Annotated in this window: 98 protein-coding genes and 1 pseudogene (2 of these 99 cut by a window edge); 46 read left to right on the forward strand and 53 right to left on the reverse strand. The window is 72.9% G+C overall.

Annotated elements, in window-relative coordinates; genetic code table 11:
• Together BKI49_RS16270 and BKI49_RS16275 are read left to right on the forward strand one after the other, a co-directional pair.
• A protein-coding gene (locus BKI49_RS16270; protein ID WP_095935008.1) for an SARP-family global regulator AfsR crosses the window boundary here: on the forward strand, positions 1-263 show its 3' portion. It extends 2686 nt beyond the left edge of the window; 263 of the gene's 2949 nt are visible here — the last part of the coding sequence; its start codon lies off the left edge, out of view; the stop codon is at positions 261-263.
• A 205-nt stretch (positions 264-468) separates the two neighbouring features.
• Positions 469-702 (forward strand): sigma-like protein, encoded by a 234-nt coding sequence (locus BKI49_RS16275; RefSeq protein ID WP_095935009.1) that lies wholly within the window; start codon positions 469-471, stop codon positions 700-702.
• Positions 703-794: 92 nt separating this feature from the next.
• On the opposite strand, the gene BKI49_RS16280 is transcribed toward BKI49_RS16275, so the two are convergent.
• The gene (locus tag BKI49_RS16280; protein WP_095935010.1) at positions 795-2393 is read right to left on the reverse strand and encodes a FadD3 family acyl-CoA ligase; all 1599 of its coding nucleotides are present in this window, start codon (positions 2391-2393) and stop codon (positions 795-797) included.
• Positions 2394-2492: 99 nt separating this feature from the next.
• Here BKI49_RS16280 and BKI49_RS16285 point away from each other — a divergent pair, with 99 nt between their 5' ends.
• Genes BKI49_RS16285 through BKI49_RS16295 form a run of 3 tightly spaced genes read left to right on the forward strand, consistent with a single transcriptional unit; the run spans position 2493 to position 4856 of the window.
• On the forward strand, positions 2493-3641 hold the full coding sequence (locus BKI49_RS16285) for a lipid-transfer protein (protein ID WP_095935011.1): 1149 nt from the start codon (positions 2493-2495) through the stop codon (positions 3639-3641).
• Positions 3642-3654: 13 nt separating this feature from the next.
• The gene (locus BKI49_RS35850) at positions 3655-4080 is read left to right on the forward strand and encodes a Zn-ribbon domain-containing OB-fold protein (protein ID WP_257004845.1); all 426 of its coding nucleotides are present in this window, start codon (positions 3655-3657) and stop codon (positions 4078-4080) included.
• Complete coding sequence (locus tag BKI49_RS16295) at positions 4077-4856, forward strand: enoyl-CoA hydratase/isomerase family protein (RefSeq protein WP_257004823.1); 780 nt, start codon at positions 4077-4079, stop codon at positions 4854-4856. Before BKI49_RS35850 ends, BKI49_RS16295 begins: the two co-directional genes overlap by 4 nt.
• Before the next feature lie 124 nt (positions 4857-4980).
• Here BKI49_RS16295 and BKI49_RS16300 read toward each other — a convergent pair whose 3' ends face one another.
• Both BKI49_RS16300 and BKI49_RS16305 read right to left on the reverse strand, forming a co-directional pair.
• The gene (locus BKI49_RS16300) at positions 4981-7305 is read right to left on the reverse strand and encodes an outer membrane protein assembly factor BamB family protein (protein ID WP_095935013.1); all 2325 of its coding nucleotides are present in this window, start codon (positions 7303-7305) and stop codon (positions 4981-4983) included.
• 223 nt (positions 7306-7528) lie between these two features.
• Positions 7529-8245 carry an AfsK-binding protein KbpA gene (locus BKI49_RS16305; RefSeq protein WP_095935014.1) on the reverse strand — a complete coding sequence of 239 codons (717 nt, stop codon included), beginning with the start codon at positions 8243-8245 and terminating at the stop codon, positions 7529-7531.
• A gap of 135 nt (positions 8246-8380) precedes the next feature.
• Between BKI49_RS16305 and BKI49_RS16310 the strand changes: the two genes are divergently transcribed.
• Positions 8381-9028: a TetR family transcriptional regulator gene (locus BKI49_RS16310; RefSeq protein ID WP_037765222.1), complete on the forward strand. Its 648-nt coding sequence runs from the start codon at positions 8381-8383 to the stop codon at positions 9026-9028.
• Positions 9029-9137: 109 nt separating this feature from the next.
• Here BKI49_RS16310 and BKI49_RS16315 read toward each other — a convergent pair whose 3' ends face one another.
• Positions 9138-9590, reverse strand: a complete 453-nt coding sequence (locus BKI49_RS16315; RefSeq protein ID WP_095935015.1) for an Lrp/AsnC family transcriptional regulator — start codon at positions 9588-9590, stop codon at positions 9138-9140.
• Positions 9591-9672: 82 nt separating this feature from the next.
• On the opposite strand from BKI49_RS16315, the gene BKI49_RS16320 reads away from it, so the two are divergent.
• Entirely contained in the window at positions 9673-10287 is a 615-nt protein-coding gene (locus BKI49_RS16320) for a LysE family translocator (RefSeq protein WP_095935016.1), read from the forward strand.
• A 25-nt stretch (positions 10288-10312) separates the two neighbouring features.
• Here BKI49_RS16320 and BKI49_RS16325 read toward each other — a convergent pair whose 3' ends face one another.
• Positions 10313-10831, reverse strand: coding sequence for a nitroreductase family deazaflavin-dependent oxidoreductase (locus BKI49_RS16325; RefSeq protein WP_095935017.1), 519 nt, complete (start codon positions 10829-10831; stop codon positions 10313-10315).
• Positions 10828-12054: an acyl-CoA dehydrogenase family protein gene (locus tag BKI49_RS16330; RefSeq protein WP_095935018.1), complete on the reverse strand. Its 1227-nt coding sequence runs from the start codon at positions 12052-12054 to the stop codon at positions 10828-10830. The genes BKI49_RS16325 and BKI49_RS16330 overlap by 4 nt, the downstream gene beginning before the upstream one ends.
• Positions 12055-12223: 169 nt before the next feature.
• On the opposite strand from BKI49_RS16330, the gene BKI49_RS16335 reads away from it, so the two are divergent.
• Complete coding sequence (locus BKI49_RS16335; RefSeq protein ID WP_095935019.1) at positions 12224-13393, forward strand: thiolase C-terminal domain-containing protein; 1170 nt, start codon at positions 12224-12226, stop codon at positions 13391-13393.
• A 36-nt stretch (positions 13394-13429) separates the two neighbouring features.
• On the opposite strand, the gene BKI49_RS16340 is transcribed toward BKI49_RS16335, so the two are convergent.
• The gene (locus tag BKI49_RS16340; RefSeq protein WP_257004824.1) at positions 13430-14737 is read right to left on the reverse strand and encodes a hypothetical protein; all 1308 of its coding nucleotides are present in this window, start codon (positions 14735-14737) and stop codon (positions 13430-13432) included.
• A gap of 203 nt (positions 14738-14940) precedes the next feature.
• On the opposite strand from BKI49_RS16340, the gene BKI49_RS16345 reads away from it, so the two are divergent.
• On the forward strand, positions 14941-15600 hold the full coding sequence (locus BKI49_RS16345) for a pyridoxine/pyridoxamine 5'-phosphate oxidase (RefSeq protein ID WP_095935020.1): 660 nt from the start codon (positions 14941-14943) through the stop codon (positions 15598-15600).
• Positions 15601-15655: 55 nt separating this feature from the next.
• Here the strand turns inward: BKI49_RS16345 and BKI49_RS16350 are convergent, their stop codons facing one another.
• The 4 genes from BKI49_RS16350 to BKI49_RS16365 form a co-directional block, all read right to left on the reverse strand.
• The gene (locus BKI49_RS16350) at positions 15656-16561 is read right to left on the reverse strand and encodes a GNAT family N-acetyltransferase (protein WP_095935021.1); all 906 of its coding nucleotides are present in this window, start codon (positions 16559-16561) and stop codon (positions 15656-15658) included.
• A gap of 80 nt (positions 16562-16641) precedes the next feature.
• On the reverse strand, positions 16642-17265 hold the full coding sequence (locus tag BKI49_RS16355) for a GNAT family N-acetyltransferase (protein ID WP_095935022.1): 624 nt from the start codon (positions 17263-17265) through the stop codon (positions 16642-16644).
• A 256-nt stretch (positions 17266-17521) separates the two neighbouring features.
• A complete protein-coding gene (locus tag BKI49_RS16360) occupies positions 17522-17950 on the reverse strand; it encodes a Zn-ribbon domain-containing OB-fold protein (protein ID WP_179332470.1) in 429 nt (142 codons plus the stop codon).
• Positions 17947-18399, reverse strand: coding sequence for a DoxX family protein (locus tag BKI49_RS16365; protein ID WP_095935024.1), 453 nt, complete (start codon positions 18397-18399; stop codon positions 17947-17949). The genes BKI49_RS16360 and BKI49_RS16365 overlap by 4 nt, the downstream gene beginning before the upstream one ends.
• Before the next feature lie 261 nt (positions 18400-18660).
• Between BKI49_RS16365 and BKI49_RS16370 the strand changes: the two genes are divergently transcribed.
• From BKI49_RS16370 to BKI49_RS16385, 4 genes are all read left to right on the forward strand, one after another.
• The gene (locus tag BKI49_RS16370) at positions 18661-19872 is read left to right on the forward strand and encodes a flavin-containing monooxygenase (protein WP_095935025.1); all 1212 of its coding nucleotides are present in this window, start codon (positions 18661-18663) and stop codon (positions 19870-19872) included.
• Between the two features lie 384 nt (positions 19873-20256).
• Entirely contained in the window at positions 20257-21774 is a 1518-nt protein-coding gene (locus BKI49_RS16375; protein WP_095935026.1) for a flavin monoamine oxidase family protein, read from the forward strand.
• 213 nt (positions 21775-21987) lie between these two features.
• Positions 21988-24213: an acetate--CoA ligase family protein gene (locus tag BKI49_RS16380; RefSeq protein ID WP_095935027.1), complete on the forward strand. Its 2226-nt coding sequence runs from the start codon at positions 21988-21990 to the stop codon at positions 24211-24213.
• Between the two features lie 49 nt (positions 24214-24262).
• Entirely contained in the window at positions 24263-25168 is a 906-nt protein-coding gene (locus BKI49_RS16385) for an enoyl-CoA hydratase/isomerase family protein (RefSeq protein ID WP_095935028.1), read from the forward strand.
• 65 nt (positions 25169-25233) lie between these two features.
• Here BKI49_RS16385 and BKI49_RS16390 read toward each other — a convergent pair whose 3' ends face one another.
• The gene (locus BKI49_RS16390) at positions 25234-26202 is read right to left on the reverse strand and encodes a hypothetical protein (protein ID WP_095935029.1); all 969 of its coding nucleotides are present in this window, start codon (positions 26200-26202) and stop codon (positions 25234-25236) included.
• Positions 26203-26419: 217 nt separating this feature from the next.
• Here BKI49_RS16390 and BKI49_RS16395 point away from each other — a divergent pair, with 217 nt between their 5' ends.
• A complete protein-coding gene (locus tag BKI49_RS16395; protein ID WP_257004825.1) occupies positions 26420-27025 on the forward strand; it encodes a flavin reductase family protein in 606 nt (201 codons plus the stop codon).
• Between the two features lie 117 nt (positions 27026-27142).
• Here the strand turns inward: BKI49_RS16395 and BKI49_RS16400 are convergent, their stop codons facing one another.
• Positions 27143-28468 carry an MFS transporter gene (locus BKI49_RS16400; protein WP_095935031.1) on the reverse strand — a complete coding sequence of 442 codons (1326 nt, stop codon included), beginning with the start codon at positions 28466-28468 and terminating at the stop codon, positions 27143-27145.
• A gap of 71 nt (positions 28469-28539) precedes the next feature.
• Here BKI49_RS16400 and BKI49_RS16405 point away from each other — a divergent pair, with 71 nt between their 5' ends.
• Complete coding sequence (locus tag BKI49_RS16405; protein WP_257004826.1) at positions 28540-29598, forward strand: GlxA family transcriptional regulator; 1059 nt, start codon at positions 28540-28542, stop codon at positions 29596-29598.
• Positions 29599-29638: 40 nt separating this feature from the next.
• On the opposite strand, the gene BKI49_RS16410 is transcribed toward BKI49_RS16405, so the two are convergent.
• The 3 genes from BKI49_RS16410 to BKI49_RS16420 all read right to left on the reverse strand — a co-directional run bounded on the left by BKI49_RS16410 (position 29639) and on the right by BKI49_RS16420 (position 32857).
• Positions 29639-30688: a Zn-dependent alcohol dehydrogenase gene (locus tag BKI49_RS16410; protein ID WP_095935032.1), complete on the reverse strand. Its 1050-nt coding sequence runs from the start codon at positions 30686-30688 to the stop codon at positions 29639-29641.
• 77 nt (positions 30689-30765) lie between these two features.
• Positions 30766-31914: an acyl-CoA dehydrogenase family protein gene (locus BKI49_RS16415; protein ID WP_095935033.1), complete on the reverse strand. Its 1149-nt coding sequence runs from the start codon at positions 31912-31914 to the stop codon at positions 30766-30768.
• Positions 31915-31945: 31 nt separating this feature from the next.
• Positions 31946-32857: an SDR family NAD(P)-dependent oxidoreductase gene (locus tag BKI49_RS16420; RefSeq protein ID WP_095935034.1), complete on the reverse strand. Its 912-nt coding sequence runs from the start codon at positions 32855-32857 to the stop codon at positions 31946-31948.
• A 96-nt stretch (positions 32858-32953) separates the two neighbouring features.
• On the opposite strand from BKI49_RS16420, the gene BKI49_RS16425 reads away from it, so the two are divergent.
• Positions 32954-33889 (forward strand): cyclase family protein, encoded by a 936-nt coding sequence (locus BKI49_RS16425; RefSeq protein ID WP_095935035.1) that lies wholly within the window; start codon positions 32954-32956, stop codon positions 33887-33889.
• 718 nt (positions 33890-34607) lie between these two features.
• Here BKI49_RS16425 and BKI49_RS16430 read toward each other — a convergent pair.
• The 4 genes from BKI49_RS16430 to BKI49_RS16450 form a co-directional block, all read right to left on the reverse strand.
• A complete protein-coding gene (locus BKI49_RS16430) occupies positions 34608-35069 on the reverse strand; it encodes an ATP-binding protein (RefSeq protein WP_095935036.1) in 462 nt (153 codons plus the stop codon).
• Between the two features lie 478 nt (positions 35070-35547).
• The gene (locus BKI49_RS16440) at positions 35548-36456 is read right to left on the reverse strand and encodes an acyl-CoA dehydrogenase family protein (RefSeq protein ID WP_095935038.1); all 909 of its coding nucleotides are present in this window, start codon (positions 36454-36456) and stop codon (positions 35548-35550) included.
• 10 nt (positions 36457-36466) lie between these two features.
• On the reverse strand, positions 36467-37621 hold the full coding sequence (locus tag BKI49_RS16445; protein ID WP_095935039.1) for an acyl-CoA dehydrogenase: 1155 nt from the start codon (positions 37619-37621) through the stop codon (positions 36467-36469).
• Positions 37621-38808 carry an amidohydrolase family protein gene (locus BKI49_RS16450; protein ID WP_095935040.1) on the reverse strand — a complete coding sequence of 396 codons (1188 nt, stop codon included), beginning with the start codon at positions 38806-38808 and terminating at the stop codon, positions 37621-37623. The genes BKI49_RS16445 and BKI49_RS16450 overlap by 1 nt, the downstream gene beginning before the upstream one ends.
• A 170-nt stretch (positions 38809-38978) precedes the next feature.
• Between BKI49_RS16450 and BKI49_RS16455 the strand changes: the two genes are divergently transcribed.
• Positions 38979-40532: a class I adenylate-forming enzyme family protein gene (locus BKI49_RS16455; protein WP_095935041.1), complete on the forward strand. Its 1554-nt coding sequence runs from the start codon at positions 38979-38981 to the stop codon at positions 40530-40532.
• On the opposite strand, the gene BKI49_RS16460 is transcribed toward BKI49_RS16455, so the two are convergent.
• On the reverse strand, positions 40516-41028 hold the full coding sequence (locus tag BKI49_RS16460; protein ID WP_095935042.1) for an EF-hand domain-containing protein: 513 nt from the start codon (positions 41026-41028) through the stop codon (positions 40516-40518). The two genes, BKI49_RS16455 and BKI49_RS16460, sit on opposite strands and share 17 nt — an antisense overlap.
• Before the next feature lie 178 nt (positions 41029-41206).
• On the reverse strand, positions 41207-41587 hold the full coding sequence (locus BKI49_RS16465) for an STAS domain-containing protein (protein WP_095935043.1): 381 nt from the start codon (positions 41585-41587) through the stop codon (positions 41207-41209).
• Positions 41588-41974: 387 nt separating this feature from the next.
• Between BKI49_RS16465 and BKI49_RS16470 the strand changes: the two are divergent.
• Positions 41975-42555 (forward strand): annotated as a pseudogene (locus BKI49_RS16470) (sigma-70 family RNA polymerase sigma factor).
• A complete protein-coding gene (locus tag BKI49_RS16475; RefSeq protein ID WP_257004827.1) occupies positions 42552-44108 on the forward strand; it encodes a zf-HC2 domain-containing protein in 1557 nt (518 codons plus the stop codon). The pseudogene BKI49_RS16470 and the gene BKI49_RS16475 overlap by 4 nt, the downstream one beginning before the upstream one ends.
• Before the next feature lie 50 nt (positions 44109-44158).
• Here BKI49_RS16475 and purU read toward each other — a convergent pair whose 3' ends face one another.
• Both purU and BKI49_RS16485 read right to left on the reverse strand, forming a co-directional pair.
• The gene (gene purU, locus BKI49_RS16480; protein WP_095935044.1) at positions 44159-45043 is read right to left on the reverse strand and encodes a formyltetrahydrofolate deformylase; all 885 of its coding nucleotides are present in this window, start codon (positions 45041-45043) and stop codon (positions 44159-44161) included.
• A gap of 78 nt (positions 45044-45121) precedes the next feature.
• Positions 45122-45622, reverse strand: coding sequence for an SCO4402 family protein (locus BKI49_RS16485; protein ID WP_095935045.1), 501 nt, complete (start codon positions 45620-45622; stop codon positions 45122-45124).
• Positions 45623-45739: 117 nt separating this feature from the next.
• Here BKI49_RS16485 and BKI49_RS16490 point away from each other — a divergent pair, with 117 nt between their 5' ends.
• Positions 45740-47038, forward strand: a complete 1299-nt coding sequence (locus BKI49_RS16490) for an ABC transporter substrate-binding protein (protein WP_095935046.1) — start codon at positions 45740-45742, stop codon at positions 47036-47038.
• A gap of 34 nt (positions 47039-47072) precedes the next feature.
• Here the strand turns inward: BKI49_RS16490 and BKI49_RS16495 are convergent, their stop codons facing one another.
• Complete coding sequence (locus BKI49_RS16495; RefSeq protein WP_095935047.1) at positions 47073-48950, reverse strand: hypothetical protein; 1878 nt, start codon at positions 48948-48950, stop codon at positions 47073-47075.
• A 232-nt stretch (positions 48951-49182) separates the two neighbouring features.
• Positions 49183-50568: an NsdA family TPR-like regulatory protein gene (locus tag BKI49_RS16500; protein ID WP_095935048.1), complete on the reverse strand. Its 1386-nt coding sequence runs from the start codon at positions 50566-50568 to the stop codon at positions 49183-49185.
• Positions 50569-51006: 438 nt separating this feature from the next.
• Here BKI49_RS16500 and BKI49_RS16505 point away from each other — a divergent pair, with 438 nt between their 5' ends.
• The 3 genes from BKI49_RS16505 to BKI49_RS16515 all read left to right on the forward strand — a co-directional run bounded on the left by BKI49_RS16505 (position 51007) and on the right by BKI49_RS16515 (position 54138).
• Positions 51007-51648, forward strand: coding sequence for a bifunctional DNA primase/polymerase (locus BKI49_RS16505; RefSeq protein WP_095935049.1), 642 nt, complete (start codon positions 51007-51009; stop codon positions 51646-51648).
• A gap of 88 nt (positions 51649-51736) precedes the next feature.
• Positions 51737-52528 (forward strand): ABC transporter ATP-binding protein, encoded by a 792-nt coding sequence (locus tag BKI49_RS16510; protein WP_095935050.1) that lies wholly within the window; start codon positions 51737-51739, stop codon positions 52526-52528.
• Positions 52525-54138 (forward strand): transporter, encoded by a 1614-nt coding sequence (locus BKI49_RS16515; protein ID WP_095935051.1) that lies wholly within the window; start codon positions 52525-52527, stop codon positions 54136-54138. Before BKI49_RS16510 ends, BKI49_RS16515 begins: the two co-directional genes overlap by 4 nt.
• A gap of 495 nt (positions 54139-54633) precedes the next feature.
• On the opposite strand, the gene BKI49_RS16520 is transcribed toward BKI49_RS16515, so the two are convergent.
• Complete coding sequence (locus tag BKI49_RS16520; protein WP_095935052.1) at positions 54634-55503, reverse strand: alpha/beta fold hydrolase; 870 nt, start codon at positions 55501-55503, stop codon at positions 54634-54636.
• A gap of 746 nt (positions 55504-56249) precedes the next feature.
• Positions 56250-56942: an iron-dependent transcriptional repressor DtxR gene (locus tag BKI49_RS16525; RefSeq protein WP_095935053.1), complete on the reverse strand. Its 693-nt coding sequence runs from the start codon at positions 56940-56942 to the stop codon at positions 56250-56252.
• Between the two features lie 332 nt (positions 56943-57274).
• Here BKI49_RS16525 and BKI49_RS16530 point away from each other — a divergent pair, with 332 nt between their 5' ends.
• The gene (locus BKI49_RS16530) at positions 57275-58030 is read left to right on the forward strand and encodes an SIS domain-containing protein (RefSeq protein WP_095935054.1); all 756 of its coding nucleotides are present in this window, start codon (positions 57275-57277) and stop codon (positions 58028-58030) included.
• A gap of 192 nt (positions 58031-58222) precedes the next feature.
• Here the strand turns inward: BKI49_RS16530 and BKI49_RS16535 are convergent, their stop codons facing one another.
• Positions 58223-59605, reverse strand: a complete 1383-nt coding sequence (locus BKI49_RS16535; protein ID WP_095935272.1) for a PAS domain-containing protein — start codon at positions 59603-59605, stop codon at positions 58223-58225.
• A gap of 811 nt (positions 59606-60416) precedes the next feature.
• Between BKI49_RS16535 and BKI49_RS16540 the strand changes: the two genes are divergently transcribed.
• The gene (locus BKI49_RS16540; protein WP_095935055.1) at positions 60417-61472 is read left to right on the forward strand and encodes an isopenicillin N synthase family dioxygenase; all 1056 of its coding nucleotides are present in this window, start codon (positions 60417-60419) and stop codon (positions 61470-61472) included.
• A 31-nt stretch (positions 61473-61503) separates the two neighbouring features.
• On the opposite strand, the gene BKI49_RS16545 is transcribed toward BKI49_RS16540, so the two are convergent.
• A complete protein-coding gene (locus BKI49_RS16545; protein ID WP_095935056.1) occupies positions 61504-62604 on the reverse strand; it encodes a citrate synthase 2 in 1101 nt (366 codons plus the stop codon).
• A 497-nt stretch (positions 62605-63101) separates the two neighbouring features.
• On the opposite strand from BKI49_RS16545, the gene pdxH reads away from it, so the two are divergent.
• Complete coding sequence (pdxH, locus tag BKI49_RS16550) at positions 63102-63740, forward strand: pyridoxamine 5'-phosphate oxidase (RefSeq protein ID WP_257004846.1); 639 nt, start codon at positions 63102-63104, stop codon at positions 63738-63740.
• 36 nt (positions 63741-63776) lie between these two features.
• Here the strand turns inward: pdxH and BKI49_RS16555 are convergent, their stop codons facing one another.
• The 8 genes from BKI49_RS16555 to BKI49_RS16590 all read right to left on the reverse strand — a co-directional run bounded on the left by BKI49_RS16555 (position 63777) and on the right by BKI49_RS16590 (position 73912).
• Complete coding sequence (locus tag BKI49_RS16555) at positions 63777-64394, reverse strand: TetR/AcrR family transcriptional regulator (protein ID WP_095935058.1); 618 nt, start codon at positions 64392-64394, stop codon at positions 63777-63779.
• Positions 64382-65116 carry an enoyl-CoA hydratase family protein gene (locus BKI49_RS16560; protein ID WP_095935059.1) on the reverse strand — a complete coding sequence of 245 codons (735 nt, stop codon included), beginning with the start codon at positions 65114-65116 and terminating at the stop codon, positions 64382-64384. The genes BKI49_RS16555 and BKI49_RS16560 overlap by 13 nt, the downstream gene beginning before the upstream one ends.
• Positions 65113-66678: a 4-coumarate--CoA ligase family protein gene (locus BKI49_RS16565; RefSeq protein ID WP_095935060.1), complete on the reverse strand. Its 1566-nt coding sequence runs from the start codon at positions 66676-66678 to the stop codon at positions 65113-65115. The genes BKI49_RS16560 and BKI49_RS16565 overlap by 4 nt, the downstream gene beginning before the upstream one ends.
• 28 nt (positions 66679-66706) lie before the next feature.
• Positions 66707-67867: an acyl-CoA dehydrogenase family protein gene (locus BKI49_RS16570; protein ID WP_095935061.1), complete on the reverse strand. Its 1161-nt coding sequence runs from the start codon at positions 67865-67867 to the stop codon at positions 66707-66709.
• A 100-nt stretch (positions 67868-67967) separates the two neighbouring features.
• Entirely contained in the window at positions 67968-69827 is a 1860-nt protein-coding gene (locus BKI49_RS16575; protein WP_095935062.1) for an acetyl/propionyl/methylcrotonyl-CoA carboxylase subunit alpha, read from the reverse strand.
• Between the two features lie 10 nt (positions 69828-69837).
• A complete protein-coding gene (locus BKI49_RS16580) occupies positions 69838-71436 on the reverse strand; it encodes an acyl-CoA carboxylase subunit beta (RefSeq protein WP_095935063.1) in 1599 nt (532 codons plus the stop codon).
• Positions 71433-73121 carry an acyclic terpene utilization AtuA family protein gene (locus tag BKI49_RS16585; RefSeq protein ID WP_095935064.1) on the reverse strand — a complete coding sequence of 563 codons (1689 nt, stop codon included), beginning with the start codon at positions 73119-73121 and terminating at the stop codon, positions 71433-71435. Before BKI49_RS16585 ends, BKI49_RS16580 begins: the two co-directional genes overlap by 4 nt.
• On the reverse strand, positions 73118-73912 hold the full coding sequence (locus tag BKI49_RS16590) for a TIGR03084 family metal-binding protein (RefSeq protein ID WP_095935065.1): 795 nt from the start codon (positions 73910-73912) through the stop codon (positions 73118-73120). The genes BKI49_RS16585 and BKI49_RS16590 overlap by 4 nt, the downstream gene beginning before the upstream one ends.
• Before the next feature lie 181 nt (positions 73913-74093).
• Here BKI49_RS16590 and BKI49_RS16595 point away from each other — a divergent pair, with 181 nt between their 5' ends.
• The gene (locus tag BKI49_RS16595; RefSeq protein WP_095935066.1) at positions 74094-74723 is read left to right on the forward strand and encodes a hypothetical protein; all 630 of its coding nucleotides are present in this window, start codon (positions 74094-74096) and stop codon (positions 74721-74723) included.
• A 17-nt stretch (positions 74724-74740) separates the two neighbouring features.
• Here BKI49_RS16595 and BKI49_RS16600 read toward each other — a convergent pair whose 3' ends face one another.
• Both BKI49_RS16600 and BKI49_RS16610 read right to left on the reverse strand, forming a co-directional pair.
• Positions 74741-75739 carry an EamA family transporter gene (locus BKI49_RS16600; RefSeq protein ID WP_095935273.1) on the reverse strand — a complete coding sequence of 333 codons (999 nt, stop codon included), beginning with the start codon at positions 75737-75739 and terminating at the stop codon, positions 74741-74743.
• A gap of 320 nt (positions 75740-76059) precedes the next feature.
• Positions 76060-79269, reverse strand: a complete 3210-nt coding sequence (locus tag BKI49_RS16610) for an FAD-binding and (Fe-S)-binding domain-containing protein (protein WP_373557555.1) — start codon at positions 79267-79269, stop codon at positions 76060-76062.
• A gap of 207 nt (positions 79270-79476) precedes the next feature.
• Between BKI49_RS16610 and BKI49_RS16615 the strand changes: the two genes are divergently transcribed.
• From BKI49_RS16615 to serC, 7 genes are all read left to right on the forward strand, one after another.
• The gene (locus BKI49_RS16615; protein WP_095935274.1) at positions 79477-81171 is read left to right on the forward strand and encodes an ATP-binding protein; all 1695 of its coding nucleotides are present in this window, start codon (positions 79477-79479) and stop codon (positions 81169-81171) included.
• Positions 81168-81575 carry a roadblock/LC7 domain-containing protein gene (locus BKI49_RS16620; protein ID WP_095935067.1) on the forward strand — a complete coding sequence of 136 codons (408 nt, stop codon included), beginning with the start codon at positions 81168-81170 and terminating at the stop codon, positions 81573-81575. The genes BKI49_RS16615 and BKI49_RS16620 overlap by 4 nt, the downstream gene beginning before the upstream one ends.
• Positions 81572-81928, forward strand: a complete 357-nt coding sequence (locus BKI49_RS16625; protein WP_028802893.1) for a DUF742 domain-containing protein — start codon at positions 81572-81574, stop codon at positions 81926-81928. Before BKI49_RS16620 ends, BKI49_RS16625 begins: the two co-directional genes overlap by 4 nt.
• Positions 81909-82562 (forward strand): GTP-binding protein, encoded by a 654-nt coding sequence (locus tag BKI49_RS16630; RefSeq protein ID WP_095935068.1) that lies wholly within the window; start codon positions 81909-81911, stop codon positions 82560-82562. Before BKI49_RS16625 ends, BKI49_RS16630 begins: the two co-directional genes overlap by 20 nt.
• Positions 82559-83767 carry a cytochrome P450 gene (locus BKI49_RS16635; protein WP_095935069.1) on the forward strand — a complete coding sequence of 403 codons (1209 nt, stop codon included), beginning with the start codon at positions 82559-82561 and terminating at the stop codon, positions 83765-83767. Before BKI49_RS16630 ends, BKI49_RS16635 begins: the two co-directional genes overlap by 4 nt.
• Before the next feature lie 101 nt (positions 83768-83868).
• Positions 83869-85089, forward strand: a complete 1221-nt coding sequence (locus BKI49_RS16640; RefSeq protein WP_095935070.1) for a cytochrome P450 family protein — start codon at positions 83869-83871, stop codon at positions 85087-85089.
• 138 nt (positions 85090-85227) lie between these two features.
• The gene (gene serC / locus BKI49_RS16645) at positions 85228-86346 is read left to right on the forward strand and encodes a phosphoserine transaminase (RefSeq protein WP_095935071.1); all 1119 of its coding nucleotides are present in this window, start codon (positions 85228-85230) and stop codon (positions 86344-86346) included.
• Positions 86347-86525: 179 nt separating this feature from the next.
• On the opposite strand, the gene BKI49_RS16650 is transcribed toward serC, so the two are convergent.
• Both BKI49_RS16650 and BKI49_RS16655 read right to left on the reverse strand, forming a co-directional pair.
• The gene (locus BKI49_RS16650) at positions 86526-88031 is read right to left on the reverse strand and encodes a cellulase family glycosylhydrolase (protein WP_095935072.1); all 1506 of its coding nucleotides are present in this window, start codon (positions 88029-88031) and stop codon (positions 86526-86528) included.
• A gap of 135 nt (positions 88032-88166) precedes the next feature.
• Entirely contained in the window at positions 88167-89147 is a 981-nt protein-coding gene (locus tag BKI49_RS16655) for a hypothetical protein (protein WP_095935073.1), read from the reverse strand.
• A gap of 129 nt (positions 89148-89276) precedes the next feature.
• On the opposite strand from BKI49_RS16655, the gene BKI49_RS16660 reads away from it, so the two are divergent.
• The 3 genes from BKI49_RS16660 (at position 89277) to BKI49_RS16670 (ending at position 91683) form a co-directional block, all read left to right on the forward strand.
• Positions 89277-89960, forward strand: a complete 684-nt coding sequence (locus tag BKI49_RS16660) for a GDSL-type esterase/lipase family protein (protein ID WP_095935074.1) — start codon at positions 89277-89279, stop codon at positions 89958-89960.
• An 87-nt stretch (positions 89961-90047) separates the two neighbouring features.
• A complete protein-coding gene (locus tag BKI49_RS16665; RefSeq protein WP_095935075.1) occupies positions 90048-90632 on the forward strand; it encodes a Uma2 family endonuclease in 585 nt (194 codons plus the stop codon).
• Positions 90633-90690: 58 nt separating this feature from the next.
• Positions 90691-91683, forward strand: a complete 993-nt coding sequence (locus BKI49_RS16670) for an aldo/keto reductase (RefSeq protein ID WP_095935076.1) — start codon at positions 90691-90693, stop codon at positions 91681-91683.
• Positions 91684-91815: 132 nt separating this feature from the next.
• Here BKI49_RS16670 and thpR read toward each other — a convergent pair whose 3' ends face one another.
• The 3 genes from thpR to BKI49_RS16685 all read right to left on the reverse strand — a co-directional run bounded on the left by thpR (position 91816) and on the right by BKI49_RS16685 (position 94480).
• Positions 91816-92406, reverse strand: coding sequence for an RNA 2',3'-cyclic phosphodiesterase (thpR, locus tag BKI49_RS16675; protein WP_095935077.1), 591 nt, complete (start codon positions 92404-92406; stop codon positions 91816-91818).
• Positions 92407-92470: 64 nt separating this feature from the next.
• Entirely contained in the window at positions 92471-93946 is a 1476-nt protein-coding gene (locus tag BKI49_RS16680) for an MFS transporter (RefSeq protein ID WP_095935078.1), read from the reverse strand.
• Between the two features lie 96 nt (positions 93947-94042).
• Positions 94043-94480, reverse strand: coding sequence for a MarR family winged helix-turn-helix transcriptional regulator (locus BKI49_RS16685; protein ID WP_095935079.1), 438 nt, complete (start codon positions 94478-94480; stop codon positions 94043-94045).
• A gap of 144 nt (positions 94481-94624) precedes the next feature.
• Between BKI49_RS16685 and BKI49_RS16690 the strand changes: the two genes are divergently transcribed.
• Entirely contained in the window at positions 94625-94807 is a 183-nt protein-coding gene (locus tag BKI49_RS16690) for a hypothetical protein (protein WP_028802841.1), read from the forward strand.
• 48 nt (positions 94808-94855) lie between these two features.
• On the opposite strand, the gene BKI49_RS16695 is transcribed toward BKI49_RS16690, so the two are convergent.
• Positions 94856-96307, reverse strand: coding sequence for an NCS2 family permease (locus BKI49_RS16695; protein ID WP_095935080.1), 1452 nt, complete (start codon positions 96305-96307; stop codon positions 94856-94858).
• 315 nt (positions 96308-96622) lie between these two features.
• Between BKI49_RS16695 and BKI49_RS16700 the strand changes: the two genes are divergently transcribed.
• The gene (locus BKI49_RS16700) at positions 96623-96919 is read left to right on the forward strand and encodes a DUF2530 domain-containing protein (RefSeq protein ID WP_095935081.1); all 297 of its coding nucleotides are present in this window, start codon (positions 96623-96625) and stop codon (positions 96917-96919) included.
• A gap of 139 nt (positions 96920-97058) precedes the next feature.
• On the forward strand, positions 97059-99458 hold the full coding sequence (locus BKI49_RS16705) for a cation-translocating P-type ATPase (protein ID WP_095935082.1): 2400 nt from the start codon (positions 97059-97061) through the stop codon (positions 99456-99458).
• A 25-nt stretch (positions 99459-99483) separates the two neighbouring features.
• Here the strand turns inward: BKI49_RS16705 and BKI49_RS16710 are convergent, their stop codons facing one another.
• The 4 genes from BKI49_RS16710 to BKI49_RS16725 all read right to left on the reverse strand — a co-directional run bounded on the left by BKI49_RS16710 (position 99484) and on the right by BKI49_RS16725 (position 106318).
• Positions 99484-100248 (reverse strand): calcium-binding protein, encoded by a 765-nt coding sequence (locus BKI49_RS16710; protein ID WP_095935083.1) that lies wholly within the window; start codon positions 100246-100248, stop codon positions 99484-99486.
• Between the two features lie 113 nt (positions 100249-100361).
• Positions 100362-101294, reverse strand: coding sequence for a hypothetical protein (locus tag BKI49_RS16715; protein WP_095935084.1), 933 nt, complete (start codon positions 101292-101294; stop codon positions 100362-100364).
• Positions 101295-101515: 221 nt separating this feature from the next.
• Entirely contained in the window at positions 101516-104674 is a 3159-nt protein-coding gene (locus BKI49_RS16720; protein ID WP_095935085.1) for a sacsin N-terminal ATP-binding-like domain-containing protein, read from the reverse strand.
• 717 nt (positions 104675-105391) lie between these two features.
• Positions 105392-106318: a DUF3027 domain-containing protein gene (locus BKI49_RS16725; RefSeq protein ID WP_095935086.1), complete on the reverse strand. Its 927-nt coding sequence runs from the start codon at positions 106316-106318 to the stop codon at positions 105392-105394.
• Between the two features lie 520 nt (positions 106319-106838).
• Between BKI49_RS16725 and BKI49_RS16735 the strand changes: the two genes are divergently transcribed.
• The 4 genes from BKI49_RS16735 (at position 106839) to BKI49_RS16750 (ending at position 110434) form a co-directional block, all read left to right on the forward strand.
• Entirely contained in the window at positions 106839-108263 is a 1425-nt protein-coding gene (locus BKI49_RS16735) for an MFS transporter (RefSeq protein WP_095935087.1), read from the forward strand.
• Positions 108264-108346: 83 nt separating this feature from the next.
• Complete coding sequence (locus tag BKI49_RS16740; RefSeq protein WP_095935088.1) at positions 108347-108838, forward strand: DUF2771 domain-containing protein; 492 nt, start codon at positions 108347-108349, stop codon at positions 108836-108838.
• 23 nt (positions 108839-108861) lie between these two features.
• Positions 108862-109596 (forward strand): futalosine hydrolase, encoded by a 735-nt coding sequence (locus BKI49_RS16745; protein ID WP_373557559.1) that lies wholly within the window; start codon positions 108862-108864, stop codon positions 109594-109596.
• Positions 109580-110434: a 1,4-dihydroxy-6-naphtoate synthase gene (locus tag BKI49_RS16750; protein WP_095935090.1), complete on the forward strand. Its 855-nt coding sequence runs from the start codon at positions 109580-109582 to the stop codon at positions 110432-110434. Before BKI49_RS16745 ends, BKI49_RS16750 begins: the two co-directional genes overlap by 17 nt.
• A 37-nt stretch (positions 110435-110471) precedes the next feature.
• On the opposite strand, the gene BKI49_RS36170 is transcribed toward BKI49_RS16750, so the two are convergent.
• Complete coding sequence (locus BKI49_RS36170; RefSeq protein WP_028802852.1) at positions 110472-110855, reverse strand: cold-shock protein; 384 nt, start codon at positions 110853-110855, stop codon at positions 110472-110474.
• A 196-nt stretch (positions 110856-111051) separates the two neighbouring features.
• Between BKI49_RS36170 and BKI49_RS16760 the strand changes: the two genes are divergently transcribed.
• Positions 111052-111303: a hypothetical protein gene (locus BKI49_RS16760; protein ID WP_095935091.1), complete on the forward strand. Its 252-nt coding sequence runs from the start codon at positions 111052-111054 to the stop codon at positions 111301-111303.
• A gap of 55 nt (positions 111304-111358) precedes the next feature.
• Here the strand turns inward: BKI49_RS16760 and BKI49_RS16765 are convergent, their stop codons facing one another.
• Positions 111359-111985 (reverse strand): HAD family hydrolase, encoded by a 627-nt coding sequence (locus BKI49_RS16765; protein WP_095935092.1) that lies wholly within the window; start codon positions 111983-111985, stop codon positions 111359-111361.
• A 29-nt stretch (positions 111986-112014) separates the two neighbouring features.
• On the reverse strand, positions 112015-113025 hold the full coding sequence (locus BKI49_RS16770) for a hypothetical protein (RefSeq protein ID WP_095935093.1): 1011 nt from the start codon (positions 113023-113025) through the stop codon (positions 112015-112017).
• Positions 113026-113327: 302 nt separating this feature from the next.
• Here BKI49_RS16770 and BKI49_RS16775 point away from each other — a divergent pair, with 302 nt between their 5' ends.
• On the forward strand, positions 113328-115343 hold the 5' portion of the coding sequence (locus BKI49_RS16775) for a helicase C-terminal domain-containing protein (RefSeq protein ID WP_095935094.1). 528 nt of this gene lie beyond the right edge of the window; 2016 of the gene's 2544 nt are visible here — the first part of the coding sequence; it begins with the start codon at positions 113328-113330; its stop codon lies off the right edge, out of view.

The raw sequence follows: 115343 nt of genomic DNA on the forward strand, positions 1-115343 counted from the left end.
TCCGTATCGCGCAGGTGCACCTGGCGGGCCGCGGTCTCGGCAACGCGGCCCAGCACGCCGAACAGGCCCTCAGCACCGGCTGCATCGGCGGTGACTGGATGCGCGCCAACGTCCTCACCCTCCTCGGACGGTCGTTGCAGGGTCTCGGACAGGTGGACCGGGCACGCGCCTGCTGGAACGAGGCGCTCACCATCCACGAGGAGGCGGGCGCCCCCGAGGCGGACGAACTGCGCGCTCTGCTCAGCCCCGTAGCCGCCGCCTGAGCCGCCCCCGGGCGGCGTTCATCGAACGTTTATGGGCGGCTGCCAGTCTCAGTGCATCGAGCCGTCGCGTCGGGGGGCAGACGGATCGGCGTGGGCCCCACTTGTAGGGTGAGCGGCCCTGGAACGCCCGTTCGGCGACCCACGGGGGAGTTGCCGAACGGGCGTTCCCCACAGCACACCTTCAACTTCACGGGAGGGCCCAGCCATGAGCGACGAGAAGAAGACCGACGACCTCACGGACGCCACCACGATGGACAGCCACGCGCCCGCTCCGCCGGCCAAGGACCCCGTCGCCACCACGGACGACAGCCACGCGCCCGTGCCCGGCGAGGACGCCGTGACCACGATGGACAGCCACGCCCCGGCCCCGCCGGCCAAGGACGGCGTGACCACGATGGACAGCCACGCTCCCGTGCCGCCGGCGCTGCGCCGCGACTGACGACTGCCTGGCAACGGGGATCGGCCGCGGCGGCGCGGAGGGGGAGCCGTCGCGGCCGAGGCATGTCCGGGAGACGCCGGCCCGCCCGTCCGTCAGCGGCCCCGCAGTTCCCCCTTGACCACCTTCCCGCTCGCGTTGCGCGGCAGCTGGGCCACGAACTCCACTGCGCGCGGGACCTTGTAGTTGGCCATCTCACGGCGGGACCAGGCGATGAGGTCGTCGGAGGTCAGGGTGGAGTCCGTACGGCGGACCACGTAGGCCTTGCCCACCTCGCCGAGGCGGCCGTCGGGGACGCCGATCACGGCGACGTCGGCCACGTCCGGGTGCAGGCCGAGGAGTTGCTCTATCTCCGCGGGGTAGGCGTTGAAGCCGCCGACGATGAACATGTCCTTGATCCGGTCGGTGATGCGGAGGTTGCCCGCCTCGTCGAGGACGCCGACGTCCCCGGTGCGGAGCCAGCCGTCCGGGTCCAGGACCACGGAGGTGGCCTCCGGGTCCTCGAAGTAGCCCTGCATGACGTTGAATCCGCGGACCAGGACCTCTCCGGGCGTGCCCGGGCCGACGGGGTCTCCCGCGGTGTCCACGACCCGCACCTCGCTGCCCGGGATGGCCCGGCCCGACGTGGCGGCGATCACCGGCGCGGCGTCGCCCCGGCGGCACATGGTGACGATGCCGCTGGCCTCGGAGAGACCGTAGGCCGTCAGCACGGTGTCGATCCGCAGCTCGGACTTCAGCCGTTCCACCAGGCGCAGCGGGACGACGGCCGCGCCCGTCACCACCAGGCGCAGGGCCGAGAGGTCGTGGGTGTCCCGGGACGGGTGGTCCAGCAGGGACTGGTGGAGGGTGGGCGGGCCCGGGAGGACGGAGATGCGCTCCGCGGCGATGTTCGCCAGCACGGTGTCCACGTCGAACACGGGCTGCGGGACCATGGTCGCGCCGCGCATCAGACAGGCGATGATCCCGGCCTTGTAGCCGAAGGTGTGGAAGAACGGGTTGACGATCAGATAGCGGTCGCCCTCGCGCAGGCCCGCGAGGTCGCTCCAGATCGCGTAGCCGCGCAGCGTCTGCGCGTGGGTGATCAGCGCGCCCTTGGGGCGGCCGGTCGTGCCCGAGGTGAAGACGATGTCGGAGGGTGACTCTCCGGAGAGGGCGTCCTCGCGCCGCCGTACGTCGTCCCGGCCCACGCCTTCGCCCTCGGCCAGGAAGTCCTTCCACGTGCGGAAGTCGGCGGGGGCGTCGTCCGCGAGGACCACCACCTGCTCCAGGTGCGGCAGCCCCGGCAGCGGACCGGATCCGGCGCCCTCCCCGGCGGCCCGACGCAGCGACGCCACGTACGAGGTGCCCAGGAAGGTGCCCGTGACGAACAGCAGTTTCGCGCGGCTCCGGGACAGCACGTACGCCGCTTCCGCGCCCTTGAAACGGGTGTTGAGGGGGACGAGGACGGCACCGGCGCCGACGGCGCCGAGGGCGGAGACGATCCAGTCGAGGGTGTTGGGCGCCCAGACAGCGACCCGGTCGCCGGGCTCCACCCCGTTCGCCATGCAGGCCGCCGTCGCGCGTTCGACGCGGGCGCCCAGCTCCTCGTACGAGACGCGGGTGCGGCCGTCGACGACCGCCTCGCGGTCCGCGAAGCGCTCCGTGGCCGACCGCACCAGCCCCGGGACGCTCGTCCACTCAAGGTCACCGCGCATCGCGTACCTCCCGCCCGCACACCACTAGCTGACTGTCCGTCAGATTAGCTGTAGCCTGACGCCCTGTCAGCAGCCGGGACGTTGTGCGGAGGTGCACCCATGCCGGGGATCAAGGACGCCACAGCCGTCGTCGGGATCGGGCAGACCCCCTTCGCCAAACACCTCCCGGAGTCCGAGAAGGCCCTGGCCTGCCGGGCGATCCTCGCCGCCCTCGACGACGCCGGCATCGCGGCGTCGGAGGTCGACGGGCTCGCCTCCTACACCATGGAGGAGACGGACGAGGTGGAGGTCGCCAAGGCGGTCGGCCTCGGCGACCTCACGTTCTTCAGCAAGGTCGGCTACGGGGGCGGCGGTTCCTGCGCCACGGTCGCGCACCTGGCCGCCGCCATCGCCGCCGGGCAGGCCACCGTCGGCGTCGCCTGGCGGTCGCGCAAACGCGGCTCCGGACCCCGCCCGTGGAAGAACACCACCGTCCAGCTCCCCACCCCGGCGCAGTGGACCCGCCCCTTCGGACTTCTGCGCCCCGCCGACGAGATCGGCATGCTCGCCCGCCGGTACATGCACGAGTACGGCGCCACCCGCGACCACCTCTTCAACGTCGCCCTCGCCTGCCGCAACCGCGCCAACCAGAACCCCGCCGCGATCATGTACGAACGCCCGCTCACCCGCGAGATGTACATGACCTCCCGGTGGATCAGCGAACCGCTCTGCCTCTTCGACAACTGTCTGGAGACCGACGGCGCGCTGGCCTGCGTCCTGGTGTCCGCCGAACGCGCCCGCGACTGCCGCACCCGGCCCGTCTACGTCCACTCCGCCGCCCAGGGCCTGCCCGCCCAGCACCACGGGATGGTCAACTACTGGAACGACGACCCGCTCACCGGGCCCGCCTGGACGGCCGCCCGACACCTGTGGAAACACGCCGACTTCACCCCCGAGGACGTCGACGTGGCGCAGATCTACGACGCCTTCACCCCGCTCATACCGCTCTCCCTGGAGGGCTACGGATTCTGCGCGCGGGGTGAGGGCGCCGCGTTCACGGAGGGCGGCGCACTGGAGATCGGCGGGCGGCTGCCGGTCAACACCGGCGGAGGCGGACTCAGCGAGGCGTACGTGCACGGCTTCAACCTCATCAACGAAGGCGTGAAGCAGCTGCGCGGCACGAGCACCGCACAGGTACCCGGGGCCGCGACCTGCCTGGTCACCGCGGGGGAAGGCGTCCCGACCTCCGCCCTTCTGCTGAGGAGCTGAGATGTCCGACAGCCTGCTCTCCCCCGTGCCCGACGACGACGGCGCCCCCTTCTGGCAGTACGCCGCACACGGCGAACTGCGTGTCCAGGCCTGCGCCGACTGCGGCGAACTCCGCTTCCCGCCCCGCCCCTGCTGCCCGCACTGCCACTCCTTCGCGAGCGAATGGCGCAGGATGAGCGGCCGGGGGCGCGTGTGGTCGTACGTCGTCCCGCACCCCCCGCTGCTGCCCGCCTACGCCGAACAGGCGCCGTACAACGCGATCGTGGTGGAGCTCGCGGACGCCCCGCGGATCCGTCTCGTGGGCAATCTGGTGACCGCCCCCGACGCCCCGCTGAACTCCGTCCCCGCGCAGCGGCTGCGGATCGGCGCACGGGTGCAGGCGGTCTTCACCGAGGTCGACGGGGTGTCCGTGCCCCGCTGGGTCCTGGAGCGGCCGTGAGCGGCGGCGGACTGCGCGTCAGCGCCGACAAGGACACCGGTGTCGCCGTCGTCACCATCGACCGGCCCGCCCGGCTCAACGCCATCGACCTCGGCACCGCCGCCGAACTCGCCGCCGCATGGCGGGACTTCCGCTACGACGACGGTGTGCGGGCCGTCGTCGTCACCGGCGCCGGGGAGCGGGCCTTCAGCACCGGAATAGACCGGGACGCGGCGGTGCCGCAGCCGGGCTCCCCGTTCATGGTGGACGACCCCCTCCTCACCATCGGTCCGAAGGCCAACGACCTGTGGAAGCCGGTGATCGCCGCCGTCAACGGCATGGCCTGCGGCGGCGCCTTCTACCTGCTGGGCGAGGCGGAGTTCGTGGTCGCGGACGAGACGGCGACCTTCTTCGACCCGCACACCACGTACGGGATGGTCAGCGCCTACGAGTCCGTCCACATGGCGCAGCGGATGCCGTTCGGCGAAGTGGCGCGGATGGCGCTGATGGGGACCGCCGAGCGGATCTCGGCGCGGCGGGCCCACGAGGTGGGGCTGGTGTCCGAACTCACCCCGCCCGGTGCCGCGCTGGACGCGGCCGTCGAGTGCGCCGCCGTCATCGCCTCGCATCCGCCCGAGGCCGTGCAGGGGACCGTACGGGCGCTGTGGCTCGCCAAGGAGGCGGCACGGGCCCAGGCCCTCGCGCACGCCCCGCAGCTCGTCTCGCTCGGCAATCTGCCGACGGAACGGCAGGCGGGGCTGTTCACCGGACGACGGCCCGGGTTCCGGCTGCGTTAGGGGGTTTCGGCGTCGCGTGGCGGGGTTCCCGGACCGGGCGTAGCGTCTGCTGCGACGGCCGCCGTCCGGACTCCCTTCCGTGCCCGGCACGACGGCCGTCACCGTCCGCCGGGCCCGGCGCGCGCTACGTCGTGCGGGCCGTGCCCGTCCCCTTCTCCGCGTCCAGGGCGTACACGCAGCGGTCCTTGCTGCAGGCGTAGACGACCCCGTCCCTGACCACCGGGGCGCCGGTGATCTCGCCGCCCGTGGCGAGCTTCCAGCGCAGCCGGCCGTCGTCGGCCTTCAGGGTGTACAGCAGATGGTCGGTGGAGCCGAAGTGGATCCGGCCCTCGGCCACCGCCGGGGCACCCACCAGGTCACCGCCCGCCTGGAACCGCCACTTGGGCGTACCGGTGACGGCGTCGAGGGTGTACAGGCCCTTGCCACTGCCGACGTGGACGTGGCCCGCGGCGACGAGCACCGGCTCGACGGAGGCCCGGGACTCGGTGGCGATACGCCAGCGGTCGCGGCCGTCGGTGGCGTCGAGAGCGTAGACCGTGCCGAGGTAGTCGGCGAGGTAGACGCCGCCCCCGGTGACAGCGGGGCCGGGGGCGAAGGTGGGCGGGCAGAGGAAGACCGCCGGGGCCTCGAAGTGCCAGCGGACATGTCCGCCGGCCACGTCGATGGCGAGCACGCGAGTGCCGGCGCAGACGTAGACGTAGCCGTCGGGGGCCTGGGTGATCCGGACCGGTACGCCGCCGCAGGAGGCCGCGTCACCGATCGGGTAGGACCAGCGCTCCTCACCGGTGCGGGCCTCCAGGGCGCGCAGCCGCGCGTCCTTCCAGACGTAGACCGTGCCGTCGTGGAGCGCCGGTCCGGCCTCCGGGGACTCGAAGTCGGTCTGGGCGCCGGTGATCTCCCACAGCTTCTGGCCACTGGAGGCCTCCCACGCCTGTACGCCGCCGCCGCGGGTGCCGGTGACGACGGTGCCCCGGTCCGCCTTGAGGGAGTACACCCAGGCGTCCGTCGACAGGCGCCACAGGTCGCCGCCCTCGCGGGCGTCGAGCGCGAACAGCGTGGGCCCGTCCGAGGCGTGGATACGGCCGTCGGCGACCGCCATGGACCAGGCCACGTCCCGGGTCTTGAACCGGCGGCGTCCGGTGGCCACGTCCAGCGCGTGGACCTCGAAGGAGGTCACATAGACCAGGTCGTCGGCGACCGCGGGCGTCCCCCACACGTCGTTGGACATGCGGAAGCGCCAGGGCCGCCAGCCCGAGGCCGACTCGGCGGGCGGGGCCGGCGCCACGGCCGGCACGGGGTCGGCGCCGTTCACCCCGGCGTGCGGCCGGGACCAGGACGCGGCCAGGCCCGCCTCCGGAGGCGGCGCCTTGACGGCGGCGGCACGGGCGTCGGCGACGCGCGGCCCGGGGCCGATGGGCACCTGGGCGCCCGCGAGGCGCACCGGGCCGGTGTCGGGCGCCCCGACGGGCACGGGGGCGTGCGAGGGCGGCGCGGGCACGGCGGAGCGGCCCCCTGCGCTGCGTCCGCCGCCGGTGGCGGGCTTGGGGGCCGGGCGGCCCCCTCGGCGCGTCTCGATGAGGCCCACCGCCCGCTCGGGCAGCCAGGCCGACGCCGTACCGCTGTCGTCGGAGCCGGAGCCGAAGAGGTGGGGGGCCAGCTGCGCCTGGAGGTCGGCGGGGTTCGGGCGTGCCGTGGCCTCCATCTGCATGCAGGACTCGATGAGGGGGCGCAGTTCGTCGGGCAGCCCCTCCAGGTCCGGGCCCTCGCGCAGCAGCATGAAGACCGTCTCGACGGGGTTCGCGCCATGGAAGGGGGCGTGGCCGGTGGCGGCGAAGACGAGCATCGAGCCGAGCGAGAAGACGTCGCTCGCGCCGGTGACGCTGCGGGAGTCCTTGGCCTGCTCGGGCGACATGTAGGCGGGTGTGCCGACGGCGACGTTCGTCATGGTCAGGCGGGTGTTCGAGACGCCGGACGCGATGCCGAAGTCGATCACGCGCGGCCCGTCCTCGACGACCAGGACGTTGGAGGGCTTGAGGTCGCGGTGGACGAGACCCGCGCCGTGGATGGACTGGAGGGCCTCCGCGACGCCCGCCGCCAGCCAGCGCACCGCCTGGGCCGGGAGCGGCCCGCACTCGTTCACTATTTCTTCGAGGGAGGGCGCGGGCACGTAGGCCGTGGCCAGCCAGGGCACCGCGGCGCGCGCGTCGGCGTCCACGACCGCCGCCGTGTAGAAGCCGGACACGGCGCGGGCCGCCTCGACCTCGCGCGAGAAGCGGACCCGGAACAGCTGGTCCTCGGCGAGTTCCGTCCTGACCGTCTTGATCGCCACGCGCCGGCCGGACGCCGAGCGCGCGAGATAGACCAGCCCCATGCCGCCGGCACCGAGCCGCCCCAGCACCTCGAACGGCCCGATCCGCCGCGGATCGTGCTGCGTCAGCTGATCCACCACTTGCCTGCCACCTCCCCGTACGGGCCGCGCCGTCCACGTATGAACGCGGCCCCGTGCAGCGTCTCACCACCGCACCGCCATGGCGGCACGCACCCTGATTCTTCCTGGCCGAGCCAAAGGTTGCGAACCAGGGGGCGAATCGGGGTGTCTCATGATGTATCAGGGCAAAGGGTCAGGGTTTTCCGGTGGTGGACCGCCGCGCCGCCCGCGACCGGTGGCCGATTCACCTCTCCAGTACGGCGAAGGAGGCCCCCTGGTTGTCCGTGACCACCGCCACCCGCCCGTACGAGGTCTCGAAGGGCGCGGCCTGGACACGGCCGCCGAGCCGGCTCACCGTCCGCAGCGCCGCGCCGCAGTCCTCGACCCCGAAGTGGACGAGGAAGTGGGGTGGCATTTCGGCCGGGAAGACGTCGGAGACCGGAGCCCGGCCGAAATCGGGGGTGGCGTCGGGGCCGAAGAGGGCGTCGTGGAAGAGGGAGCCGTAGAACCGGTCGACCGTCGTGGTGTCCCGGGCGTACAGCTCGGCCCAGCAGAAGGAGCCGGGCTCGTGGCGCCGCCCGAAGCCGGGGTGCGTGCCGGTCTGCCACAGGCCGAACACGGCGCCCTCCGGATCGGTCGCCAGGGCGGCCGTCCCCAGGGTGTCGACCGGCTCGGGGGCGGTGATGAGCCGTCCGCCCGCCTCCGTGACCCGGCGGGAGAGCGCGGTGACGTCGGGCGCCGCGAAGTAGACCGTCCACACGGTGGGCATCCGGCCGTCCCGCTTGGGCGCGAGGGCCGCGACGGCCTCGCCGCGGAGACGGGCCCAGCCGGACGGGCCGTACCCCTCGGCGAAGGTCCAGCCGAAGAGCTCGCCGTAGAAGCGCTTGCCCGCGTCCACGTCGGGGAGCTGCGCGTCGACCCAGCAGGGCACGCCCTCGGAGAAAACGGCTGATTCGGCCATGCGGCCAAGCTAACGGCCCTCCCCGCATCCCGCAGAGCGGGCGCGCCCACCCCCGTGAACTCCCGTGGCGGGCCCCCGCACCCCATTTGCACTCGGCCGAATCGCGCTCCGATCACCCCTCGGTAAGCTGACGGCATGACAGGACAAGTGCGTACCGTCGACGGCCGCGTGGCCGGACGGCGTGGGCAGGCGACCCGGCAGAAGCTGCTCGACTGCCTCAGCGAGATGCTCAGCTCCTCGCCCTACCGGGACGTCAAAGTCATTGATGTCGCCCGGAAGGCGGGCACGTCGCCGGCGACCTTCTACCAGTACTTCCCGGACGTCGAAGGCGCCGTCCTGGAGATCGCCGAGCAAATGGCCGCGGAGGGCGCGGCGTTGACCCAGTTGCTCGAAGGACGTTCGTGGGTCGGCAAGGCCGGCTGGCAGACCGCCCAGGAGCTCGTGGACGGTTTCCTGGAGTTCTGGCGCAAGAACGACGCGATCCTGCGGGTCGTCGACCTGGGCGCCGCCGAGGGCGACAAACGGTTCTACAAGATCCGCATGAAGATCCTGAACTCCGTGAACAACTCCCTTACGGACACCGTCACCGAGCTCCAGTCCAAGGGCAAGGTCGACAAGGACGTGAACCCGGCCGCGATGGCCGGCTCCCTCGTCGCCATGCTCGCGGCGGTGGCCTCGCACCAGAAGGGCTTCCAGTCCTGGGGCGTCAAGCAGGCCGAACTCAAGCCGAACCTGGCGCTGTTGGTGCACCTCGGCGTGACCGGGAAGAAGCCGACGAAGTAGCGCCTCCCCTTTTCTTGCTCAGATCCCCTGCTCAATTCCTGTCATGCGGGCGGCAGTCCACCGGTGTGGGCTGCCGCCCGCTGCGCTGTGCGGGCCCCGGCGCCCACCGCTACGAGGGCAGCGGGCGGTCCGTGACGACGTGCTTCATCACGAGCGTCGACGTCAGCCGCTGCACGCCCGGCAGCGTCGCCAGCCGGTCGTCGTAGAGCCGCTGGAAGGCCGCGAGGTCGGCGGTCGCGACCCGCAGCAGGTAGTCCGGCTCCCCGAAGAGCCGTTGCGCGTCCAGGACGTGGGGGATGTCCGCCAGCGCCCGCTCGAAGTCGGCGACGGTGTCCCGGTCCTCCTGGCGCATCGAGACGAAGACCAGCGCCTCGAAGGTCAGGCCGACGGCGGCCGGGTCCACGACCGCGCGATAGCCCCGGATGGCACCGGACCGCTCCAGCTCGCGCAGCCGCCGGTGGCAGGGCGAGACGCTCAGCCGCACCCGGGCGGCCAGCTCGGTGACGGTGAGCCGGCCGTCCTGCTGGAGCTCGGCAAGAATTTTCTGGTCCACGGCGTCCATGAGGAAGATTCTGCCCCCAAAAGCGCGATCATGAGCAAATTTCGAAAACACCTTTGGGGCGATCGCGCCTAATGTCCCTCTTATGGATTGGGGACTGGTCACGGCGTTTCTGGCCGTGGATCTGCTGCTGGTGTGCGTGCCGGGCGCCGACTGGGCGTACGCGATCTCGGCGGGGCTGCGGGGCTCGGTGCTTCCCGCCGTCTCCGGGCTCGTCGCCGGGTACGCGGTGCACACACTGCTCGCCACGGCCGGGCTCGCGGTGCTGGTCGCGGGGTCGCCCGCGCTCCTCACCGGGCTGACGGTGGCGGGGGCGGGCTACCTGCTGTGGCTGGGCTGGGGCGTGCTGCGCAGGCCGGCGACGCCGGGAGCGGCCCAGGACGCCCCGGCGGCGCCGCCGCTGCGCACGTTTCTGCGCGGGTCCGCCATCAGCGGTCTCAACCCCAAGGGCCTGCTGCTCTACCTCTCCGTGCTGCCGCAGTTCCTGCGACCGGGCGGGGTTCCGGTGGCCGCGCAGACCGGCCTGCTCGGTGCCGTCCACATGGCCGCCTGCGCCGCCGTCTATCTCACCGTCGGCCTGCTGGCCCGCGCCGTGCTGCGCGCCCGCCCCGCCGCGGCCCGCGCGGTGGCCCGCACCTCCGGCGCCGCGATGCTCGGCATCGGCGGGTTCCTGCTGGTGGAGCGCCTGGCCACCCTGTGACGCGGGACCCCGCCGGTGGGTGCGGTCAGCGCGCGGGCGGGCGGCGGCGCTCGATCCGGAACAGCCGGATCTCCCGGTCGACCCGCGCCTGGTAGGTGGCGTACGGCGGCCAGAACGTCAGCGCCGCCTTCCAGGCCGCGGCCCGCTCCTCCCCCGCCAGCAGACGGGCGGCCACGGGGATGTCCTCACCCTTCCAGCTGATCACGGCGTCGGGGTGGGCGAGCAGGTTGGCGGTCCAGGCGGGGTGGCCGGCGCGGCCGAAGTTGGACCCGATGAGGAGCCAGGTGTCGGGACCGGGCCCCTCCGGCATGCACGCCAGCGGAGTACGCCGCTCCAGCCCGCTCCGGGCGCCGCGCGCGGTGAGCACGACCCCGGGCAGCATCTGCGCGCTGAGCAGCACCTTGCCCCGGGTCAGCCGGTGCACGGCGCGGTCGAGGGCGGGCACGACGTGCGGCGCGACCCGGGCGAAGGCGCGGGTCGAGGACACCTTCTGCACCAGCCGGACACCGGGGACCCGGCGCGGCCCCTGTCCCTGGGTGGTCACACCGCCACCTCCCCGCCGTCGAAGAGCCGTGCCGCGTCCGCCGCGTGCCCGCGCAGCCGGTGCACGGGCCCGAAGAGCAGCTCGTCGCCGGACGCCCGCTTGAAGTACAGGTGGGCGTCGTGCTCCCAGGTGAACCCGATGCCGCCGTGCAGCTGGATCCCCTCCGCCGCCGCCGTGCGCAGTGCTTCCAGCGCCTGCGCGAGGGCCAGGGGCCCCACCCGCTCCCCCTTCGCCGCGGCCCAGGCCGCGTAGTACGCCGCCGAGCGCGCCGCCTGCACCGCCACGTAGACGTCCGCGAGCCGGTGCTTGACCGCCTGGAACGACCCGATGGCCCGCCCGAACTGCTCCCGCTGCCGCACGTACTCGACGGTCCGTTCCAGGGCGCGGTCCGCGGCGCCCACGGCCTCGGCGGCCAGCACGGCGGCGGCCGTGTTCCCGACGGCGGCGAGCGCGCCGGGCACCCCGGAGTCGGCCGCGCCCCGCTGCTCGCTCCCGACATCGCTTCCGGCGTCGTTTCCGCCCAGCAACTCGGCCTCCACGTCCCGCAGTTCCACGCGGGCCTGCGGCCGGGTCTCGTCCAGCGTGGTCTGCCGCACGCGGACGAGCCCCTCGGCCCCCGCCCGGACGAGGAACAGCAGCGTCCGCGAGCGGGCGAACCCGCCCGTGTGAGCGGCCACCACGAGCAGCCCCGCGCTGTGCCCGTCGAGCACCTGCGCCGCCTGCCCGTACAGGCGCCACACGCCCTCGGCCCGGCGCGCCTGCACCCCGCCGGCCCGGCCCCCACCGGACCAGTCGCCCCGGTTGTCGCCCACCAGGCCGAGGGCCGTCGCCAGGGCCGTGCCCGGCACGGCGAGTGCGGCGGTCAGTTCACCGGAGGCGAGGCGGGGCAGCAGCGCCGTGCGCTGCGCCTCGGTGCCGAGGGCGAGGACGAGCGGCGCGGCGAGCACCGCCGTCGCGAGCAGCGGGCCGGGGGCCAGCACCCGGCCCGACTCCTCGCAGGCGAGGGCCAGTTCGGTCACCGCGCAGCCGACACCGCCGTACCGCTCGGGGAGGGCGAGTCCCGGCAGCCCCAGCTGCCGGCCGAACGCCTCCCAGAGCGCCGAGTCGTACCCGGCGGGTGTGCCCACGGCGGCCCGCAGCTCCTCCGGGCCGCAGCGTTTGTGCAGCAACTCCCTGAGCGTACGGCGGATCTCGTCCTGTTCGGCGGTGAAGCTGGCGTCCATCGGCGGGCTCCTCCTGCGGCGGCCACGTGGCCTCACGGGACACGCGTATCCGATGGGCCCTGCGTGAACGGCCCATCTGACGGCCCGTCATGTTAGGGCGGAGGGGATCGAATGCCCAGGCCCGCGACGGCCTCCCTTTCCCGGCTCGATCTGATGTACCGTCAGATTCATGACGCCAGGGAGCCGGAAAGTCGCCGTCGTCGGCGTGTCCCTCTCGGACTGCGGCCGCGTGGACGGCGTGACGCCGTACGCGCTGCACGCCCAGGCCGCACGACGGGCCCTCGCCGACGCGGGCCTGGACCGCGAGGTCGTCGACGGCTTCGCCTCCGCCGGCCTCGGCACGCTCGCCCCGGCCGAGGTGGCCGAATACCTCGGACTGCGCCCGGACTGGGTCGACTCCACCTCGGTGGGCGGCTCCACCTGGGAGGTGATGGCCGCCCACGCCGCCGACGCGATCGCCGCCGGTCACGCCAACGCCGTCCTCCTCGTCTACGGCTCCACGGCACGCGCCGACATCAAGGCGGGCCGGCGCACCGGGAACCTGTCGTTCGGGTCCCGCGGCCCGCTCCAGTTCGAGGTCCCGTACGGCCACACACTCATCGCCAAGTACGCGATGGCCGCCCGCCGGCACATGCACACGTACGGCACGACGATCGAGCAGCTGGCATCGGTGGCGGTGCAGGCGCGGGCGAACGCGGCGGCGAACCCGGAGGCGATGTTCCGGGAACCGATCACCGTCGACGAGGTGCTGGACGGACCGCTGATCGCGGACCCGTTCACCAAGCTGCACTGCTGCCTGCGCTCCGACGGGGGCGCCGCGGTCCTGCTGGCCGCCGAGGAGTACGTACGCGACTGCCGCACGGCGCCGGTCTGGATCCTCGGCACCGGGGAGCACGTCTCGCACACCACCATGTCGGAGTGGGAGGACTTCACGGTCTCGCCCGCGGCGATCAGCGGGCGGCACGCCTTGGGACGGGCTGGTGTCCGCCCCGAGGAGGTCGATCTCGCCGAGATCTACGACGCCTTCACCTACATGACGCTGGTGACGCTGGAGGACCTCGGGTTCTGTGCGAAGGGGGAGGGCGGCGCCTTCGTCGAGAAGGGCCGGCTGACCCTGTCCGGCGACCTGCCGGTGAACACGGACGGGGGCGGCCTGTCGGCCCAGCATCCCGGCATGCGCGGCCTGTTCCTGCTGGTGGAGGCGGTGCGACAGCTCCGGGGAGAGGCGGACGGGCGGCAGGTGCGCCGCCGCGACGGCACGCTGCCGCGACTGGCCGTCGCCTCCGGCACCGGCGGCTGGTTCTGCTCCTCGGGCACGGTGGTGCTGGGACGCGACTGAGCGGCCCGCCGCGCCCGGCGGGACCGGGCACGGCGGTCACGGTGCGACGGTGACCAGGGCCGAGTCGTCGGTGGGGTCCGGGTCCCGGCGGTCCGGCCGGCCGACGTCCGGCCCCTCGATGCTCCGCAGCGCGATCCTGCCCGTCCCGGGCTCCCCGAGGTGCAGGGTGAAGTCGAAGGTGCGGCTCTTCCCCGGCGCGAGCTCGCCGACGTCACAGACGTACGTGAAGTCCTTCTCGTCGCAGTAGGGCTCGAAGTAGCCGTCGTCGACCTCCTCCATGGGCTGCTTCACCACACCGGAGCCGGGCGGGGGTTCGAACACCAGCCGGGCGGACCGGCCGGGATCGCCGGGCCCTTCGTTGTGGACGGTGAGGCGCACCCCGCGCTCGTCCCCCGGGTCGCCGTGCACAGTGACGTCGGAGAGTTCGTAGTCGGCGCGGGTGTCGAGGCGGACCTCGGTGCTCACGATCCGCTGGGCGAACCTGCCGTGCCCGCCCCGGGTGACCTCGGCGCGCAGAGCCGGCCCGTCACCCGCATCGCCGCCCTTGGGATAGCTGCCGTACTGGCCCGGTCCCATGTCCAGCGCCCAGGCCTCCTGGGTGAAGTAGCCGTACATGGACGCGGCCGAGGCCCGCATGCGCAGCGCCGGGCGCAGGACGACGGTCCCGCCGGGGGCGATGCGCAGCCGGGGGAACCGGCAGACCGCGGTGTGCCCGTGATGGGTCTGTGGATAGCGGCAGTTGGAGTACTGCCGCGTGAACTCCTGTGTCCCGGAGCCGAGTTCGAGCCCGAGGCCGACGACCGGCACCTCGCCGGCGTTGTGCACGACGACCGGCGCGGTGATCTCGGCACCCGGGCGGACGTCCTCCAGCGGCGCGGCGGTGCGCACCTCGACCACGGGCTCCCCGACCACGACCCGGGTGCGGGCGGAGAGTTCCTTCCCGTCCTTCGTCGTGTAGGTGACCCGGACGGTCCCGGTGTCGCCGGGCCTGCTGCCCTCGGCGGCGACCGGCAGGACGCGTTCGCCGTTCACCCAGTTGTTGTAGGAGGAGTCCACGTCACAGGTGACGTGGAGGGTGTCGCCCGAGCAGTGCCCGTGCCGGCGCAGCCGGACCGCGTGCTCGGAGCCGGGCAGGACGTCCACGGTCAGCCGGCGGGCGCCCGCTCCCGTGTCGTTCCCGACCGTCACGTGGTACGGCTCCTTGTCCTCGGGGCCGGACTTGTCGCCGTTGGGGCGCACGTAGAAGAGACCGGGCGCCGAGAGCGACGGCTTCGGGGGCTTGTCCAGGGGGCCGCACCCGGTGAGCCCCAGCAGCAGGGCGCCGCCGAGGACCCAGGCGGTCACGCGCCTCACCGGACGGCCCGGCCGTCCGGGCGGACCGTGCCCCCGGGGCGGCCCCGGACCGGCCGGCGCGAGGCCGCCCCGGACAGGTCCCTTCGGAACAGGGCCGGTTCGGTCGCGCGCACGGATCCCCCGCCTTCCCCTCGCTGAGCTCCGGCAGGCGGCCCAACCTACTGCCGCCGGGCGCGGGGGCGATACTCACAGGCATGGAACCGGATCTTCATGAGCTGCTCAGATCGCTGCGGGTGTGGGACACGGAGCTGCCCGGCTTCGCGCCGGACGAGGCGCCCGGGGAGCCGCTGCCCCTCTTCGTGAGCTGGTTCGCGGAGGCGGTGGCGGCCGGTCAGCCCGAGCCGCACACCATGTCGCTGGCGACGGCGGACGAGGACGGCCTTCCGGACGTGCGGACCGTGATGCTGCACGGCGCGGACGCCGACGGCTGGTCGTTCGCGAGCCACGCGACGAGCCGCAAGGGACGCCAGCTCGGGTCCCGCCCGTACGCGGCCCTCGGCTTCTACTGGCCTGCCCAGGGGCGCCAGATCCGTCTGCGCGGCCCCGTCACGGCGGCCCCGCCCGAGGAGGGCCGGGCGGACCTGCACGCCCGCTCCACCGGCGCGCTGGCCGCCGCGCTGGTGGGCCGCCAGAGCGACGTACTGCCCTCGTACGAGGAGCTGGAGCGCGCGTCCGACGCCGCCTGGGACCGGGCACGCCGGGAGCCGGACGCCCCGGCCCCCACCTGGACGCTGTACCGCCTTCGCCCCGAGGAGGTGGAGTTCTTCCAGGGCGACGCCCGCCGCCGCCATGTGCGCCTCCTCTACCGCCGCACGGCCTCGGGCGGCTGGCTGAAGGAACTGCTGTGGCCGTGAGGTCCGGGCTGCCGCCGCGGCCGTACGGCTCAGGGAGCCACCCTCACTGTGCGGCTCAGGCGGTCGCCGCGGCCGTGAAGTCGTACACCGCGAAGTCGGCGACGGCGCGGTAGCCGATGCGCTGGTACAGCCCGGTGCTGGTCGGGTTGGCGAGGTCGGCGAAGAGCAGGACGTCGTCGGCGCCGGAGTCCAGCGCGGCCCGGCTGACCTCCGCGGTGGCGGCGCCCGCGTAGCCACGGCCGCGCTGCTGCGGCGGGGTGTAGACGGGACCGACGCGGACCTGTCCGGCGATCAGGGGGGTCACGCTCGCCATGGCGACCGGCCTGCCGTCTTCGGTCTCCCAGAGCGTCACGCCCCCGTAGACCGCGCGGTCGTCGGCCCAGGCCCCGTGGTCGCGGTCGACGTCCTCGCCGAGGAACTCGGCGAACTCCGCGCACCACCGGGCGACCTGGTCCCGGTCCGCCGCGGTCGCGACCCGCGCCCTGCCCGGCGGTGCCGGCACCGGCACCGTCAGCGTGCCGAGCCGGTACAGCCGCTCGCTCCGGCGCAGCACGGCGCCGGCTCCCGTGCGCCGCTGCCAGGCGTCGGCGAACGCGGTCGCGGTGGCGCTGTCCCCGATCACGCCGGGCAGCCGGTGCCGTTCGTCGACGAGCCGGGCGGCGAGCGCGTCCGCGTCCCGCGCGGACAGCCGCGTCAGGCTCAGCCCGTACGGCGGCGTGCGGAAGAAGGCCGCCCGCACGGCGCCCTCCCGCTCCAGGAATCCAAAGACCGGCGCCTCCTGCCCGAACGCCCGGTGCCCGAGCCGGCGCAGCGCCGCCGTCACGGACAGCGCCACGGTGTGCAGCGCGGGCTCGGAGCGCAGGAAGTCCCCGGCCTGCCCGAGGAAACGATCCAGGTCGTGGGTGACCTGCCAGTCGTGGGACGCGGCGGATGCGGCGGAGGAACGGGAAGCGGGGTCCATGCCCCATGGTCCCGCGGGCCGGACGCGCCCCGCCTCCGGTTTTCCGCGGCCCCCGGGCGGCGGCTCCCCCGGGGCGGATCTCACCGCGCGCCCTCCGCGAGGTCCGGGACCTCCGGCTCCGGGTCGGTCGTGAGGCGGGCGTGCAGATGACAGTCGCGGAAGGCGTCGTGGCGGCCCGCCTCGAACATGGCGCCGCGCAGCGTGCCCTCGTACCGGTAGCCGCAGCGTTCGGCGATGTGGCAGGAGGCGTCGTGACCGGCGGCGTGGTCCAGTTCGAGGCGGTGCAGGGCCAGTTCGGTGAAGGCGAACCGGGTGGCCAGGAGCAGGGCACGGGTGGCGACGTGCCGGCCGCGGGCCTCGGGGAGCACCCAGTAGCCGACCATGGCGCGGTGCATCACGTGGTCGATGGCGTTGATGCCGATGTGGCCGAGCGCGTCCCCGGTGTCCGGGTCGGTGACGCGGAAGGCGACACCGCTGCCCTCCCGCGCGCTCTCGGCGCGCGAACGCAGCGACTCCCGGGCCGCGTCGACGTCCCGCACGAACTTGAGCGGCGTGTTCCAGCGCTGGAACTCCGGGTCGGACAGCCCGCGGAGCCACGACGCGGCGTCGGCGTCGGACTCCGCGTCCCAGGGGCGCAGCCACAGGCCGTGACCACGCAGTTCGGGAAAGGGGTTCACTGCGTACTGCTGGTGGACGTTGCTCATCGGGCCATTCAATCCCCTCGCTCCACGCGGAGTCGTGGGGTTTGTCCGGATCCCGGTCCGATGACGGCCATGGCCGCGGTGACCGGGGTCCTGGCACCCGTGACCGCTGCGATCGGATCCGTGGCGACCGGGTCCCCGGTGACCGGGTCCGTGGCGGCCGCGACTGCGACTGCGACTGCGACCGTGGCAGCAGCGGCGGCGACCGGGGCCGTGCCGGGCTGTGGCCGCCTCCGCCTGTGTCATCGTCGCGGCCCGCTCACACCGGGGGCCGGAACACGGGCACCCGAACCGCCCCCGCGTCCCGGAACGTCACCTCCAGCTCCATCCCCACCCGCAGGGCCGCGGGGAGGCACTGGACCACCTCGGTCATCATCCGCGGGCCCTCGGCGAGATCCACGACGGCGGCGGTGTACGGCACACGTCCGCCGAAGGGCGGGAGGTCGTTGCGGTGCACGACGGACCAGGTGTAGAGCGTGGCGCGCCCGCTCGCGGGCCGCCAGGCGACGTCCTCGCTCCAGCAGTGCGGGCAGAACTCCCTGGGATAGTGGTGCGCCCGGTCGCAGGCGGCGCAGTGGCGCAGCAGCAGCCGGCCCTCGGCCGCCGCGTCCCAGTACGGCCGGGTGAAGGCGTCCACCTCGGGAAGGTCGAACCGCGCGCCGGACGCGCCGCTCTGCGGCCCGCTCACCGGAAGAGCCCGAACGCGTCGTCCAGCGACCACGTCTGCCACGACATCCCGAACAGGGCGACCAGGGAGATCAGCGCCATCATCGAGTTCTGCCCCTGCTCGGCCCAGTCGTGGATCATGAGGACGAGGTAGAGGAGGTTCAGCAGGAGTCCGCCGACCAGCGCGACCGGTGTCAGCAGGCCGGTGACCAGCCCGAGTCCGAGAGCCAGTTCGGCGTAGACGACGACGTACGCCATCGTGCGCGGGCGCGGCGCGACGACCACGTCGAAGCCGGAGCGCACGGCGTTCCAGCGGTGCTTGGCCGCGACGTCCGCCGCCCAGGCGATCCCGGTGCCCCGCTCGAACCAGCCCTTCCTGTCCTTGTGCCGCCAGCTCTCCAGCCACCACAGGCCGAGCCCGATCCGGAGCACGGCCAGCCATTCCGCGCCACTGAGCCAGATGCTGTCCATGACCGATCCTCCCGCCGCCCGCCGAAATCTGACGGTACGTCAGTTCAGCGCAAGCGTGCGGACCGCGCAAGAGGCGTGCACCAGCTCCGGCGCGCCGTCCGCCGGACCGGCGCGGCACCGCCACCCACTCCACACCCCCGCCACAACGAGGCCGTCTACGCCACCGGCCCCACCCACTCCTCCTACAGCCGTGATCAGTTCGCAACCGATTCCGGTCTTGACCGAGACCTATCAAGCTAAGTCGTGATTACGCTCGCGCTCATGGCCGACTCGACTGCTTCCTCGACGCCCCGCACGGTGCCGTCCCACGAAGACCGCCCCGTGTACGTGATCGGCGGCGGCCCCGGCGGACTCGCGGCGGCGTACGCGCTGCGCGCCCAGGGCGTACGGGCCGTCGTGCTGGAGAAGTCCGACAAGGTCGGCGCCTCCTGGCGGCGCCACTACGACCGGCTGCACCTGCACACCACCCGGCGGCTGTCCGCGCTGCCGGGGCTGCCCATGCCGCGCTCCTTCGGGCGCTGGGTGTCGCGCGACGACGTGGTGCGCTACCTGGAGAAGTACGCCGAGCACCACCAGCTGGAGATCGTCACCGGTGTCGAGGTCTCGCGCATCGAGCCCGCGCCGGGCGGCGACGGCTGGCTGCTGCGCGCCACCGGCGGACGCGAGTTGACCGGCAGCGCCGTGGTCGTCGCGACCGGCTACAACCACACGCCCCGCCTGCCCGACTGGCCCGGCCGGGACGACTACACCGGCGAGCTGCTGCACGCCGGGCAGTACCGCAACCCCACGCCCTACGCCGGCCGTGACGTCCTCGTCGTCGGCATCGGCAACACGGGCGCCGAGATCGCGGTGGACCTCGTCGAGGGCGGCGCCCGCCGCGTACGCCTGTCGGTCCGCACCGCACCGCACATCGTGCGCCGCTCCACCGCCGGGTGGGCCGCGCAGTTCACCGGGATCCTGGTCCGACGGCTGCCGGTGCGGCTCGTGGACCGACTCGCCCGGCCGATGGCCAGGCTGAGCGTCCCCGACCTGTCGGCCCAGGGGCTGCCCCGCCCCGAGACCGGGCTCTACTCCCGTGTCAACGAGGGCTCCATCCCCGTCCAGGACGTCGGCCTCATCGACGCCGTCCGCAAGGGCAGGGTGGAGGTCGTGGCCGCCGTGGACGGCTTCGAGGACGGCAAGGTGATCCTCGCCGACGGGCAGCGGATCGGTCCGGACGCGGTGATCGCCGCCACCGGTTACGTCCGCGCGCTGGAGGACGTCGTGGGCCACCTCGGTGTGCTCGACCCGCGCGGCCGCCCGGTCGTGCACGGCGCCCGCTCCCCGAAGGACGCCCCGGGTCTCTACTTCACCGGCTTCACCAACCCCATCAGCGGCATGTTCCGCGAACTCGCCCTGGACGCACAGAAGATCGCCAGGTCTGTCGCCCGCCACACGGCCGCGGCGCGAGGATCCGCACCCGCCGCCCGCTGACCCGCGCACCCCCGCCCGACGGCCGGGCCCCTGCCCCGGTGGGGCACTCGACGCCCCGGCACCCGACACCCAGCACCCGACGCCCGACGCCTGCGCCCGACGCCTGCGCCATCGCGTCCGCTCGCCGGGTCACTCCCGCGTGCACCGACATCGCGCCCCTCGCCGGCGGGGCGTGCCCGCGGCCTGCGGCTCCGGCTCCGGTCCCCTGCGTGCGGCAGCGGCAAAGGCAACGGTCAACTCCCCGACGTACCAACCGTGTTACTCGCGCGTCAGATGTGGCGCCGGTGCTGTACCGATCCAGCCACGCGGGCCAGAATGCGAGCCCTGCTCACTTTCCGGTTCCGGCTCCATCCACCTCTCGTGTTCGACTCGCATCGACGGAGGATGAACGTGGCACGTGAAAGACAGCTCACTCCCGGGCCGGCGGCCCGGCTCTCCCGGCGCTCGGTCCTGGGCGGCGCCGCCGCGACGGGCGTGGCCCTCACCGGCGTGACCGCGGGCCCCGCCGCGGCCGCCACCACCGCCCGCGAGGCCGACGTCGCCGTCGTGGGCGGCGGGCTCGCGGGACTGACCGCGGCCCGCGATCTCGTGGCGGCGGGCCGGTCCGTGGTCGTCCTGGAGGCCCGCGACCGCGTCGGCGGCCGGGTGGTCAACCTGAAGCTGCCGAACGGCGGTGTCACCGAGGGCGGCGGCGAGTTCGTCGGCCCCACCCAGGACCGCATCAAGGCGCTCGCCGACAGCCTGGGCGTGGCGACCTTCACCACCTACAACGCCGGCAAGAACCTGCTCTACAAGGACGGGAAGCGGACCCCGTACGCCACCGACGGTCTGCTCGGCTCGGTCCCTCCGGTCGACCTGGCGGGGCTCGCCAACGCCGCCGTCGTGCAGGCCGAGCTCGACGACATGGCCAAGCAGGTTCCCGTCGCCGCGCCATGGACCGCCGCCAAGGCCGCGGAGTGGGACAAGCAGACCTTCGAGAGCTGGCTGAACTCCAAGGCCGTCGTCCCCTCGGCCAAGTTCCTCATCGACGTGGCCTGCACGTCCGTGTTCTCGGCGCAGCCGCGCGAACTCTCCCTGTTGTTCGTGCTGTTCTACATCGCCGCCGCCGGGAACGAGTCCAGCCCCGGCACCCTGGAGCGCCTGACCGAGACCGCGAACGGCGCACAGGAGTCCCGCTTCGTCGGCGGCTCCCAGCAGGTGCCGGTCAAGCTCGCCGCGACCCTGGGCGACCGGGTGGTGCTCGGCGCCCCGGTGCGCTCCGTCACGCTCTCCGGCGGCAGATACCTGGTGGCCGCCGACGGGACGACGGTCACCGCGCGGCGTGTCGTCGTGGCGCTCCCGCCGCCGCTGGCCGCGCGCATCGCGTACGACCCGCTGCTGCCCGCCGACCGCGACCAGCTCTGCCAGCGGCTGCCGATGGGGTCGATCGGCAAGGCGATCGCCGTCTACGACACCCCGTTCTGGCGCGCCGCCGGCCTCAACGGCCAGGTCGTCAGCGACACCGGCACCGTCCGCTCCACCTTCGACAACTCGCCGCCCGACGCCTCCTACGGTGCCCTGATGGGCTTCATCGAGGCCGACGAGATGCGCGCGTTCGACAGCGCGACGGTCGACGAGGTGAAGGCCGCCGTGCTGAAGGACTACGCCGTGTACTTCGGCGACAAGGCCAAGTCGCCCACCTCCTTCGTGCTTCAGCGCTGGGACAACGAGGGGTACTCGCGCGGCGGCCCGGTCGCCTACGCCCCGCCCGGGGTGCTCACCACGTACGGCCCGGCCCTGCGCAGGCCCGTCGGCGGCATCCACTGGGCCGGTACCGAGACCGCCACCTACTGGAACGGCTACATGGACGGCGCCGTCCGCTCCGGCGAACGCGTGGCGAAGGAGGTCCTGGCGGCGCTGTGACGGTTCCGCCCGGCCGGGCGGCGGGTACGAACCACGTACCCGCCGCACCCCCGCACGCGCCTCCCGCCGGGCCATCGGGGCCGAGGCCGCACCAGCGCGTCCCCTGCTCGCACACAGCCTTTGCCTGCACAACGGTTCCTGACGCGGCGTCAGTTGCGTAATCTGACACTGCGTCAGTTAGAAGTTGGCTGTCACACAGGAGCGGGCGGACCGATGCTTGGATCAACCCACGGCACCCTCACCACCGACTCCCGCCGGGCCCGGGTCATCGCCTGCGGCGAGCAACCCTCGCCGGTCGTGCACGGCCGGCCGGCCGAGGTCGACGACCTGGACGTCAGCGGGCGTCCGCTGTACGCCGACGTCCCCGATCTGGACCGCTTCTTCCGTCCCGAGTCCGTGGCCGTGGTCGGCGCCTCGGACGCCGAGGGTCGGCCCAACACCGGCATCACCAGGCAGCTCATCGCCTGGGCGGAGCGGGTCGGTGCCCGGCTGCACCCCGTGCACCCGACCCGCCGGTCCGTCTTCGGCATCCCCTGCTTCCCCTCCGTCGCCGACCTGCCCGAGCAGGTCGATCTCGCCGTTCTGCTCGTCGGCGACCCCCTTCCCGTGATCGAGGAACTGGCCCAGGCCAAGGTGAGGTTCGCCGTCGCCTTCGCCTCCGGATTCGCCGAGACCGGGGCCGACGGCGCCGAGGCGCAGGACCGTCTCGCAGCCGCCGTCCGGCGCTCCGGGCTCCGCCTGCTCGGACCCAACACGAACCTCAACGCCTTCGAGCACTTCCGCGACGACCTGGCGGGTCCGGCGATCGCGCTCATCACCCAGTCGGGGCACCAGGGACGCCCGGTGTTCGCCATGCAGGAGCTGGGCGTCCGGCTCTCCCACTGGGCGCCCACCGGCAACGAGGCCGACCTGGAGACCGCCGACTTCATCTCCTACTTCTCCGAACAGCCCGGCATCGGGGCCATCGCCTGCTACGTCGAGGGCCTGAAGGACGGCCGTTCCTTCCTGCTCGCCGCGGACCGCGCGGCCCGACGCGGGGTGCCCGTCGTCGCGGTCAAGGTCGGCCGCACCGAGACCGGCGCCCGCACGGCCGCCTCGCACACCGGCAAGCTGACCGGGGCCGACGCCGTGGTGGACGCGGCCATGCGGCAGTACGGAGTGATCCGCGTCGACGGGCTCGACGAGCTCCAGGACACCGCCGCCCTGCTGGCGCGGGCACGCACCCCGCACGCCGACGGCGTCGTCGTCTATTCGATCTCGGGCGGCACGGGCGCGCACTTCGCGGACCTGGCGAGCGAGGCCGGGCTCTCGCTGCCCACACTCTCCGAGGAGAAGCAGGCCGAGCTGCACCAGTGGATACCCGACTACCTGAACGTGGCCAACCCCGTCGACAACGGCGGGCATCCCGTGGGCGACTGGCGCGGCCGGAAGATCATCGACGCGATCCTCGCCGATCCTTCCGTGGGAGTGCTCATCTGCCCCATCACCGGCCCCTTCCCGCCGATGAGCGACCGGCTCGCCCGGGATCTGGTGGACGCGGCGGAGCAGACGGACAAGCTGGTGTGCGTGGTGTGGGGGTCGCCGGTCGGAACGGAGGCCGCCTACCGCCAGACGCTGCTCGGGTCCTCGCGGGTCGCCACCTTCCGCACCTTCGCCAACTGCATCACCGCCGTCCGCGCCCACCTGGACCACCACCGGTTCGTCTCGGCCTACCGCTCCCCCTTCGACGAGGCGCCGCGCACACCCTCGCCCTCCTTCCGCAAGGCACAGGCACTGATGCGCCCCGGCCAGCAGCTGAGCGAGCACGCGGCCAAGCAACTGCTGCGCGCCTACGGGATCAGGGTGCCGCGCGAGCAACTGGTGACCAGCGCGGCGGCGGCCGTACGGGCGGCGAGCCTGGTCGGCTACCCGGTCGTCATGAAGGCCTCCGGCGCGCAGATCGCCCACAAGACCGAACTCGGCCTGGTCAAGGTGGGCCTGACCTCCGCCAGCCAGGTCCGCGACGCCTATCGCGAGCTGACCGACATCGCGCGCTACGAGGGGATCTCGCTCGACGGTGTGCTCGTGTGCCAGATGGTCGAGCGGGGTGTCGAGATGGTCGTCGGCGTCACCCACGACCCGCTCTTCGGACCGACCGTGACCGTGGGACTCGGCGGTGTCCTCGTCGAGGTGCTGCGGGACACGGCCGTGCGCGTGCCGCCCTTCGGTGAGGACCAGGCCCGGGCGATGCTGTCCGAGCTGCGGGGGCGGGCCCTGCTCGACGGGGTGCGCGGTGGGCCGCCGGTGGACGTCGACGCGCTCGTCGAGGTCGCCCTGCGGGTGCAGCGGATGGCCCTCGAACTCGGCGACGACATCGCGGAGCTGGACATCAATCCGCTGATGGTGCTGCCACGCGGGCAGGGCGCGGTCGCGCTGGACGCCATGGTGGTCTGCCACTGACCGGCCCGCCGCACGGCCCACCGTCCGCCGCACGCATCGGAGTACCCCCATGTCCGACTCCCCCCGTGAATCCCCGGAATCCCGCCGGTCCGCCGGCCCACGCGAAACACCTGAACCTCGCGAGACTCGCGAACCATCGGACAAGTCCCAACAATCTGGAAATCTCCTCGACTCATTGATACTTCAGACCACTGACAACGCCGTCTCGTGGATCACCCTCAACCGGCCCGAGGCGATGAACGCCCTCACCTGGGACCAGCGGGAACGGGTGATCGCGCTGCTCGCCGAGGCGTCCGCCGACCCCGCCGTGCGGGCCGTCGTGATCACCGCGCGGGGGCGCGGCTTCTGCGCGGGCGCGGACCTGCGCGGCGGCCCGCCCGCCGGGGAGCGGGTCGCCGGCGACGTCGCCCGGACGATCCGGCTCGGCGCGCAGCGCCTGATCGCCGCCGTCCTCGACTGCGAGAAGCCGGTGATCGCGGCCGTCAACGGCACGGCGGCCGGGATCGGCGCGCACCTCGCCTTCGCGTGCGACCTGGTGCTCGCGGCGGAACCGGCCCGGTTCATCGAGGTGTTCGTGCGCCGTGGTCTCGTCCCCGACGGCGGCGGCGCCCATCTGCTGCCGCGGCTCGTCGGTCCGCAGCGCGCGAAGGAGCTGATGTTCTTCGGCGACGCGCTGACGGCCGCGGACGCGGAGCGGATCGGGCTCGTCAACAGGGTCGTGCCGCCGGACGACCTGGAGAAGACCGCCCGCGAGTGGGCGGAGCGGCTCGCCGCCGGCCCGACCCGTGCGCTGGCCCTCACCAAGCAGCTGGTCAACGCCTCTCTCGACACCGACCGTGCGACGGCCTTCGCCGCGGAGGCGGCCGCGCAGGAGATCAACATGACGACGGCGGACGCCGTCGAGGGCGTCACGAGCTTCGTGGAACGACGCGACCCCCGCTTCGAGGGCCGCTGACCCGTCGGCATCCGCCGTCGGCCCGGCGGCGGACAGTCCCCTCCGGCGGACCGGCGGACAGCCCCCTAGCCGCGGGTCAGGATGCGCAGGTCTCCGCTGTCCGGGTCGCCGAAGAGCACGAACAGTTCGGGGCCGCTCTCGCTGCCCCCGATGGTCCAGTAGGTGTCGTGGCCGCAGTCCTTCACGCGGACGACGACGCCGTCCCGCACCTCGGGCCCGTTCCCGCCCGCGTAGGGGTCGTAACGACCCTCGGTGTCCAGGAACCAGCTCCCTGCCCCGGCGCAGCGGGTGAAGTCCCGCTTCGCGACGTCGTCGAACTCGGGCTCGGCGGGCAGCTTGGTGAGGTCGGCCCGGCCGCCGGGCCGCAACCGCAGCACCGCACCGCCGTCGCCGTGCCAGACCCCGACGAGCTGTGCGGTGGTCAGCGTCGGGGGCTCGTACTCCTCGATGAGTCCCGTGGACAGCCCCACCGCGCCGGCCGTCGCGACCAGGGCGCACGCCGCGAGGGCGGCGAGCGCGGAGCGGGACCAGATGCGACGGACGCGTGACGGGCGTCCGGCGGCGCGCGCCCGCCGCCGGACATGGCCGACGCCCAGCGCGGGCAGGATCCCGGAGGCGGCCAGGAGCAGGGCGGGTACGCCGGTGGGCGAGAGAACGCCGAGGGTGACGGCGACGGTGGCCCACACGGCACCCAGGAGGATCACGGACGCCAGGTGCCGGACGGTCTCGGGACCGGGGACGCGCCGGGCCGTCAGCCGGGCCAGCGTGGCGGCCGGCATCGTGAGCACGGCCGCGTGCAGCATGCCGAGCGCGGCGAGCAGCAGCGGGCCGAGGACGAGCATGCACAGCAGGCCCGCGGCGGCGAGTGCGCCGCCGGTCCCGGCCCCGTGGTTGTCGTCGTCGAACGTCCCGACCCACCAGACCGCGGCGGCCACCGCGAGCTGCACGGCACAGACCGCGGCGGCGGCGTTCAGTTCGGCGTTCTCCCATGTCAGCCGCGGACGCCTGGGCCGACCCGTGTCTCCCCACCCCATGGGCGAAAGATACGCGGCCGGTGCGCGACGGCACACGAGGGGTTCGGCGACCGCCCCGGCCCGCACACCCCGCCCACGGACCCGCCCACCGCGCTACCGCTCCCCCGGCCTCTTTCCGCCCCCTGCCCCTCCCGCCCCGTCCCCCTTTCCGTCACCCCACCCCTTCCAATCTGACGCACCGTCAGCTTCAATGGGGAATGTGATGGGACACGCAGGGATGGCCGCAGCCGCCGTCCGCTACCTCCGGTCGGCCGGGGCCCCCACCGCCGCGGGGCCCGTCGAGGCGCTGCCGCGCCCGGACCTCCGCGCGGTCGGCGACGACGAACGCGCACCGGTCGACCAGGCCGAGTTCCGCCGGGTGCTCGGGAACTTCGCGAGCGGCGTCACCGTGGTCACCGCCCCGGACACCGGGACCGCGGATCGCGAGGCACCGGCGGGGCCCGCGGGTTTCGCCTGCCAGTCCTTCGCCTCGCTCTCCCTCGACCCCCCGCTGGTCTGCTTCATGGTCGGCCGTACGTCGACGACCTGGCCGCGGATCGCCCGCGCGGGAGTCTTCTGCGTGAACGTCCTCGGGGCCCACCAGGGCGAGCTGTGCCGCGGCTTCGCGGTGAGCGGCGCGGACAAGTTCGCCGGGGTCGCGTACGACGCGGCACCGGTCTCCGGCTCGCCGCGGCTCGCGGGGGCGGCGGCCTGGATCGACTGCACGATCCACGCGGTGCACACGGGCGGGGACCATCTGATCGTGGTGGGCCGGGTGGACGCCCTCGGCACCGGAGACGCCGACGCGGCACCGCTGCTCTTCCACAAGGGCCGCTTCCTCTAGACCGCGACCGGCACGAGGAACGCGACCGGCATACGGTCCGCGACCGGCACGTGGACCGCGGCCGGGACGGGAGCCGCGGCCCTCACGTGGACCGCGGCTCTCAGGCACCCTCGACCGTCACGCGAGCGCGGCTGCGGGTGCGCCCGTCACCGGATGCCTGCGCCGGATCACCAGCGCCATCAGCGCCGCCGCCGCGCACAGCGCGCCCGAGGCGTACCAGACGACGTCGTACGAGCCGAAGGTGTCCCGCGCGACACCGCCGAGGAAGGCGACGAGGGCGGCGCCGACCTGATGGGAGGCGAGGACCCAGCCGAAGACGATGGCACTGTCCTCGCCGTACTGCTCGCGGCACAGGGCCAGCGTGGGCGGGACGGTGGCGACCCAGTCGAGGCCGTAGAAGACGATGAAGAAGATCATCGGCGGGTGCACGCTCGGGGCGAGGAGCATCGGCAGGAACAGCAGCGAGATGCCGCGCAGCGCGTAGTACACGGCCAGCAGCCGGCGGGGCTCGAAGCGGTCGGTGAACCAGCCCGAGGCGATCGTGCCGACGACGTCGAAGACACCGATGACCGCGAGGAGCGAGGCGGCCGCCGTGACGGGCATGCCGTGGTCGTGGGCCGCGGGCACGAAGTGCGTCTGCACGAGGCCGTTCGTGGAGGCGCCGCAGATCGCGAAGGTTCCGGCGAGCAGCCAGAACGGTCCTGTGCGGACGGCGGAGAGCAGGACGGTCACCGCGCGCCGGGCGGCTCCGGGCACCGGCTCGGGCTTCGGCACGAACTCCGTGGCGCCGTACGGCTTCTGGCCCACGTCCGCCGGATGGTCGCGCAGCAGCAGCCACACGAAGGGGACGACCGCGAGGGCGGCGAGGGAGACGGTGACCGCGGCCGGACGCCAGTCGTGCTCCTCGACGATCCAGGACAGCACCGGCAGGAAGATCAGCTGGCCGGACGCCGAGGCGGCCGTCAGGATGCCCGTCACCAGGCCCTTGCGTTCGGTGAACCAGCGGTTGGTGACCGTCGCGGCGAAGGCCAGGGCCATCGAGCCGGAGCCCAGGCCCACGAGCAGGCCCCAGCACAGCAGCAGTTGCCAGGCCGCCGTCATCCACACGGTGAGACCGGAGCCGAGCGCGATCACCGTCAGCGCGACGGCGACCACGCGCCGGATGCCGAAGCGGTCCATCAGCGCGGCGGCGAACGGCGCCGTCAGCCCGTACAGCGCGAGGTTGACCGAGACGGCGGCTCCGATCGTGCCGCGCGACCAGTGGAACTCCTGGTGCAGCGGATCGATCAGCAGTCCCGGCAGCGAGCGGAAAGCCGCCGCGCCGATGATCGTCACGAAGGTGACGGCGGCGACGAACCAGGCGCGGTGGATGCGATGGGCGCCAAAGGGGCGTGCGGGTCGGGAGTCCTCGACGGGCGCGGCGGCTTCGGTTGTCTGGGTCACGACATAGAGCTTCGGGGACGGGCTCCGCGCGAACCACTGGCCCGAGGGACAGCATTCGTTAGGATCGGGCCATGACCGAACAGCAGGCACCGCACCGGCGGCACCGCGTCGCCATCCTCGCGCTCGACGGCCTGATGCCCTTCGAGCTGGGCATCCCACAGCGGATCTTCGGCAAGGCACGGGACGCCGAGGGCCGACCCCTGTATGAGGTCGTCACCTGCTCGGTCCGGGCGCCCGGCCCGGTCGAGACGGACGCCGACTTCGCCGTCCTCGTCGCGAACGGACCGGAGGCGCTCGACACCGCCGACACCGTGGTGGTCCCCACGTCGTACGAGCTCGGCCCGGTCTACGAGGACGGCGTCCTCACCCCCGAACTGGCCTCGGCCTTCGCCCGCATCCGCCCCGGCACCCGGCTCGTCTCCATCTGCATCGGCGGCTACGTCCTCGCCGCCGCCGGCCGGCTCGACGGGCGCCCCGCCACCACGCACTGGATGCACGCGGACCACTTCCAGCAGCTCTTCCCGAAGATCCAGGTCGACCCGGACGTCCTGTTCGTCGACGACGGCGACGTCCTCACCTCCGCCGGGGTCGCGGCCGGGATCGACCTCTGCCTCCATCTCGTACGCCGGGACCACGGTGCCGCCGTCGCCAATGAGGTGGCCCGCCGCACGGTCGTACCGCCGCACCGCGACGGCGGCCAGGCGCAGTACATCCAGCGCCCGGTCCCGGAGGCGCAGGCGGCCACCACCACCGCGGCCCGCGCCTGGGCGCTCGGCCGCCTGCACGAGCCGATCCAGCTGCGCGACATGGCCGAGCAGGAAGCCATGTCGGTACGCACCTTCACGCGCCGCTTCCGCGAGGAGGTCGGCATCAGCCCCGGGCAGTGGCTCACCCAGCAGCGCGTCGAACGGGCCAGGCATCTGCTGGAGTCCAGCGACCTGTCCATCGACCAGGTGGCGCGGGACGCGGGCTTCGGCACGGCGCAGTCGATGCGCCAGCACCTCCAGGCGGCGCTCGGGGTCACGCCCACCGTGTACCGGCGGACGTTCCGTGCGGGGAGCACCGGCCCCGGGCCCGGCGGCGACCCGGGCTCCGGCGACTCCCTCACGCCGTCCGCGCCGGGCCGGTGATCGGGGCGGCGTCCGCCGCCCGGTCGTGGCGCCCGGGGCGCTAGAAGGTCAGTACCGCCCTCGCCACCCTCCCCTGGTGCGCGTCCTCCGCGGCCTTGTCGAAGTCCTCCACCGGGTACGTCGCCGTGACCAACTCGTCCAGCAGCAGGCGGCCCTCGCGGTACAGCTCCGCGTAGAGCGCGATGTCACGCTGCGGGCGGGAGGAACCGTAGCGGCAGCCCAGGATCGACTTGTCCAGGAACAGGGAGGAGACGAGGAAGGACGCCTCGGCCGTCGCCGGCGGCACCCCGAGCAGCACCGCCTGCCCGTGGCGGTCGAGCAGGTCGACGGCCTCGCGGACGAGTTCGACCCTGCCGACGCACTCGAAGACGTGGTCGGCGCCGGTCGGCAGGATGTCCTTCACCCGCTCCGTCGAGGTCAGGAAGTGCGTCGCGCCGAACCGGCGGGCGGCGGACTCCTTCGCCGGGTTGGCGTCGACCGCGACGACCTTCAGGGCGCCCGCGATCCGCGCCCCCTGCAGCACGTTGAGACCGATGCCGCCGGTGCCGATCACGACGACACTGTCGCCCCGGTCCACCCGGGCACGGTTGAGGACCGCGCCGACACCGGTCAGGACCCCGCAACCGATGAGCGCGGCGGACGTCAGCGGGATGTCCTCGGGGATCCGGACCGCCTGCACCGCCTTCACGACCGTGCGTTCCGCGAAGGCCGAGTTGGCGGCGAACTGGTACAGCGGCCGCCCGGCCCGCGTGAACGGCTGCTGCGGCATCCCGATCGCCTTGCGGCACATCGTCGGCCGTCCCCGGTCGCACTCCGCGCAGGCACCGCAGTTGGCCAGCGTGGACAGTGACACATGGTCGCCCGGCCGGACGTGGGTGACACCGTCGCCGACCTTCTCCACCACGCCCGCGCCCTCGTGTCCGAGCACCACGGGCACGGGGAACGGGATGGTCCCGTCCACCACGGAGAGGTCGCTGTGGCAGAGTCCGGCCGCGGAGAGGGCGACCCGCACCTCGCCGGGACCCGGCTCCCGTACCTCCAGGTCGTCCACAACCTGGGTCTGCTTCCCGTCGAAGATCACGCCTCGCATCGCGCCGTGCTCCCCTCTGTCCCGGGCCGCCACCGGGTTCCGGTCCCGGGGCCGTCCCGTGGGTTCGTGTCCCGGGGCTATCCCCTGGGCTCTTTCGGCAGGCCGAGCACGCGCTCGGCGATGATCGTGCGCTGTACCTCGTCCGAGCCGCCGTAGACGGTGTCGGCCCGGCTGAACAGGAACAGGTGCTGGAGCGCGTCCAGTTCGTACGGCGCCGTCGCCGACCAGTCCACCGGACCCACCGCCGCCGCGGCCCCCCGCACCCGCACCGCCAGTTCGCCGAGCCGCCGGTGCCAGCCGCCCCACAGCAGCTTGGCCACGCTGGGCGCCCCGGTGCCGCCCGCGTCCGGACCGCCGAGCGTGCGCAGGGCGTTCCAGCGCATGGTGCGCAACTCGGCCCACTGGCGTACGAGTCGGTCGCGCACGACGGGATCGGTGACGGCTCCGCTCGCCACGGCCGCCTCCACGACGCGCCCCAACTCCTCGGCGAACCCGATCTGCTGGGCCAGTGTGGAGACTCCCCGCTCGAAGCCGAGGAGGCTCATCGCGACGCGCCAGCCGTCGCCCTCGCCGCCGACCAGGTGCTCGGCGCGCGCCACCGCCCCGTCGAAGAAGACCTCGTTGAACTCGCTCGTGCCGGTGAGCTGCCGGATGGGGCGGACCTCGACGCGGCCGGGCTGGTCCATCGGGACGAGCAGGAAGGACAGGCCGTGGTGGCGGACGGAGCCGGCACCGGTTCGGGCCAGCACGAAGCACCAGTCGGCCTCGTGGGCCAGCGAGGTCCAGATCTTCTGCCCGGTGACACGGTACGAGCCGCCGTCGCGTACGGCCGCGGTCCGCACGGCGGCGAGGTCCGAGCCCGCGCCCGGCTCGCTGTAGCCCTGGCACCAGAGTTCGTCGCCGCGGGCGACGGGCGGCAGGAAACGGGACTTCTGCTCCGGCGTGCCGTGCGCGACGAGGGTCGGGGCGAGCAGGTTCTCCCCGATGTGCCCCGAGCGGGCGGGCGCCTTCGCGCGGGCGTACTCCTCGGCCCAGACGACCTGCTGGATCAGGCTCGCCCGCCGGTTGCCGTACCCGTCCTCTCCCCATCCGAGGCCGATCCAGCCGCCCCGGCCGAGCTCCCGCTCCCAGTCCCGGCGCTCGGGCCGGCCGGTGAGGTGCGCCGCCAGCCACGCCCGCGCCTCGTGCCGGAACTCCTCGTCCTCGGCACCGAATCCGAACTCCATGCGCGCTCCCCCTCCCCGGCCGCCAGGGCCCTCACGCGTTCGGCCGTGCCTTGTCGGCCGCCGCCCGCGCCATGGCCTCGACCTGCTCCAGCAGCGGCATCGGGTCGACGCCCACGGTGCCCGGCAGGAAGTCGGCGATCCGCTCGGGGGTCCAGGTGCCGTCCGCGTACCCGGCGCGCAGTTCGCGGGGCTGCGCCCACACCGCGATCTTGGGACCGGCGATCGTGTACACCTGGCCGGTGATCCGGGCCTCGCGCGCCCGGTCGGACAGCAGGTAGACGACGAGCGCGGCGACGTCCTCCGGCTCGCCGATCTCCTTGAGCTCCATGGGGACGCCCGCGGACATGCGGGTCCGGGCGACCGGCGCGACCGCGTTGGCCGTCACTCCGTACTTGTGCAGCCCCAGCGCCGCGCTGCGGACGAGCGAGATGATCCCGCCCTTCGCCGCGCTGTAGTTGGCCTGCGAGACGGACCCTTGGTGATTGCCGCTGGTGAAGCCGATCAGGGTGCCCGAGCCCTGTTTGCGCATCACCGCGGAGGCGGCCCGGAACAGCGTGAACGTGCCCTTGAGATGGGTGGCGACCACCGGGTCCCACTCCTGCTCGGACATGTTGAACAGCATCCGCTCGCGAAGGATCCCCGCCACGCACACCACGCCGTCGATCCGTCCGTACGACGCGAGCGCGGTGTCCACGACGCGCTGCCCGCCCGCCATGGTCGAGATGTCGTCGGCGACGGCCACCGCGTCCCCGCCGGCCGCCTCGATCTCCTTGACGACGGCCTCGGCGACCGAACTGGTGGGCTCGGCGCCCTCGACGGACACGCCGTAGTCGTTGACGACGACCCGCGCGCCCGCCGCCGCGGCGGCGAGGGCGACGGCCCGGCCGATCCCCCGTCCTCCGCCCGTGACGGCGACGACCTTGCCTGCCAAGAAGTTCCCCACGCCCGGCCCCTTCCCGCAGTTTCTGACGGTCCGTTAGATTCAACTCGGATTCTACGACCCGTCAGATACCTGGAGACAAGCCCCCGGGGAGGACTCATGTCGCAGCCGGCGCTCCGTCCGGAGTTCCACGAGATCGCCAAGCGCGTGAACAACTGGGGCCGTTGGGGGTCGGACGACGAGATCGGGACGCTGAACCTGATCACCGACGAGGTCGTACGGCAGGCCGCCGCGGCCGTGCGCTCGGGACGCCGTGTGCCGCTGGCGCTGCCCCTGAGGCAGGACGGCGTACAGACCGGCATGATCCCGGGACGGGTCAATCCGCTGCACGTCATGGTGCAGATCAACCAGGAGCTCTTCGGCCCCGGGACCGTAGCGTGCAGCGACGACGCCGTGACCATGGGGCTCCAGGCGGGCACCCACTGGGACGCGCTCACCCATGTCTCCCATTCCGGGAAGCTCTACAACGGCCGCCCGGCCGGCACGGTCACCCCGCACGGCGGCGCCGAGTTCAGCGGGATCGACAAACCGCGGCACATCGTCTCCCGGGGCGTCCTGCTCGACGTCGCGCGGGCGCGGGGCGTGGAGCGCCTCGACGGCGGGCACGCCGTGACGCCCGACGACCTGGACGCCGCCGAGGAACTGGCGGGCACGCGGGTCCGGGCGGGCGACATCGTCCTGGTGCGCACGGGCCAGGTCCAGGTGTATCTCGCCGGGGACAAGCACGCGTACGGCTATCCCTCACCGGGTCTGTCGGTACACACCCCGGAGTGGTTCCACGCACGCGACGTCGCGGCGGTCGCGAACGACACCCTCACCTTCGAGATCTTCCCGCCCGAGATCGAGGACCTGTGGCTGCCCGTGCACGCGCTCGACCTGGTGGAGATGGGGATGCTGCAGGGCCAGAACTGGAATCTCGAAGAGTTGTCCACAGCCTGTGGACAAGAAGGGCGCTACGCGTTCCTGCTGTCGGCCATGCCCGAGCCCTTCGTCGGCGGCACGGGGACTCCGGTGGCACCGGTCGCGGTGCTCTGAGTGCCGTCCGTCACGCGGCGCGGCGGCCGGCCACCGGCCGCCGCCGCGAAGCGAGACGCCCCGAGGCCGGCCGGTAGCCACCGTCGACCTGCGTCGGCCGCCGTCGCCACCGCCGCGGACCTGGATCGGCTGGCGGCGCGGCACTGCGCGCCCCGAGCACGGCACTGCGCGCCGCCATCCGGCTCCGGCGTACCCGCCCTGCTCCTCCTGGCCCGGGGAGGAGCCGACGCCGAATGCGACTCACACTCGCCGAGGGCTCCCGTCACCGGAACCCTCGCCGTCCCCTCGCGGCGAATCGCTGACCACAAGCGTGATCAAACGGTCACGTCACGTCAACACCCGATCGGCGGTTCATCCCTGTACCTCCCTGTTTGCGACAGCACGGACGGAAGCACACCCCGGCGCATTCGGCCGCGACCGCGGCCCGGCACAGCGGACCCGTGCGCATGTGCCCGCATCGTGCACCCCGCGCTCCGGACGGGGCGGACCGGCCGCGTCGGATGGGAGAAGCCGGCGATACGGAGCATCGAGGGACACGGCGGCGCGGCGGCGGCACATCACGACACGGCGAACTCGGCACGACGCAGGCACTCACGGCCCCGCGGGCCCCGACGCGACCCCGGCCGCGCGCCCTGGGCGGCGCGGGAGAAGGGCCCTGGACCATGGTCCGGCCCGGGGAGACAGGCCCTGGACCGTGGTCCGGCCCGGGAGACAGGCCCTAGACCGCCTCGTACGCGAAGTCCTCGTAGCCCGGATAGGCGGCGCCCGTCGAGGCACCCGGTGCGCAGCGGTCCACCTCGCACCAGATCCGCTTGCCGGCGCCCTCGGCGTTCCAGCCCCAGCGGTCCGCGAGTCCGTCGACGAGTTCCAGGCCGCGGCCGTTGGTCTCGTCGCCCTCGGCATGACGGGGAATCGGGGGCCGGGCACTGGTGTCGGCCACCTCCAGGCGGACGGTGGCCGCCTCGCACCCGTCCGGCAGGGACAACCGCAGCACGGCCGGACAGCCGGTGTGCACCACGGCATTGGTGACGAGTTCGGAGACGAGCAGGATCAGCGTCTCGGCGAGCGGTTCATCGGCCCCTATACCGGACCCGGCGAGCCTCGACCTGGCCCATCGCCGGGCTCGCCCCACCTCCGCGGGGTCGGGCCGGATCTCCAGCTGCACTTGAAGCACCTGCACCGCTCACACCATCCGAACCGGCGGACACATCGCCTCGCGCCTCACAAGGGCCACGATCGTAGCCATTTTCTGCATGGCCAGAACAAGGATCACGGAACGTGATTCCCTTACGAGACAGCATGGTTGACGTACAGTCACCCCAACAAGCGCTTCGGGCATATTCCAGCGCGAAGGAGTACGCGTGCGGCATACTGTGCGACGCTCGCCATGGGGAGTCGAACAGGCGGACTCGGGGGCCCGACCCGCCTCACGAGCGGCACGCATCGCCGGATCCGGCGCCGCCTCGCGGGCAACACCGGGATGGCTCAGCCTCAGAACCACTCGCATCCCACACAAGGTACCCGAGCCCGGCGCCGACTCCAGGCCGTGACAAGTCACGCCTAGGACACAACCCGATATCAACGCTCCGTAATTCCGGTATGCCACGATCCGCGACATTTCTTGGCCTCTTCCCGTGACATGCCTGCCCAGGGGCCTTTCAGGCGATCGCCGCGGAAAGGTCGCCGGACAGAATCTCCTCACTCTCGGTAGCGCCTCCCGCACGGTACGTCCGCACCCAGGCCCTCTTCAGATGGAGATGGACGTCGGACTCCCAGGTGAAGCCCATGCCGCCGTGCACCTGGAGGCAGTCGCGGGCGCCACGCACGGCGGCCTCGTCGGCGAGCAGCCGGGCCGCGGCGACGTCCACCGGATCCGCGGTCACGGCGGCCGCGTAGACGGCCGCGCGCGCCACCTCCGTCCGCACCAGCATCTGCGCGCACAGGTGCTTCACCGCCTGGAAGGCGCCGATCGGCTGTCCGAACTGCTCGCGCGTCCGGGCGTGTTGCACGGCCAGCTCGCAGGTGCGGGCGGCGCTGCCCAGCTGCTCCGCGGCGGTGAGGAGCGAGGTCAGGAGCCGCACGACGCCGTCCCGGCCCGCCTGAAGGTCCCGGGCCGGGGGCGCGGGGACCCGGTGCAGCGGGGTGAGCGGGTCCACCGAGGCCAGCGGTTCGGCGCCCGTCGCGTCCCCGCGTACCGTGTCGGCCGCCTCCAGCCACTCCACCAGACCTCCGTCGACGGCGGTCACCACCGTCTCGCCGGTGGCGGCCCCGGCCACGGCCCCCGCCGCGAGGTGCGTCGCGATCAGCGGTCCGGGCAGCAGCACTCGTCCCGCCTCCTCGAAGACGAGCACCGCTTCCGGAAGCCCCAGTCCGACGCCGCCCTCGGCCTCCGGCAGCCGCAGGGCGAAGAACCCCGCCTCGCCGAGCTCGCGCCACAGGGCCGGGTCCAGGCGCGGCGGCCCCTCGTCGACGGCGGCGCGCAGTGCGTCGCGGCCGAAGCGTGCCGCCAGCCGCTCCCGCACGCCGGACCGCAACGCCTTCTGGTCGTCCGTGAGTTGGAAGTCCATGGCGCGCCGCTCACCGTCCCTTGGGGAGGCCGAGGATGCGCTCGGCCACGATGTTCTGCTGGATCTGCGAGGTGCCGGCCGCGATCGTGTACGACAGCGACGAGAGCCGGTCGAGGGTCCACTCCTGCCCCAGGTCGAGCGCCTCGGGGCCGAGCGCCTCGGCCGCGGCGTCGTACAGCTCCTGGCGCGCGTGCGAGTAGCGCAGCTTGAACACCGAGCCGCCGACGCCGGGCACCGCCCCCGTCCGCTGCGCCTCGCCGACGTTCCACTGGGTGAGCCGCCACAGCGCGCGGAACTCGGCGTTCAGCCTGCCCAGGCGGCGGCGCAGCACGGCGTCGTCCCAGCGCCCGTTCTCGCGCGCCCGGCGGGCGAGGGCGCCCAGCACCCGGCGGCAGGCGACGACCTCCCCGACGAAGGCGGTGCCCCGCTCGTAGGACAGCGTCACCATGGTGACCCGCCAGCCGTCGTTCTCGGCGCCGACGCGGTGGCCGACGGGGACGCGCACCTCGTCGAGGAAGACCTCGGCGAACTCGGTGGAGCCCGCGAGGGTCCGCAGCGGCCGGACGGTGATACCCGGCGCGTCCATGGGCAGGGCGAGCCAGGTGATGCCCCGGTGCCTGGGGGCGTCGGGGTCCGTGCGGACGAGCAGCTCGCACCAGTTGGCGACCTCCGCGTGGGAGGTCCAGATCTTGGACCCGCTCACCACGTACTCGTCGCCGTCGCGCCACGCGCGGGTACGCAGCGCCGCGAGGTCGGAGCCCGCGTCCGGCTCGCTGAAGCCCTGGCACCAGACCTCCTCGCCGCGCAGCACGGGCGGCAGCCACCGTGCCCGCTGCTCGGCGGTGCCCTCGGAGACGATGGTCGGCCCGGCGTGCAGCAGCCCGACGAAGTTGGCCCCCACGTAAGGGGCGCCCGCCTTCTCCGTCTCCTCCAGGTAGATGAGGTGCTGTGTCGGGGTGGCGCCCCGGCCGCCGGCGTCGACGGGCCAGTGCAGTCCGGCGTACCCGGCGTCGTACAGCATCCGCTGCCAGCCGAGGTCGTAGGCCCGTCTGCCCGGCCAGTCGTCGGGGGACGGCTTCGGGGGCAGGGTCGGGAGCGCCTTGGCGAGCCACTCGCGCAGCCGGGCCCGGAACTCCTCCTCCTCGGGAGTGTGGTCCAGGTCCACTACAGGTCCAGGTCGAGCATGCGGATCGCGTTGCCGCGCATCAGCTTGTGGATCGTCTCGTCGTCCAGGCCCTTCACGTGGTCGAGGGCGACCTCCTTGGTGTGCGGGAAGGTCGAGTCGACGTGCGGGTAGTCGGTCTCGAAGGTGGCGTTGTCCCGTCCGACGACGTCCAGGGACGCGACTCCGTGCTTGTCGCGGAAGAAGCAGCAGAAGATCTGCCGGTAGTAGTACGTCGACGGGGGTTCCGGGATCGTGTCCCGGACGCCGCCCCAGGCGCGGTGTTCCTCCCAGACGTCGTCGGCGCGTTCCAGGGCGTACGGGATCCAGCCCATCTGGCCCTCGGAATAGGCGAGTTTGAGCTGCGGGAACTTGACGAGGACCCCGGAGAAGAGGAAGTCCATCATCGAGGCCATCGCGTTGTTGAAGGACAGCGAGGCCTGCACGGCGGGCGGGGCGTCCGGGGAGGCGGCGGGCATCTGGCTGCTCGACCCGATGTGCATGTTCACGACCGTGCCGGTCTCCTGGCAGACGGCGAAGAACGGGTCCCAGTAGCCGGAGTGGATGGACGGCAGTCCCAGGTAGGTGGGGATCTCGGAGAAGGTCACGGCCTTCACACCGCGGGCGGCGTTGCGCCGGATCTCGGCGACCGCGAGGCCGACGTCCCACAGCGGGATCAGGCAGAGCGGGATGAGCCGGCCGCCGCTGTCGCCGCACCACTCGTCGACCATCCAGTCGTTGTAGGCGCGCACGCAGGCCAGGGCCACCTCCTTGTCGTGCGCCTCGGCGAAGGTCTGCCCGCAGAAGCGCGGGAAGGTCGGGAAGCAGAGGCTGGCCTCGACGTGGTTGAGGTCCATGTCCCGGAGCCGTTCGGCGGGGTCCCAGCAGCCGCGCCGCATCTCCGCGCGGGTGATGCCCTCCAGCGTCATCTCGTCGCGGTCGAAGCCGACGGCGGCGATGTTGCGTTTGTAGGGGAACTTGAGGTCCTCGTAGATCCACCAGTCGGTGGGCGGGCCGTCCGGGTCCATCGTGATCTGGTACTTGCCGCCCACATAGGCGAGTTCGCCGATGCCGGCGGTCAGCGGCTTCGGTCCCCGGTCGTGGTATTTCCGCGGCAGCCAGGTCTCGAAGAGGTGCGCGGGCTCGATCACGTGGTCGTCGACGCTGATGATGCGGGGCAGTTCGGTCATGGTTCCCCTCCGCCTGGCGAACTTATCTGATGACCCGTCAGATCTCTCGACACAAGCAGGCTAGCCCCGCGCCTATGGACCGACAAGGCGGCGAGCCCTACGCTCTGCCACGATCTGACTGACCGTCAGCTGAAGTCGGGCCGGCGAAGCCCGGCCGAAGGAGGGCCGACGTGAACGACACCGCACACGCCCTGGGTTCCGCGCGCACGCTCTGGGAACTGGTGGACCGCCGCGCCGCGCTCACCCCCGACCGGCCCGTCCTCCTCCAGGACGACCGGTCACTGAGCTTCGGCGCGCTGCGCGACCGCGCCGAGCGGGTGGCGGCGGGCCTGTACGACATGGGCGTACGCCCCGGCACCGTGGTGGCCTGGCAGCTGCCCACCCGCATCGAGACGGCGCTGCTGTCCTTCGCGCTGGCCCGCCTCGGCGCCGTGCAGTCCCCGGTCATCCCCTTCTACCGCGACCGCGAGGTGGGCTTCGCCCTGCGCGAGTCCAGGGCGGAGTTCTTCGCGGTGCCGGGCGAGTGGCGGGGCTTCGACCACACCGCGATGGCACGGCGGCTCGGCGCCAAGGGTGTCTTCGCGGCGTACGACGCACTGCCGGACGGCGATCCGGCGGTGCTCCCGCCGCCGCCCGCCGACGGCACCTCGGTGCGCTGGATCTACTGGACCTCCGGCACGACCTCCGACCCCAAGGGCGTCCTGCACACGGACCGTTCGCTGATCGCGGGCGGCTCGTGCCTCGCGCACGCGCTGCGTCTGACGGCCGACGACGTGGGCTCGATGGCGTTCCCCTACGCGCACATCGCCGGGCCCGACTACACCGTGATGCTGCTGCTGTACGGCTTCCCGGCCGTGATGTTCGAGCACTTCGCGCTGCCCGCCGCCCTGGAGGACTACCGCCGGCACGGGGTGACGGTGGCCGGCGGCTCCACGGCGTTCTACTCGATGTTCCTCGCCGAGCAGCGCAAGCAGCCCGGCGTGCCCGTCGTCCCCACCCTGCGGCTCCTCGCGGGCGGCGGCGCGCCCAAGCCGCCCGAGGTCTACCACTCCGTCGTACGGGAGATGGGGGTGCAGCTCACCCACGGATACGGCATGACCGAGGTCCCGATGATCACGATGGGCGCGCCGGACGACACCGCCGAGAACCTGGCGGCCACGGAGGGCAGGCCCCCGGAAGGCATGGAGATACGGATCGTGGACGGCGAGGTGCGGCTGCGCGGCGAGGCCGTCTGCCAGGGGTACCTGGACGGCGCGCAGACCGCCGCCGCGTTCGACGCGGACGGGTTCCTGGTCACCGGGGACGTCGGGCATCTGACGGAGAGCGGACACCTCGTCCTCACCGGGCGTCTGAAGGACATCATCATCCGCAAGGGCGAGAACATCTCCGCCAAGGAGGTCGAGGACCTGCTGCACCGGCACCCCGGCGTCGCCGACGCCGCGGTGATCGGGCTGCCGGACGCCGAACGCGGCGAACGCGTCTGCGCGGTGGTCGAACAGCCGCCGGGCGCGGACGTGCTGACCCTGGACGCGGTGACCGCCCACCTGCGCGGGGAAGGGCTGTCCGTGCACAAGCTGCCGGAGCAGCTGGAGGTGGTGGACGCCCTTCCGCGCAACGACACGCTGCGCAAGGTGCTCAAGTACAAGCTCAGGGAACGCTATTCGGCACCGTCCGCGCCGGGCCGGGGCCCGGCGGCGCGGGACGGCGCTACTCCGGCACCGTGAAGTAGCGGGCGAACGCGGTCACGACCTCCGCCTCGCCGATCCGGCCGTCGGAGTCCGTGTCGAGCGTGGCCGCGGCCACGGCGGCGATCTCGTCGCGCACGCCGAGCGCCTTGAGGACGCGCTCGGTCTCCTCGACCGTGGCCGCGCCGTCCCCGTCGGAGTCCGCGACGGCGAGGGCGGCGTGCAGGAAGGGACGGGCGATCTCCGCGAACCGCTCGGGGTTGTCGCGCAGCCGCTTGACCGCGCCGCTGACGAACTCCTCGCGGGTGATGCGCTGATCGCCGTCCCGGTCCGCTATCCCCGCCATGCCCTGCCAGAACGCCTCGGCGCCGCCGTACAGTGCCTGGCCCTTGTCCGACCGGGCCGTCGTACCGAATTCGGCGAGGACCGCCTTGGTCGCGGCGTTGAAGTCCTCACGGTCGATGTAGCCGTTGCCGTCCTGGTCGAAGCCGGCGAACCGGTCGGCAATCCTGCGTTCGTACTCGGTACTGACCATGGTGTGTTCGGACCGCCTTACATCTCAGCCGGTCTCCTGTCTGACCGGACTGGGGTTCATCTGGGACGGAGCGTACGACGCCGGACCCGCCGCGGGCACGGGAAAACGACGGTTGTACCAAGACCGCGGGAATTCTGGGACAACTGTGTGGCACCGGAGGACCCCGGGGTGGAACACATCACGCCGACAGGGGGCTGGATTCCTCGTCGACGGCGGAGGTCACGTCCGGGTACACGTCGAAGAGCCGGCGCACGCCGAGGGCGCCGAGGACCCGGTTGACGTGGGAGCCGTCGAGCGCGCCGCGCGCGGGCAGGATCAGTCTCAGCCGGCCCCGGCAGGAGCGGATGAGCCGGCGGGTGGCGATGAGGACGCCGACACCGCTGGAGTCGCAGAAGAAGACCTCGGAGAGGTCGAGGACGAGACTTCGCCGGCCCTCGGCCACCGCGTCGTGCACCCGCTGGCGCAGGACCGGTGACGTGACGAGATCCAGCTCGCCCGACACCCGGAGCACGGCCCACTCGCCCTGTTCGCCGTCGGTCACCTTGAGCGTCACCGCCACGCCTCTCGCTCGCCTCGCCCAACAGAAACGGAAGCAGTCGCTTCGCTTCCTTCCAGCGCGGCTGCCCAGCCGTCGTTCCATGAAACACCGGTCCGCACAGGAAGAAACGACGGTCCACGGTCGAAAATGTGAGAGGAGCGAGCCTTTTCGGACGACTACGGTCTCCTTCGGTCGCGTTTTGATCGGATTCGATAGGGAAGGCGACCTGCCTCTACCATCCGCGGCCTGTCCAGGGGCGCGTATTGGCCCAAAGGGGCGTGCGCCGTCAGACGTGCCGACTACATTCGAGACAGCCGTGCACACAGGCTGGACAGGAGCAGGACGCACACAGGCACACGCACGGGCGACAGGGACGGGCGCCGGCACGACCAGGGGTGAGGGGGCCGCATGGCGAAGAGGGACACACCGCCCCGCTGGGACCGCAAGATGCAGCAGCGGCTCGCACGCGGGGAGGCCGCGGCGCTCGGTGAGCTCTACGACCGGTTCGCTTCGCTCGTGCACGGTCTGGCCCACCGCGTGCTCGGGGACGAGCGCGCGGCCGACGCGATCACCCGCGAGGTGTTCACCCACGTCTGGGAGAACCCCGAGGGGTACGACCCCAAACAGGGCCCGCTGCGCTCCTGGGTGGCCACGCTCACCCACCGCCTCGCCGTCCAGCGACTGCGGGTGAACGAGACCGCCGCCCTCGCCCGGGGCGGCCACGGCACCACCGAGGAGCTGGAGCGGAAGGTGCGCAGCGCGTCCGTCGCGGCCCGCGCGGACTACATCGTGACGTCCATGCCGGCCCCGCTACGGGCCGCGCTGGAACTCGCGTACTTCCAGCGCCGGGACTACCGCCAGGCCGCCGCCGACCTGGGCGTCACCGAGGACGAGGCCCGCCGCAGGCTCCGCCTCGGGCTCCAGCTCCTGTCCACCGCCCACGACGCCGGCCCCACCGGCGCCCGCCCGAGTACGGGGGTGCGCGGTGAACGGGCGACCCGACCGGTTCGAGGCCTTCGACGAGCACGAGGCCCACGGGCCCGACGCATACGGGCACGACGGACGCGACGGACACGGACACGGCGCGCTCGAAGCACATGCCGCGCACGACGGACGCGACGACCGGGAAGAGGCCCCCGACGCCGGCCCCTGGGAGGACACGCCCGACGAGCGGACGGACGCCGAGCACGGCACGGACGCCGGCGCGGCACCGCACGACGGGCCCGGCTCCTCCGCGGGCGGCGGCTCCGCCGGCCCGGGCGGCCCCGGCTCCCCGGAGCACGGAGGCGCCGCCGGACAGCCGGACGGTCCCCCGCGCATACCGCTGCCCCGCTCCTCGGTCGAGGACACCGGACTCCCGCTGCCCGACCCGGTCCCCGCCACCGCCCCGGCGCCGCTCGTCCTCGACCACCGGGTGCTGAAGTCCCTGCTCGGCGCATGGGCGCTGGCCGCCTGCTCGGCGGAGGAGACGGTGGCCGTCGAGGAGCATCTCGGGGACTGCGGCTCCTGCGCCGACGAGGCGCTGCGGCTGCGCGAGGCGGTCGGGCTGCTGCACCCGCCCGAGAGCCTCGACCTCGATCCGACGCTGCGCACCCGTGTCCTGGAGAGCTGCCTCGACCGGCGCCCGCCGCGCATCCCGGTGCCCGACTGGGCGGCTCCGTACGACGCCGAGACCGCCCGGCTCGACGCACTGCTCCAGGACATCGGGGGCGCCGAGTGGCATGCGCCGGTGCGGCTGCGCTGGTTCGCCGCCGACCGGCCGGTGAGCCGCCGTACGACGGTCGCCGGGGTCATCGCGCACCTGCTGAGCGTCGACGGGCTCGTCGCGACGGCGCTCGGTCTGGAGGACCCGCTCGGCCCGGCCGTCCCGAAGTCCGCGGACCCCGCCACCCCGGAGGGCCGCACCGAGGCGTACTGGCGTGCCTCGCACTTCCCGCCCACCCGGGCCGTGCGCCTGCCCTGGCGGGAGCAGAGCCACCACCTCGTCCGCACCGTGTCGTTCGCCGTCGAGGGGGCGTCGGCGGCCGAGGCCGGGACCGGCTCGGGCGGGCTCACCGTGGCGTACGGCGGCTTCGGGCTGCCGCTGAGCGACGCGATGCTGGACCGGGCCTTCGAGTGCTGGGTGCACGCGGGCGACATCGCGGACGCCGTCGACTACCCGTACGAGCCGCCCGCGCCCCGGCATCTGCACAAGATGATCGACCTGGCCGCGCGGATGCTGCCCGCCACCCTCGCCGGGCGGCGGCGGGCGGGGCTCTCCGAGGCCCCGGCCCGTCATCTGGTCGCCGCGGGGGCGCCGGGGCGCAGCCTGCGCCTGGAGATCGAGGGGTCCGGGGGCGGTGAGTGGATGATCCCGCTCGACTCGCCGGGCGCGGTCGGTTCCACGGAGCGGGAGGTGGCCCATGTCGCGCTGGACGGCGTGGAGTTCTGCCGCCTCGCCGCGGGCCATGTCTCCCCGCAGGAGGCCGCCGCCGGTCAGGACGGCGACCGCGAGGCGATCAGGGACGTGCTCTTCGCCGCGGCGTCACTGAGCCGGATGTAGTCGCCGAGCCGGATGCAGGGGTGAGACCCCTTGCGACGGCCCGAAACCCCCTAGGCGAAGACCACCGTCCGGCGCCCGTTCAGCAGGATCCGGCGCTCCGCGTGCCACTTGACGGCCCGCGCCAGCGCCTGGCACTCCACGTCACGGCCGATGGCGACCAACTGGTCGGGCGTCACGTCGTGGCCGACCCGCTCGACCTCCTGCTCGATGATCGGGCCCTCGTCGAGGTCGGCGGTGACGTAGTGCGCGGTCGCGCCGATCAGCTTGACGCCCCGGGCGTGGGCCTGGTGGTAGGGCTTCGCGCCCTTGAAGCTCGGCAGGAAGGAGTGGTGGATGTTGATGATCCGCCCGCTGAGCTGCTTGCACAGATCGTCGGAGAGGACCTGCATGTAGCGGGCCAGCACGACGAGTTCGACGTTCTCGCCGCGGACCAGTTCGAGGAGCTGGGCCTCGGCCTCCGCCTTCGTGTCCTTGGTCACCGGGATGTGGTGGAAGGGGACGTCGTACGACGCCACGAGCTCGGCGAAATCGGTGTGGTTGGAGACCACGGCGGCGATGTCGACGGGCAGTGCGCCGATCCGCGCGCGGAACAGCAGGTCGTTCAGGCAGTGGCCGAACTTGCTGACCATGAGGACGACCCGCATCCGGTCCTCGGCACGGTGGATCTGCCACTCCATGTGGAAGGAGTCACCGATCGCCGCGAAACTCGCCCGCAGTTTGTCCACGGTCACCGGCGCCTCCGCCGAGAAGTGGACCCGCATGAAGAACAGTCCCGTGTCGTGGTCGCCGAACTGCTGGCTGTCCTCGATGTTGCAGCCGGTCATGAACAGATAGCTCGACACGGCGTGCACGATCCCCTGCTTGTCCGGGCAGGAGAGGATCAGGACGTACTGCTCGGCGGCGGGTGCGGCCCCGCGGACGGACTGCTCATTCATGCAGCACAGGGTCCCATACCAGACCCACGGAACGGGCAGCCGTCCCGCCACACGGACGCCGTCGGGGCGTGGCGGGCGCTATGCCGAGCGCGTCAGGATGCGCAGCACCTCGAGCGTGCGCGGCGGGGCGTCGGGGTCCTCACCGTCGCTCGCCGCCAGCCGCACGTGCGCGTCGCGCGCGGCGCGCACGGCCTCCGGCCACGCGTGGTGGTCGAGGTACGCGGAGACCGGCGCGTCGGGTCCGACCTGGTGCATGATCCGCAGCACGCGCAGCACCGCGGTGTCGACGAGGGCCGCCTCCTGGGAGTCCCGGAATATCGTGCCGACGTACTTCTCTGCGGACCAGTTGTCCAGCCAGGTGTCCTCGACCAGGCGGTACACGGCGTCGGTGACGTCCCCGTACCCGTCGATGCCCGCGAGCCAGACGTCACGCTGGAACGCGGGGTCGGAGAGCATGTGCAGCGCGGAGCGCACATTGCTGCGCCAGCGCCACCACGGCATGTCGTTGAGTGGCATGCCGCCCATGGTGGATGAGCGACGGCCGCGACGGGAAGAGTTCTCCGAACCTTGCACGGTCATCGATCGTACGTTCCCCGCGAAATCCGGATCACCGGCCCCCGTAATTCACCTCTGTGTCACCTTCCATTGACCACGGGTCACTCGAAGGTTAGTGATGTGACGGAATCGTGCGTGTCCATGACCGGCAGTCGGCGTACGCGCACCAGCTCCTCCGTCCTCCCCCGGCCCCTCCGGGCCACGCTGCTGTCCGCGGGCGCGCTGGCCGCGTGTGCGTCGATCGCCGTCGGATGCGGGGTCATCCCTGGTGCCACGGGGGGTTCCGGGGACGACTCCGTCACCGTCATGACCTGGGCGCCCGAGAAGACCGCGGCGACCAACAAACCCGGCATGCCCGCCATGGCGAAGGCCTACGCCCGCTGGGTCAACGCGCACGGCGGGATCAACGGCCACCCGCTCAAGGTCCTCACCTGCAACGACCACAACGACGCCGTGTTCGCCGCGCAGTGCGCGCAGCGCGCGGCGAAGGAGAACGTCGTCGCGGTGGTGGGCTCCTACAGCCAGCACAGCCGGGACTTCCTCGCTCCGCTGGAGAGCGCGGGCATCCCGTACATCGGCGGCTACGGCGTCACCGACGACGAGTTCACCAGCCCGCTGTCCTACCCCGTCAACGGTGGCGAGCCCGCGCTGCTGGCCGGGCTCGGCGAACAGCTCGGCAAGAACTGCGGTCCGGTCGCGCTGATCCGTCCCGACACCATCGCCGGCGACCAGCTCCCGGTGCTGCTCGACTCGGGCCTGAAGTCGCGGTCCCACTCGGCCGCGGCGGACCAGCGGGCCGCCGAGGACGCGACGGAGTACGCACGGCAGACGCAGCAGGCGCTCACCCACGCCACCTCCGACCCGGCCGAGCGGGGCTGTGTGGTGCCCGCGCTCGGCGACCGCACGGACACCTTCATGGACTCCTTCCGGCGCGACCGCCAGAACTATCCGAAGGTGAGCACGGGCACGGTGCTCGGCAGCGTCGACCAGTCGCTGATCGACGCCACGGGCGGCAAGTCCAGCCCGTACGAGGGTTCCTACGTCACCGGCTGGTACCCGCCCTCGAACGACTCCCGCTGGGACCAGATGCGCTCCGTGATCAAGGAGCAGGCCTTCGGCGACAACCGGATCGACCCCGCGGACGCCGGAGTGCAGACCACCTGGATCGCGTACACCGTGCTGAAGGCGGTCATCGAGTCGCTCGGCGACCAGAAGGTGACCTCACTGGCCATCCGGCGCGCTCTCGACAACGGGCTGAAGGTGACCACGGGCGGGCTCACCCCGACGCTCAGCTGGCGCTTCGAGGACCTGATCGCGGCCGTCGACTTCCCGCGCCTGGTCAACGCCGACGTCACCTTCCAGGTGGTGCGCCAGGGTCTGCTGACCTCGGAGCGGCGCGGGTTCGTGAACGTGTCCAGGACGCTGGAGAACGCGGACTGAGATCCCCCGCGCCCTCCCCGCCGTCAGGGACGGCTCACAGCTGGATCCGCGTCCGCTGCGTCAGTCCGTACTTGGACGCGATGGAGTTCCACAGACGGGCGGCCTTCTCCTTCTCCGAGGAGGCCGTGCCGCTGGCCCGGGTGGCCGCCTGGGTCTGCCCGGTCTCGCGGGCATGGCCCTTGCGGCAGCCCTTCTTGCCGCCGACCTGGTCGGCCCAGGCCGCGTAGTGGTTGTCGGCCGACTGAGAGGCCTTCCAGGCGTTGGTGAGCGCGGTGGACAGCGCGGCGTGGTTCGGGAGCTTGTCCATGGACAGCGCGCCGAGCCGGGTGACCAGCTCGCCCCGCTGCTTGGCCGCGTCGCGCAGGTCGCTGGCCGCCTGGTCCAGGTTGTTGCACGCCCTCACGTTCGCCACGGCCTTGATCACCGAGTCACGGCTGTTGCTGCTGTCCGCGAGGAGCTTGTCCAGCTCGACGGCCTGCGCCTTGACCGGGTCCGCGGCCGGCGACGCCGATTCCTGCGTGGCGGGAGCCGTCGCCGACACGGTCTTGCTGCCGTCGTCCTTGGTGTCGGAGTCCCCGCCGCCGCTGAGCAGCGCACCGGCGCCGACGCCGAGCACGGCGATGCCGATGCCGATGGCCGCGATCAACGGGACGCGCGAGCCGCTGCGACCGCCGCGACCGCCGCCACCCCCCTCCGAGTCGGGGGTGCCTCCGCGCCGGGCGGCGGCCCGGCCGCCCGGGGCGGGTGACGCGTACGGGGCCTGCGCGCCGTACGGGGCCTGCGCGCCGTACGGGGCCTGCTGGGCCGAGGGGTCGAAGCGCGGCATCTGCTGCGTCGACGCCGGCCCCTCCGGCTCGCTGCGGAAGAGGTTGTCGAACTCCGCCGGGGGCTGCCGGTCCTCCGGCCCGCCCGGACGTATGCCGTACGGCTCTGACCCGGGCTGCGCGGGAACGGAGGCCATGAACTGGGTGGCCTCGGCGTCCGGGTGCCCGGCGGTGGGCAGCGGCCCGGCCTCGGGGCCGCCCTGCGGCGCCCGGCCGAGGAACTGCGTGGCGTCGCCGGCCGGCATCTCGGGCGGCAGTGCCCCCGGGGCGACCGGCGGGATGAACTGGGTGGCGCCCTCGTCGGGCGTGGCGGGGACGGGCGGGATGAACTGGGTCGCTCCCTCGTCACCGGCCGGGGCGGGCGGTATGTGAGGTATGTACTGCGTGGCGCCGTCCACGGCAGCGGGCGGCAGCGGCGCGGAGGCCGGCGCCCCGGGGGCACCATAGCCGTCGGTGGCCTGCGGGAGAGCCGCGCCGGGGTTGCCATAGCCGTCCGTGGCCTGCGGGAGAGCCGCGCCGGGGTTGCCATAGCCGTCCGTGGCCTGCGGGAGAGCCGCGCCGGGGTTGCCATAGCCGTCCGTGGCCTGCGGGAGAGCCGCGCCGGGGTGCTGCACCGGGGGCGGGTAACCGTACCCGCTGCCCGCGTGCCCGCCCGGCGCCTGTGGAGCGGCGCCGCCCGGCACGCCGAAGGGCGCCTGCGCGCCCTCGGGCGGCAGCGGGCCCGCACCGGCCGGCGGCTGCGGCAGGTATCCCTGCGGCTGCTGGGCCGCGTGCGCGCCGGAGGCGGCCCAGCCCTGGGAGGAGTCGGAGGTGCCCCAGTCGGAGGCGGGCGCGGACGGAGCCGGCGGCTCGGCGGCTCCCCATGCCTGGGCGTCGTTCTCGGGCGCACCCCAGCCCTCGGCGCCGCCGGGCGCGGGCGCGGCCGACTGGTCCGGGCCCCATGGCCGGCCCCAGGCCTGGCCGCCCGCCGGGGTCGCGGCGTCGCCCGCCGTACCGGGCAGCAGGGGCGCGCCACCGTCGGAGGGCAGCACGATGCCTTCGCGCGCGGGCCGCGCCGAGGGCTCCTCGCCCTGTCCGCTCTGCGTCACCGGGACTCCTACGAATGGGGGACCTTCGGAATCGTCGGCTCACGCTACCGGGTCCCCACAACCCGGTGCCACGCAGCACGGGACGTGACGCCCGCCCCCTGTGACCCGGGTAACGAATCCGTCCCGCGCGGCGCTGTATATGGCTCCTTTCTTCACCACCGCGTCCGTTTCCCCGCCGTTCACGCCCGGGCGGACCGTGCGTTCATGTCGCCCGCACGCCCCGCCCTCGGGCTCACGCCGCCGCCTGGAGGTCCATCCGCGCGCCGAACTCCCGGACCACCGGCTCGTCCCGATACGGCTCCAGCCGCTGCTGGAGGTCGTCGAGATACTCCGCGCCCCGGTTGGAACGCAGCGTGCCCAGCAGCTCCACGGCGCGCATCCCGGTGTGGCAGGCCTGCTCCACCTCGCGCTGCTGCACCTGCGCCGTGGCGAGCAGCACATAGCCGATCGCCCTGCGCCGGGCCCGCGACTCGGGGTGCCCGGCGAGGGACTCCTCCGCGCACCGCGCCGCCGCCTCCGCCTGTCCCAGGTCGCGGTGGCAGTGCGCCAGCTCGTCGGCGAGATAGGCCTCGTCGAAGTGCGCGATCCACGTCGGGTCGTCCCCGGAGGCCGCGTCCGCACCCTCCAGCGCGGTCACCGCGCGCCCGGACGCCAGCTGGGCGGCGCGCGCGTCGCCCATCAGCGCGTGCCCGCGCGCCTCCGCGGCGTGGAACATCGACTCGGCTCGGGGCGTCACCCGCCCGCGTGCGCCCTCCTGCGCGGCGCGCGCCAGCTGCGCGATCTCACGCGGGTTGCCGAGCTGTGCGGCCAGATGACTCATGGACGCGGCGAGCACATAGCCGCCGTACCCGCGGTCGCCGGCCGCCTGGGCGAGCCGCAGGGCCTGGATGTAGTAGCGCTGGGCGAGCCCCGGCTGGCCGGTGTCGACGGCCATGTACCCGGCGAGTTCCGTCAGCCGTGAGACCGCGGCGAACAGGTCGCGCCCGACCGCCTCCCGGTAGGAGCCGGCGAGCAGTCCGGACACCACGCTGTTCAGGTAGTGCACGACCACCGGGCGCACATGCCCGCTGCCGTACTGGTGGTCCAGGTCGACGAGCGCCTGGGTCATCGCGCGGACCGCCGCCACGTCCGAGAGCCCCACCCGCGGGCCCGCCGAACGCGCCACCTGGGCGTCCGGCGCCGAGATCAGCCAGTCCCGGCTGGGTTCGACGAGCGCGGAGGCGGCGACCGAGGAGCCGGACAGGAAGTCCCGTCGGCCCACGTCGCTGCGCCACAGCTCGCAGACCTGCTCGATGGCGCCCAGTACGGTCGGCGAGAACTGGAGGCCCACGCCGGACGCGAGGTTCTTGCCGTTGGCCATGCCGATCTCGTCGATCGTGACCGTGCGGCCCAGCTTGCGTCCGAGCGCTTCCGCGATGATCGCCGGAGCCCGCCCGCGCGGCTGCTGTCCACGCAGCCAGCGCGCCACGGACGTCTTGTCGTAGCGCAGATCGAGACCGTGTTCCGCACCGCACATGTTGACCCGGCGCGCGAGCCCGGCGTTGGAACAGCCCGCTTCCTGGATGAGCGCCTGGAGCCGTTCGTTCGGCTGCCTGGCGATGAGAGGCCTTGCGGCCATGGCGTACCCCCTGCTCTCCGGCGGTTCGCCTCCGGGGCGTGCCGACCGGTGCCGAGTGAGCGATCGCGCTCGGGCCCCGCGGGCCCTTGCGCGTCGTCCCTCGCACCGGCACGCCCCTTCGACTCACCCGCCCGTGGCTGCGGTGCCTGCCCACGCACCGACGTGACGTGTCTTCAGCGGCCGACCGCACCGAAAGAAGTCGGCCAGGAAGATCAATGCCCCGCAGACATGCCGAAGATGCGAGACATGTGAGGTTTGCCGGGGTAAAGGCGGTTGCCGACCCCACCGCTGCCTACCCACTCCCCGCGGTCGTTCCTCCCGCGCGCCCCCACACGTGCATCCATGCGCCCCAGACGCGGAATCGATGCTCCTCCCCCGCGCGTGTGCCCCCCGTAACCCGAGGTGGACCCGGGAGTTGAGTTCCACGTGGAAAAGACCATGGCAGGCACCGAGTCCGCACATATCCCCCAGCAGCGTGGCGAATCGCTGCAGGAAACCGCCGTGCGCTATGCCGATGAACGCCACTGGGACGTGGTCCCCGGCACCTGGCTGGAAGCCGTCGACGGGGTGCAGCACTGTTCCTGCGGCGAGCCCGCGTGCACCTCACCCGGCGCGCACCCGGCGCGCGAGGACTGGGCGACTCAGGCGACGGGCAGTGCGACCGTCGCGCGCCGGCTGTGGTCGAAGCAGCCGGCGGCCTCGATCCTGCTGCCCACGGGGCGGACGTTCGACGCGATCGACGTCCCGGAGACGGCCGGTTTCCTCGCCCTGGCCCGCATGGAGCGCATGGAGCTGACCCTCGGTCCGGTCACCTGCACCCCGGACCGCCGCATGCACTTCTTCGTGCTTCCGGGTGCCGCCGCGAAGGTCCCCGACCTGGTGCGGAAGCTGGGCTGGCCGCCCGCCTCCCTCGATCTGCTGGCACTCGGCGAGGGCTCGTACGTGGCCGCCCCGCCCACCCGTTTCGGTTCCCGCGGCGCCGTGCAGTGGGCCCGCCGCCCCACGCCCGCCAACCGGTGGCTGCCGGACGCGGAGGAGCTCATCTCGCCCCTGGCGTACGCGTGCGGACGGGACCGGTAGCACCGCCGACCGCCTTGCCCGCCACCGCCGTTCGGCGCCGGCGGGCGCACGGCCGTCCGCGGTCGCCGCACCCACGTAGGGTTCTCGCATGACCGAGGGAGCAGGGGCCGGTGTGCCCGCCGTACGCGTACAGGGGCTCTGGAAGCGGTTCGGGGAACAGATCGCCGTCGCGGGGATCGATCTGGAGCTGCCCGCGGGCCGGTTCATCGGGCTCGTCGGCCCGAACGGGGCCGGCAAGACCACCACGCTGTCGATGGTGACCGGGTTGCTCAGGCCCGACCAGGGGACCGTCGAGGTCGTCGGCCACGACGTGTGGCGCGACCCGGTGGAGGTGAAGGCCCGCATCGGCGTGCTGCCCGAGGGGCTGCGGCTGTTCGAACGGCTCTCGGGGCGCGAACTCCTCGCCTACACGGGCCGGCTGCGCGGTCTGCCCGGCGCCGAGGTCGACAAGCGCGCCACCCAACTCCTCGACGTGCTCGACCTCGCGGGCTCCCAGCACAAACTCGTCGTCGACTACTCGACCGGCATGCGCAAGAAGATCGGCCTGGCCTGCGCCCTCCTGCACAACCCGGAGGTCCTCTTCCTCGACGAGCCGTTCGAGGGCGTCGACCCCGTCTCCGCGCAGACGATCCGCGGTGTCCTGGAGCGCTACACCGGCTCCGGCGCCACGGTCGTGTTCTCCTCCCATGTGATGGAGCTGGTGGAGTCGCTGTGCGACTGGGTCGCCGTGATGGCCGCGGGGCGCATCCGCGCGCACGGCCCGCTCGCCGAGGTCCGCGGCGGCGCGCCCTCCCTCCAGGAAGCCTTCCTCGAACTGGTCGGCGCGCAGGGCCGCATCGCCGGGGCCGATCTGGACTGGCTGGGCGGCGGGGCACGATGAGCGCCGCGGGCGGCGTCTCCGCCGCATCGATCACCCCCGTCGTCGTACGGCTGAAGCTGTCGCTGCTGCGCAACGGGCTGCGCCAGTCGGCCGGCCGGCGGGCCGCGTACATCTCCTCCGTCGTCCTCGTCCTGCTCTTCGCCGCCCTTCAGCTGATCGGCCTGATCGCACTGCGCGGCAACACCCACGCCCCCGCCGTCGCCCTGCTGCTGGTGGCGCTGCTCGCACTCGGCTGGGCCGTGATGCCGCTGTTCTTCCCCAGCGGCGACGAGACCCTCGACCCGACGCGTCTGGTGATGCTGCCGCTGCGTCCGCGCCCGCTGGTACGGGCGCTGCTGGCGGCCTCCCTGGTCGGCGTCGGGCCCCTCTTCACGCTCTGTCTGCTGCTCGGCTCGGTGATCTCCGTGGCGCACGGCGCGGCGGCGTACGTCACCGCCGTCGTCGCCGTGGCCGTCGCCCTCCTCGTCTCCGTGGCCCTCGCACGGGCCGTCGCCGCCGCCAACATCCGGCTGCTGTCCAGCCGCAAGGGCCGTGATCTCGCGGTGCTCAGCGGTCTGGTGATCGCGGTCGGCGCGCAGCTGGTCAACTTCGGTGCGCAGCGGCTCGGTTCGGCGGGCGGTCTGTCGCAGCTCGACCCCGTGGCGGACGTACTGCGCTGGGTGCCGCCCGCCTCCGCGATCGGCGCGGTGGACTCGGTGAGCGACGGGTCGTACGCGACCGGCGTGGTCCAACTGCTGCTGGCCGTGGCCGCCTTGGCGGGGCTGCTGGCACTGTGGTCCCGGCATCTGACCCGTCTGATGACCTCGCCGGACGGTTCGACGCTTCAGGCGGCCGAGCCGGCCGCGCGGGAGAAGGGGGCGTCGGGAGCGGCCCGGCTGCTGCCGTCCGGGCGCACCGGGACCGTCATGGAGCGCAGCCTGCGTTATGTGTGGCGCGATCCGAAGACCAAGGCGGCATGGGTGACGTCGCTGGCCATCGGGCTGATCGTGCCGGTGTTCAACGCTCTCCAGGGCACCGGTTCGATCTACTTCGCGTGCTTCGCCGCGGGGATGCTCGGCATCCAGATGTACAACCAGTTCGGGCAGGACACGTCCGCCTTCTGGATGGTCGCGATGACGATCTCGTCCACTCGGGACGCGTACGTCGAGCTGCGCGGGCGTGCGCTGGCGCTGCTGGTGATCACCCTGCCGTACGCGACGCTCGTGACCGTCCTGACGACGGCGATGCTCGGCGACTGGCCGAAGCTGCCGGAGGTGCTCGGTCTGTCCTTCGCGCTGCTCGGCGCGATGCTGGCGACCGGCGCGTGGTCCTCGGCGCGCTTCCCGTACTCGATCCCGCAGGAGGGCTACAAGAACGTGGCCCCGGGGCAGGCGGGCCTCGCCTGGATCTCCGTCGTCGGCGGCATGGTCTCGGCGGCGCTGCTCGCGGCCCCCGTCATCGCGCTCACCATCTGGCTGAACGTGACGTCGGGCGGCGACGACTGGAGCTGGCTGGTGCTGCCGCTGGGCGCCGGATACGGGGCCCTGATCACGGAGCTGGGGCTGCGGATGGCGGCACCGCGGACGGCAGGGCGGCTGCCGGAGATACTGGCGGCGGTCAGCAAGGGCTGAGCCACGGGCCGGCCCCGGTCCTGTGCGGCCGGTACCGGTCCCGTGCAGGTCGGCACCGGTCCCGTGCAGGTCGGCACCGGTCCCGTGCAGGTCGGCACCGGTCCCGTGCAGGTCGGCACCGGTCCCGTGCGGCCCGAAGTGGCGCCCTGGGGGCGCCCTGACGCGGACGCTCCGCCGCGGAGCACGGACGGCGGACGACGGCAGGTCCGGGGCGCGGCCCCGTCACGGGGCCCGGACGCGGGCCGGGATGCGGGCCGGGACGAGGTCGCGGGTACGGGACCACTCAGATGCGGGCGCCGCCCGGATACGGGCGCCGAGGCCGGTGCGGGACGCAGGGGGTTTCGTTTGGATCAGGCCGGGTCCGCGGCGCCCGGCACGGCACCTCGCCGCGTTGTCGGACCACCCGAGTACGCCCAGTACGCAGGTGATCCTCCGCCTTGCGATGCACCGCACCGGACGCCGCGGACTGATCCGACCTGATCCGAACGAAACCCCCTAGCCGGTGAGGACGCCGTCGAGGAACGGCTCGATGGCCGCGCGCCAGGCCTCCGGCTGGTCGTAGTGCACGAGGTGTCCGGCGTCGGCCACCTCCGCGTACTGGCCGCGCGGCAGGACGCGGACCATCTCCTGGGACTCGGCCCGGCCCAGTTCGCCGTCGAGGCCCCGGACGACCAGGGCGGGGCACCGGACCTGCGCGAGCTCCTCCCAGTGGGCGTCGTACACCCAGGTCTGGCGGGACTTGAGCATCTGCTCCGGTTCGAAGACCGGGCGCCACCCGTCCGGGGACTCGTGCATCACTTCGGCGTAGAACTCGCCGCGGGACGGGTTGGGGCGCTCCACCCAGGGGTCGTCCTCACCGAACCACTTCCGTACGTCGGCGAGGGTGGCGAAGGGCACGGGCCAGGCCTTGAACCAGTCCTCCCACTCGCGCTGGGACGCGGCCCCGAGCGCGGAGGCCCGCATGTCGCAGATGATCACTCCGCGGACGAGGTCGGGGCGCTTGGCGGCGAGCTGCCAGGCGGTCAGCGCGCCCATGGCATGGCCGATCAGGACGGCGGGGGCGAGACCGAGCTGTTCGAGAGCGGCCTCTGCGTCCTCCACATAGGCCTCGCGGGTGTACTCCGCCTCCGGCGGCTTCTCGCTCTGGCCGTGGCCGCGCTGGTCGAGCGCGACGGCACGGTGCCGCTCGGAGAGCCAGCGGGCGGTGGACGCCCAGTGCGAGGCACGGCCCATGAGGCCGTGCAGTAACAGCACGCCGGGCGACTCCTCCGAGGCCCTGGGCGGGTCGGTCTTCGGCGGGTCGGCGAACTCCCAGGCGGCGAGGCGTACGCCGCCCGTTCCCCTCACGTCGATGCGCCGCACCATCGGGCACCCCCCTAGCTCGCTCGGACCGGCTCACTCCCGCTCGAACCGGCCGGTCCACTCGTACCGCTTCCTGCCGCTGCTCCTGCTGGTGTGCTGCTCTACATGTACCCCTGACGCACCGCCACGTTATCGAATGAGGTTTCGAAAATGGGCCTCCTGGCTGCAACACCCCTCATTCGAGTGACCATGTCCCAGGATTGACCGCCGCCGCCGAGGGGAGATCTTCAGCGGGAGGCGGACCGCTCGGGGAAACCGGTCCGAGGGGATTGACCCTGAGAGCTCGGGGCTCCGGGTCAGCACAGGGGAGGACAGGCCCCGGCGCCATGCGGCGCCGGGGCCCTCTCCACGACTACGGCACATCCTTGCGCCCCCTCCCCGACCGCGCACCATCGCTCCCGGACACGGTCAAGAGCCCTCAGGTCATATGCCTCACGCGACAGCCTCGCACGCATACGGTCCCGCCGCTGCGATTCCGCACACTGAATCTTGGTTTCGGCGGGATCGCGGAGACAACACAACTGCCCCTGACACCACGGGAGTTGACATGTCCCAAGCGGATCGGCCGGAATGCGCGGTACACGGGACGGCGTGCGCCCGGGGACCGGCGCGGGGCCGGCCGATGCCGTCCCCGCGCCGGCCCCCGGGAGCTGCCCCTCGCGGGTACCGGTCGCGCCGGCGCCTCCGGTGGGCGGCGCGGGCGGCCCGTCACGGGCACGGGCCCCGGAGCGCCGCCCGGGACGCGGGCGCTAGCGCTTGGCGACGAACACGTGGGAGGCGACGTCCGCCTCCAGCTCGGCGGCCTCACCGCCGCTGCCCACGAGCACCCCGCCCGCCGACTCGGTCACGCTCACCACGGAGCCGGGCTGCACGCCCGCGCGCCGCAGCGTGTACATCAGCTGCGCGTCCGTCTGGATCGGCTCGCCGATCCGGCGGACCACCACGGTCTTGCCGTCCAGGCCCGGGTCGAGCTCGGACAGGGACACCATGCCCTCGTCCAGGAACGGGTCGGCGCCGTCCTTCTCACCGAGCTCCTCCAGGCCGGGGATCGGGTTGCCGTACGGCGACTCGGTCGGGTGGCGCAGCAGCTCCAGGACGCGCCGCTCGACGGCCTCGCTCATCACGTGTTCCCAGCGACACGCCTCGGCGTGCACCTGCTCCCACTCCAGACCGATCACGTCGACGAGCAGGCACTCCGCGAGACGGTGCTTGCGCATCACCCGGGTGGCCAGCCGCCGCCCTTCCTCGGTGAGTTCCAGATGGCGGTCGCTGGCGACCGCCACCAGGCCGTCGCGCTCCATGCGCGCCACCGTCTGGCTGACCGTGGGGCCGCTCTGGTCGAGCCGCTCCGCGATCCGGGCGCGCATGGGGACCACGCCTTCCTCCTCGAGTTCGAGGATGGTGCGGAGATACATCTCCGTGGTGTCGATCAGTCCGGACATTCGTGCCCCTCGATTAGCTCTGCCGGAGACTCGACGGCCCACCGGCGTGTGCGCTGGCCCTGAACTCAATTCTGACGCATACCACTGACAACCGTGCCCGGCCGTCGAAACCGGGCGGTCACGCCTGCCCGCCGCGGCCGTGCGGCCACGGAGCGGGCCGGAGCGACGGACCCGCCCGGACGGGCGGGCGTTGTTGACAGCGCAGTGGTCCAGACCGCAACGTGATCCGCGACACGACAGGAGTACGGCCGCACCGGGACTCCGGTTCAGCCGCCCTTCGGCCGTGCGCGTCGACCCCGACGATACGACGAGACGTGGAAAGGGCTTCGCCGATGAGCGACAGCAAGTTGGCCGGGCAGTTCTTCGACGCCGCGATCGGCCTGCTCCAGCGGGTACGGGACGAGGACGCGGCGGACATCGAGGCGGCCGGCACCCTGATCGCCGACACCGTCGCGGACGGCGGACGGCTGTTCGCCTTCGGCGCCGGGCACTCCTCGCTCGCCGCGCAGGACGTCGTGTACCGCGCGGGCGGCCTCGCCCTGATGAACCTGCTCACCGTGCCGGGGGTCGTGGGCGTCGACGTCATGCCCGCCACGCTGGGCTCCGCCCTGGAGCGGGTCGACGGGCTGGCGAGCGCGGTCCTCGACTGCAGCCCGCTGCGCTCCGGGGACCTGCTCGTGATCATCTCGCTCTCCGGCCGCAACGCGCTCCCGGTGGAGATGGCCATGAACGCCCGCGCGCTGGGGGTGAAGGTCATCGGCGTCACCTCGGTCGCCTACGCCACCGAGACGACGTCGCGGCACGTCTCGGGCACCTATCTGAAGGACCACTGCGACGTCGTCCTCGACTCGAAGATCGCGGTCGGTGACGCGGAACTCACCCTTGACGCGATCGAGGCCCCCTTCGCCCCCGCGTCCACCGTGGTGACCACCGCCCTGCTCCAGGCCGTCATGGCGACGGCGGCGGGCACCCTCGCCGGCCGCGGCATCGAGCCGCCCCTGCTGCGCTCGGGCAACGTGGACGGCGGCCACGACTGGAACAACCGGGTGATGACGGAGTACGGGGACCGGATCTTCTACCGGCGCTGACCCGGCCCGCCGGAGCCCGGGACGGCCTGCCACCGGCACCGCCGCGGCCCGGCGGCCCTGGGAGCCTCCCGGCGGTTCCGGGACCCGTCTCCCGCGGGCACCCACGGGCGGCGGGACCGGCCCGCCCGGCGGTTCGGGCGCCGAGCGCCTCGTCCCGGCGGGCGCACACCGGCCGTGCCGCGGGACCGGGCCCTACTCGCTCCCCAGCAGTCCCTCCAGGTCCAGCGCCATCGCGATCCGTACGGCCACGTCCTCCGCGTACGTGGCGTCCGCGCGCTCGAACTGGCTGCGTCCCGCGCCCCGCAGGAACGTCACGACGCCCAGGGTCCGTCCCCGGCTGCGCAGCACGACGCACAGCGCGTGCACCGAGTCCGGCGGCCACTGGCGGGCCACGGCCCACTCGCGTGCCTGCTCGGTCCCGGCGGCACCCGCGCTGGCCCGTACGGACCCGGCGCGGTCCACGCACTGGAGCGCGGGATGCCCGTCCCCGTAGCGCACGGGCAGTCCCGCCTTGCCGGTCAGCATGCTCGGGCCGGGCGCCCCCGAGGGCGTGGCGGCGGCCCTGACGAGCCGGACGGGGCCTTCCCCGTCGCGCAGCGAGCCACCCGCCACCCGGTCGATCAGCGCGTGGTCGGCGAAGCCGGCGAGCGAGAAGTCGAGGTGGACGGTGGCGGCCTCCGCCGGGTCCTCGCACTCGGCGGCGGCCCGTGCCGCCCGGTGCAGCTGGATGGCGCGGAAGCGCAGCTGAGCCGCCTCCTGCTCGGCCTGCTTGGCCTCCGTCACGTCCTGGAAGAGCCATCCCACGCCGAGCGGTACGGGCTCCTCGGCGAGCGGTGAGGCGAGGCGCAGGAACCCGCTGCGCCAGCAGCGCCGCTTCTCGCCCTCCGGGGTCCGCAGGCTCACCCACATCTCGGCGGGCGCGGGCGGGGCACCCTCGGCGAGCACATGGGTGAGCGCGCCCTCCAGGTCCTCGACGCCCTGGGAGAGCAGTTCTCCGAGGGGGCGTCCGAGCAGGGACGTACGGCCGGTCCCGAGGGCTCGTGCGGCGTGGGCGTTGACGACGGCGGGCCGCAGGTCGGCGTCGACGAGGACGACGCCCCAGCTGGCGTCCTCGAACAGCGCCTCGCTGAGCGCGATGGACCGTTCGAGGTCGATCTGGGCGTGCACCTCGCTGAAGGCGCAGTACACGCCGGCGGGTTTGCCGTCCGGTCCGCGCACGGCGGCGGACTGGGTGCGCACCAGCACCCGGCCGCCCTCCTTGGTCAGCAGGGCGAACTCGTGGACCTGCCGTCCGGGTGCCTCCATGGCGGACAGCAGCCGCGCCTCGACCTCCTCGGCGTCCGCGGTGCGCACCGCCCATCCGGCGAACCCGTGCCGGCCGACGGCTTCGGCGGCGGTCCAGCCCAGGATGCGCTCGGCCTCGCGGTTCCAATGGGTGACGACACCGTCGGCGTCGAAGGCGCACAGCGCCGCGTCCATCCCGTCCAACAGCGCGGCAAGCAGATCCGAACCATCCCGCTCGGGCTCGTCGGGCCCCAGCTCGTCGGTGGTCCCACTACGCCGGGAAGCACTCACCTGGACCCCCTGCAGGCTGTGTGTCCGCACGTACGGCGCGACAGTTCACTCACTGGCAATCATTCAACTCGAACGTGACCCAGCCCACATCGCCTTCCCCAAAGATTGGACGAAATCGTTGTACGCCGGATTTCCGTCCCGCCCGCCCCAGAAACCCATGACTTTCCCGGCCACCGCACCGGGCCTGCGGGAACGCCCGGCACGGGCGCCGCGGATACTTTCCAAAAAAACGGTTGAAGCGTGCGGGATCGGTTCCTAGTGTGTGGTGCACACGAGAAGGGAGGTGGTTCGGCAGATGTATGGAAACCGGACGCGTGAGGTGGCTGCGGGCTAGCGGCCCGTCACCACATCCAGTGCGGTGCCGGACCAGCACGTGAATCGAGCGTGCAGCCGGCCCCAATCCCAAGCAGTCACCCGACCTGTGGGCTCGCCGGTACGTCCGGCCGGCTCCTCCGCCGCGAGGCGGAGGGACCCGAGCCCACAGGTCGTCTGCGTTTCACGGGGCGTTCCGTGCCCGGCATCCGCGTCCGCCGGGCCGCCGGACCCGCGCTCCGCACCCGCCCGCGGGCGAATTCACGGGATGTGAGGCAGGACACACCCGTATCCGAAGGCCCGCAGTACTCTTGGGCCATGCTTCCGATGCTCGTTCGACGCCGCCACGTGGACTTCGTGCGCGTCACGAGCATGGGCTGTCGGCGCTCTGCCTGACCCAGCCCCTCTTCGCACGGCCTCCTCTTCCATTTGGCACCCGTGGCCCCCGCCCCACCCCCGGCGGCCGCCCGGGCACCCGTACACCCTGCGGACGCACCTCATGACGACGTACACGTCTTCCCCGAACCACCGCCTGCCCGGGCCGCAGCACGGCTCCCGGCAGCTTCCGATCATCGATCTGTCCGCGGCCGACCGCGGACCCCAGGCCCGCGCCCTGCTGCACGCGCAGCTGCACAGCGCTGCCCACGACGTGGGCTTCTTCCAGCTCGTCGGGCACGGGGTGAGCGAGGAGGAGACCGGCGCGCTGCTGCGGGCGATGCACCGGTTCTTCGCCCTCCCCGAGGCCGACCGGCTCGCCCTCGACAACCTGAACTCGCCGCACTTCCGCGGCTACACCCGCACCGGCGACGAGCGCACGGGCGGCAGCCGGGACTGGCGCGACCAGCTGGACATAGGGGCCGAGCGGGCCCCGCACGTGCCGGGCCCCGGCGAGCCCGCCTACTGGTGGCTCCAGGGCCCGAACCAGTGGCCCGCCGCGCTGCCCGAGCTGCGCACCGCGGCGCTCGCCTGGATCGACCGGCTCAGCTCGGTCGCCGAGCGGCTGCTGCACGAGCTGCTGACCGCGATCGGGGCACCGGCCGGCTTCTACGACCCGGTCTTCGGGGAGCGGGCCCATCCGCACCTGAAGCTCGTGCGCTACCCCGGGAGCGCCGGGGACGGCGCCGATCAGGGGGTCGGCGCGCACAAGGACTACGGCTTCCTGACGCTGCTGCTCCAGGACCAGGTCGGCGGGCTCCAGGTGCAGCGGGAGGACGGGCTGTTCCACGACGTGCCGCCGCTGCCGGGTGCCTTCGTCGTCAACCTGGGCGAGTTGCTGGAAGTGGCCACGAACGGGTACCTGCTGGCCACCAACCACCGGGTGGTGAGTCCCGCCGGGGCCACCGAGCGGTTCTCGGTGCCGTTCTTCTACAACCCCCGGCTGGACGCCCGGGTCGAGCCGCTGCCCTTCCCGTACGCGTCCGCCGCCCCCGGTGTGACGACGGACCCGGACAATCCGCTCTTCGCGGAGTACGGCTTCAACGAACTGAAGGGGAAGCTGCGCGCCCACCCGCTGGTCGCCGCCCGTCATCACGCAGAGCTGCTCACCCCCGCGTGACGACCGGCGTGCGAGTGGGGCCCGGCGCCTCTCAGTGCGCGATGTCCTCGTATCCGACGATCTCCTGCGGGCCGCGCGCGGCGGGGCCCACGTAGCGCGCGGAGGGGCGCACCAGGCGGCCCGTGCGCTTCTGCTCCAGGATGTGCGCCGACCAGCCGGCGGTACGGGCACACGTGAACATCGAGGTGAACATGTGCGCCGGGACCTCGGCGAAGTCGAGCATGATGGCGGCCCAGAACTCGACGTTCGTCGCCAGGACGCGGTCCGGGCGGCGGGCGTGGAGCTCGGCGAGGGCCGCCTTCTCCAGGGCCTCGGCGATCTCGAAGCGCGGGGCACCGAGGTCGCGGGCGGTGCGCCGGAGCACCCGCGCGCGGGGGTCCTCGGCGCGGTACACCCGGTGGCCGAAGCCCATCAGGCGCTCGCCCTTGTCGAGGGCCTTCTTGACGTATGCCTCGGCGTCCCCGGTGCGTTCGATCTCCTCGATCATGCCGAGGACGCGGGAGGGCGCGCCGCCGTGCAGCGGTCCGGACATCGCGCCGACCGCTCCGGAGAGCGCCGCCGCCACGTCCGCGCCGGTGGACGCGATGACGCGGGCCGTGAAGGTGGAGGCGTTCATGCCGTGCTCCGCCGCCGACGTCCAATAGGCGTCCACGGCCGCGACGTGCTTGGGGTCGGGCTCGCCGCGCCAGCGGATCATGAACCGCTCGACCACGGAGTGCGCCTTGTCGATCTCGCTCTGCGGCACCATGGGCAGGCCCTGGCCGCGGGCGGACTGGGCCACATAGGAGAGCGCCATGACGGCGGCGCGGGCGAGGTCGTCGCGGGCCTGCTCCTCGTCGATGTCGAGGAGGGGTTTGAGGCCCCAGACGGGGGCGAGCATCGCGAGCGCGGACTGCACGTCGACGCGGATGTCGCCGGAGTGGACGGGGATGGGGAACGGCTCGGCGGGCGGCAGGCCGGGGTTGAAGGCGCCGTCGACGAGGAGACCCCACACGTTCCCGAACGAGACGTGGCCGACCAGGTCCTCGATGTCGACGCCCCGGTACCGGAGTGCGCCGCCCTCCTTGTCCGGTTCGGCGATCTCCGTTTCGAACGCGATGACTCCTTCGAGTCCGGGTACGAAGTCGGACATCAGGCGGCTCCTCGTGACGTGTGCGACAGATGGCTGTGGGGGTGTACGGCACGTACGGGTGTACGTGTGTTCGCGACCATGTGTCAGGCGTGTACGACAGGGCGACGGTCGATGGTCGTTCGACCGGCCGGTCCGGTTCCACGGTCGGCGGCGAGGACTCCGGGCGATTCCCGAAAGATCTCGGAAGTCGCCCGAACAGCCCTCTGCGACTCGCGGTCCGAAGCGGTCTCACCCCGGTGATGCCCCGTGCGGCTGGCGGTCATCCAACCGGAACGGCAGCAGCACGATATCCCCGGGTGCCACCTTTGGGGAGGGTTCGCGGCACTCAGTGCCACGCAGTGATGAACCACACTCCTCTCCGGGGAGGGCCGCGTATACGGCAAGATGACCGCGTGAACGATCGTTTCCCGGACGACTCCGCCGCCGAACCTCTCGTCCAGCGTGCCGCCGAAGCCGCGGATCCCTCCGAGGAGGAGCTGGCCGTCGACCCCGCCGCGATGCGCGCGCACTACCGCGCCGAGGGCCTGACCGAGGACGATCTCGCGGCGCACCCCATGGATCAGTTCGGCCACTGGTTCCGGCAGGCCGCGCAGGCGGCGGTGCACGGCTTCGTGCACGAACCGAACGCGATGGTCGTCGCGACGGCGGACGCCGACGGCCGGCCGAGCTCCCGCACCGTGCTGCTCAAGCAGTACGACGAGCAGGGCTTCGTCTTCTACACCAACTACGACTCGCGCAAGGCCCGCGAGCTGGCCGAGAACCCGTACGTCTCGCTGCTCTTCCCATGGCACCCCATGGCCCGGCAGGTGATCGTCACCGGCACGGCACGCCGCACCGCCCGGGACGAGACCGCGGCGTACTTCCGCACCCGCCCGCACGGCTCGCAGCTCGGCGCCTGGGCCAGCGAGCAGTCCTCGGTCATCGCCTCGCGGGACGAACTGGAGTCCTCCTACGCACAGTTGAGTGCCCGGTACCCGGAGGGCGAGCAGGTCCCGGTGCCGCCGAACTGGGGCGGTTTCCGCGTCGCCCCGCAGGCCGTCGAGTTCTGGCAGGGCCGTGAGAACCGGCTCCACGACCGGCTCCGCTACGTGGCCGAACCGGACGGCAGCTGGCGGGTGGAGCGCCTCAGCCCCTGAGGGACGGGCCAGGGCCCGGGGCTCCGGCCCGCGGCCTCAGTCCAGCGCCTGCTCCATCAGTGCTCCCCACTGCTCCACCACTCGCGCCCGCCGCGCCGCGTCGTCGGTGAGGAGGTTGGCGAGGCCGAGACCGCGGGCCATGTCCAGCAGGCCCTGCACCGTCTCGCGCACACCGGGCCGGGACTCGTCGGCGCCCAGCAGGTCGACCGCGATGCGATGGCTCTCACGGCCGACGCGGGCCTCCAGCTCGGTGACCCGCGTCCGCAGCTGGTCCTCGTTCGAGGCGGCGACCCACAGATGCAGGGCGGCGCGGAAGAGTGGCCCGGTGTAGAGGTCGACGAGGGCGGCCACCACGACCCGGCGGTCGGCGGCGCCGTCGGGGAAGAGGGCGCGCAGAGCGGTGGAACGCTCCTCGGCGACGTACTCGACGGCCGCGGTGAACAGGTCCTCACGGGTGGGGAAGTGGTGCTGGGCGGCGCCCCGGGAGACACCGGCGCGCTCGGCGACGACGGAGACCGTCGAGCCCGCCCAGCCGTGTTCGGCGAGGCAGGCCACGGCGGCTTCCAGGAGCCGCTGCCGGGTGGCCCGGCTGCGGTCCTGCTTGGGGACATGCGGAAGACGCCCGACGTGTTCCGTCGTGCTCACACCACCCATGCGGCATCCCGTCGTTCGAGGAAGGCGGTCATCCCCTCGGCGGCCTGCGCGGAGGAGAACAGCCGGGCCGAGAGCGCGGTCAGCCCGGCCGCGTCCCGGTCGAAGGTCTCCAGCACCTTAGCCGTGAGCAGCGCCTTGGTCTCGGCGAGAGCCTGGGGCGAGGACCGGCGTACCCCGTCGAGGATCGGGGCGAGCACCTCGTCGGCGTCGGGGCCCGCGGCCGTCAGCAGACCGGTGCGGACCGCCTCGGCGGCGTCGAAGCGTTCGCCGGTCAGGTAGTGACGGGCGAGGGCGCGCGGGTCGGTGCGGGGCAGCAGCGTGAGGGAGATCACGGCGGGTGCGACGCCGATGCGCACCTCCGTGAAGGCGAAGCTCGCCCCCTCCCCCGCGACCGCGATGTCGCAGGCGCCGAGCAGGCCGAGCCCGCCCGCCCGCACATGGCCGGTCACCCGGGCCACCACGGGCTTGCGCAGCTCGACGATCTGCCGCAGCAGTCCGACGAGGGCGTCCGGGTGCGGCGGGTCGCGCAGGTCGGCGCCCGCGCAGAAGGTGTTCCCGGTGTGGGTGAGGACGACGGCGCGCACGCCGTCGTCCTTGCCGCACCGGGTGAGCGCGTCGGCGAGTTCGCCCACGAGGACGGCCGACAGGGCGTTGCGGTTGGCGGGCGAGTCGAGGGTCAGCGTGGTGACGGCGCGGTCGTGGGCCGCGTGCACGACGGTCATGAAAGGCTCCGCAGCTGACGGCGCAGGATCTTCCCGGAGGCGGCCCGGGGGACCCCGTCGACGAAGGTGACCATGCGGACCCGCTTGTACGGGGCGACGCGTTCGGCGACGTGCATCATGACCTCGCCCTCGGTGAGGTCCGGTGCGGACGGCTGGCGCACCACGAAGGCGTGCGGGACTTCGTTGTTGTCTTCGTTGTAGACCCCTATGACGGCGGCATCGGCGATGCCGGGGTGGGTGAGCAGCAGCGCCTCCAGTTCGGCGGGCGCGACCTGGAAGCCCTTGTACTTGATGAGTTCCTTGACGCGGTCGACGACGAAGAGCCAGCCGTCGGCGTCGACATGGCCGACGTCCCCGGTGTGCAGCCAGCCGTCCGCGTCGATCATCGCGGCGGTGGCGTCTGGGCGCCCGAGGTAGCCCTTCATGACCTGGGGTCCGCGGATGGTGATCTCGCCGGCCTCGCCGACGCCCAGGTCCTTGGCGGGGTCGTCCAGGGAGACGATCCGCATCTCGGTACCGGCTATCAGCTTGCCGACGGTCCCGGGCGGCGGGTTCTCGGCGTCCAGGGGGACGACGTGCGTGCCGGGCGACAGTTCCGTCATGCCGTACGCCTGGCCGACGGGCGGCAGTCCGAGCCGCTGCGAACAGGCGGCGGCCAGGGCGGCGTCCAGCGGCGCGGCCGAGCAGATGATGTATTTCAGGGACGACAGGTCGTACTGCGCGACGGCCGGGTGCTTGGCGAGGGCCAGGACGATCGGCGGGGCCACGTACAGACCGGTGATGTGGTGCTTCTGGATGGCCGCGAGGAAGGTGTCCAGGTCGAAGCGCGGCAGCACGACGACGGTGGCGCCCTGCCTCAGCGGCGCGTTGATGAGGGCGGTCAGCCCGTAGATGTGGAAGAAGGGCAGCACGGCGAGGATGCGGTCGCCGGAGCCCATCGGCATGCACGGCGAGAGCTGTGCGAGGTTGGTGGCGATGGACCGGTGGGTGAGCATCACGCCCTTGGGGACACCCGTCGTGCCCGAGGAGTACGGCAGTGCCGCGACGTCCTCGACGGGGTCGATGTCCACCTGGGGCTCGGGCGCCGTGCTGCCGAGCAGCTCGATCAGCGAGCGGTGCCCCGCCGCCTGGTCGCAGACGAAGATCTCCCGTACGCCGCCCGCGAGTTCGGCCGCCTGGCGGGCGGTCTCCAGGAGCGGGGACACGGTCACGATCCAGCTCGCCGCGCTGTCCCGCAGCTGCTTGGCGAACTCCTCGGCCGTGGCCAGCGGGTGCACGGTGGTGACCGAGGCCCCGGCGCGCGTCGCCGCGTAGAACGCCGTGGGGAAGGCGATGGTGTTGGGGCTGTGCAGGGCCAGCACGTCGCCCTTGCGGACGCCTGCCTCGGCGAACGCGGCGGCCAGCCGACGGTGGAAGTGGTCGAGTTGGCCGTAGGTGAGCGTGGTGCCGTCGACGCCGTCGACGAGCGCGGGCGTGTCGCCGCGCTCGGCGGCCCCGCCGAGGACGGCCTCGTGGATGGGTTGCTCGACGGCCGGGACGTCTGCGTACTCGCTGCGGAACACGGTTCCTCCTAGAGCGGCTCGCCAGGTCCTAGTACGACTTGGGCAGACCCAGGGTCTGGTGGGAGACGTAGTTGAGAATCATCTCCCTGCTCACCGGCGCGATACGAGACACGCGCGAGGCCGTAATCAGGGAGGCGAGGCCGAACTCACGGGTGAGGCCGTTGCCGCCGAGCGTGTGCACGGCCTGGTCGACGGCCCGTACGCAGGCCTCACCGGCCGCGTACTTGGCCATGTTCGCCGCCTCCCCGGCCGCCACGTCGTCCCCGCGGTCGTAGAGATAGGCCGCCTTCTGCATCATCAGGCGGGCCAGTTCGAGTTCGATGTGGGACTGCGCCAGGGGGTGCGCGATGGCCTGGTGGGCGCCGATGGGCGCCTTCCAGACGGTGCGCTCGCGCGCGTACCCGACGGCCTTGGCGAGCGCGTACCGGCCCATGCCGATCGCGAACGCGGCCGTCATCACCCGCTCGGGGTTGAGGCCGGCGAAGAGCTGGAGCAGGCCGGCGTCCTCGTCGCCGACGAGCGCGTCGGCGGGCAGCCGCACGTCGTCCAAGGTCAGCTCGAACTGCTTCTCCGCGCCGTGCAGTTCCATGTCGATGGGACGGCGGCCGAAGCCCTCGGCGTCCCGCTCCACGATGAACAGGCAGGGCTTCAGGCTGCCCGTCCGCGCGTCCTCCGTGCGGCCCACGATGAGCGTCGCGTCGGCGATGTCGACGCCCGAGATGAACACCTTCCGGCCGGTCAGGACCCAGTCGGTGCCGTCCCGGCGGGCCGTGGTGGTGATCCGGTGCGAGTTGGAGCCCGCGTCGGGCTCGGTGATGCCGAAGGCCATCGTGCGGGTGCCGTCGGCGAGTCCGGGCAGCCACTGCCGCTTCTGCTCCTCGGTGCCGAACCGGGCGATGACGGTGCCGCAGATGGCGGGCGAGACGACCATCATCAGCAGGGGGCAGCCGGCGGCGCCCAGCTCCTCCAGGACGATGGAGAGTTCGGCTATGCCACCGCCTCCGCCGCCGTACTCCTCGGGCAGGTTCACGCCGAGGTAGCCGAGCTTGGCCGCCTCGGACCAGAGTTCGTCCGGGTGCCCTCCGTCGGCGACGACCTTGGCGAGGTAGTCGCGGCCGTAGCGCGCGCCCAGGGCGGCCACGGCGGAACGGAGTGCCTTGTGCTCTTCGGTCTCGACGGCGGAACTCATGGAGCCTCCTGAAGACGGAAAGTACGGCTGGTTCATGACGGGTTCGCGCGGTCCGGCCGGGTCGCGCGCGGTGCGGCGGCGCGGGCCGCCGACCGGGGCGTTACGGAGTGTCGTCCTGCGGGGCCGGCTGCACGACCGCGAGCAGCGCGCCCACCTCGACCTGCAGGCCGGGGGCCGCGTGCAGGTCCGTGAGCGTGCCCGCGGCCGGCGCGGAGATCTTGTGCTCCATCTTCATCGCCTCCAGCCACAGCAGCGGTTCGCCCGCCCGTACGAAGGCGCCGACGGCCAGGCCCTGGGCGACGCGTACGACGGTTCCGGGCATGGGCGCGAGCAGTGAGCCCGGGTCCTGCTGGGCGGTGGGATCGCCGAAGCGCGGCAGCGCGGTCAGCGCGGTGGCGTTCACGAAGACCTGGTCGCCGTGGCGCGCGATCGCGAAGTCGCGCCGCACACCGTCGACTTCGAGGACGACGAGAGAGTCGTCGGCGCGCACCACGCGTACCCCGTCGGCCGCGAGGCCCTCGCGGGTGTGGCGGTAGCGCGCCTCGTGCTCGGTTCCGGCCATCAGGTAGCGCTTGACCTGCGGCTGCGAGGCCACGTTGCGCCAGCCGCCGAACCGGGACCGGCCGTGCGCGTCGGCGAGGGCCGCTGCGAGCGGCGCGTACGGGTCGGGGGCGGGCTCGGTCAGCTCGTCCAGGTGACGGTCGTAGAACCCGGTGTCCATGCGGGCCCCGGCGAACTCCGGGTGCCGCAGGGAGCGGACGAGGAGATCCAGGTTGGTGACCGGGCCGTGCACGGTCGCCCGCTCCAGGGCGCCCGCCAGTTTCCGCACGGCCTCGGCGCGCGTGGGGGCGTGGGCGACCGCCTTGGCGAGCATCGGGTCGTAGTGGATGCCGATCTCGGCGCCGTCGGCGTATCCGGTGTCCAGGCGGATGCCGTCCGGGACGGCGAGGCGGTGCAGGACCCCGGTCTGCGGAGCCCAGGAGCGTGCCGGGTCCTCCGCGTACAGGCGGGCCTCGACCGCGTGTCCCCGCGCCCGGGGCGGCTCGTCCTCCAGGGCGCCGCCCTCGGCGACCCGGATCTGCAGCGCCACCAGGTCGATGCCGAACACGGCCTCCGTCACCGGGTGTTCCACCTGCAGGCGGGTGTTCATCTCCAGGAAGTACGCCCGGCCGTCCGCGACCAGGAACTCGACCGTCCCGGCGCCCACGTAGTCGACGGCGCGGGCGGCGCGCACGGCCGAGGCGTGCAGCTCGGCCACGAGCTCGTCGCCCAGGCCCGGCGCCGGCGCCTCCTCGACGACCTTCTGGTGACGGCGCTGGAGGGAGCAGTCGCGGGTGCCGAGCGCCCAGACCGTGCCGTGCGTGTCGGCGAGGACCTGCACCTCGACGTGCCGTCCGCCTTCCACGTACGGCTCGACGAAGACCTCGCCGTCGCCGAACGCGCTCAGTGCCTCGGCGCGTGCCGCCGCGAGCTCCGCGTCCAGGTCGGCCAGGTCCCGCACGATCCGCATGCCGCGTCCGCCGCCGCCCGCGGCGGCCTTCACCAGCACGGGCAGGTCGCCGTCCGTCACCGACGTGAGGGGTTCGATGCCCATCAGCTGCTTGGCGCGGGTCTTGGAGGCCATCGCCTCGATCGCCTCGGGCGGCGGCCCGATCCACACGAGGCCGGCGTCGAGGACGGCGCGCGCGAAGTCGGCGTTCTCGGAGAGGAAGCCGTAGCCGGGGTGCACGGCGTCCGCGCCCGCGTTCAGCGCCGCCTTCACGATCAGGTCGGCGCGCAGATACGTCTCCGCCGGGGCGGCGCCCGGCAGCCGCACCGCCGCGTCCGCCATGCGTGTGTGCAGGGCGTTCTCGTCGGCGTCGGAGTACACGGCGACGGTCCGGATCCCGAGTTCGCCGCAGGTGCGGAAGACGCGGCAGGCGATCTCGCCCCGGTTGGCGACAAGGACTGAGCTGATCACTGGAGGGACCTCACATCCGGAAGACGCCGAAGCCACCGCGCACGCCCTCGTAGGGCGCCGTGTGGATCGCGGACAGGCACATGCCGAGGACGGTGCGGGTGTCGCGCGGGTCGATGACCCCGTCGTCGTACAGCCGGCCGGACAGGAACATCGGCAGCGACTCGGACTCGATCTGCTGCTCCACCATGGCACGCAGCGCGGCGTCGGCCTCGTCGTCGTAGGGCCGTCCCTTGGCCGCGGCCGACTGCCGGGCGACGATGGACAGGACGCCCGCGAGCTGCTGCGGGCCCATGACCGCCGACTTGGCGCTCGGCCAGGCGAACAGGAAGCGCGGGTCGTAGGCGCGCCCGCACATGCCGTAGTGCCCGGCTCCGTACGACGCCCCCATGAGCACCGACAGGTGCGGGACCCGGGAGTTGCTCACCGCGTTGATCATCATGGCGCCGTGCTTGATGATGCCGCCCTGCTCGTACTCCTTGCCGACCATGTAGCCGGTGGTGTTGTGCAGGAACAGCAGCGGGATGTCCCGCTGGTTGGCGAGCTGGATGAACTGGGCGGCCTTCTGGGACTCGGCGCTGAAGAGCACACCCTGGGCGTTGGCGAGGATGCCGACGGGGTACCCGTGCAGGGCGGCCCAGCCGGTCGTCAGGCTGGTCCCGTAGCGGGGCTTGAACTCGTCGAAGTCCGAGCCGTCGACGATCCGGGCGATCACCTCGCGCGGGTCGAAGGGGTGCTTGAGGTCGCCGGGCACGATCCCGAGCAGTTCGTCCTCGTCGTACTTGGGCGGGGCGGCCGGGCCCGGATCGCCGTACGCCTTGCGGTGGTTGAGACGGGCGACCACGCGCCGGGCCTGCCGCAGCGCGTCCTCCTCGTCGACGGCGAAGTAGTCCGCGAGTCCCGACACGCGCGCGTGCATCTCGGCGCCGCCCAGGGACTCGTCGTCGCTCTCCTCGCCCGTGGCCATCTTCACCAGCGGCGGCCCGCCGAGGAAGACCTTGGCCCGCTCCTTGACCATGATCACGTGGTCGGACATGCCGGGGACGTACGCCCCGCCCGCGGTGGAGTTCCCGAAGACGACCGCCACGGTGGGGATCCCCGCCGCCGACAGCCGGGTGAGGTCGCGGAAGATCGCGCCCCCGGGGATGAAGATCTCCTTCTGCGAGGGCAGATCGGCGCCGCCCGACTCGACGAGGCTGATGCAGGGCAGCCGGTTGGCGAGCGCGATGTCGTTGGCCCGCAGGGCCTTCTTCAGGCTCCACGGGTTGCTGGCGCCGCCGCGCACGGTCGGGTCGTTCGCCGTGATCAGGCATTCGACCCCCTCGACCACGCCGATGCCGGTGACGAGGGAGGCGCCGACCGTGTACTCGCTGCCCCAGGCCGCCAGCGGCGACAGCTCCAGGAAGGGCGTGTCCGGGTCCAGCAGCAGTTCGATGCGTTCGCGTGCGAGCAGCTTGCCGCGCGCGCGGTGCCGGGCGACGTACTTCTCGCCCCCGCCCGCGAGGGCCTTGGCGTGCTCGCCCTCCAGTTCGGCGAGCTTGGCGGCCATCGTCTCGCGGTGGGCCGCGTACTCGGGGCTCTTGGTGTCGAGCGCGGTGGGAAGGACGGTCACAGGAGGCTCTCCGGAATGTCCAGGTGGCGGGAGCGGAGCCATTCGCCCAGGGCCTTGGCCTGGGGGTCGAAGCGGGCCTGGGAGGCGACGCCCTCGCCGAGGATCCCCTCGACGACGAAGTTGAGGGCGCGCAGGTTGGGCAGGACGTGCCGGACGACGGTCAGCGGGGCGCTCTCGGGCATCAGCTCCCGGAACCGGTCGGCCGTCAGCTCGTGGGCCAGCCAGCGCCAGGCGTCGTCCGTGCGCGCCCACACGCCCACGTTGGCGTTGCCGCCCTTGTCCCCGCTGCGGGCGCCGACGACCCGGCCGAGCGGTGCGCGGCGCGTCGGCCCCGGCGGCAGGGGGTCGGGCAGGACGGGGTCCGGGACGTCGTCGAGGACGCGGGTGTCCGGCGCCCCGGGCACCGGGATCCTGCGTCCGTCGTCCAGGACGGCCGTGTGGGCGACGGCCTCCTGGGGGACGTGCACGGCCTCGAAGACGCCGTAGGGCGCGCCCTTGCCGGGGGGTGCCACCACGTGGAAGCCGGGGTAGCTGGCGAGCGCCAGCTCGATGGCCGCGCCGCTCAGCGCGCGCCCGACGGTCTGCTGGTCGGGGTCCCGCACGACGAGCCGCAGCAGCGCGCTCGCCGTCTCCTCGGTGTCCGCGTCGGACCGGTCGGTGCGGGCCAGTTCCCACCGCACCTGGGCGGGCGGCGACTTGGCGAGCGCGTCCGTCATCTGCTCGCGGACGAGCGCGGCCTTGTCCTCGACGTCGAGTCCGGTGAGGACGAAGACGACCTCGTTGCGGAAGCCGCCGAGCTTGTTGAGGCCGACCTTGAGGGACGGTGGCGGCGCCTCGCCGCGCACACCCTCGATCCGTACGCGGTCGGGGCCTTCCTGGCCGAGCCGTACGGTGTCCAGTCGCGCCGTGACGTCGGGTCCCGCGTACCGGGCGCCGCCCGTCTCGTAGAGCAGTTGCGCGGTGACCGTGCCGACGTCGACGAAGCCGCCGGTGCCGTCGTGCTTGGTGATGACGCAGCTGCCGTCCTCGTGGAGTTCCGCCAGCGGGAAGCCGGGCCGGCGCACGTCGCCGTCCCGGAAGAACGCGTAGTTGCCGCCGGTGGCCTGGGTCCCGCACTCCAGCACGTGACCGGCGACGACGGCGCCCGCGAGCCGGTCGTGGTCGGTGGGCGCCCACCCGAAGTGGGCGGCGGCGGGCCCGGTGACCAGGGCCGCGTCGGTCACCCGCCCGGTGACCACGACGTCCGCGCCCTCCCGCAGGCAGGCGGTGATGCCGAAGCCGCCGAGGTAGGCGTGCGCGGCCAGACTGCCGGGGTGTTCCGCGGTGAGGTCGTCACCCTCGACGTGGGCGACGCGCACCGGGATGCCGAGCCGTTCCGCCAGCTTCCGCACGGCGTCGGCGAGTCCGGCGGGGTTGAGTCCCCCGGCGTTGGTGACGATGCGCACGCCGCGCTCATGGGCGAGGCCGAGGCAGTCCTCCAACTGCCGCAGGAACGTGCGGGCATAGCCGGCGGCCGGGTCCTTGAGGCGGTCCCTGCCCAGGATGAGCATGGTCAGCTCGGCGAGGTAGTCGCCGGTCAGGACGTCCAGTTCGCCGCCGGTGAGCATCTCGCGCACGGCGCCGAAGCGGTCGCCGTAGAAGCCGGAGGCGTTGCCGATGCGGAGCGGGGCTGCCGGGGCGCTCACCGGGACGTCTCCCGCGGCGCGCGGCCGGTGCCGGGCGGGCCCGCGAAGGCCTGGGCGATGTCGAGCCAGCGGTCGGCGTCGGTGCCGTCGGCGCGCACGGCGAGGTCGGCGCGGTGGGCGCGCTGGGTGACCAGGAGGCAGAAGTCGAGCGCGGGACCGGTGACGCGCTGGGCCGCGTCCTCGGGGCCGTAGGTCCACAAGGCGCCGGAGGGAGCGGTGACTTCCACCCGGAACTCCTCGGCGGGTGCGGGGAGTCCGTGGGCGCCGAACGCGAAGTTCCGTGCCCGGACGCCGATGCGGACCACGTGCCGCAGCCGGTCGGTGGGGGCGCGGACCACGCCGAGCGCGTCGGCGACGTCCTGGCCGTGGGCCCAGGTCTCCATGAGCCGCCCGGTGGCCATGGAGGCGGTGGACATGGGCGGCCCGTACCAGGGGAAGCGGGCGCCGGCCGGGGCCTCGCGCAGGGCGCGGTCGAGCGCGGTCCGCCCGTCCCGCCACCGTGCGAGCAGGTCGGCGGGCGCGAGCCGGGCGCCGTCCTCGGCCCCCTGGTCCACGAACGAGTCGGGGGCCGCGAGCGCCTTCTCGACCAGGGCGTGGAAGGCGTCCGCGTCCGTGACGGCGAGCAGTGCGGAGTGGTCGGTCCAGGCGAGGTGGGCGATCTGGTGGGCGACGGTCCACCCTGCGGCGGGCGTGTCGAGCGCCCACCGGTCCGCTTCCAACTCCCCGACCAGCCGGTCGAGTTCCTCGCTCTCCTGCTGCAGATCGTCGATCACTGACGACGCGTCGGACACGATGCGCTCCCTCGGGGCACGACGTTGTGTGCCCCGGAGCATGTCAGCGACCACAGAAACAAGCAAGCATGCTTGCATTAATTCTCGTGGCCACGGCGGGCGGACGGCCGGAGGCGCGCGGGAATCCGGTACGAAGCGGGGAGTTTGTCGTGGTCAGGTCACCCGGATAGGCTCTGCCGCCATGCTTCCCGCCCCCTCCCGTCCCGGTCCCGACGCCACCGTCCACCGCTTCGGCATGCGGCGGCTGCGGACCGGACTGCCCGGCACGCTGATCGCCCTGTGCCTCGCCCCGCTCCCCCTGGCCCTCACCGCGGCGCAGGACGGGGCGGGCGCCGGGCGGTGGGCCTTCGCCGTGGTGTGGCTGCTGTTCTGGGGCGGACTGGGGGCACTGATGTCCTACGCGCTGTGGGCGGGGCGCCGGACCCTGCTCGCCTTCGACGCGTACGGCGTGTGGTGGTGGCACAGCCCCGAGCGGTACGCGGCGGTGCCGTGGCAGTCGCTCGCCGGCGTCGGCCTCCACTGGGCGCACAAGGGCAGCGCCAGGGCGGGCCGGAAGGTCATGAGCCTCGAACTGTGCCCGTACGGCGACGTCGACGCCGACGACCCCGTGCTCCGGCCGCTCGTCGTGCGCGACGAGCCGCTGCGCCCCGGACTGCCCGAGCGCCGCTACCGGATCGGGATCCCGACGTACTCCGGCCGCCGCTGGGGACGCGAACTGGCCGCGTCGGCCCATGCGCGGGCGCCGCACCTGTGGTTCGGCGAGCACGAGCGGCCGTACGGCCGTCCCGCTCCGGTGCAGCGCACCAGCTGAACCGGCGCGCGGGGCGCTCAGCCCGCGGAACCTCCGGTCGCCGCCGGCAGCGGCTCCTGCTCCAGCCCCTTGACCCTCCCACGGCCCACCTGCGTCCGTACCGCCCCCATGCTCGCCGCGATGACGAGGGCGATCGCCAGGGCCTGGGTGACCGACAGCGCCTGACCGAGGACGAGGAAGCCCGCGGTGGCGGCGACGGCCGGTTCGAGGCTCATGAGGATGGCGAAGGTGGAGGCGGGCAGCCGCCGCAGGGCGAGGAGTTCGAGGGTGTAGGGCAGGACCGAGGAGAGGACGGCCACCGCCCCGCCCAGCACCACCGTGGTGGGGACGAGGAGTTTCGAGCCGGACTCGGCGATCCCCAGCGGCAGGAAGGCCACCGCCGCGACCACCATGGCGAGGGCGAGCCCGTCGGCCTGGGGGAAGCGCCTGCCCGTACGGGCGCTGAAGACGATGTACGCCGCCCACATGGCGCCGGCGCCGAGCGCGAAGGCCACACCGGCCGGGTCGAGGCTGCTGAACCCTCCGCCGCCGAGCAGGAAGACGCCGCCGAGCGCGAGGCCGGCCCAGACCAGGTTCACGGCGCGCCGGGAGGCGAGCACGGAGAGCGCGAGGGGGCCGAGCACTTCGAGCGTGACGGCGGGGCCCAGCGGGATCCGGTCGACCGACTGGTAGAAGAGGCCGTTCATCGCGGCCATCGTCAGACCGAAGACGACGACGGTGCCCCAGTCGGCGCGCGAGTGCCCGCGCATCTTGGGGCGGCAGACCGCGAGCAGCACGACCGCCGCCACCAGGAGCCGCAGGGTCACCACGCCGAGCGCGCCGGCCCGCGGCATCAGACTCACCGCGAGGGCGCCGCCGAACTGCACGGAGATGCCGCCGGCGAGGACCAGTCCCACGGGCCCGAGAGCGCCCCGTCGGCCCGGTCCGCCCGCCGTGGGCGCACCCGGCGCGGGGGCGGGAGCCATCGCGGGGGCGACCGAGGCCGGGGAGGACGGGACGGCGCTGGGGGTGTTCACGGGACCTTCCAGGGGATCGACGCGGGATTCGTTCATCATGCTGCACTCGCCAGTCCAGAGTAATGGACTTTGTCAGGCGTGTGAACCCATGACGGAACTGTCCCACGGTGCGGACGGCGGCGCCCACCGGGCCCCCAGCGACGGCCGCGGACCGCGCCCGCCCGCACCGCGGCCGCCGTCCGGTCCGGGGCGGCCCGGGGCGGGTTCGAAGGGGCCGGGATCGGGCGCGGGGCGGGTGCCGAGCGACTCGGGTCGGGAACCCGGGTGTCTCGGGTCGCGACCCGACCGACCCGCCCCGGATCCCTGGTCTCCCCGTCGGGTTACGGGCGGCCCGCGTCGGGGCCGGAGCGACCCGCGTCGGGACCCGGGCCGCCCAGGTCTGAGGGAAGGGCTGCGGCCGCGGGATCTCGGCCGGGGTCGGGCAGTGCGTCCGCCAGTGCCTCGGCGAGGTGCCGTGCCCCGCTGTCCGCCAGTTGTCGCAGCTGGGTACGGCAGGAGAAGCCGTCCGCGAGGAGCAGCGTGTCGTCCGTGGCCGCGCGCACCGCCGGGAGGAGCTGTTCCTCCGCGCAGGCCCTGGACACCTCGTAGTGGCCCTTCTCGAAACCGAAGTTGCCGGCCAGACCGCAGCAGCCGCCCGCGAGGGCGCCGGTCAGCCCGGCCGCCTCGCGCAGCCGGCGGTCGGCGGCGTCGCCGAGCACCGCGTGCTGGTGGCAGTGGGTCTGGCCGGCGACCGGGCGGTCCAGCCGGGGCGGGGTCCAGTCCGGGGCGTGGCGCTCCAGGACCTCGGCGAACGTCACCACCGACGCCGCGAGCCGCGCCGCCCGGGGGTCGTCGTGCAGCAGCTCCGGGAGGTCGGTGCGCAGGGCGGCGGCGCAGCTGGGCTCCAGGACGACGACCGGGATGCCCTCCGCCTCCAGGTACGGCTCCATCAGGTCGAGCGAGCGACGCATCACGGCACGGGCCTGGTCGAGCTGTCCGGTGGAGACGTACGTCAGCCCGCAGCAGACGCGGCTGCGGCGGCGTGCGAGGAGCAGGGAGAGGCCGACCGGCCCGCGCGTCACCCCGTCGCCGACCGGCCCCCGCCGGGTCCGGAGCCCGTCTCCGTTCCCGCCGGACTCCCCGGCCCCCGGCCTGATCCGGTCGCTCCCGCCGGACGCCCCGATCCCCGACCCCCCGTGCCGACCGCTCGCGTCCGGCCACCGCGGCCGGCGCTTCCCGGCCGGACCGGGAGTCATCCGCTTCGTCGGTGGCAGCAGGACGGTCAGCCCGGCCGCCTCCAGGACGCGGACGGCCGCCCGCCCCACGGACGGCGACAGATGCTCGGTGAAGGTGTCCGGCCAGAGCACCACGACGGTGCCGCCGAACCCCGGGAAGGCCGGTCGCGCCCCCGGCCGCCGCCGCGCGCGCACGAACGCCTTCACCCGGTCCCGGAACCGGCGTGTCCACCAGCGGCTGAACGTCTCCGCCGCCAGCCGCGGGATCTCCCGCTCGGGCGCGATCCCGGCCAGCCGCTTGGCGACGGCGGCCAACGGGCGCACGGAGGCGAGGTGGTTGACCAGCCGAGCGGAACGCGTACGGGACACCGCGGCGAGCCACACGGGCAGCCGGCCCATCGCGTAGTGCGCGGCGGGCCGGCGGCGCCCGGCGTAGTGGTGGTGGAGGAACTCCGCCTTGTACGTGGCCATGTCGACGCCGACCGGGCAGTCCGACCGGCAGCCCTTGCAGGACAGGCACAGATCCAGCGCGTCGCGGACCTCCGTGGAACGCCATCCGTCGGTCACGACCTCGCCCGCGAGCATCTCGTGCAACAGCCGGGCGCGCCCGCGCGTCGAGTGCTCCTCCTCGCCGGTCGCCCGGAAGGAGGGGCACATGACGCCGGTCGCCGACGCCCCGGTCGTACGGCATTTGGCGACGCCCACACAGCGGCGCACCGCCGCCGAGAAGTCCCCGCCGTCGGCCGGATACCCGAACTCCACGTCCACGGGCCGGCCCGGCAGCGCCGCGAAGCGCAGGTTCTCGTCGAGGCGGTGCGGCCGTACGAGCATGCCGGGGTTGAGCAGATCGTCCGGATCCCAGAGGTCCTTCGCCCGCTCGAAGAGGCCGACCATGGCGGCGCCGTACATCCGGGGCAGCAGCTCCGCCCGCGCCTGTCCGTCGCCGTGCTCGCCGGAGAGGGAACCGCCGTGCGAGACGACCACCTCGGCCAGTTCCTGCGAGAAGCTCCGGAAGCGGGCCACCCCCGCCGTGCTGACGAGGTCGAAGTCGATGCGTACGTGGATGCAGCCGTCGCCGAAGTGCCCGTACGGCGTGCCGCGCAGGCCGTACGCCGTCAGCAGGGCGCGGAAGTCACGCAGGTACGCCCCGAGCCGGGCGGGCGGCACCGCGCAGTCCTCCCAGCCGGGCCAGGCCTCGCTGCCGTCCGGCATCCGGGTCGCGGTGCCGCTGGCGTCCTCGCGGATGCGCCACAGGGCGCGCTGCCCGGCCGGGTCGGTGACCACGACGGCGTCCGTCACGTCGGCGGCCCGCACGATCGCGTCCGCCCGCGCGCGGGCCTCGCCGCCGGACGCCCCGCCCGTCTCCACGAACAGCCAGGCCCCGCCGCGCGGCAGCCCGGCCCCGGCCGGCACCAGATCGGCGGCCATCCCCTCCACGGTCAGCGGCCCGTGCGGCAGCAGCCCGGCCGCCGCCTGTGCGGCCGCGCTCTCGTCCGGGTAGGCGAGCACGGCCAGCGCCCGCGCGGGCGGGTCCTCCACAAGCCGTACGACCGCTTCCGTCACCACCCCCCAGGTGCCCTCGGAGCCGCAGAAGGCGCGGGCGACGTCCGCGCCGCGCTCCGGCAGGAGGGCGTCGAGCGCGTAACCGGAGATGCGGCGCGGCAGGTCCGGGAAGCCGGTGCGCAGGCGCGCGAGTTCACCGTCCACCAGGTCCCGGAGCCCGTCCGGCGCGCCCGCCCAGTCCCGGCCGAGCGTCAGGCGCGCGCCCCGCGCGGTGACCACCGACAGGTCCCGCACGCTGTCCGCGGTCGTGCCCCAGGCCACCGAGTGCGATCCGCACGAGTTGTTGCCGATCATTCCGCCGAGCGTGCAGCGGCCGTGCGTCGACGGGTCGGGGCCGAAGCGCAGGCCGTGCGGGGCGGCGGCCTCCTGGAGGCGGTCGAGGACGACGCCGGGCTGGACCACGGCGGTCCGGGAGTCCGGGTCGAGCGAGACGATCGCGTTCATGTGCCGGGTGAAGTCGAGGACCACGCCGGTGCCCGTGGCCTGTCCGGCGATCGACGTGCCACCGCCGCGGGCCACGACGGGCACGCCGTGCGCGCGGCAGACGGCGAGCGCCGCCGCCACGTCGTCGGCGTCGCGCGGGGACACGACGCCGAGCGGGACGCGGCGGTAGTTGGAGGCGTCCATGGTGGTCAGCGCCCGCGCGGTGGTGCCGAAGTCGACCTCGCCGCGGACCGCCCGGCGCAGCCCCTCCCGCAGTGCCCGGGCGTCGGTCGCCGGTACCGGTGTCCCCTGCTTCCCGAGATCCGTCATGCCTCCCAGGATGCCGCCGTGCGTCGGTGCCACCGGTGCTCCGCGCATCCCGTTTTGCGCCCGGATCCTGAAACCGCTTCCAGAACCTTCCCAATGCGATCACGAACTCTCATATAGTGACCGCAAGTTGAGCACCGGGTGTCGTTTCTCGCCCAGGACACGACCGAGGACACGTTCTCGCCCCAGAAGACGACCGAGGACCGATTGATGACCCCGCCTCTCCCCCACGGCGAACGACCCACCTTCCGCGCCGTCGCGCCCGCTCCGCTGATCACCGCCGTCCCGGCCGCGCTCGCGGTGGCCTGCGCGGTCGCCCTCGCGCCCGACTCGGCGCGCGCACCGCTCGCCTGGGGCACGGGCGCCGCCGCGGTCCTGCTCTGCGCGGCCGTCGCGGTGGCCGCGCACGCCGTGCAGAGCGCGAAACTGGCGCGCCGCCGCCTCGGCGCCGTCACCGAGGACGCCGGACGGCTCCTCCAGGAAAGGGCCCGGCTCACCGAGGAGTTCAACCAGGAACGGACTCGCCTCGCCGACGACGCCGCACGCGAGCGGACCCGTCTCGCCGAGGCTGCGGCCCGCGAACGTATCCGGCTGACCGAGGAGTTCGCGTCGGAACGCGAGCAACTCGCCGAGCAGTTCGCCGCGGAGCGGCGGCAACTGGCCGACGAGCAGACACGGCTCACCGGCGAACGGACCCGTCTCACCGAGGAGAACGCACGGCTGGCGCAGCGCGCCCGACAGGCCTCGGGCGACCGGGCCGCCGCGATCTCGGCGACCGCCAACGCGGCGGGCCGCATGCAGGCGCTGGCCACCGGCATGCTCGCCGACCTGCGCGGCATGGAGGAGAGGCACTCCGACGAGGACGTCCTCGCCGACCTCCTCCACCTCGACCACCGCACCGCGCAGGCGGGCCGGCTCGCCGACTCGGTCGCCGTCCTGACCGGCGCGCGCTCCGGCCGCCGCTGGGCCCGCCCGATCGTCATGGAGTCGATCCTGCGCGGCGCGATGGGCCGCATCAGCGGCTACCAGCGGGTGCGCGTGCACTCCGCGAGCGAGGCCGCCGTCGCCGGGCACGCCGCCGAGGGCGTGATGCACGCGCTCGCCGAACTCCTCGACAACGCGGCGAACTTCTCGCCGCCGACCGCGGAGGTCCACGTGTACGTCGAGGAGGTCCCGGCCGGCGTCATCGTCTCCGTCGAGGACAGCGGCCTGGTCATGGGCGACGTCCAGCTGCGCCGCGCCGAACGCGCCGTGTCCGGCGACGTCGCCGAGCTCGGTGGCCTCACCGGCACCCGGCTCGGCCTCGCCGTGGTCGGCCGGCTCGCCCGCAAGCACGGCCTGACGGTGTCCTTCCGGCCCTCCGCACGCGGCGGCACCGGCGTCCTGGTGCTCATCCCCCAGGACCTGCTGACCCAGCCGTCCGCACCGCTGTCCGCCGAACCCACGCCGGCGTCGCACCCCGCGGTCACCGCGCGCACCGAGGTGTCGTACGCCGCCGCCCGCGCCGTCGAGGACCTCGACCCGGACCCGGTCCCCACCCACGACTCGCCCCGGCACGAAGCGGCGGCCCCGTCGACCGGCGGCCTGCCCAAGCGCCGCCGCGGCCGGACCCTCGCGCACGCCGAGCGCAGTCGCTCGCACGCCACGCCCCCGGCCGCAGAGCCGAAGCCCCGTACCCCCGACGAGGCCAAGGCGCGGGCCGTCGCCCGCTTCGGCAGCTTCCGCGACGCGGTGCGCGGCGCGGCGGCCGGCGCCGCGGAAGCCGCACGGCAGGGGGACCCCGCGGCCGACGCACCGCCCGACGGGCCCGAGAACGCCGCACGCGACGAGGCGGTCGCGCCGACGGCGTCCCCCAGCACCCACTCGACCCCGCACTCGCACCCGGAAGGCGACACCACCCCATGACCGGCACCACCACCGCCGACGAGAAGCTCTCCTGGCTCATCGAGGGCCTCCTTGAGCGCACCCCGGGCGCGCGGCACGCGCTCGTGCTCTCCCGCGACGGCCTGAAGCTGTGCCGCACCCCCGAGCTCTCGGCCGACCAGGCCGACCAGCTCGCCGCGATCGCCGCCGGCATCCAGTCGCTGTCCCACGGGGCGTCCGTCGAGTTCGGCGACGGCAGCGGCGGCGTGCGCTCGGCGATGGCCGAGTTCTACGGCGGGGTCCTGTTCATCGTGGAGGCGGGCGACGGCGCGCACCTCGCCGTGGTCACCGCCGAGGACGCCGACGCGGGTCTGGTCGGGCACAACATGAGCGAACTCGTGGAGCAACTCGGCGAACACCTGAGCGCGCAGCCCCGTACGTCATGAGCCGACCGGGCAGGGACGACGCGCCCGACCGGCTGTACACCCTCACGGGTGGGCGCAGCCGGTCCGGGCCCGATACCCCCTTCGACCTCGTGACCCTGGTGGTCGCCGAGTGCGACCCGGTGGCGGGCATGCAGTCCGAGCACGCCGCGATCCTGCGGCTGTGCGAGCGGCCGACGGCGGTCGTCGAGATCGCCGCCGAGCTGCGGCTGCCGGTGTCCATCACCCGCATCCTGCTCGCCGACCTGCTCGCCGCGGGCCGGGTCAGCGCCCGCCATCCGCACGCGGCGGTCCCCTCAGGTCTCCCCGATCCCGACATCCTGGAGCAGGTGCTCGTTGGACTCCGTAACCTCTGACGCCCTCGCGCCCGCGAGCGCCCGTACACCCCTTCAGGCGTCGGCCGACAACGGCCTGAAGATCGTGATCGTCGGCGGCTTCGGCGTCGGCAAGACGACCCTGGTCCGCTCCGTCAGCGAGATCCGTCCCCTCAACACCGAGGAGACGATGACGCAGGCCGGTGCCGCCGTGGACGACATCAGCGAGGTGCGCGGCAAGTCCGCCACCACCGTCGCCTTCGACTTCGGCCGCATCACCCTGGACGCCCACAATGTGCTGTACCTGTTCGGCGCGCCCGGGCAGGAGCGCTTCTGGTTCCTCTGGGACCGGCTGTTCTCCGGCACGCTCGGCGCGGTCGTCCTCGTCGACACCCGGCGCATCGACGACTCCTGGTACGCCATCGACCGGCTGGAGCACCACGGCACCCCGTTCATCGTGGCCTGCAACGACTTCGGCGGACCCACGCACACCCCCGCGCAGATCCGCGAGGCGCTCGACCTCGACCCGCACGTGCCGCTGATCGACTGCGACGCCCGCTCCCGGGAGTCCGCCAAGCGGGTGCTGATCACCCTGGTCGAGCACCTCGCCTCCCTGTACGCCCCTCACGGCGCCGCCGCGCAAGGCGCCCCGAACTCACCGGAGCCGGCACTGTGACCCCCGCCCCCGTGCCGCTGAGCGGCCCCCGGTTCCAGACCGAACCGGCCGAGCTGTACCGGGAGATGCGGCGCGACCACGGCGCGGTCGTACCCGTGGTGCTCGACGGCGACATCCCGGCGTGGCTGGTGCTGGGCTACCGCGAGCTGCACCAGGTCACCGGCGACCCGCAGCTGTTCAGCCGGGACTCCGAGCTGTGGAACCAGTGGGACCGCATCCCCGACGACTGGCCGCTGCTCCCGATGATCGGCCGCAGGCAGCCCTCCATCCTGTACACCGTCGGCGAACGCCATCGCGAGCGCGCCGCGATGATCAGCAACGCGCTCGAAGCCGTCGACGCCTTCGAACTGCGCAGCCACGCGGAGAAGTTCGCCGACGAGCTCATCGACGCGGTGTGCACGAAGGGCGAGACCGACATCGTCGAGGACTACGCGGCCCTGCTGCCCGTACGCGTCCTCGCGCGCCTCTACGGCTTCTCCGACGAGCAGGGCCCCGGCCTCGTCACCGCCCTCAACGACATGGTCAACGGACGTGAGGGCGCACTCGCCGGACAGCAGCACCTGGCCACGTCGATGGCGCAGTTGCTGGCCGACCGCAAGGACGAGCCCGCGGACGACGTCGTCTCCCGCATGCTCGCCGACCCGTCCGGCTTCACGGACGAGGAGATCGTCCAGGACCTCATGGTCATGATGGCCGCGGGCCACCAGCCGACCGCCGACTGGATCGGCAACTCGCTGCGCCTGATGCTCACGGACGAACGTTTCGCCGCCTCTCTGTTCGGCGGCCGGCACAGCGTCGGTGAGGCCATGAACGAGGTCCTGTGGGAGGACACCCCGACCCAGAACGTGGCGGGCCGCTGGGCCTCCCGCGACACCCAGCTCGGCGGGCGCCGGGTCCGCGCCGGCGACCTGCTGCTGCTCGGCCTCCAGGGCGCCAACGCCGACCCCCAGGTCCGCACCGACGGCTCCGCCCTCACCGGCGGCAACAGCGCCCACTTCTCCTTCGGCCACGGTGAGCACCGCTGCCCGTTCCCGGCTCAGGAGGTCGCCGAGGTCATCGCGCGGACCGGCATCGAGGTCGTGCTGGACCGGCTGCCGGACATCGACCTGGCCGTACCCGCCGAGTCACTGACCAGGCGCCCCTCCCCGTGGCTGCGGGGCCTGACCGGACTGCCGGTGACGTTCACCCCCGTACCCGCGCGCTGACACCTCGCGCGCACCCGGCCGACCTGCTCCTTCCGGCCGGGGTCCGGGGGCTGTCCCCGGGCACACACCGCATCCCACCCCGCCCCTGGAGGCACCCCCGCATGACCACCGGCACCGAAGAGACCCGCATAGCCCTGGACCCCTTCGTCACCGACCTGGAGGCCGAGAGCGCCGCGCTGCGCGCCGCGGGCCCGCTCGCCGCCGTCGAACTGCCCGGCGGCGTACCGGTGTGGGCGGTCACGCACCACGCCGAGGCCAAGAAGCTGCTGACCGATCCCCGGCTGGTGAAGGACATCAACGTCTGGGGTGCCTGGCAGCGCGGCGAGATCGCCCCGGACTGGCCGCTGATCGGGCTCGCCAACCCGGGCCGTTCGATGCTCACCGTGGACGGCGCCGACCACCGGCGGATGCGCACGCTGGTCGCACAGGCCCTCACCCCGCGCCGCGTGGAGCAGATGCGGGAGCGGATCACCAAGCTGACCGAGGGGCTGCTCGACGGTCTGGAGGGCGAGGTCGTCGACCTCAAGGCCGACTTCGCCTACCCGCTGCCGATGTACGTCGTGGCCGACCTCATGGGCATCGCGGAGGACCGGCTGCCGCGTCTGAAGGAGCTCTTCGAGAAGTTCTTCTCGACGCAGACCCCGCCCGCGGAGGTCATCGCCACGCTCACCGAGCTGGCCGGGATCATGGCGGAGACGGTCGCCGCGAAGCGCGCCGAGCCGGGCGACGACCTCACCTCGGCGCTGATCCTCGCCTCCGAGGACGGCGACCACCTCACCGACGAGGAGATCGTCTCCACGCTCCAGCTGATGGTCGCGGCCGGCCACGAGACGACGATCTCGCTGATCGTCAACGCGGTGGTCAACCTCTCCACCCACCCGGAGCAGCGCGCCCTCGTCCTATCGGGTGAGGCCGACTGGTCGGCGGTCGTCGAGGAGACGCTCCGCTGGTCCACCCCGACCTCCCACGTCCTGATCCGCTTCGCGACGGAGGACGTCCCGGTCGGCGACAAGGTCATCCCGGCCGGGGACGCGCTGATCGTCTCCTACGGCGCCCTCGGCCGCGACGAGCAGGCCCACGGTCCGACGGCGGGCGACTTCGACATCACCCGCACGGTCCAGAACCGGCACATCTCCTTCGGCCACGGCCCGCACGTGTGCCCCGGAGCGGCCCTGTCCCGTCTGGAGGCGGGCGTCGCCCTGCCCGCCCTGTACGCCCGTTTCCCGTCCCTCGACCTGGCCGTCCCCGCCGCCGACCTGCGCAACAAGCCGGTGGTCACCCAGAACGACCTGTTCGAGCTGCCGGTGCGGCTGAACCCGTAGGCCCCGTGGTCCCGGCCCCGCACGACCGCGCGGGGCCGGGCCGTCTCGTAGGTCCTCACAAGTCCGCGGGCCGACGGGGTCGTCTCATCGAACGGACACGTTTCCGTCCGGTTTCTCCGAGGGGATACGCTCCGGCTCGTGGCTGATATCCAGATCCCCGCTGACATCAAGCCCGCCGACGGACGATTCGGCGCGGGCCCCTCCAAGGTGCGTACGGAGGCGCTGGACGCGCTGGCCGCGACCGGCAGCTCCCTGCTCGGCACGTCCCACCGCCAGGCCCCGGTCAAGAACCTGGTCGGCAAGGTGCGCGAAGGCGTGCGCGAGCTGTTCTCCCTGCCCGACGGGTACGAGGTCGTCCTCGGCAACGGCGGCTCCACCGCGTTCTGGGACGTCGCGACCCACGGCCTGATCGAGAACAAGTCGCAGCACCTCAACTTCGGCGAGTTCAGCTCGAAGTTCGCCAAGGCGGCCAAGCTCGCGCCCTGGCTGGCCGAGCCGACCGTCATCGCGAGCGACCCGGGCACCCACCCGGAGCCGCAGGCCGAGGCGGGCGTCGACGTGTACGCCTTCACCCACAACGAGACCTCCACCGGTGTCGCCGCCCCCGTCCGCCGGGTGCAGGGCGCCGACGAGGGCTCCCTCGTCCTGGTGGACGCCACCTCCGGCGCCGGCGGCCTCCCGGTCGACATCGCCGAGACCGACGTCTACTACTTCGCCCCGCAGAAGTCCTTCGCCTCCGACGGCGGCCTGTGGATCGGCGTCTTCTCCCCGGCCGCGATCGAGCGCGCCGAGCGGATCCACGCCTCCGGCCGTCACGTCCCGGAGTTCTTCTCGCTGCCCACGGCGATCGACAACTCCCGCAAGAACCAGACGTACAACACCCCGGCCCTCGCCACCCTCTTCCTGCTCAACGATCAGCTGGAGTGGATCAACGGCCAGGGCGGACTCGCCTGGTCCACGGCCCGCACCAAGGAATCGTCGACCCGCCTGTACGGCTGGGCCGAGGAGTCCAAGTACGCGACGCCGTTCGTCACCGACGCGGCCAAGCGGTCCCAGGTCATCGGCACGATCGACTTCGCCGACGAGATCGACGCCGCCGCCGTCGCCAAGGTCCTGCGCGCCAACGGCATCGTCGACACCGAGCCCTACCGCAAGCTCGGCCGCAACCAGCTGCGCATCGCGATGTTCCCGGCGATCGACCCGGCGGACGTCGAGGCGCTGACGAAGTGCGTCGACTACGTCATCGAGAAGCTCTGACCGCTTCCCGCCCGTGAGCGGACAGGGAGCCCGGCGCGGTGGACCGCGCCGGGCTCCTTTTCGTCCGCGGTCAGGACATTGCGCCGGTCATGACGGCGCGGAGGTCACGCTGTCGTGTCCCGGGTCCCGTGTCCCGTGTCCGTGGACCGGTGCCGCCGTGCCTTCAGGTCGCCGTGCCCTCAGGTCGCCGTGCACGTGACCGCGGGCGTGCCACCGCCTCCCGGCGCCCCGCCGAAGCCGAAGCCCGCCGAACCGCCCACCGGGACGGCCCCGTTGTGGGCCGCGTTGACGGCACTCACGGTGGCCCCGCTCTGTGTGTAGGTGGCGTTCCACATGCTGGTGACCCGCTGGCCGCCGCTCCATGTCCAGGTCACCTTCCAGGACGTGAGGGCGGTGGCGCCGGTGTTGGTCACCTTGACGTCGGCGTTGAAGCCGCTGCCCCAGTCGCTGCTGACCGTGTAGGCGGCGGCGCAGGCGGCCGTACCGCCACCGCCGTCCCCGCCGCCCCCGCCGCCGTCCCCGGTCGACGGGAATCCCGGCGCCTTGACGCTCGCGAGGTAGCCGTCCTTCACGGTGTCCACGGTCGTCCAGTCGTCCTTGAGGATGCCGCCCGTGTCACCGGAGTTGGGGTTCCACGACCAGAAGGTCCAGGAGATGCTGTCGGCGCCGTAGGTGGCGGTCGGCCGCAGGTAGGAGACGAGCGCCGCCAGCCACTTCTGGTCCACCGACGACTGGAGCGTCGTGCCGAACTCGCCGACCCACACCGGCGCGATGTTCTGCTTGAAGAGATAGCCCCAGTACTTGTCCCACACTCCCGGCATGTTGGCCGGGAAGGACGGGTCGCTGAACCAGCTCTGCTGGGCCACGCTGGTGGCGTAGTCGTGGGCGGAGTAGACGACCCGGTTCGCCACGTCCAGCTGGACCGGGTACTGCCCGGCCCCCATCAGGTTGCCGCCCCACCAGCCCGAGACGCCGTTGTACGTCTGCACGCCCTCCACGAAGACCAGCAGCCGCGAGTTGACGGACAGGACCGCGTTCCCGGCCCGTTGTGCGGCCAACCGCCAGTCGACGGCCGTGTCGCCGCAGCCCCAGCAGGCCGGATCGTGCGGCTCGTTGTGCAGGTCGATCCCGATGACGGTGTCCTGGCCCGCGTAACGCGCCGCCAGCGCCTTGAGATCGGCGATCCACGTCGACTCGGGGACGGCCGGGGTGTACCAGAGGGCGGACTGCCCTCCCGAGTCGGGGCGGTGCCGGTCGAGGATCACCTTGAGGCCGTCCCGACCGGCGTACGTCACGATCCTGTCCATGACCTGGAGGGAGTCGAGCCCCTGGAGGTCGGCGTTCTTGCCGCCGGAGAAGTCGATGCTGTCGGGCACGGTGCCCTTGAACAGGTCGTCGCTGTAGGGGAGCCGGATGGTGTTGTAGCCCAGCGACTTCATCTGGTCGATCATGCTCTTGTAGTCGCGCGACCAGAGGCCGTGGACGACGTGGTTGCCGGTCTCGAAGCCGAACCAGTTGATTCCGGCGATCCGGACGGGCCGGTCGGCGGAGTCGAGGATCTGCCGGCCGCTGGTGTGCCAGTACCCGGCGCCGGGGTCCGCCGCGCGGGCGGTCTGCGCACCCGCCAGCGGTAACAGCAGTGCGGCCGTCACGGCGCACAGCGCTCTTCGCAGGCTGCGGAACATAGGGATGGTTCCTCTCGGGGGAGGCGCGGCCCCGGAACAGGATGGGAGCGCTCCCATGCACCGCGCACCCTCCATGGAACGGATAGACCATGGACACGTCAATAGATGCGACGGGGCGGCGACCCGCCGGGCCACTCAGCCGCGGCGCAGCAGCCGCCTGAACCCGAAGAGCACCGCGCAGGCCGCCGCGACCGCGAGGGCGCCGACCTTGAAGCCGCCGCTCAGCCCGCCGCCGTCACCCCCGTCGGCGGACGAACCCCCGCCGTTCGAAGGGGACTTGGCACCGGACCCGTCGGAACCCGGCGCATCCTCCGGCTGCACGGCGCTGTCCGCGCCCTCGCTGCCGTACATGAGCTTCGAACCGTCCGGGCTGTACGTGACCGACTCGCCCTGCCCCTGGAGGGGGACGTTCAGCCGACCCTCACGCTTGATCTTCCCGCCGTTCCACTGGTACGCGATCCCGCCGAAGTAGCCGCGTACGGCGAGCTGTCGGCCGTCGGGCGAGAAGGCGGCGTCGGTGGCCCACAGGTCGACGGGGGCGACGGGCCGGAAGACGTTCGTACCGGACGCGGAGAGCCGGGAGGGGCCCTCGTAGAGGTGACCGCCGTCCTCGTCCTTGTCGACGATGTAGACCCGCCCGGTCTTCGGGTGCACCATCAGCGCCTCCGCGTTGCGGGGCCCGTCCGCGTACTTCACGACGTACTGCGTGGCGCGGACCGTCTGGTCCTTCAGCACCTTCGGCTCGGGCAGCCGGTAGATCCACACGTGGTCCCACTTGCCGCCGAGGTTGTCGCCGATGTCGCCGACGTAGAGGTCGCCGTCGGGCCCGATGGAGATCGCCTCGACGTCCCGGGGAGCGCCGACCCCCGTCATGGTGACGGTGGCGACGGTGCGTCCCGTCCTGCTGTCGACCGCGTACAGGTACGCCCCGTCGTCGCTGTCGTTGTGGGTCCAGTAGACGCCCGGGTGCAGGTGCGAGGCGGCGAGGCCACTGGACTCGGTGATCCGGGGGTCCTTGATCGTGAACCCGTCGTCGCCACCGCTGTCGGCGACGGCCGGCGCCGACAGCACGACGACGAGAGCGGCTCCGGCGAGGAACGGAAGCGATCGGCGCATGGCCCCAAGCCTGCCATCCCGGCGGGCGGTTCAGAGCCGTCGGCGCCACCGCCGGACGTCCGGGACGGCGTGTCCAGCCTCACACCCGCACAGCCCGTGGCGACCCGGCCGATCATCCATGATGAGCGGATGCTCAGGTTCATGCCCGTCGGCGACTCCATGACGATCGGTAGCGCGGGCGAACACACATGGCGTTACCGAATGTGGCAGCATCTGCGCGCGACGTACGGGGGCCCCTTCCAGATCGTCGGTCCGCGCGAGACGCTCTACGACAAGGCGACGGGCTCCCCCGACTCGTACGAGTACGCGGACCCGGACTTCCCCCGCGCGCACCTGGCCGGCTGGGGCGAGGGCTGGCAGCACATGGCCCCCGTGATCCGCGAGGCGGTCCGTGCGCACCGGGCCGACGTGCTGCTGGTGTCGCTGGGCCTGATCGACCTGGGCTTCTACACGAACGCGGCGCAGACGGCCGCCAACGCCCGTGCCTTCGTCGCCGAGGCCCGCGCCGCCAACCCCCGCATACGCATGGCCCTGCTCCCGGTCATCCCGAACGTCCGCGCCGAGTCCGACGCCCCCTTCGCCGCCGACGTCGCCGCCTTCAACGAACTGCTCGCCAAGGCCGTCGCCGACCTCGACGAACCCCGCTCGCCGCTCCTGCTGGCCTCGCCGCCCGCCTCGTACGACATCCACCTCGACACCTACGACGGCACCCACCCGAACGCGAGCGGCGAGCACAAGATCGCCGAGGCCTTCGCGGAGGCCATGTACCAGGCCTGGGACCTGGGCTCCCCCTACCTGGCGGAATCCGCCTGACCGATTCCGGGCGCATCCCGGTCACCGTGCCTTCGTTGAACCGCGCGGCTGCGCTCGACCGCCACCCGGCCGGGGAGGAGCGCCACGATGACCGTCCTCGAAGACAGGATCGAGATGGCCGACGACAACGGCGAGCTGACTCTGGACGCCCTGTTCGGGTCGCTCGAGCGGACCACCCCCGAGGGATACAAGGTCGAGATCGTCGAGGGGTCCGTCTTCATGTCGCCGCAGCGGGACACCCACTGGGAGATCACCGCGGACATCGTCGAGCAGCTGCGCACCAAGTACCCGCGCAGGCGCGTGAAGTCCGACGTCCGCATCGACTACCCGGGCCATCTCAACGGGTTCGCCACCGACGTGACCCTCGTGTCGGAACAGGCCGAGAAGGACTCGAAGGGCCTGTGGAGCTGCCAGGACGTCGAGTTCGTGGCCGAAGTGATCTCGAAAGCCACGGCGGTCAACGACTACGGCCCCAAGAAGACCGCGTACGCGAACGCCGAGGTGCCCGTCTACCTCGTCGCCGACCCCTACCAGGGCAAGTGCCATCTGTTCACCCAGCCCAAGGACGGCGACTACGTCACAGAGACGACCGTCGCCTTCGGCGGGGACGTCGACATGACGAACACCCTCGTCGGCCTGGTCGTGAAGACCGGCGAATTCCCCCGCGACTAGGGGGTTTCGCCGGGCCTTGCTTGCCTAGAGCGCACTCCACGCCGTTGGCTAGGCAGTCATGAAGTACACGCAGCTCGGACGCACGGGACTCAAGGTCAGCCGCCTCGTCCTCGGCACCATGAACTTCGGTCCGCAGACCGACGAGACCGCGAGCCACGCCATCATGGACGCGGCACTGGACGCGGGGATCAACTACTTCGACACGGCGAACGTGTACGGCTGGGGCGAGAACAAGGGCCGTACCGAGGAGATCATCGGGAACTGGTTCGCCCGCGGCGGCGACCGCCGCGACAAGGTCGTCCTCGCCACCAAGGTGTACGGGAACATGGCCGCCGACGGCGAGGTGTGGCCCAACCACGACAAGCTCTCCGCGCTCAACATCCGGCGCGCGGTCGACGCCAGCCTCAAGCGCCTGCAGACCGACTACATCGACGTCTACCAGTTCCACCACATCGACCGCTCCACTCCCTTCGAGGAGATCTGGCAGGCGATCGACGTGCTGGTCCAGCAGGGCAAGATCCTCTACGCCGGGTCCAGCAACTTCCCCGGATACAAGATCGCCCAGGCCAACGAGACCGCCGCCCGGCGCGGCGGCACGATCGGCCTCGTCAGCGAGCAGTGCCTCTACAACCTGGCCGAGCGGCGCGCCGAGATGGAGGTCATCCCGGCCGCGCAGGAGTACGGACTCGGGGTCATCCCCTGGTCGCCGCTGCACGGCGGCCTGCTGGGCGGTGTGATCAAGAAGGAGGTCGAGGGCGGCCGCCGGGCGAGCGGCCGGTCCGCCGACGCCCTCGCCAACACCACCGTGCGCGCCCAGATCCAGGCGTACGAGGATCTGCTCGACAAGCACGGCCTGGAGCCCGGCGAGGCGGCGCTGGCGTGGCTGCTGACCCGGCCCGGCGTCACGGGCCCCATCGTCGGCCCGCGCACCGCACAGCAGCTGGAGTCGGCGCTGCGCGCCGTCGAGCTGGAACTGTCGGAGGAGGTCCTCGCCTCGCTCGACGAGATCTTCCCGGGGCCGGGGCCGTCCCCGGAGGCGTTCGCCTGGTAGCCCGCGAGGGCACGGCGGCGCGCGGCGGCGGTCGGCTACCTGACCGCCGCCGACAGCGCCACCACGACGAACATCAGCACGAGCACACCGGCCATGATCCGGTTACGGGTCTTCGGGTCCACGCATTCGAGGTTAACGGGCCTCGTCCCCGGCCCCGTCGCCCACCCCCAGCGACCAGCTCGCCACCGTCTCATAACGTGGCTGCTCACCGGGCACTCCCGACGTCGGCAGATTGCTGCGGACGAGACACAGCTCACCCACCGTCCACTCCCGCCCGGCGAAGCCGTCCAGGGCGGTGACGTACGGCGCGAAGCGCGCGGAGGTGCGGCTGCGGGCCACCGTCAGGTGCGGGTGGTAGGGGCGGTGCTCGTCCATGGAGATGCCCGCCCTGCGCGCCGCCGCCTCCGCCCGGTCGGCCAGCAGCCGCATGGTCCGCAGGTCGCCCGCCACGCCCACCCACAGGGCGCGCCCGCCGAAGTGGCCGCCGCCGTGCAGGGACAGCGGGAAGGAGCCGGTGCGGCGGGCCGCCCGCGCCAGCCGTTCCGACAGGTCGGGGACGGTCTCCTCGGCCACCTCGCCGTAGAACGCGAGGGTGAAGTGCCAGCCGGGCCGGCCCGTCCAGCGCAGGGCGTCCGCCCCGGCCATCCGCTCCAACTCGTCCACTTCGACGGCGAGTTCGCGGATGACATGCTCCGGAGGCAGTACCGCCGCAAAAAGTCTCATGCCGTCACCCTCCCAGGGAACGGATCATCGGGCGACCCTCCCCGGAAGGGCGACGGAGGCGGCGTCAGGCCGCCGTGGCCAGTTGTTCCTCACGCTGCTCCGTGCGCTCCTTCGGCACGAAGCGGACCCGGGGGTGGCCGTGGTGCCAGCCGAGGGCGAGGCGCAGGCCGCCGATCCGGGCCAGGATCAGTCCGATCGTGGTCGCGGCCGCCACCGACACCAGGCCGCCGAGGGCGAAGCCGACGCGCGGGCCGTAGGCGTCGGTGACCCAGCCGACCAGCGGCGCGCCCAGCGGTGAGCCGCCCATGAAGACCATCATGAACAGCGCCATGACCCGGCCGCGCATGGCGGGGTCGGTGGCCATCTGGACCGAGGTGTTCGCGGTGACGTTCACGGTGAGGCCGAAGATGCCGATCGGGACCATGAGGAGCGCGAAGAGCCACAGGGACGGCACCGTCGCCGCGACCACCTCCAGCGCGCCGAAGCCGATGGCCGCCGCGATCAGGACGCGCAGCCGGGCCGTGCCGCGGCGGGCGGCGAGCAGCGCTCCGGCCAGCGAGCCGATCGCCATCAGCGTGTTGAACAGGCTGTACGCGCCGGCGCCCGCGTGGAAGACGTCGTCCGCGTACGCCGAGAGCCACACCGGGAAGTTGAAGCCGAAGGTGCCGATGAAGCCGACGAGGACGATCGGCCAGATCAGCTCGGGGCGGCTGGCGACGTAGTTCAGCCCCTCGCGGAGCTGGCCCTTGCCGCGCGGCGCGCGCTCGACCACGTGCAGTTCACGGGCCCGCATCAGCATCAGGCCGGCGATGGGCGCCACGAACGACAGGCCGTTGAAGAGGAACGCCCAGCCCGTGCCGACCCCGGTGATCAGCACGCCCGCGACGGCGGGGCCGACCAGGCGGGCCGACTGGAAGTTCGCCGAGTTCAGGCTGACCGCGTTCTGGAGCTGGCCCGGGCCGACCATCTCGGAGACGAAGGACTGCCGGGCCGGGTTGTCGACGACCGTGGCGAGACCGACGGCGAAGGCCGCGAGGTAGACGTGCCAGACCTGGACGTGACCGGAGAGGGTCAGGAAGGCGAGCGCGAGGCCGGTGAGGCCCATGGCGGTCTGGGTGGCGAGGAGCGTCGGACGCTTGGGCAGCCGGTCGACGAGGACACCGCCGTACAGCCCGAACAGCAGCATCGGCAGGAACTGCAGAGCGGTCGTGATGCCGACCGCGGCGGACGAGCCGGTCAGGCTGAGCACCAGCCAGTCCTGGGCGATGCGCTGCATCCAGGTGCCGGTGTTGGAGACGACCTGGCCCAGGAAGAAGAGCCGGTAGTTACGGATCCTCAGCGAGCCGAACATGGAGGAACGGGAGGATCCGGAGGTGCGCCGGGCGCCGGACGGGCGCTGCTCGGCGGGCGTGTTCTTCGGGCCGGCCGGGTTCTGAGCGGCGGCCGGGTCCAAGGGGCCGGACGCGTCGCTGTGGGGGGTGGACGGGGAGTCGTGGGTGGCTGGTGCGGGGGCGGAGTCTGCTCCGGATCCCGTACTCAAAAGGGCTCGCCTCCTCGGCATTCGTGGACGTCGGCGTCACAGGAGGGCGTCGGCGGTCTCTCGGGAGCGGCCCTCCCGGAGGAGGGCCGCGGATGGTCACAGGTGTGCGAGCTTCTCCAGCACGGGGGCGGCCTCGCGGAGCTTGGCCCACTCGTCCTCGTCGAGGGACTCGACCAGCCCGGCCAGGAACGCGTTCCGTTTGCGGCGGCTCTCTTCGAGCATCGTCTCCGCCTTGTCGGTCTGCGTCACGACCTTCTGGCGCCGGTCCTCGGGGTGCGGCTCCAGCCTGACCAGCCCCTTCGCTTCGAGCAGCGCGACGATGCGGGTCATCGAGGGCGGCTGCACGTGCTCCTTGCGGGCGAGCTCGCCGGGCGTGGCGGTGCCACAGCGGGCGAGGGTGCCGAGCACCGACATCTCGGTGGGGCTCAGCGACTCGTCGACCCGCTGGTGCTTGAGTCGACGCGACAGGCGCATCACTGCGGAGCGCAAGGCGTTCACGGCGGCTTCGTCGTCGCCATGGGTGAGGTCAGGCATGTTCTTTAGCGTAACTCATTACTCTCGCTAAGGACCACCGGGGTGCCCGTGAACCGCGCCACTGAATCACGACATCACTCATATGAGTGAGCCCGCTGCGAAAAGTGACCCGTCGCCCGCCCGGCTGCCGCGACCCTCGACGGCATGGGGACCAGCGTGCTCAGCCTGCGGATAGACGGGGAGCTGCTCAACCGGCTCCGGCATCACGCCGCCAAACGCGGAATGAGCGTCCAGGACTATGTCGTCCGGACGCTCATTCGCGATGACTTCGACGAGCGGTTCCAGACCGCGGTCGAGGAGACGGAGAAGTTCTACGGGGTCACATGAGCCCCCGCACGGCGGTACGCGGCCCGGCGGGCCCCGTACGGCGGACGCCTACGTCAGACCCAGCGCCGGCATCAGGTAGTAGAAGGCGAAGACCGCCGACACCACGTACATCGCGACCGGGACCTCGCGACCGCGGCCCGCGGCCAGGCGCAGCACCACGAAGGTGATGAAGCCCATCCCGATGCCGTTGGTGATCGAGTAGGTGAACGGCATCATCAGCATCGTCACGAAGGCCGGGATGGCGATCGTGTAGTCCGCCCAGTCGATCTCCTTGACCGAGCCGGACATGATCAGGAAGCCGACCGCGAGGAGCGCGGGCGTGGCGGCCTGGGACGGGACCATCGTGGCGACGGGCGTCAGGAACAGGGCCACGGCGAACAGCGCGCCCGTGACGACGTTCGCGAAGCCGGTGCGCGCACCCTCGCCGACGCCCGCCGTGGACTCCACGAAGCAGGTGGTGGCCGAGGAGGAGGTGGCACCGCCCGCGGCGACCGCGATGCCGTCGACGAAGAGGACCTTGTTGATGCCGGGCATGTTGCCCTGCGCGTCGGTCAGCTTGGCCTCGTCGCTGATGCCCATGATCGTGCCCATCGCGTCGAAGAAGCACGACAGCAGGACCGTGAAGACGAAGAGCACGCCGGTCAGCACGCCGACCTTGTCGAAGCCGCCGAACAGGCTGACCTTGCCGACCAGGCCGAAGTCCGGGGTGGCGAGCGGGTTGCCCGGCCACTTCGGGGTGGTCAGACCCCAGGACGGGATCGTCGCGACGGAGTTGATGATCACCGCGACGACCGTCATCGCGACGATCGAGATCAGGATCGCGCCCGGCACCTTGCGCACGATCAGCGCGAGGGTGAGCAGCGTGCCGAGGATGAAGACCAGGACGGGCCAGCCGTTGAGGTGACCGTCGGCGCCGAGCTGGAGCGGGACCGTGGTCTGGGCGGCGTCCGGGATGCGGGAGACGAAGCCGGAGTCGACCAGACCGATCAGCATGATGAACAGGCCGATGCCGATGGCGATGCCCTTGCGCAGCCCCAGCGGCACGGCGTTCATGACGCGCTCGCGCAGGCCGGTGGCGACCAGCAGCATCACCACGAAGCCGGCCAGCACCACCATGCCCATGGCGTCGGGCCACGACATCCGGGGGGCGAGCTGGAGGGCGACGACGGTGTTCACGCCGAGCCCGGCCGCCAGCGCGATCGGGACGTTGCCGATGACGCCCATGAGGAGCGTCGTGAAGGCCGCCGTGAGAGCCGTGGCGGTGACCAGCTGGCCGTTGTCCAGGTGGTTCCCGTACATGTCCTTCGCGCTGCCCAGGATGATCGGGTTCAGCACGATGATGTAGGCCATCGCGAAGAAGGTGGCGAAACCACCGCGGATCTCGCGCGGGATGCTGGAGCCCCGCTCGGAGATCTTGAAGTAGCGGTCCAGGGCACCCTGCGCGGGGCGGGGCTCCGGCTGCTCCGGGGTGGGGGCCTTGGTGACGGCCGAGGTGGACATGCGTGACCTCATGAGTACGGGGGCCTTGGTGGCCTTTACGGGCGCCGGGCGATCGGGGGATCCCGCGCTCGGACGGACCGAGAGCTGGGGGAGGCGCCGGGCTGGGAACCTGATCGAGTCCGGCCCTCCAGTGATCACCAACAGTTTCTTCGAGGCTTCTGTTGGTGTTTCATACGAAGAGAAAGAGCCAGACTCAGACCGTTTCAGTATGAACATATGAGTCGGAAATCGCTATCTCCGCGCGTAGACCGTTGCCGCACAAGGCCACACCCGGGCTCCGGCGACGCCCGCGGCACGGCCTCGTAAGCTGTGCACATGGCGAAGTGGACCCCCAAGCACGAGGCGCCGGAGCCCCTGGAGGGCCCCGTCGTCGCCACCATCACCGGCGGCACGATCCTCTGGTTCGTCCTCTTCCTGGTGCAGCTGCCCTTCTACGGCTGGTTCGAGGACCACGGACACCTCTGGTGGCTGTGGACGTGCCTGGCCGGCGCGGGACTCGGGCTCATCGGCATCTGGTACGTCCGCAAGCGCGACGCCGCGATCAAGCGGGACGCCGCCGGCCGGGACGCCGCCGCGACGACCGGAACACCCGGCGCCACCGCCGCGGAGTGACGGCGGCCTCCCCCTAGGCCTCCGCCTGCATCCACCCCTACACCCACGGCATCACACGCCCGCTCCCTCGTCCTCCCCTGGTCGGATCTTTGGGGCGCTCAGCGGGTGAAGCCGTATATCCGCACGTACCGTCGAATGCATGACGCACATCGACGCGGGCGCCGAACTCGACCCCGTTCACCCCGTGCCCATACCCGTCTCCAGGCGGGCGGACGGGCTGTCCGCCGCCGAAGTGGCCGAGCGGGTCGCCCGCGGCGAGGTCAACGACGTCCCCGTGCGCAGCAGCCGCTCCCTCAGGGAGATCGTCCGCGCCAACGTCTTCACCCGGTTCAACGCGATCATCGGTGCGCTCTGGCTGATCATGCTCGTCGTGGCACCCTTCCAGGACAGCCTGTTCGGGTACGTGATCATCGCCAACACCGGGATCGGCATCATCCAGGAGTGGCGGGCCAAGAAGACCCTCGACTCGCTCGCCGTGATCGGCGAGGTGAAACCCACCGTCCGCAGGGACGGAGTGGCCGCCGAGGTCAGCACGTCGGAGATCGTGCTCGGGGATCTGATCGAGATCGGGCCGGGCGACAAGATCGTCGTCGACGGCTCCTGCGCCGAGGCCGACGGCCTGGAGATCGACGAGTCGCTGCTCACCGGTGAGGCCGACCCCGTGGTCAAGCACCCCGGCGACGAGGTGATGTCGGGCAGCTTCGTCGTCGCGGGCGGCGGCGCGTTCACCGCCACGAAGGTGGGCCGGGAGGCCTACGCGGCCCAGCTCGCCGAAGAGGCGTCACGCTTCACCCTCGTCCACTCCGAACTGCGCAGCGGCATCTCCACGATCCTGAAGTACGTGACGTGGATGATGATCCCGACCGCGATCGGCCTCGTCATCAGCCAGCTCGTCGTCAAGCAGCACGGCTTCAAGGACTCCGTCGCGCGGACCGTCGGCGGCATCGTCCCGATGGTCCCCGAGGGCCTGGTCCTGCTCACCTCCGTCGCCTTCGCCATCGGCGTGATCCGGCTCGGCCGGAAACAGTGCCTGGTGCAGGAGCTTCCAGCGATCGAGGGCCTCGCCCGCATCGACACCGTCTGCCTCGACAAGACGGGCACCCTCACCGAGGGCGGCATGGACGTCACCGAGCTGCGGACCCTCCAGGACGCCGACGAGGCGTACGTACGCAAGGCGCTCGGCGCGCTCGGCGAATCGGACCCCCGGCCGAACGCCTCCCTCCAGGCGGTCATCGCCGCCTACCCGGACAGCGAGGAGTGGCGCTGCACCGAGTCGCTGCCCTTCTCCTCGGCCCGCAAGTACAGCGGCGCCTCCTTCAGCGAGGGCAACGGCGAGTCCAGCACCTGGCTCCTCGGCGCCCCCGACGTCCTGCTGCCCGACGGGGACCCGGCGCTCCACGAGACGGAGCGGCTCAACGAGGCGGGGCTGCGGGTGCTGCTGCTCACCCGCGCCACCAAGGACCTCGACGACCCGCAGGTCGCGGCCGGCGCCCGGCCCACCGCCCTGGTCGTCCTGGAGCAGCGGCTGCGCCCGGACGCGGCGGACACCCTGCGCTACTTCTCCGAGCAGGACGTCAGGGCCAAGGTCATCTCCGGCGACAACGCGGTGTCGGTGGGCGCGGTGGCCGGAAAGCTCGGCCTGACCGGTTCGGTCGTCGACGCACGCCACCTCCCCGACGAGAAGGAGGAGATGGCGAAGTCGCTGGAGAAGGGCACGGTGTTCGGGCGGGTCACCCCGCAGCAGAAGCGGGACATGGTGGGCGCCCTCCAGTCGCGCGGGCACACCGTCGCGATGACGGGCGACGGCGTGAACGACGTCCTCGCGCTCAAGGACGCCGACATCGGTGTGTCGATGGGCTCGGGCTCGGAGGCGACCCGGGCCGTCGCCCAGATCGTCCTCCTCAACAACAGCTTCTCCACGCTGCCCTCGGTGGTCGGCGAGGGCCGCCGGGTCATCGGCAACATCACCAGGGTGGCGACCCTCTTCCTCGTGAAGACGGTCTACTCGGTCCTGCTGGCCGTGCTGGTGGTGTGCTGGCAGGTCGAGTACCCGTTCCTGCCCCGCCACCTGACCCTGCTGTCCACGCTCACCATCGGCGTCCCGGCGTTCTTCCTCGCGCTCGCCCCCAACAAGGAGCGGGCCAGGCCGAACTTCGTGCGGCGGGTGATGCGGTACTCGATCCCGGGCGGCACGGTCGCCGCGGTGGCCACCTTCATCACCTATCTGCTGGCCCGCCACTACTACACGGGCGAGGGCTCGCTGGAGGCGGAGACGAGCGCCGCGACGCTGACGCTCTTCCTGATCTCGATGTGGGTCCTCGCGATCATCGCCCGCCCCTACACCTGGTGGCGGATCTGTCTCGTCGCCGCGATGGGCGGGGCGTTCCTGCTGGTGCTCATGGTGCCGGGGCTGCAGCACTTCTTCGCGCTGAAACTGGTCGGCGCCACGATGCCGTGGCTCGCGGTGGGCATCTCGGTGGTGGCGGCGGCCGCCCTGGAATTCCTGTGGAAGTGGGTCGACCGCCGCTTCCCCGCGTGATCCGGGTGTGCGGCCCGCGGGCCGTCTACTGCACGTCGACGCCGTCACCCGTGGCGTTGACGGCGGGGGTCGTGGTGGTGCCCGCGAAGCTGTAGCGGTAGTAGCCGTCGACCGTGGCCGTCGTGGTCGTCTTCAGGTTGCCCGTGCTGTCGGTCCTGACCGTCTTGAGCGTGGTGTACGTGCTGCTGTTCTTCTTGCGGAACTGGAGCTGCACCGGCTGGTTCGTGTAACCGGCGTACTTGCTCGTCTCCCAGTTGGCGCGGGACAGCTTGCCCGTGACCGTGACGGTCCTGCCCTTCTTCACCGGCTCCGGCGAGGCGTTCACGGTCAGCTGCGAGGCCCGCTGGACCTTGAAGCTGCCCGCCTTCTCCTTCCAGATGAAGTTGGAGTCGTCGCCCTTGGCGTCCACCCAGGCGTCGACGTACCAGGTGCCCGCCTGGTCGTTGAGGACGTCGAACATCCGCGGGTCGACGGTGAAGCTGCCGGAGCAGGTCGACGTGGTGGCGTCGGCCGCCACGCACTTCACCGAGGACGTGGTCAGGAGGCCGTAGTTCGGTCCGTGCAGGCTGAGCTCGGCTCCCTCGATGCCCTGGTTGTCGGTGGCCGTGACGGACACCGTGAACGTCTTGACGGCCGTGGTGCCGATGACGACGCTCTTGCCGCCGTTCACCACGACCTTGGTGATCTTCGTGTCACCCTGGCTGCCGTCCGCGAACGCCGCGGGTGCCAGAGCGGCTCCGGCCGCGGTGAACGCCGCGAGCAGGGCGACGGTGGTGGTGCGCTTGCGCATGGTTCCCCCCATGGATACGGGCGGCGCTCCCCATGGCGCCGCCAGGACGTCACGATCCGGACGTGCGATGTCCCCGCGCCTCGTGACGGGGCGCGGGGACACCGGACGAGCGACTACTGGACGTCGACGAAGTCACCCGTGGCCTTGACGGCCGGGGTGGTCGAGGTGCCCGCGAAGCTGTAGCGGTAGTAACCGTCGACGGAGGCCGTCGTGGTCGTCTTCAGGTTGCCCGTGCTGTCCGTCTTGATGGTCTTGACGGTGGTGTAGGTGGTGCTGCCCTTCTTGCGGAACTGCAGCTGCACCGACTGGCCCGTGTAGCCGTGGTAGAGGTTGTCCTCCCAGTTGGCGCGGGACAGCTTGCCGGTGACCGTGATGGTCTTGCCCTTCTTCACCGGCTCCGGCGAGGCGTTGACCGTCAGCTTGGAGTAGCGCTGGACGTTCGGCGAGGTGAAGCCGCCCTGGTCGGCGATGCCGACGTTGTCCCAGTTGATGTCGTCGCTGGTCCAGTCCTCGCCGTTGTAGGCGATGGCCAGCGCCGCGGCGTGCCAGCTGCCGGCGTCCGAGTTGAGCAGCTCGCCCTCGGCCGGGTAGATGTCGATGTCGCCCTTGCAGCTGGCGACGGTCGCCGAGGTGGCGGTGCAGGTCGCCGGGTCGTCGCCGAACAGCATGTTGTCCGGCGTGTCGAACGAGCCCTTGTAGATGTAGGGGCCGGTCAGGAAGTCGACGGCGTCGATGTCGACGTCGGCACCGTGGGTCATGGTGTAGGTGACCGGGACGGTGACGTGGTTGCTGATGCCGACGGCGATCGCCTTGCCGCCGTTCACCTTGATGTTGGAGAAGGTGGCGTCGAGGGCGTACGGCGTGCCGGTGTCGGCTGCGGCGGAGGTGCTGAACGCGGCCTTGCCGTCCGCGCGGGCGGCTTCCTGCGCCTTGGTGACACCCGCGCGGTAGGAGGGCGCGGAGTCGGTGGCGTGGGCGCCCGGGACGGCGAAGGCGGTGAGGGCCAGGGCGCCGGAGACGGCGGCCACGGTGGCTCGTATGCGCATGCGTTCCCCAAGTGGAGAAAGGGGCCCCGACGGCTTTCGTTCCGTACGGCTCGTCTTCACACGGGGCCCAAGTGATCGTGGAGTCTGTTGACTCGAAGATCAGATCTGCGACCGCGGCGAAAGGTTGTACGGCAGATGAAGACTTTGTGCGCGTATTACCAACGCCACGGCGACGTACGGGGAAACGCCACTCGGCGCTTCCCCGTCCCGGCCGTGCCGGCTCAGTCGAACCAGCGGTCCCGCGCGAGCTCCTCGGTGCGCGAGGGGTCCTCCAGCAGGGCCGCCACCTCGAAGCGGCGCGGCCACTGACCGGCCGCCCAGGCCAGCCCGGCCGCCACGCCCTCCAGGGTGGAGGCGTGCAGCACCCCGTCCCGTGTCCGCCGCCAGTCGAGTTCGACACCGTCGACGACGAGCTCCTCGTGCTCGACGTACGACGTGGGCACCGCCGGCCCCAGCAGGATCCGCACGGACTCCGGCACCTCGTGCTCGGCGCCCTCGGACGTCACCTCGCCCGTCACCGACTCGCTGAGCCGCCGCACCTGGAACAGCTCGGCGAGATCGGCGGCCCGCGACGGCCGTACCGGCAGCAGCGGGACACCGTCCGTGAAGGGCAGCAGGTCGGGCGAGTCGACGACCACGGCGTCGGCCGCGTCCACGACCCGCACCTCCCCGTCCACGACGGCCCGCAGCTCGTCCGGCAGCGTCACCTGTTCGGGATCGAGATCCGCCAGCGCGCCGTACAGGGCGTGCAGTTGGGAGCCGGAGACCTCGCGGTCCGGGTCGGCGAGCCGGTCGAGCAGCTCCGCGGCGCCGCCGGGTTCGTCGAGGAGGGCGGCCACCGAGGTACGGACACCCAGCGCCCGCAGCACCTGTTCGTCGTCGAATCCGGTGGCGTCGGCCTCGTCGTACAGGCCGTGCAGCAGCGGATCGCCACCGGCGGCCCGCAGTCCGGCCGGGCGCCGTCCGTCCAGGACGGGGTGCCCGCGCAGCCACCACGCCGTATAGGGCCGGACGATCTCGTGCGTCCCGTCCGGCAGCAGGATGCGCACCGACTGCGTCAGCGCGTCCCGCAGCGGCGGCTGCGAGAGCAGGGCGAGTGCCTGCGGCCACCGCTCGTCGTCCACCAGGTCCAGGTCCCGCACGGCGACGATCTCCGTGGCCACCGGCGGCACGGGCGTGTCGGGCAGCCGGTCGAGGACGTCCTCGCACCACACGTCGACGGCGTCGAGCAGCCCCGCGTCGTCGGGCTCGGCGAAGTCCCCGTCGCGCGGCTCCAGTTCGTCCGGGTCGAGGACGACGTCGGTGGCACGCACGAGCGCGAAGTCGGCCAGCACGCCACAGGCCGCCAGCGGCTGCTCGCCCCAGCGCTCGGCCAACTCCGCGTCCACGAAGCCGACTTCACCCTCACGCATGACCTGCGCGAACGGGCTGCCGGGCAGCACCAGCTCACCGGCGGGCGCCGGCTCCCCCTCGTCGTCCGGGAGGGCGAGCGCGCCCAGCCATGGCTCGTCGCCCGGTTCGAGACCGGCGTCGCGGACCAGCGCGAGCACGGTGTCCGCCAGCTCCTCCGCGTCCGGCGCGTCCTCGTCCCACGCCACGCCCTCGTCGTCGAGCGAGGCGGCGACGGCGGCCCGCACCTGCGGGCTCGTGAGCACGGCACGCGGCGTCGCCGGGAGGGCGCCCAGCTTCTCCAGCAGCGGATGGGCGGCATCCGGGTGGGCGACCTTCAGGCCGAGCCGGGCGAGGGCGTCCGGAGCGGCGGATCCGGTGCCGTCGGGCGTGGGCAACAGGATCTGCCGGGGTCCGATCGTCGTCCGGCCGTCGGCGAGCGGCACCGGCAGCCCGGAGAGCCGGTCCGGGTCCACGCCCGCGAGGCTGTCGTACAGGCGGTGCCACCACGCCGGGTCCTTCTCCAGGCCCGCCAGCCGGTCGACCGCCTCCGTCAGCGGCACCCGGGCGACGCCCAGGGTCCGCAGCTCCACCCGGCGTTCGAGCCCGGCGGGAAGCAGGCTGGGCAGCACCTCGGCGAGCACTCGGACCGTCTCCGCGCCCGCGCCCTCCACCACCTCGGCGTCCCGGGGCCGCAGCGCGGCCGGATTCTCCGCCGCCGCGCCCTCCGGCCAGTCGGCCGGAACCTCGGGTGCCTCGTCGAGCGGCACCGCCGGCGGCAGGAACGCGGTGCGCGGCAGCCGGTCCAGGATCGCCTGGCGCAGCGCCCCGTCCAGTTCGCCCTTGCCCAGCGGGCCGGGCACCAGATCGATGATCCCGGTGTCCACCGGCCGCCAGGCCGCGAGCAGCTCCGCGTACGCGTCCGCCGCGCGCTGCACCAGGAAGTCGGTCAGCGGGCCCGGCGCCGCGTGGCGGCGGGTCGGGTCCAGGGGGAGCGAGGCGATCAGCAGCGCGGGAACCCCCAGCGGCTCGTCGCTGGGCGTGGGCGCGTGCACGACCGGGCTGGTGCGGGGGCGGGCCGGCGAGCCGTCGCCGTCGACCGGCACCGCCCAGGTCACCGACCAGTACGGGCGCAGCCGCTCCTCGACCGGGCGGTCGGCGAGCAGCGACGCCTCCAGCGGGCCCTGGCGGGAGACGGTGCGGTAACGGCCGGCGCCGTCCCGGGAGTCCTCGACCACGACGCCGTCGCCCTCGGCGCGGCGGCGCAAGGTACGGACCTCCTCGGCCCCGGCCTCGACGACCACCTCCTCCAGGCCCGGCAGGGCCAGCAGCAGGGCGTCGTCGACGTTCTTCAGCAGCCGCTCGGCGAGAGCCTCGGCCGCCGGGTCCCGCAGCGGCAGGATCACGACCGTGTCGTACGGGTCCGGAGCGGTGCCCTCCGCCGCGAACGGCAGGCGCAGCAGGGGCACATGGCCGTCCCGGCGGCGGATCTCGTCGCCCAGTCCGGGGCTGTGCCGGGCCGTGTCGGCGGCCATTTCCCGGGCCTCCGCGAGGGCCCAGCGGACACCGCCGTGCCGGCCCACCACGGCGGGCTCGTCGGTCACCGCGAGGACGGCCGCGAAGCCGACGCCGAACCGGCCGACCGCCGTGTCGGGCGCGTCCCGCTTCGCGGAGGCGCGCAGCGTCGACAGCGACTCCACACCCGCCGCGTCGAGAGGGGCACCCGTGTTGGCCGCGACGAGCACGCCGTCGCGGAGGGTCAGCCGCAGCCGGCCGGGCACGCCCGCCCGGGCCGCCGCGTCCGCCGCGTTCTGCGCGAGCTCCACCACGAGCCGGTCGCGGTAACCGCCGAGGACCAGGTCCTCCTCCGCGTTGGCGTCCTCCCGGAACCGGGCCGGGCTCGTCGCCCAGGCGTCCAGTACGCCCCGTCGCAGGCGCGCCGTCCCGAACGGGTCCGCGCCCTCGGCTGCCGGCCGCACGAACTTGCTCACGGTTCACTCTCCCTCTCGGCTGGCGCGACCGCGAGTGCTGCGCCGCGCCCGGTCGCGGCACGAAGGTACCGCGCGGCGGGGAGGGTCCTGGCCCCGCCGTCCCTCGTCCCGGGGCGGCGGCGTCCAGGAGGCCCCCCGGGGTCCGTCGCCCTGCGCGGGTCGGTGGGGGCTGGGCGCCCTGCGGGTGCGTGGCTGAGGCCCCACGGTCCTGCGTGGGTACGTCGAGGCTGGGCGCGCAGTTCCTCGCGCCCCTGGAGGTGCGTGGCTCAGGCCCCGCGATCCCCCGCGGGTGCCCCGTGGCTGAGCGCGCAGTTCCCCGCGCCCCTGGAGGTGCGTGGCTCAGGCCCCACTGTTCTGCGCGGGCACGTCGTCGCTGGGCGCGCAGTTCCCCGCGCCCCTGGGAGTGCGTGGCTGAGGCCCCACTGTTCTGCGCGGGCACGTCGTCGCTGAGCGCGCAGTTCCCCGCGCCCCTGGGCGGGCTCGGGTGGGCCCCGTCAGGGGCGCGGGGAACTGCGCGACCAGCCCCCACCCACCCGCAGCACACCACGCACCGGACCACGAACCGGACCACGCACAGCCCCACCCACGAACCGGCACACTCGGCCGGGCCCCGTCAGGGGCGCGGGGAACTGCGCGACCAGCCCCCACGCACCCGCGGCACACCACGAACCGGGACCAGGCACAGCCCCACCGCGTACCCGGCCGGGACGGCCCCCGCTAGGAGTGACCCAGTTCCGCCGCCGACTCGTCCGCGGTGACCGACACCGAACCGGAATCCGGGGCCGGTCGCAGCGGGAACGGCTCGACCTTCGTCTCGTCGATCACCGGAGCCGCCGGCCGCGGAGGCTTCGGCATGACCGCCGCCTCCGAGTGGCCGCCACAGCCGTAGGCGAGGGACACGACGCGCCCGTCGGCCGGCGAGAACTCGTTGGCGCAGACACCGAACGCCTGGCCGAGCGAGCCGCCGATCGGATTGAGGAAGCCGCAGCTCATGCACGTGGCGGGCGCGGCCTGCGCCATGGGCGTCTTCGGGCCGTACGCCTCTTCCCAGCGGTCCGCCGCCACATGCAGGCCGTAGCGGGACAGCACCCGGGCGCGCCGCATGCCGAGCTCCTCGGCGACCGCGCTGATCGACCCGCGCAGGGGTGCGACCGGCAGCGAGGCCGGCGGCCCGCCGGCGACCTCCGCGTCCTCGGCCTCCACCAGCTCGGCCATCTCCTCGGAGACCGCGGAGTTCGGCGGGGGCTCCTCCTCGCCCGAGAATCCGGGCTCCAGCCGCAGATCGTCGGCGTCCGTGGGCAACAGGTCGCCCGGGCCCATGTCCCCGGGGCGCAGCCGCTCGCTCCACGGCACCCACTCCGGCGCGAGCAGCGCGTCGGAGCCGGGCAGGAGCACCGTCTCGTCGAGCGTCACGACCTTCGCGCGGGAGGCCCGGGCCACCGTGGTCGCCCAGCGCCAGCCGCGGTACCCGGGTTCCTTGCACTCGAAGAAGTGCGTGACAACGCGGTCCCCCTCGGAGACCAGCCCCACATGCTCGCCGACGACGCCGGGTGCGGCGACCTCCTCGGCGGCGGCGCGGGCGAGGTCGACCGCCTCGGCGCACAGGCGGTCGGGGGTGCGGCTTCGCGTTGTCGCTGCGCTCACAGGTATCGCTTCTCTCCTACGCCGTCTCACGGGTGCGCCATTCCTCGGCGGGAGTGCGGACGGAGCGGACCGAAGGACCGCGTCGACGTCCGCGCCCGATCGCACTCGGGCGCACCTACACCATCCATTCTGCGGGATGGCCGAGAGGCGCGCGGCCGAGAACTTTCGCCGTGGGCGCGCTACGCACGCTACCTTCTCCCGGCCCCTGGGCCCACACCGGCGGGCGTCTTCGGCGCTCCGCGCCGGGTTCTCGTGCTCGGCGGCCGGTCCCGGACCCGCCCCGCCGCACGTTCCTGACCCCGCCACGGGCGGGCCAGAATCACCGCGGGAGCAGCCCGGCATGGCGCAAAGACGTCCTCCCGCGCCCGTACTCCGGCATCTTCCCCGGCGCACGGGCACGCCGGCCGCCGCCGCACACCGGGGGCTCGTCCCGTACTCGCACGGCCCTCCGGAACGCCACTCCGCGGGCATACGCGCGGTAACCCCGCTACGATCCGCCGACTCGGGGCACTATGACGGAGTGGCAGGCGCAAGGTCGTCCCAAGGAGCCACCGGGGTCGGTGGCACCAAGGGGAGCAGTCGAAGCGGCGGATCGGGCCGGGTGAGCGGTTCCGTCCGTGCGGTCGGGCGTGCCCTGCACCTGCCGGTCACGGGGCCGGCGCGCGGCATCCGCAAGGCGACGCACGCACACGGCGCGGGTGAGTCGGGGCTCGGCAAACTGATCGAACTGCACGGGGTGAACGGCGCCGGCGACGTCATGATCACCGTCGCCCTCGCCTCCACGGTGTTCTTCTCCGTCCCGACGGACGAGGCCCGTGGTCGCGTGGCCCTGTATCTGGCGATCACGATGGCGCCGTTCACGCTGCTCGCCCCCGTGATCGGCCCGCTGCTGGACCGGCTGCCGCACGGCCGCCGGGCCGCGATGGCGGCCGCCATGCTCGTCCGGGCCCTCCTCGCGCTGCTGCTGTCCAGCGCGGTCGTGACCGGCGGCATCGAGCTGTACCCGGCCGCGCTCGGGGTGCTGGTCGCGTCGAGGGCGTACGGAGTGGTGCGCAGCGCGGTCGTGCCCCGACTGCTGCCACCGAAGTTCTCCCTGGTGAAGGCGAACTCCCGGGTCACGCTCGGTGGTCTCCTCGCCACCGGCATCGCCGCGCCGATCGGTGCGGGCCTCCAGGCGCTGGGCCCCCGCTACCCGCTCTACGGCGCCTTCCTGATCTTCGTCGCGGGTACGTTCCTGTCGTTCTCGCTGCCGCCCAAGGTCGACTCGGCCAAGGGCGAGCACAAGGCGCTGCTGGCCGCGGACGCGGACCATCTGCACGGGCCGCACGCGAAGAAGGCGCCGCGCCCCGGACTGCGGACCGTCGGCACGGCCGTGACGCACGCGCTGGCCGCCAACGCGTCGCTGCGCTGTCTCTCCGGCTTCCTGATCTTCTTCCTGGCCTTCCTGCTGCGCGAGCACCCGCTGACCGGCGAGAGCGCGGCCGTCTCGCTCGGGATAGTGGGAGTCTCGGCGGGCGCCGGCAACGCGCTCGGGACCGCGGTCGGAGCCTGGCTGAAACAGCGCGCCCCGGAGATCATCATCGTGACGGTCGTCGCGTTCGTGCTGGGCGCCGCGATCACGGCGGCGATCTTCTTCGGCGCCTTCCTGGTGGCGTGCCTCGCCGCGGTCGCCGGGTTCGCGCAGGCACTCGCCAAGCTGTCGCTGGACGCGCTGATCCAGCGGGACGTGCCGGAACTCGTCCGCACCTCGGCCTTCGCCCGCTCCGAGACACTGCTCCAGATGGCCTGGGTGATCGGTGGCGGGATCGGCATCGCCCTGCCGCTCAACGGCACGCTCGGGCTGTCGGTGGCGGCGGCGATCGTCGCCACGGGCTGGCTCACGACGGTGCGGGGCCTGCTGAGCGCGGCGCGCCGCGGAGGGCAGGCCCGGCCCAGGGTGGCGTGAGCCGCAGGTCCGGGCGGGGGCCGGGGACGGCACGCCGTACCCCAGGTGGGGAGAGCGGTGCGGGTGCCCGATAGCCTTCGGCCATGACCTCCCTGCCCCGCGGCAGAGCCGCCAATGGACATCGCCGTCGCGCCGTTGCCGCTCTCGGCGCCGTTTCCGCCGGACTCCTCGTCCTGTCCGCCTGTGACAAGCCGACGCCGCTGACCACCGTCACGGTCGGCAGGAACTCGGTGAGCTCCGAGACCGACTGCTACAACGACGGCAACGCGGTGAAGACCGCGGACCTGGCGAAGTGCCTGAAGTCGAAGGACATCAAGTCCATCACGGTCGACCCCGACGAGACCGTCCGGTTCGGCGTGGACCCGGACATCGCGGACCAGGGCTGGACGATCCTGATGAACGGTCAGCCGCTGACCGACTCCAGCAAGAAGACGTACCGCACCATCCCGGGCAGCGTGTTCTTCAACGCGCAGTACGGCGCCAGCGGCGACTCGACGCTCGTCTCCATCAAGTCGGGCGAGAAGGACGTGACCGGCCTGTGGTCCTTCAAGCTCAAGAAGGACAAGGACGCCTGATCGCCGTCACGGGGCCGCACGTTCTGGTGGCCACCGCGGTCCCGGTCGAGCGGGACGCGGTGGCCGGGGCGTTCGCGGCCCGGCCACGCCAGGTGCGCCTGCCCGGGGCGGTCCTGGAGCGGCTGTCCCCCGAGGCCGGCGGTCCGGCTGACGCGGGTGTCACCCTCGATCTGCTCGCGGCGGGCGTCGGCCCCGCCCTCGCCGCCGCCTCCACCGCCGCCGCGCTGACCGCGGCGGCCCTCACCGGCACCCCCTACGACCTCGTCGTCTGCGCCGGCATCGCCGGCGGTTTCCAGCCCGACGCACCCGTCGGGTCGCTCGTCGTCGCCGACGAGATCACCGTGGCCGACCTCGGCGCGGACACCGCGGACGGGTTCGTCCCGGTCACCGGCCTCGGCTTCGGCACCGTCAGCCACCGTCCGCCGCAATCACTCGTACGAGAGCTCACGGCCGCGACGGGTGGACGGTCCGGGACGGTGCTCACCGTCTCCACCGTGACCGGCAGCGCCGCCCGCGCCGCGGAACTGCGCGCCCGCCATCCCCGTGCCCTGGCGGAGGCGATGGAGGGCTTCGGGGTCGCCGAGGCCGCCGCGGCCCAGGGTGTGCCCGTCCTGGAGGTCCGCGCGGTCTCCAACCCCGTGGGCCCCCGCGACCGCGCCGCCTGGCGCATCGGCGACGCACTCGCCGCCCTCACCGAGGGCTTCGGGAAGCTCGCGCCCGTACTGGAGAGTTGGAACCATCATGACCGCACCGACTGAGTCCCTGCAGATCGCCTACTCGCCCTGCCCGAACGACACCTTCGTCTTCGACGCCTGGGCCCACGGCCGGGTGCCGGACGCGCCCGCGCTCGACGTCACGTTCGCCGACATCGACATCACCAACGGCATGGCCGAGCGCGGCGAGTTCGACGTGCTGAAGGTGTCGTACGCCGTGCTCCCCTACGTCCTGGACAAGTACGCGCTGCTGCCGTGCGGGGGTGCGCTGGGGCGGGGCTGCGGGCCGCTCGTGCTGACCCGCGAGGCCGACGCCGACCTCACCGGCCGCACCGTCGCCGTGCCGAGCGAGAGGTCGACCGCGTACCTGCTGTTCCGGCTCTGGGCCGCGGACACCGTCACGGGCGGGGTCGGCGAGATCGTCGTCATGCCGTTCCACGAGATCATGCCGGCCGTGCGGGACGGGAAGGTCGACGCGGGACTCGTCATCCACGAGGCGCGTTTCACCTACCAGAACTACGGGCTGCACAAGCTCGCCGACATGGGCGAGCACTGGGAGCGGACCACCGGGCTGCCCATCCCGCTCGGCGCGATCATCGCCAAGCGCTCGCTGGGCGACGAACGGCTCCAGGACCTGGCCCGGGCGGCGCGCGCCTCGGTCCGTGCCGCCTGGGACGACCCGGAGGCCTCCCGCCCCTACGTGCTGGAGCACGCCCAGGAGATGGACCCGAAGGTCGCGGACCAGCACATCGGCCTGTACGTCAACGAGTTCACGGCGGACCTCGGCGACGACGGCTACGCGGCGGTCCGCGGCCTCCTCACGCGCGCGGCGGCCGAGGGGCTCGTGCCGCCCCTCGGACCGGACTCGCTGGACTTCCCCTGACGGACCGCGGGCGGCCGCGGGGCGGGGCTCGCAAGGGTCACACGTCGAGCTGGTCGGCGACCGCCCGCAGCAGGCCCGCGATCTTCTTGCCGGAGGTCTTGTCGGGGTAACGGCCCTTCTCCAGCATCGGCGTGATGTTCTCCAGGAGGGTCGTCAGATCCTGGACGATGGAGGCCAGTTCGTCCGGCTTGCGGCGCTGCGCCGCCGCGACCGAGGGGGTCGGATCCAGCAGCGTCACCGAGAGAGCCTGATCGCCCCGCTGACCGGCGACGACACCGAACTCCACGCGCTGGCCGGGCTTGAGAGCATCGACTCCGGCGGGCAGGACCGAGGAATGAACGAAGACGTCGCCGCCGTCGTCGCGGGAGAGAAAGCCGAAGCCCTTCTCGCTGTTGAACCACTTGACCTTGCCGGTAGGCACGTCTGTCCTCGTCCTCGTACTCGTCGGAAACTGCTCGGGAAACTGCTCGGGCCGTCGCGAGTGCAACTGCCCGTAAACGGCTCTGGATAGCACTACAGCGGGTCGTCGGACCCGCCGGTACCAAGGCTAATGGTCCGGCGGCTGGTGACAAGACGTCGCTGGATTGTTCCTTCGCGCTGGGAACTACCCTGGTCGGGTGCGTGACAAAACCCAAGCGAATTCCGCCGAAGCCGGTGACCGGCTGATCCGTGTCGGTGCCATCGTCTTCTTCGTCGGAGCTTTGGCCACACTGGTCACCGTGGCCCCGCTACTGCTCGGCACGACTCCATTTCCGGCCTACATGTTCGGATTGAGCATGCTCATGGGAGTCGGATTCCTGTTGGCCGGAGCCGGGGTGCTCCAGTCGATCGCGGCGGGCCGCCGCCGGGCACGCGCCGCGCGTTCCTGAGGACACCGGACGACGGGGCGCCGCGCGGCGGCACCCCGGGCAGTGGTGTGCCCCGTCACTGTCGGCGGTAGCTCTCCAGCCAAGCCGGGAACTCCGTCAGGTCGGTGAGGACGACGTCCGCGCCCGCCGCACGCAGCTCCGCCGCGTCGCACGGCCCGGTGGTCACGGCGACGGAGTACGCGTCCGCCGTGCGGGCGCCACGTACGTCTCCGGTGTGGTCGCCGACGTACACGCTCGCGCCGTACTCGCGCAGCGCCTGTGCCTTCTGCTCGGCCCACAGGTCGCCGACGACGGCGTCCGCCTCGATGCCCAGGTGTTCCAGGTGCATCTTGGCGTTGGGCTCCCACTTCGCGGTGACCACGAGGGCCCGGCCGCCCGCGGCCTGCACCGCCGCGATCGCCTCCCGGGCACCGGGCATCGCCGGCGTCCCGGTGATGGCGTGCACGGGGTACATCTCGCGGTAGAGGTCCGCGACGACCGCGACCTCCTCGGCGGGGAACCAGTTGACGAGTTCTTCCTCCAGCGGCGGCCCGAGCCGCGTGATCACCAGATCGCAGTCGATGTACGTGCCCGTGCGCGCGGAGAGCGCCCGGTAGCAGGCCTGGATACCGGGACGGGAGTCGATCAGGGTCATGTCGAGGTCGAAGCCGACGGTCGGCGCGGAGGAAGTCATATGGGCCATTGTGCCCACCGGCTCCGGGCGGCCGGAGGTCAGCGTCGGCGCTGGGACCGCCACACCAGGTACAGGGCGGAGGCCACGGCCGCTGCGCGGACCACCCAGGGCCACGTCTCGGTGAGCGCGTCCTTCATGTGCCCCTCGGCGATGGGCTCGCCCCAGCGGCCGTTCGTGCGGCCCCACAGCCACACGAGGCCGCCCGCGACCGACAGGCCGGGCATGACGAGGACCGCCCACTTCGACTCGGCCGGGGTCAGCCGGCGCGAGGCGTAGGCGATGAGCCAGCCCAGCGCCAGGGCGAACCAGTTGCCGAGGACGGCCCCGGCGACGAGGAGCCCGGCGGCGAGCAGCAGCAGCGGGTTGCTGTAACCGCTCAGGCGGGGAAGCAGGCGGCGCCGGCCGGCCTCTTCCTCCTCCACCGGCTGCGCGGCCTCCCCGGCCGCCACGGCGTCCCGGGCCTCGGGCACCGCCTCCGCCGCGGGCTTCCCCGTCCCGTCGGCCTTGTCCCGGGGCGGCGGCTTGAGCAGCTCCGGGATCTCCACACCCCCGACGAAACCCGGCACGCTCTCGCCGGGCCCGAACACGCTGCTGTCCACCCGCCACCAGTCGGGCTGCGTCGCGCTGTCGCCGAGCTCCGCCGCGCTCGCGAGGTGCGGCGGGGACGGGGCGTCGGCCGCGGTCGCACCGGTCGGCTCCGGCTCCGCGGGGCGGGGCCGCGGCACGACGCGGCGCAGGCGGCCACGGGGCCGCTCGTCCGGTTCGGCGGCGCGCTGGGTGGGGACCGCGGCGCGGGGCTCCGCGGCGGGGCCGGCACCGTCGCCACGCCCGGCAGCCGCGACGATCTCGTCCGGGGTGCCGAGACGGTCGAGGATGCGGCGGACGGCGGTGGGGCTGTCGACCGTGGCCTTCGACCGGCGCCGGTCGATCTCGTTGCGCAGCTCGGACACCAGACGCATCCGTGTCGCGGACGGCAGCTGGCGCTGCTGGGCCAGGTCGCCGACCCGGCTCAGGTAGTCGAAGACGAGCTGGTCGCTCTCAATCCCCACGAAGTCCCCTCCGGGGTGGTCGCGTTGGATGCCCGGTGGTGACGGTACCGGTTTTTCGGGCGCCGCCGCCCCTGCCCGTCCCGTGCTCCCGGGGGCTCCGCCCCCGGACCCCCGGTCGGCCTGGACGGCCTCGTCCTCAATCGCCGGACGGGCTGGCACTCTTCAGCACCGGCCGGCAAAAGTTCAGCCCCTCCGGCGATTGAGGAGCGGGGTCCGGGGCGGAGCCCCGGGAACGAGGGACGGGCGAGGGCGGAGGGGGCGAACCGGCTCTGTGGCCGGAAGCAACCGCTACCGTTGGCAGGATGAGCCCCGAGACGACCGCTCCGCGTTCCCTGGCGGAAGCCCTGCGCGCGCGGGACGACGTCTCGCTGTCCGCCCTCCTCCGCTCCCGCCCCGACCTGATCACGCCCGTCCCCACGGACCTGACCCAGCTGGCGACCCGCGCGGGCACCCGTGCCTCGGTGGTACGGGCCCTGGAGCGCCTGGACCGGTTCGCGCTCCAGACCGCGGAGGCCCTCGCCGTGGCGGCTGACCCGGCGACGCACGACGAGCTGCTCGGCCTGATGGCGGGGGACGACGGCGAACCGGCGGTCACGGCGGCGTTCCCGGGCTCGCTCGCCACGCTGCGCGAGCAGGCACTCGTCTGGGGCCCCGACGAGCGGCTCCGCCTCGTGCGCACGGCGCGGGAGCTGCTCGCGCCGTCCCCGCAGCACCCGTCCCCGACGGGCCTGGGCCCGACCGTCGCGGAGGCCACGGCCGGCATGTCGCCGGGGCGCATCCAGGAGATCGTGGCGGAGGCCGGACTCGCGACCACCCACGACTCCGTGTCGGCGGTCGCGTCACTGACCGGCCTGTTCACCGACCGGGTCCGGATGTCGGCACTCCTGGACGAGGCCCCCGCCGAGTCGGTGGACGTGCTGTCACGGCTGGTGTGGGGTCCGCCCTACGGGCAGGTGACGGCCGACCCGGCACGCCATCTGCGCTGGCTGACGGACCACGGACTGCTGCTGCCCACGGCGCCCGGCACGGTCGTGCTGCCCCGGGAGGTCGCCCTGCACCTGCGGGCGGGCCGCGCGCACCGGGTGGCCGAGCCGGTGGCGCCGCCGGTCGAGGCCGCGGCGACGCACCGTCCACAGGTTGTGGACGCGGCGGCGGCCGGTCAGGCGTACACCGCTCTCGCGACCGTCGAGGAGCTGCTCAAGGACTGGCACGAGGGCGGACCCGCCGTGCTGCGGGCCGGCGGGCTGAGCGTCCGGGACCTGAAGCGGACGGCGGTGGCGCTGGACGTGGCCGAGCCGATGGCCGCGTTCTGGGTGGAACTCGCCTACGCGGCGGGCCTGTTGGCATCGGACGGCGAGGCCGACGAACGATACGCTGCGACGCCCGCCTACGACGAGTGGCTGGAACTGCCCGCCCCCGAGCGCTGGGCGGGGCTCGTCTCCGCCTGGCTGGCCGCGACCCGGACGGCGGGTCTGGTCGGCGGGCGGGACGCGAAGGACCGCGCGCTGTCGGCCCTCGGCCCCGGCCTGGACCGGTCGGCGGCGCCTGAGGTCCGCCGCCGGGTCCTCGCCCTTCTCGCCGGCCTCCCCGAGGGCGCGTCCCCCGCACCGGACTCGCTGCTCGGCCGGCTGCGCTGGGAGCGCCCGCTGCGCGGCGGCCAGCCCGCCACGGACGATCTGCGGGTCCGGCTGGCCCGGTGGACCCTGTCCGAGGCGGAGCTGCTGGGCGTCACGGGCCGCGGAGCACTCTCCGCGGCCGGACGGGCGCTGCTCGGGCTGCCCTCGTCCTCCTCGAAGGCCGGGCAGCCCGAACCGACGGGGCCCGGCGACAAGCTCCCCGCACACCGGCATCACCACCCCGCGCCCGCCGGGCCGCACTCCCCCGCCGAACAGGCCGCGGCGGCCTCCCGGGCCGCACGGCTCCTCGCCCCGCTCCTGCCGGAGCCGCTGGACCACGTCCTTCTCCAGGCGGACCTGACGGCGGTCGCGCCGGGCCCGCTGCAACGACCGCTGGCGGACACGCTGGGCGTCCTCGCGGACGTGGAGTCCAAGGGCGGGGCGACGGTCTACCGGTTCACGCCCGGCTCGGTACGCCGCGCGCTCGACGCGGGCCGTTCGGCGTCGGACCTGCACGCCTTCCTCGCCGCCCACTCCCGGACACCGGTGCCGCAGCCGCTCGCCTATCTGATCGACGACGTGGCGCGTCGGCACGGCCATCTGCGGATCGGCGCGGCCTCGGCGTACGTCCGCTGCGACGACGACGCGCTGCTGAGCGAGATCCTCGCCGACAAGCGCTCGCAGGGGCTGCGGCTGCGCCGT

Source organism: Streptomyces sp. Tue6028, assembly GCF_002300165.1.
Taxonomy (GTDB): Bacteria; Actinomycetota; Actinomycetes; order Streptomycetales; family Streptomycetaceae; genus Streptomyces; species Streptomyces siamensis.

Bases quoted from the DNA above. Each gene is read 5' to 3' on its own strand.
- BKI49_RS16275 (WP_095935009.1), top strand. From the start codon at position 469: ATGAGCGACGAGAAGAAGACCGACGACCTCACGGACGCCACCACGATG.
- BKI49_RS16280 (WP_095935010.1), bottom strand. From the start codon at position 2,393: ATGCGCGGTGACCTTGAGTGGACGAGCGTCCCGGGGCTGGTGCGGTCG.
- BKI49_RS16285 (WP_095935011.1), top strand. From the start codon at position 2,493: ATGCCGGGGATCAAGGACGCCACAGCCGTCGTCGGGATCGGGCAGACC.
- BKI49_RS16305 (WP_095935014.1), bottom strand. From the start codon at position 8,245: ATGGCCGAATCAGCCGTTTTCTCCGAGGGCGTGCCCTGCTGGGTCGAC.
- BKI49_RS16310 (WP_037765222.1), top strand. From the start codon at position 8,381: ATGACAGGACAAGTGCGTACCGTCGACGGCCGCGTGGCCGGACGGCGT.
- BKI49_RS16315 (WP_095935015.1), bottom strand. From the start codon at position 9,590: ATGGACGCCGTGGACCAGAAAATTCTTGCCGAGCTCCAGCAGGACGGC.
- BKI49_RS16320 (WP_095935016.1), top strand. From the start codon at position 9,673: ATGGATTGGGGACTGGTCACGGCGTTTCTGGCCGTGGATCTGCTGCTG.
- BKI49_RS16330 (WP_095935018.1), bottom strand. From the start codon at position 12,054: ATGGACGCCAGCTTCACCGCCGAACAGGACGAGATCCGCCGTACGCTC.
- BKI49_RS16335 (WP_095935019.1), top strand. From the start codon at position 12,224: ATGACGCCAGGGAGCCGGAAAGTCGCCGTCGTCGGCGTGTCCCTCTCG.
- BKI49_RS16345 (WP_095935020.1), top strand. From the start codon at position 14,941: ATGGAACCGGATCTTCATGAGCTGCTCAGATCGCTGCGGGTGTGGGAC.
- BKI49_RS16350 (WP_095935021.1), bottom strand. From the start codon at position 16,561: ATGGACCCCGCTTCCCGTTCCTCCGCCGCATCCGCCGCGTCCCACGAC.
- BKI49_RS16355 (WP_095935022.1), bottom strand. From the start codon at position 17,265: ATGAGCAACGTCCACCAGCAGTACGCAGTGAACCCCTTTCCCGAACTG.
- BKI49_RS16365 (WP_095935024.1), bottom strand. From the start codon at position 18,399: ATGGACAGCATCTGGCTCAGTGGCGCGGAATGGCTGGCCGTGCTCCGG.
- BKI49_RS16370 (WP_095935025.1), top strand. From the start codon at position 18,661: ATGGCCGACTCGACTGCTTCCTCGACGCCCCGCACGGTGCCGTCCCAC.
- BKI49_RS16375 (WP_095935026.1), top strand. From the start codon at position 20,257: ATGAACGTGGCACGTGAAAGACAGCTCACTCCCGGGCCGGCGGCCCGG.
- BKI49_RS16380 (WP_095935027.1), top strand. From the start codon at position 21,988: ATGCTTGGATCAACCCACGGCACCCTCACCACCGACTCCCGCCGGGCC.
- BKI49_RS16385 (WP_095935028.1), top strand. From the start codon at position 24,263: ATGTCCGACTCCCCCCGTGAATCCCCGGAATCCCGCCGGTCCGCCGGC.
- BKI49_RS16390 (WP_095935029.1), bottom strand. From the start codon at position 26,202: ATGGGGTGGGGAGACACGGGTCGGCCCAGGCGTCCGCGGCTGACATGG.
- BKI49_RS16395 (WP_257004825.1), top strand. From the start codon at position 26,420: ATGGCCGCAGCCGCCGTCCGCTACCTCCGGTCGGCCGGGGCCCCCACC.
- BKI49_RS16405 (WP_257004826.1), top strand. From the start codon at position 28,540: ATGACCGAACAGCAGGCACCGCACCGGCGGCACCGCGTCGCCATCCTC.
- BKI49_RS16410 (WP_095935032.1), bottom strand. From the start codon at position 30,688: ATGCGAGGCGTGATCTTCGACGGGAAGCAGACCCAGGTTGTGGACGAC.
- BKI49_RS16415 (WP_095935033.1), bottom strand. From the start codon at position 31,914: ATGGAGTTCGGATTCGGTGCCGAGGACGAGGAGTTCCGGCACGAGGCG.
- BKI49_RS16425 (WP_095935035.1), top strand. From the start codon at position 32,954: ATGTCGCAGCCGGCGCTCCGTCCGGAGTTCCACGAGATCGCCAAGCGC.
- BKI49_RS16440 (WP_095935038.1), bottom strand. From the start codon at position 36,456: ATGGACTTCCAACTCACGGACGACCAGAAGGCGTTGCGGTCCGGCGTG.
- BKI49_RS16450 (WP_095935040.1), bottom strand. From the start codon at position 38,808: ATGACCGAACTGCCCCGCATCATCAGCGTCGACGACCACGTGATCGAG.
- BKI49_RS16460 (WP_095935042.1), bottom strand. From the start codon at position 41,028: ATGGTCAGTACCGAGTACGAACGCAGGATTGCCGACCGGTTCGCCGGC.
- purU (WP_095935044.1), bottom strand. From the start codon at position 45,043: ATGAATGAGCAGTCCGTCCGCGGGGCCGCACCCGCCGCCGAGCAGTAC.
- BKI49_RS16485 (WP_095935045.1), bottom strand. From the start codon at position 45,622: ATGACCGTGCAAGGTTCGGAGAACTCTTCCCGTCGCGGCCGTCGCTCA.
- BKI49_RS16490 (WP_095935046.1), top strand. From the start codon at position 45,740: ATGACCGGCAGTCGGCGTACGCGCACCAGCTCCTCCGTCCTCCCCCGG.
- BKI49_RS16500 (WP_095935048.1), bottom strand. From the start codon at position 50,568: ATGGCCGCAAGGCCTCTCATCGCCAGGCAGCCGAACGAACGGCTCCAG.
- BKI49_RS16505 (WP_095935049.1), top strand. From the start codon at position 51,007: ATGGCAGGCACCGAGTCCGCACATATCCCCCAGCAGCGTGGCGAATCG.
- BKI49_RS16510 (WP_095935050.1), top strand. From the start codon at position 51,737: ATGACCGAGGGAGCAGGGGCCGGTGTGCCCGCCGTACGCGTACAGGGG.
- BKI49_RS16515 (WP_095935051.1), top strand. From the start codon at position 52,525: ATGAGCGCCGCGGGCGGCGTCTCCGCCGCATCGATCACCCCCGTCGTC.
- BKI49_RS16520 (WP_095935052.1), bottom strand. From the start codon at position 55,503: ATGGTGCGGCGCATCGACGTGAGGGGAACGGGCGGCGTACGCCTCGCC.
- BKI49_RS16525 (WP_095935053.1), bottom strand. From the start codon at position 56,942: ATGTCCGGACTGATCGACACCACGGAGATGTATCTCCGCACCATCCTC.
- BKI49_RS16530 (WP_095935054.1), top strand. From the start codon at position 57,275: ATGAGCGACAGCAAGTTGGCCGGGCAGTTCTTCGACGCCGCGATCGGC.
- BKI49_RS16540 (WP_095935055.1), top strand. From the start codon at position 60,417: ATGACGACGTACACGTCTTCCCCGAACCACCGCCTGCCCGGGCCGCAG.
- BKI49_RS16545 (WP_095935056.1), bottom strand. From the start codon at position 62,604: ATGTCCGACTTCGTACCCGGACTCGAAGGAGTCATCGCGTTCGAAACG.
- pdxH (WP_257004846.1), top strand. From the start codon at position 63,102: ATGCGCGCGCACTACCGCGCCGAGGGCCTGACCGAGGACGATCTCGCG.
- BKI49_RS16555 (WP_095935058.1), bottom strand. From the start codon at position 64,394: ATGGGTGGTGTGAGCACGACGGAACACGTCGGGCGTCTTCCGCATGTC.
- BKI49_RS16560 (WP_095935059.1), bottom strand. From the start codon at position 65,116: ATGACCGTCGTGCACGCGGCCCACGACCGCGCCGTCACCACGCTGACC.
- BKI49_RS16570 (WP_095935061.1), bottom strand. From the start codon at position 67,867: ATGAGTTCCGCCGTCGAGACCGAAGAGCACAAGGCACTCCGTTCCGCC.
- BKI49_RS16595 (WP_095935066.1), top strand. From the start codon at position 74,094: ATGCTTCCCGCCCCCTCCCGTCCCGGTCCCGACGCCACCGTCCACCGC.
- BKI49_RS16610 (WP_373557555.1), bottom strand. From the start codon at position 79,269: ATGACGGATCTCGGGAAGCAGGGGACACCGGTACCGGCGACCGACGCC.
- BKI49_RS16615 (WP_095935274.1), top strand. From the start codon at position 79,477: ATGACCCCGCCTCTCCCCCACGGCGAACGACCCACCTTCCGCGCCGTC.
- BKI49_RS16620 (WP_095935067.1), top strand. From the start codon at position 81,168: ATGACCGGCACCACCACCGCCGACGAGAAGCTCTCCTGGCTCATCGAG.
- BKI49_RS16625 (WP_028802893.1), top strand. From the start codon at position 81,572: ATGAGCCGACCGGGCAGGGACGACGCGCCCGACCGGCTGTACACCCTC.
- BKI49_RS16640 (WP_095935070.1), top strand. From the start codon at position 83,869: ATGACCACCGGCACCGAAGAGACCCGCATAGCCCTGGACCCCTTCGTC.
- BKI49_RS16650 (WP_095935072.1), bottom strand. From the start codon at position 88,031: ATGTTCCGCAGCCTGCGAAGAGCGCTGTGCGCCGTGACGGCCGCACTG.
- BKI49_RS16655 (WP_095935073.1), bottom strand. From the start codon at position 89,147: ATGCGCCGATCGCTTCCGTTCCTCGCCGGAGCCGCTCTCGTCGTCGTG.
- BKI49_RS16660 (WP_095935074.1), top strand. From the start codon at position 89,277: ATGCTCAGGTTCATGCCCGTCGGCGACTCCATGACGATCGGTAGCGCG.
- BKI49_RS16665 (WP_095935075.1), top strand. From the start codon at position 90,048: ATGACCGTCCTCGAAGACAGGATCGAGATGGCCGACGACAACGGCGAG.
- BKI49_RS16670 (WP_095935076.1), top strand. From the start codon at position 90,691: ATGAAGTACACGCAGCTCGGACGCACGGGACTCAAGGTCAGCCGCCTC.
- thpR (WP_095935077.1), bottom strand. From the start codon at position 92,406: ATGAGACTTTTTGCGGCGGTACTGCCTCCGGAGCATGTCATCCGCGAA.
- BKI49_RS16685 (WP_095935079.1), bottom strand. From the start codon at position 94,480: ATGCCTGACCTCACCCATGGCGACGACGAAGCCGCCGTGAACGCCTTG.
- BKI49_RS16690 (WP_028802841.1), top strand. From the start codon at position 94,625: ATGGGGACCAGCGTGCTCAGCCTGCGGATAGACGGGGAGCTGCTCAAC.
- BKI49_RS16695 (WP_095935080.1), bottom strand. From the start codon at position 96,307: ATGTCCACCTCGGCCGTCACCAAGGCCCCCACCCCGGAGCAGCCGGAG.
- BKI49_RS16700 (WP_095935081.1), top strand. From the start codon at position 96,623: ATGGCGAAGTGGACCCCCAAGCACGAGGCGCCGGAGCCCCTGGAGGGC.
- BKI49_RS16705 (WP_095935082.1), top strand. From the start codon at position 97,059: ATGACGCACATCGACGCGGGCGCCGAACTCGACCCCGTTCACCCCGTG.
- BKI49_RS16710 (WP_095935083.1), bottom strand. From the start codon at position 100,248: ATGCGCAAGCGCACCACCACCGTCGCCCTGCTCGCGGCGTTCACCGCG.
- BKI49_RS16715 (WP_095935084.1), bottom strand. From the start codon at position 101,294: ATGCGCATACGAGCCACCGTGGCCGCCGTCTCCGGCGCCCTGGCCCTC.
- BKI49_RS16740 (WP_095935088.1), top strand. From the start codon at position 108,347: ATGACCTCCCTGCCCCGCGGCAGAGCCGCCAATGGACATCGCCGTCGC.
- BKI49_RS16750 (WP_095935090.1), top strand. From the start codon at position 109,580: ATGACCGCACCGACTGAGTCCCTGCAGATCGCCTACTCGCCCTGCCCG.
- BKI49_RS16765 (WP_095935092.1), bottom strand. From the start codon at position 111,985: ATGGCCCATATGACTTCCTCCGCGCCGACCGTCGGCTTCGACCTCGAC.